The organism is Pseudomonas sp. MWU12-2345, assembly GCF_023242385.1.
In the GTDB taxonomy this organism is placed as follows: Bacteria; Pseudomonadota; Gammaproteobacteria; order Pseudomonadales; family Pseudomonadaceae; genus Aquipseudomonas; species Aquipseudomonas gingeri_D.
This window is the reverse complement of record NZ_JALLJA010000017.1, coordinates 1-102,325: the sequence shown is the minus strand read 5'-3', so window position 1 is coordinate 102,325 and position 102,325 is coordinate 1. Positions and strand designations below refer to the sequence as shown.

152 protein-coding genes, 4 tRNA genes and 1 pseudogene are annotated in these 102,325 nt (G+C 59.2%); 100 read left to right on the top strand and 57 right to left on the bottom strand.

The features are described from left to right. The first annotated feature begins 34 nt into the window (after positions 1-34). Positions 35-111 (top strand) — tRNA-Val (locus M5C71_RS26915). A gap of 107 nt (positions 112-218) precedes the next feature. Here the strand turns inward: M5C71_RS26915 and M5C71_RS26910 are convergent. The 8 genes from M5C71_RS26910 to M5C71_RS26875 form a co-directional block, all read right to left on the bottom strand. Beyond that, complete coding sequence (locus tag M5C71_RS26910) at positions 219-1,355, bottom strand: tyrosine-type recombinase/integrase (protein ID WP_248769174.1); 1,137 nt, start codon at positions 1,353-1,355, stop codon at positions 219-221. Further along, positions 1,352-1,588, bottom strand: a complete 237-nt coding sequence (locus tag M5C71_RS26905; protein ID WP_177138099.1) for a hypothetical protein — start codon at positions 1,586-1,588, stop codon at positions 1,352-1,354. The genes M5C71_RS26910 and M5C71_RS26905 overlap by 4 nt, the downstream gene beginning before the upstream one ends. An 85-nt stretch (positions 1,589-1,673) precedes the next feature. Beyond that, positions 1,674-1,856 carry a hypothetical protein gene (locus tag M5C71_RS26900; RefSeq protein WP_248769173.1) on the bottom strand — a complete coding sequence of 61 codons (183 nt, stop codon included), beginning with the start codon at positions 1,854-1,856 and terminating at the stop codon, positions 1,674-1,676. After that, positions 1,853-2,110 carry a hypothetical protein gene (locus M5C71_RS26895; protein ID WP_248769172.1) on the bottom strand — a complete coding sequence of 86 codons (258 nt, stop codon included), beginning with the start codon at positions 2,108-2,110 and terminating at the stop codon, positions 1,853-1,855. The genes M5C71_RS26900 and M5C71_RS26895 overlap by 4 nt, the downstream gene beginning before the upstream one ends. Then, on the bottom strand, positions 2,098-2,496 hold the full coding sequence (locus tag M5C71_RS26890; RefSeq protein ID WP_248769171.1) for a hypothetical protein: 399 nt from the start codon (positions 2,494-2,496) through the stop codon (positions 2,098-2,100). The genes M5C71_RS26895 and M5C71_RS26890 overlap by 13 nt, the downstream gene beginning before the upstream one ends. Then, positions 2,489-2,683, bottom strand: coding sequence for a carbon storage regulator CsrA (gene csrA / locus M5C71_RS26885; RefSeq protein WP_248769170.1), 195 nt, complete (start codon positions 2,681-2,683; stop codon positions 2,489-2,491). The genes M5C71_RS26890 and csrA overlap by 8 nt, the downstream gene beginning before the upstream one ends. A 120-nt stretch (positions 2,684-2,803) precedes the next feature. After that, complete coding sequence (locus M5C71_RS26880; RefSeq protein ID WP_248769169.1) at positions 2,804-3,112, bottom strand: LuxR C-terminal-related transcriptional regulator; 309 nt, start codon at positions 3,110-3,112, stop codon at positions 2,804-2,806. An 87-nt stretch (positions 3,113-3,199) separates the two neighbouring features. Next, positions 3,200-3,964, bottom strand: a complete 765-nt coding sequence (locus M5C71_RS26875; RefSeq protein WP_248769168.1) for a LexA family transcriptional regulator — start codon at positions 3,962-3,964, stop codon at positions 3,200-3,202. A 108-nt stretch (positions 3,965-4,072) separates the two neighbouring features. Here M5C71_RS26875 and M5C71_RS26870 point away from each other — a divergent pair, with 108 nt between their 5' ends. The 21 genes from M5C71_RS26870 to M5C71_RS26770 all read left to right on the top strand — a co-directional run bounded on the left by M5C71_RS26870 (position 4,073) and on the right by M5C71_RS26770 (position 15,595). Further along, positions 4,073-4,351 (top strand): Cro/CI family transcriptional regulator, encoded by a 279-nt coding sequence (locus M5C71_RS26870; RefSeq protein ID WP_248769167.1) that lies wholly within the window; start codon positions 4,073-4,075, stop codon positions 4,349-4,351. 10 nt (positions 4,352-4,361) lie between these two features. Next, positions 4,362-4,733, top strand: coding sequence for a hypothetical protein (locus M5C71_RS26865; protein WP_248769166.1), 372 nt, complete (start codon positions 4,362-4,364; stop codon positions 4,731-4,733). A gap of 165 nt (positions 4,734-4,898) precedes the next feature. Beyond that, a complete protein-coding gene (locus M5C71_RS26860; RefSeq protein ID WP_248769165.1) occupies positions 4,899-5,234 on the top strand; it encodes a hypothetical protein in 336 nt (111 codons plus the stop codon). After that, positions 5,231-5,569 carry a hypothetical protein gene (locus tag M5C71_RS26855; protein WP_248769164.1) on the top strand — a complete coding sequence of 113 codons (339 nt, stop codon included), beginning with the start codon at positions 5,231-5,233 and terminating at the stop codon, positions 5,567-5,569. Before M5C71_RS26860 ends, M5C71_RS26855 begins: the two co-directional genes overlap by 4 nt. Continuing rightward, the gene (locus tag M5C71_RS26850) at positions 5,566-5,808 is read left to right on the top strand and encodes a hypothetical protein (protein ID WP_248769163.1); all 243 of its coding nucleotides are present in this window, start codon (positions 5,566-5,568) and stop codon (positions 5,806-5,808) included. The genes M5C71_RS26855 and M5C71_RS26850 overlap by 4 nt, the downstream gene beginning before the upstream one ends. Positions 5,809-7,038: 1,230 nt before the next feature. Continuing rightward, positions 7,039-7,353 carry a hypothetical protein gene (locus M5C71_RS26845; RefSeq protein ID WP_248769162.1) on the top strand — a complete coding sequence of 105 codons (315 nt, stop codon included), beginning with the start codon at positions 7,039-7,041 and terminating at the stop codon, positions 7,351-7,353. Then, a complete protein-coding gene (locus M5C71_RS26840) occupies positions 7,350-8,168 on the top strand; it encodes an ORF6N domain-containing protein (RefSeq protein WP_248769161.1) in 819 nt (272 codons plus the stop codon). Before M5C71_RS26845 ends, M5C71_RS26840 begins: the two co-directional genes overlap by 4 nt. Beyond that, entirely contained in the window at positions 8,165-8,479 is a 315-nt protein-coding gene (locus M5C71_RS26835) for a hypothetical protein (protein ID WP_248769160.1), read from the top strand. The genes M5C71_RS26840 and M5C71_RS26835 overlap by 4 nt, the downstream gene beginning before the upstream one ends. Next, positions 8,476-9,078, top strand: coding sequence for a hypothetical protein (locus tag M5C71_RS26830; protein WP_248769159.1), 603 nt, complete (start codon positions 8,476-8,478; stop codon positions 9,076-9,078). The genes M5C71_RS26835 and M5C71_RS26830 overlap by 4 nt, the downstream gene beginning before the upstream one ends. Then, a complete protein-coding gene (locus M5C71_RS26825; protein ID WP_248769158.1) occupies positions 9,075-9,308 on the top strand; it encodes a hypothetical protein in 234 nt (77 codons plus the stop codon). The genes M5C71_RS26830 and M5C71_RS26825 overlap by 4 nt, the downstream gene beginning before the upstream one ends. After that, entirely contained in the window at positions 9,305-10,069 is a 765-nt protein-coding gene (locus M5C71_RS26820) for a helix-turn-helix domain-containing protein (RefSeq protein ID WP_248769157.1), read from the top strand. Before M5C71_RS26825 ends, M5C71_RS26820 begins: the two co-directional genes overlap by 4 nt. Continuing rightward, complete coding sequence (locus tag M5C71_RS26815; RefSeq protein ID WP_248769156.1) at positions 10,053-10,883, top strand: ATP-binding protein; 831 nt, start codon at positions 10,053-10,055, stop codon at positions 10,881-10,883. The genes M5C71_RS26820 and M5C71_RS26815 overlap by 17 nt, the downstream gene beginning before the upstream one ends. After that, positions 10,880-12,256 (top strand): replicative DNA helicase, encoded by a 1,377-nt coding sequence (locus M5C71_RS26810; protein ID WP_248769155.1) that lies wholly within the window; start codon positions 10,880-10,882, stop codon positions 12,254-12,256. Before M5C71_RS26815 ends, M5C71_RS26810 begins: the two co-directional genes overlap by 4 nt. Next, the gene (locus M5C71_RS26805) at positions 12,253-12,432 is read left to right on the top strand and encodes a hypothetical protein (RefSeq protein ID WP_248769154.1); all 180 of its coding nucleotides are present in this window, start codon (positions 12,253-12,255) and stop codon (positions 12,430-12,432) included. Before M5C71_RS26810 ends, M5C71_RS26805 begins: the two co-directional genes overlap by 4 nt. Further along, entirely contained in the window at positions 12,425-12,712 is a 288-nt protein-coding gene (locus M5C71_RS26800) for a hypothetical protein (RefSeq protein WP_248769153.1), read from the top strand. Before M5C71_RS26805 ends, M5C71_RS26800 begins: the two co-directional genes overlap by 8 nt. Continuing rightward, entirely contained in the window at positions 12,709-13,098 is a 390-nt protein-coding gene (locus M5C71_RS26795) for an antiterminator Q family protein (protein ID WP_177138130.1), read from the top strand. The genes M5C71_RS26800 and M5C71_RS26795 overlap by 4 nt, the downstream gene beginning before the upstream one ends. Before the next feature lie 240 nt (positions 13,099-13,338). Next, positions 13,339-13,605: a hypothetical protein gene (locus tag M5C71_RS26790; RefSeq protein WP_248769152.1), complete on the top strand. Its 267-nt coding sequence runs from the start codon at positions 13,339-13,341 to the stop codon at positions 13,603-13,605. An 88-nt stretch (positions 13,606-13,693) separates the two neighbouring features. After that, on the top strand, positions 13,694-14,017 hold the full coding sequence (locus M5C71_RS26785) for a peptidase M48, Ste24p (protein ID WP_248769151.1): 324 nt from the start codon (positions 13,694-13,696) through the stop codon (positions 14,015-14,017). A gap of 2 nt (positions 14,018-14,019) precedes the next feature. Beyond that, positions 14,020-14,322, top strand: a complete 303-nt coding sequence (locus M5C71_RS26780; protein ID WP_248769150.1) for a hypothetical protein — start codon at positions 14,020-14,022, stop codon at positions 14,320-14,322. Continuing rightward, positions 14,319-14,660, top strand: a complete 342-nt coding sequence (locus M5C71_RS26775; RefSeq protein WP_248769149.1) for a hypothetical protein — start codon at positions 14,319-14,321, stop codon at positions 14,658-14,660. The genes M5C71_RS26780 and M5C71_RS26775 overlap by 4 nt, the downstream gene beginning before the upstream one ends. Positions 14,661-14,965: 305 nt before the next feature. After that, positions 14,966-15,595, top strand: a complete 630-nt coding sequence (locus tag M5C71_RS26770) for a hypothetical protein (protein ID WP_248769148.1) — start codon at positions 14,966-14,968, stop codon at positions 15,593-15,595. A gap of 166 nt (positions 15,596-15,761) precedes the next feature. On the opposite strand, the gene M5C71_RS26765 is transcribed toward M5C71_RS26770, so the two are convergent. Beyond that, entirely contained in the window at positions 15,762-16,076 is a 315-nt protein-coding gene (locus tag M5C71_RS26765; RefSeq protein ID WP_248769147.1) for a hypothetical protein, read from the bottom strand. A gap of 115 nt (positions 16,077-16,191) precedes the next feature. Between M5C71_RS26765 and M5C71_RS26760 the strand changes: the two genes are divergently transcribed. From M5C71_RS26760 to M5C71_RS26685, 16 genes are all read left to right on the top strand, one after another. Continuing rightward, positions 16,192-16,797: a hypothetical protein gene (locus M5C71_RS26760; protein WP_248769146.1), complete on the top strand. Its 606-nt coding sequence runs from the start codon at positions 16,192-16,194 to the stop codon at positions 16,795-16,797. Next, entirely contained in the window at positions 16,730-18,871 is a 2,142-nt protein-coding gene (locus M5C71_RS26755; RefSeq protein ID WP_248769145.1) for a terminase gpA endonuclease subunit, read from the top strand. The genes M5C71_RS26760 and M5C71_RS26755 overlap by 68 nt, the downstream gene beginning before the upstream one ends. A 39-nt stretch (positions 18,872-18,910) precedes the next feature. Beyond that, a complete protein-coding gene (locus M5C71_RS26750; protein ID WP_248769144.1) occupies positions 18,911-19,180 on the top strand; it encodes a gpW family protein in 270 nt (89 codons plus the stop codon). Further along, positions 19,180-20,832 (top strand): phage portal protein, encoded by a 1,653-nt coding sequence (locus tag M5C71_RS26745; protein ID WP_248769143.1) that lies wholly within the window; start codon positions 19,180-19,182, stop codon positions 20,830-20,832. The genes M5C71_RS26750 and M5C71_RS26745 overlap by 1 nt, the downstream gene beginning before the upstream one ends. Next, positions 20,832-21,710, top strand: a complete 879-nt coding sequence (locus M5C71_RS26740; protein ID WP_248769142.1) for a S49 family peptidase — start codon at positions 20,832-20,834, stop codon at positions 21,708-21,710. The genes M5C71_RS26745 and M5C71_RS26740 overlap by 1 nt, the downstream gene beginning before the upstream one ends. Positions 21,711-21,734: 24 nt before the next feature. Next, complete coding sequence (locus tag M5C71_RS26735) at positions 21,735-22,388, top strand: hypothetical protein (RefSeq protein ID WP_248769141.1); 654 nt, start codon at positions 21,735-21,737, stop codon at positions 22,386-22,388. 27 nt (positions 22,389-22,415) lie between these two features. Beyond that, a complete protein-coding gene (locus tag M5C71_RS26730) occupies positions 22,416-23,111 on the top strand; it encodes a head decoration protein (RefSeq protein WP_248769140.1) in 696 nt (231 codons plus the stop codon). A gap of 86 nt (positions 23,112-23,197) precedes the next feature. Then, a complete protein-coding gene (locus tag M5C71_RS26725) occupies positions 23,198-24,277 on the top strand; it encodes a major capsid protein (protein ID WP_248769139.1) in 1,080 nt (359 codons plus the stop codon). Positions 24,278-24,512: 235 nt separating this feature from the next. Continuing rightward, positions 24,513-24,848 carry a hypothetical protein gene (locus M5C71_RS26720; RefSeq protein WP_248769138.1) on the top strand — a complete coding sequence of 112 codons (336 nt, stop codon included), beginning with the start codon at positions 24,513-24,515 and terminating at the stop codon, positions 24,846-24,848. Then, complete coding sequence (locus M5C71_RS26715; RefSeq protein WP_248769137.1) at positions 24,848-25,534, top strand: phage tail protein; 687 nt, start codon at positions 24,848-24,850, stop codon at positions 25,532-25,534. Before M5C71_RS26720 ends, M5C71_RS26715 begins: the two co-directional genes overlap by 1 nt. A gap of 2 nt (positions 25,535-25,536) precedes the next feature. Next, a complete protein-coding gene (locus M5C71_RS26710) occupies positions 25,537-25,782 on the top strand; it encodes a DUF2635 domain-containing protein (RefSeq protein WP_248769136.1) in 246 nt (81 codons plus the stop codon). Further along, the gene (locus M5C71_RS26705) at positions 25,779-27,257 is read left to right on the top strand and encodes a phage tail sheath subtilisin-like domain-containing protein (protein ID WP_248769135.1); all 1,479 of its coding nucleotides are present in this window, start codon (positions 25,779-25,781) and stop codon (positions 27,255-27,257) included. The genes M5C71_RS26710 and M5C71_RS26705 overlap by 4 nt, the downstream gene beginning before the upstream one ends. A 56-nt stretch (positions 27,258-27,313) precedes the next feature. After that, positions 27,314-27,682 carry a phage tail tube protein gene (locus M5C71_RS26700; protein WP_248769134.1) on the top strand — a complete coding sequence of 123 codons (369 nt, stop codon included), beginning with the start codon at positions 27,314-27,316 and terminating at the stop codon, positions 27,680-27,682. A 3-nt stretch (positions 27,683-27,685) separates the two neighbouring features. Next, positions 27,686-27,976: a phage tail assembly protein gene (locus M5C71_RS26695; RefSeq protein WP_248769133.1), complete on the top strand. Its 291-nt coding sequence runs from the start codon at positions 27,686-27,688 to the stop codon at positions 27,974-27,976. Positions 27,977-28,087: 111 nt separating this feature from the next. Further along, positions 28,088-30,100, top strand: coding sequence for a lytic transglycosylase domain-containing protein (locus M5C71_RS26690; RefSeq protein WP_248769132.1), 2,013 nt, complete (start codon positions 28,088-28,090; stop codon positions 30,098-30,100). Next, positions 30,097-31,527: a DNA circularization N-terminal domain-containing protein gene (locus tag M5C71_RS26685; RefSeq protein WP_248769131.1), complete on the top strand. Its 1,431-nt coding sequence runs from the start codon at positions 30,097-30,099 to the stop codon at positions 31,525-31,527. Before M5C71_RS26690 ends, M5C71_RS26685 begins: the two co-directional genes overlap by 4 nt. 17 nt (positions 31,528-31,544) lie before the next feature. Here the strand turns inward: M5C71_RS26685 and M5C71_RS26680 are convergent, their stop codons facing one another. Further along, positions 31,545-31,919 (bottom strand): hypothetical protein, encoded by a 375-nt coding sequence (locus tag M5C71_RS26680; protein ID WP_248769130.1) that lies wholly within the window; start codon positions 31,917-31,919, stop codon positions 31,545-31,547. Between the two features lie 22 nt (positions 31,920-31,941). Between M5C71_RS26680 and M5C71_RS26675 the strand changes: the two genes are divergently transcribed. The 9 genes from M5C71_RS26675 to M5C71_RS26635 are packed head-to-tail and all read left to right on the top strand — an operon-like array spanning position 31,942 to position 39,168. Continuing rightward, positions 31,942-33,048 carry a phage baseplate assembly protein gene (locus M5C71_RS26675; RefSeq protein ID WP_248769129.1) on the top strand — a complete coding sequence of 369 codons (1,107 nt, stop codon included), beginning with the start codon at positions 31,942-31,944 and terminating at the stop codon, positions 33,046-33,048. Next, the gene (locus M5C71_RS26670; RefSeq protein ID WP_283094070.1) at positions 33,038-33,622 is read left to right on the top strand and encodes a phage baseplate assembly protein V; all 585 of its coding nucleotides are present in this window, start codon (positions 33,038-33,040) and stop codon (positions 33,620-33,622) included. The genes M5C71_RS26675 and M5C71_RS26670 overlap by 11 nt, the downstream gene beginning before the upstream one ends. After that, a complete protein-coding gene (locus M5C71_RS26665; RefSeq protein WP_248769127.1) occupies positions 33,619-34,065 on the top strand; it encodes a phage GP46 family protein in 447 nt (148 codons plus the stop codon). Before M5C71_RS26670 ends, M5C71_RS26665 begins: the two co-directional genes overlap by 4 nt. 60 nt (positions 34,066-34,125) lie before the next feature. Further along, positions 34,126-35,253, top strand: coding sequence for a baseplate J/gp47 family protein (locus M5C71_RS26660; RefSeq protein ID WP_248769126.1), 1,128 nt, complete (start codon positions 34,126-34,128; stop codon positions 35,251-35,253). Positions 35,254-35,258: 5 nt separating this feature from the next. Next, a complete protein-coding gene (locus M5C71_RS26655) occupies positions 35,259-35,855 on the top strand; it encodes a putative phage tail protein (RefSeq protein WP_248769125.1) in 597 nt (198 codons plus the stop codon). A gap of 8 nt (positions 35,856-35,863) precedes the next feature. Continuing rightward, on the top strand, positions 35,864-37,570 hold the full coding sequence (locus tag M5C71_RS26650; protein ID WP_248769191.1) for a hypothetical protein: 1,707 nt from the start codon (positions 35,864-35,866) through the stop codon (positions 37,568-37,570). Positions 37,571-37,574: 4 nt separating this feature from the next. Then, entirely contained in the window at positions 37,575-37,985 is a 411-nt protein-coding gene (locus M5C71_RS26645) for a tail fiber assembly protein (protein ID WP_248769052.1), read from the top strand. Between the two features lie 53 nt (positions 37,986-38,038). After that, positions 38,039-38,650 (top strand): glycoside hydrolase family 19 protein, encoded by a 612-nt coding sequence (locus M5C71_RS26640; RefSeq protein ID WP_248769051.1) that lies wholly within the window; start codon positions 38,039-38,041, stop codon positions 38,648-38,650. Beyond that, positions 38,647-39,168 (top strand): DUF2514 family protein, encoded by a 522-nt coding sequence (locus tag M5C71_RS26635; RefSeq protein ID WP_248769050.1) that lies wholly within the window; start codon positions 38,647-38,649, stop codon positions 39,166-39,168. Before M5C71_RS26640 ends, M5C71_RS26635 begins: the two co-directional genes overlap by 4 nt. A 42-nt stretch (positions 39,169-39,210) precedes the next feature. On the opposite strand, the gene M5C71_RS26630 is transcribed toward M5C71_RS26635, so the two are convergent. The 33 genes from M5C71_RS26630 to M5C71_RS26470 all read right to left on the bottom strand — a co-directional run bounded on the left by M5C71_RS26630 (position 39,211) and on the right by M5C71_RS26470 (position 58,327). Further along, entirely contained in the window at positions 39,211-39,420 is a 210-nt protein-coding gene (locus M5C71_RS26630; protein WP_248769049.1) for an AlpA family transcriptional regulator, read from the bottom strand. 253 nt (positions 39,421-39,673) lie between these two features. Continuing rightward, positions 39,674-40,066: a hypothetical protein gene (locus M5C71_RS26625; protein ID WP_248769048.1), complete on the bottom strand. Its 393-nt coding sequence runs from the start codon at positions 40,064-40,066 to the stop codon at positions 39,674-39,676. A 397-nt stretch (positions 40,067-40,463) separates the two neighbouring features. Next, complete coding sequence (locus M5C71_RS26620) at positions 40,464-40,685, bottom strand: hypothetical protein (protein ID WP_248769047.1); 222 nt, start codon at positions 40,683-40,685, stop codon at positions 40,464-40,466. Between the two features lie 388 nt (positions 40,686-41,073). Next, on the bottom strand, positions 41,074-41,268 hold the full coding sequence (locus tag M5C71_RS26615) for a DUF4224 domain-containing protein (RefSeq protein WP_248769046.1): 195 nt from the start codon (positions 41,266-41,268) through the stop codon (positions 41,074-41,076). A 37-nt stretch (positions 41,269-41,305) separates the two neighbouring features. Beyond that, positions 41,306-41,779, bottom strand: coding sequence for a hypothetical protein (locus M5C71_RS26610; RefSeq protein WP_248769124.1), 474 nt, complete (start codon positions 41,777-41,779; stop codon positions 41,306-41,308). Positions 41,780-41,833: 54 nt separating this feature from the next. After that, on the bottom strand, positions 41,834-42,013 hold the full coding sequence (locus M5C71_RS26605) for a hypothetical protein (RefSeq protein ID WP_248769123.1): 180 nt from the start codon (positions 42,011-42,013) through the stop codon (positions 41,834-41,836). 46 nt (positions 42,014-42,059) lie between these two features. After that, positions 42,060-42,617 carry an HNH endonuclease gene (locus tag M5C71_RS26600; protein ID WP_248769122.1) on the bottom strand — a complete coding sequence of 186 codons (558 nt, stop codon included), beginning with the start codon at positions 42,615-42,617 and terminating at the stop codon, positions 42,060-42,062. Then, positions 42,614-43,378 (bottom strand): hypothetical protein, encoded by a 765-nt coding sequence (locus tag M5C71_RS26595; RefSeq protein ID WP_248769121.1) that lies wholly within the window; start codon positions 43,376-43,378, stop codon positions 42,614-42,616. Before M5C71_RS26595 ends, M5C71_RS26600 begins: the two co-directional genes overlap by 4 nt. A gap of 80 nt (positions 43,379-43,458) precedes the next feature. Then, the gene (locus M5C71_RS26590) at positions 43,459-44,079 is read right to left on the bottom strand and encodes a hypothetical protein (RefSeq protein WP_248769120.1); all 621 of its coding nucleotides are present in this window, start codon (positions 44,077-44,079) and stop codon (positions 43,459-43,461) included. 2 nt (positions 44,080-44,081) lie between these two features. Next, on the bottom strand, positions 44,082-44,378 hold the full coding sequence (locus M5C71_RS26585; protein ID WP_248769119.1) for a hypothetical protein: 297 nt from the start codon (positions 44,376-44,378) through the stop codon (positions 44,082-44,084). 2 nt (positions 44,379-44,380) lie between these two features. Further along, positions 44,381-44,803 carry a hypothetical protein gene (locus M5C71_RS26580; RefSeq protein WP_248769118.1) on the bottom strand — a complete coding sequence of 141 codons (423 nt, stop codon included), beginning with the start codon at positions 44,801-44,803 and terminating at the stop codon, positions 44,381-44,383. Further along, a complete protein-coding gene (locus M5C71_RS26575) occupies positions 44,800-45,111 on the bottom strand; it encodes a DUF4406 domain-containing protein (protein ID WP_248769117.1) in 312 nt (103 codons plus the stop codon). The genes M5C71_RS26580 and M5C71_RS26575 overlap by 4 nt, the downstream gene beginning before the upstream one ends. Positions 45,112-45,154: 43 nt before the next feature. After that, the gene (locus tag M5C71_RS26570; RefSeq protein ID WP_248769116.1) at positions 45,155-46,078 is read right to left on the bottom strand and encodes a DNA cytosine methyltransferase; all 924 of its coding nucleotides are present in this window, start codon (positions 46,076-46,078) and stop codon (positions 45,155-45,157) included. Positions 46,079-46,120: 42 nt separating this feature from the next. Then, positions 46,121-46,978, bottom strand: a complete 858-nt coding sequence (locus M5C71_RS26565) for a phosphoadenosine phosphosulfate reductase family protein (RefSeq protein ID WP_248769115.1) — start codon at positions 46,976-46,978, stop codon at positions 46,121-46,123. 40 nt (positions 46,979-47,018) lie between these two features. Beyond that, a complete protein-coding gene (locus M5C71_RS26560; protein ID WP_248769114.1) occupies positions 47,019-48,020 on the bottom strand; it encodes an RNA-directed DNA polymerase in 1,002 nt (333 codons plus the stop codon). Between the two features lie 361 nt (positions 48,021-48,381). Continuing rightward, a complete protein-coding gene (locus M5C71_RS26555; protein ID WP_248769113.1) occupies positions 48,382-48,738 on the bottom strand; it encodes a four helix bundle protein in 357 nt (118 codons plus the stop codon). A 52-nt stretch (positions 48,739-48,790) separates the two neighbouring features. Beyond that, entirely contained in the window at positions 48,791-49,411 is a 621-nt protein-coding gene (locus M5C71_RS26550; RefSeq protein WP_248769112.1) for a DUF1566 domain-containing protein, read from the bottom strand. Positions 49,412-49,489: 78 nt separating this feature from the next. Then, on the bottom strand, positions 49,490-50,095 hold the full coding sequence (locus M5C71_RS26545; protein ID WP_248769111.1) for a DUF1566 domain-containing protein: 606 nt from the start codon (positions 50,093-50,095) through the stop codon (positions 49,490-49,492). Between the two features lie 15 nt (positions 50,096-50,110). After that, positions 50,111-50,422 (bottom strand): hypothetical protein, encoded by a 312-nt coding sequence (locus M5C71_RS26540; protein WP_248769110.1) that lies wholly within the window; start codon positions 50,420-50,422, stop codon positions 50,111-50,113. Between the two features lie 69 nt (positions 50,423-50,491). Next, positions 50,492-50,962 (bottom strand): hypothetical protein, encoded by a 471-nt coding sequence (locus M5C71_RS26535; protein ID WP_248769109.1) that lies wholly within the window; start codon positions 50,960-50,962, stop codon positions 50,492-50,494. Further along, positions 50,959-51,201 (bottom strand): hypothetical protein, encoded by a 243-nt coding sequence (locus M5C71_RS26530; protein WP_248769108.1) that lies wholly within the window; start codon positions 51,199-51,201, stop codon positions 50,959-50,961. The genes M5C71_RS26535 and M5C71_RS26530 overlap by 4 nt, the downstream gene beginning before the upstream one ends. Next, positions 51,198-51,815, bottom strand: a complete 618-nt coding sequence (locus M5C71_RS26525) for a YqaJ viral recombinase family protein (protein WP_248769107.1) — start codon at positions 51,813-51,815, stop codon at positions 51,198-51,200. The genes M5C71_RS26530 and M5C71_RS26525 overlap by 4 nt, the downstream gene beginning before the upstream one ends. Before the next feature lie 6 nt (positions 51,816-51,821). Continuing rightward, positions 51,822-52,580 carry an ERF family protein gene (locus tag M5C71_RS26520; RefSeq protein ID WP_248769106.1) on the bottom strand — a complete coding sequence of 253 codons (759 nt, stop codon included), beginning with the start codon at positions 52,578-52,580 and terminating at the stop codon, positions 51,822-51,824. Between the two features lie 10 nt (positions 52,581-52,590). After that, positions 52,591-53,781 carry a hypothetical protein gene (locus tag M5C71_RS26515; RefSeq protein WP_248769105.1) on the bottom strand — a complete coding sequence of 397 codons (1,191 nt, stop codon included), beginning with the start codon at positions 53,779-53,781 and terminating at the stop codon, positions 52,591-52,593. A gap of 157 nt (positions 53,782-53,938) precedes the next feature. Continuing rightward, the gene (locus M5C71_RS26510) at positions 53,939-54,178 is read right to left on the bottom strand and encodes a hypothetical protein (protein WP_248769104.1); all 240 of its coding nucleotides are present in this window, start codon (positions 54,176-54,178) and stop codon (positions 53,939-53,941) included. A 291-nt stretch (positions 54,179-54,469) separates the two neighbouring features. Beyond that, positions 54,470-54,607 (bottom strand): hypothetical protein, encoded by a 138-nt coding sequence (locus M5C71_RS26505; protein WP_248769103.1) that lies wholly within the window; start codon positions 54,605-54,607, stop codon positions 54,470-54,472. After that, positions 54,604-54,837, bottom strand: a complete 234-nt coding sequence (locus M5C71_RS26500; protein ID WP_248769102.1) for a hypothetical protein — start codon at positions 54,835-54,837, stop codon at positions 54,604-54,606. The genes M5C71_RS26505 and M5C71_RS26500 overlap by 4 nt, the downstream gene beginning before the upstream one ends. Then, entirely contained in the window at positions 54,834-55,121 is a 288-nt protein-coding gene (locus tag M5C71_RS26495) for a hypothetical protein (RefSeq protein WP_248769101.1), read from the bottom strand. Before M5C71_RS26495 ends, M5C71_RS26500 begins: the two co-directional genes overlap by 4 nt. Before the next feature lie 203 nt (positions 55,122-55,324). Next, the gene (locus M5C71_RS26490) at positions 55,325-55,906 is read right to left on the bottom strand and encodes a DUF1566 domain-containing protein (RefSeq protein WP_248769100.1); all 582 of its coding nucleotides are present in this window, start codon (positions 55,904-55,906) and stop codon (positions 55,325-55,327) included. Between the two features lie 184 nt (positions 55,907-56,090). Next, positions 56,091-56,234, bottom strand: a complete 144-nt coding sequence (locus tag M5C71_RS26485) for a hypothetical protein (protein WP_248769099.1) — start codon at positions 56,232-56,234, stop codon at positions 56,091-56,093. A 378-nt stretch (positions 56,235-56,612) separates the two neighbouring features. Next, complete coding sequence (locus M5C71_RS26480) at positions 56,613-56,918, bottom strand: hypothetical protein (RefSeq protein ID WP_248769098.1); 306 nt, start codon at positions 56,916-56,918, stop codon at positions 56,613-56,615. 60 nt (positions 56,919-56,978) lie between these two features. Next, positions 56,979-57,164, bottom strand: a complete 186-nt coding sequence (locus M5C71_RS26475; protein WP_248769097.1) for a hypothetical protein — start codon at positions 57,162-57,164, stop codon at positions 56,979-56,981. Positions 57,165-57,610: 446 nt separating this feature from the next. Continuing rightward, complete coding sequence (locus M5C71_RS26470; protein ID WP_248769096.1) at positions 57,611-58,327, bottom strand: helix-turn-helix transcriptional regulator; 717 nt, start codon at positions 58,325-58,327, stop codon at positions 57,611-57,613. Between the two features lie 108 nt (positions 58,328-58,435). On the opposite strand from M5C71_RS26470, the gene M5C71_RS26465 reads away from it, so the two are divergent. The 37 genes from M5C71_RS26465 to M5C71_RS26285 all read left to right on the top strand — a co-directional run bounded on the left by M5C71_RS26465 (position 58,436) and on the right by M5C71_RS26285 (position 78,899). Next, entirely contained in the window at positions 58,436-58,639 is a 204-nt protein-coding gene (locus M5C71_RS26465; protein WP_248769095.1) for a YdaS family helix-turn-helix protein, read from the top strand. Positions 58,640-58,667: 28 nt separating this feature from the next. After that, entirely contained in the window at positions 58,668-58,859 is a 192-nt protein-coding gene (locus tag M5C71_RS26460) for a hypothetical protein (protein WP_248769094.1), read from the top strand. 18 nt (positions 58,860-58,877) lie between these two features. Beyond that, complete coding sequence (locus tag M5C71_RS26455) at positions 58,878-59,063, top strand: hypothetical protein (RefSeq protein WP_248769093.1); 186 nt, start codon at positions 58,878-58,880, stop codon at positions 59,061-59,063. A gap of 123 nt (positions 59,064-59,186) precedes the next feature. Then, a complete protein-coding gene (locus M5C71_RS26450) occupies positions 59,187-59,432 on the top strand; it encodes a hypothetical protein (protein ID WP_248769092.1) in 246 nt (81 codons plus the stop codon). Beyond that, positions 59,429-60,226, top strand: coding sequence for a replication protein (locus M5C71_RS26445; RefSeq protein ID WP_248769091.1), 798 nt, complete (start codon positions 59,429-59,431; stop codon positions 60,224-60,226). Before M5C71_RS26450 ends, M5C71_RS26445 begins: the two co-directional genes overlap by 4 nt. Continuing rightward, on the top strand, positions 60,219-61,598 hold the full coding sequence (dnaB, locus tag M5C71_RS26440) for a replicative DNA helicase (RefSeq protein ID WP_248769090.1): 1,380 nt from the start codon (positions 60,219-60,221) through the stop codon (positions 61,596-61,598). The genes M5C71_RS26445 and dnaB overlap by 8 nt, the downstream gene beginning before the upstream one ends. Continuing rightward, positions 61,598-62,047 carry a hypothetical protein gene (locus M5C71_RS26435; RefSeq protein ID WP_248769089.1) on the top strand — a complete coding sequence of 150 codons (450 nt, stop codon included), beginning with the start codon at positions 61,598-61,600 and terminating at the stop codon, positions 62,045-62,047. Before dnaB ends, M5C71_RS26435 begins: the two co-directional genes overlap by 1 nt. Then, entirely contained in the window at positions 62,040-62,510 is a 471-nt protein-coding gene (locus M5C71_RS26430; RefSeq protein WP_248769088.1) for a hypothetical protein, read from the top strand. The genes M5C71_RS26435 and M5C71_RS26430 overlap by 8 nt, the downstream gene beginning before the upstream one ends. Then, positions 62,507-62,779 carry a hypothetical protein gene (locus tag M5C71_RS26425; RefSeq protein WP_248769087.1) on the top strand — a complete coding sequence of 91 codons (273 nt, stop codon included), beginning with the start codon at positions 62,507-62,509 and terminating at the stop codon, positions 62,777-62,779. The genes M5C71_RS26430 and M5C71_RS26425 overlap by 4 nt, the downstream gene beginning before the upstream one ends. Next, on the top strand, positions 62,776-63,087 hold the full coding sequence (locus M5C71_RS26420) for a hypothetical protein (RefSeq protein WP_248769086.1): 312 nt from the start codon (positions 62,776-62,778) through the stop codon (positions 63,085-63,087). The genes M5C71_RS26425 and M5C71_RS26420 overlap by 4 nt, the downstream gene beginning before the upstream one ends. After that, positions 63,084-63,725: a recombination protein NinG gene (locus M5C71_RS26415; RefSeq protein ID WP_248769085.1), complete on the top strand. Its 642-nt coding sequence runs from the start codon at positions 63,084-63,086 to the stop codon at positions 63,723-63,725. The genes M5C71_RS26420 and M5C71_RS26415 overlap by 4 nt, the downstream gene beginning before the upstream one ends. Next, positions 63,722-64,387, top strand: a complete 666-nt coding sequence (locus M5C71_RS26410; protein WP_248769084.1) for a hypothetical protein — start codon at positions 63,722-63,724, stop codon at positions 64,385-64,387. The genes M5C71_RS26415 and M5C71_RS26410 overlap by 4 nt, the downstream gene beginning before the upstream one ends. Further along, complete coding sequence (locus M5C71_RS26405; RefSeq protein WP_248769083.1) at positions 64,384-64,746, top strand: hypothetical protein; 363 nt, start codon at positions 64,384-64,386, stop codon at positions 64,744-64,746. Before M5C71_RS26410 ends, M5C71_RS26405 begins: the two co-directional genes overlap by 4 nt. Before the next feature lie 8 nt (positions 64,747-64,754). Beyond that, on the top strand, positions 64,755-65,090 hold the full coding sequence (locus tag M5C71_RS26400) for a hypothetical protein (protein ID WP_248769082.1): 336 nt from the start codon (positions 64,755-64,757) through the stop codon (positions 65,088-65,090). Continuing rightward, complete coding sequence (locus M5C71_RS26395; protein ID WP_248769081.1) at positions 65,087-65,275, top strand: hypothetical protein; 189 nt, start codon at positions 65,087-65,089, stop codon at positions 65,273-65,275. The genes M5C71_RS26400 and M5C71_RS26395 overlap by 4 nt, the downstream gene beginning before the upstream one ends. Before the next feature lie 140 nt (positions 65,276-65,415). After that, positions 65,416-65,601, top strand: a complete 186-nt coding sequence (locus tag M5C71_RS26390; protein ID WP_248769080.1) for a hypothetical protein — start codon at positions 65,416-65,418, stop codon at positions 65,599-65,601. A gap of 106 nt (positions 65,602-65,707) precedes the next feature. Then, a tRNA-Thr gene (locus tag M5C71_RS26385) sits at positions 65,708-65,783 on the top strand. 3 nt (positions 65,784-65,786) lie between these two features. Continuing rightward, a tRNA-Asn gene (locus M5C71_RS26380) sits at positions 65,787-65,861 on the top strand. A gap of 127 nt (positions 65,862-65,988) precedes the next feature. After that, entirely contained in the window at positions 65,989-66,303 is a 315-nt protein-coding gene (locus M5C71_RS26375; protein WP_248769079.1) for a peptidase M48, Ste24p, read from the top strand. A gap of 1 nt (position 66,304) precedes the next feature. Next, entirely contained in the window at positions 66,305-66,577 is a 273-nt protein-coding gene (locus M5C71_RS26370) for a hypothetical protein (protein WP_248769078.1), read from the top strand. Further along, positions 66,574-66,942 carry a hypothetical protein gene (locus M5C71_RS26365; protein WP_248769077.1) on the top strand — a complete coding sequence of 123 codons (369 nt, stop codon included), beginning with the start codon at positions 66,574-66,576 and terminating at the stop codon, positions 66,940-66,942. The genes M5C71_RS26370 and M5C71_RS26365 overlap by 4 nt, the downstream gene beginning before the upstream one ends. 74 nt (positions 66,943-67,016) lie before the next feature. Beyond that, positions 67,017-67,364 carry a hypothetical protein gene (locus M5C71_RS26360; protein ID WP_248769076.1) on the top strand — a complete coding sequence of 116 codons (348 nt, stop codon included), beginning with the start codon at positions 67,017-67,019 and terminating at the stop codon, positions 67,362-67,364. A 9-nt stretch (positions 67,365-67,373) separates the two neighbouring features. Beyond that, positions 67,374-67,811 carry a proteasome subunit beta gene (locus tag M5C71_RS26355; protein ID WP_248769075.1) on the top strand — a complete coding sequence of 146 codons (438 nt, stop codon included), beginning with the start codon at positions 67,374-67,376 and terminating at the stop codon, positions 67,809-67,811. A gap of 44 nt (positions 67,812-67,855) precedes the next feature. Next, on the top strand, positions 67,856-68,626 hold the full coding sequence (locus M5C71_RS26350; protein WP_248769074.1) for a terminase small subunit: 771 nt from the start codon (positions 67,856-67,858) through the stop codon (positions 68,624-68,626). Beyond that, on the top strand, positions 68,589-69,884 hold the full coding sequence (locus M5C71_RS26345) for a terminase family protein (RefSeq protein ID WP_248769073.1): 1,296 nt from the start codon (positions 68,589-68,591) through the stop codon (positions 69,882-69,884). The genes M5C71_RS26350 and M5C71_RS26345 overlap by 38 nt, the downstream gene beginning before the upstream one ends. Before the next feature lie 12 nt (positions 69,885-69,896). Further along, positions 69,897-71,285: a DUF4055 domain-containing protein gene (locus tag M5C71_RS26340; protein WP_248769072.1), complete on the top strand. Its 1,389-nt coding sequence runs from the start codon at positions 69,897-69,899 to the stop codon at positions 71,283-71,285. Between the two features lie 112 nt (positions 71,286-71,397). Next, the gene (locus M5C71_RS26335) at positions 71,398-72,153 is read left to right on the top strand and encodes a DUF6651 domain-containing protein (protein WP_248769071.1); all 756 of its coding nucleotides are present in this window, start codon (positions 71,398-71,400) and stop codon (positions 72,151-72,153) included. A gap of 14 nt (positions 72,154-72,167) precedes the next feature. Then, positions 72,168-73,292: a P22 phage major capsid protein family protein gene (locus M5C71_RS26330; protein ID WP_248769070.1), complete on the top strand. Its 1,125-nt coding sequence runs from the start codon at positions 72,168-72,170 to the stop codon at positions 73,290-73,292. Between the two features lie 45 nt (positions 73,293-73,337). After that, positions 73,338-73,556, top strand: a complete 219-nt coding sequence (locus tag M5C71_RS26325) for a hypothetical protein (protein ID WP_248769069.1) — start codon at positions 73,338-73,340, stop codon at positions 73,554-73,556. Next, on the top strand, positions 73,557-73,949 hold the full coding sequence (locus M5C71_RS26320; protein WP_248769068.1) for a hypothetical protein: 393 nt from the start codon (positions 73,557-73,559) through the stop codon (positions 73,947-73,949). Between the two features lies 1 nt (position 73,950). After that, complete coding sequence (locus M5C71_RS26315) at positions 73,951-74,589, top strand: hypothetical protein (RefSeq protein ID WP_248769067.1); 639 nt, start codon at positions 73,951-73,953, stop codon at positions 74,587-74,589. 1 nt (position 74,590) lies between these two features. Next, positions 74,591-75,412, top strand: coding sequence for a hypothetical protein (locus tag M5C71_RS26310; RefSeq protein WP_248769066.1), 822 nt, complete (start codon positions 74,591-74,593; stop codon positions 75,410-75,412). Positions 75,413-75,420: 8 nt separating this feature from the next. Then, positions 75,421-75,621, top strand: coding sequence for a hypothetical protein (locus tag M5C71_RS26305; protein ID WP_248769065.1), 201 nt, complete (start codon positions 75,421-75,423; stop codon positions 75,619-75,621). Positions 75,622-75,812: 191 nt separating this feature from the next. Next, positions 75,813-77,240, top strand: coding sequence for a phage tail protein (locus M5C71_RS26300; RefSeq protein WP_248769064.1), 1,428 nt, complete (start codon positions 75,813-75,815; stop codon positions 77,238-77,240). A 58-nt stretch (positions 77,241-77,298) separates the two neighbouring features. Next, positions 77,299-77,727: a hypothetical protein gene (locus M5C71_RS26295; protein ID WP_248769063.1), complete on the top strand. Its 429-nt coding sequence runs from the start codon at positions 77,299-77,301 to the stop codon at positions 77,725-77,727. 92 nt (positions 77,728-77,819) lie between these two features. After that, positions 77,820-78,230: a hypothetical protein gene (locus M5C71_RS26290; protein ID WP_248769062.1), complete on the top strand. Its 411-nt coding sequence runs from the start codon at positions 77,820-77,822 to the stop codon at positions 78,228-78,230. Positions 78,231-78,410: 180 nt separating this feature from the next. Continuing rightward, the gene (locus tag M5C71_RS26285) at positions 78,411-78,899 is read left to right on the top strand and encodes a hypothetical protein (RefSeq protein ID WP_248769061.1); all 489 of its coding nucleotides are present in this window, start codon (positions 78,411-78,413) and stop codon (positions 78,897-78,899) included. Here the strand turns inward: M5C71_RS26285 and M5C71_RS26280 are convergent. Further along, positions 78,896-79,432, bottom strand: a complete 537-nt coding sequence (locus tag M5C71_RS26280) for a hypothetical protein (RefSeq protein WP_248769060.1) — start codon at positions 79,430-79,432, stop codon at positions 78,896-78,898. The two genes, M5C71_RS26285 and M5C71_RS26280, sit on opposite strands and share 4 nt — an antisense overlap. Positions 79,433-79,709: 277 nt before the next feature. On the opposite strand from M5C71_RS26280, the gene M5C71_RS26275 reads away from it, so the two are divergent. From M5C71_RS26275 to M5C71_RS26225, 11 genes are read left to right on the top strand one after another with little or no spacing between them, the layout of a single operon-like run. Then, positions 79,710-81,791 (top strand): hypothetical protein, encoded by a 2,082-nt coding sequence (locus M5C71_RS26275; protein WP_248769059.1) that lies wholly within the window; start codon positions 79,710-79,712, stop codon positions 81,789-81,791. 3 nt (positions 81,792-81,794) lie between these two features. Next, the gene (locus tag M5C71_RS26270; RefSeq protein WP_248769058.1) at positions 81,795-82,781 is read left to right on the top strand and encodes a hypothetical protein; all 987 of its coding nucleotides are present in this window, start codon (positions 81,795-81,797) and stop codon (positions 82,779-82,781) included. Continuing rightward, a complete protein-coding gene (locus M5C71_RS26265) occupies positions 82,782-83,891 on the top strand; it encodes a rhs element Vgr protein (protein WP_248769057.1) in 1,110 nt (369 codons plus the stop codon). Further along, positions 83,888-84,436, top strand: a complete 549-nt coding sequence (locus M5C71_RS26260) for a phage baseplate assembly protein V (protein WP_248769056.1) — start codon at positions 83,888-83,890, stop codon at positions 84,434-84,436. Before M5C71_RS26265 ends, M5C71_RS26260 begins: the two co-directional genes overlap by 4 nt. Beyond that, entirely contained in the window at positions 84,433-84,798 is a 366-nt protein-coding gene (locus M5C71_RS26255) for a phage tail protein (RefSeq protein WP_248769055.1), read from the top strand. The genes M5C71_RS26260 and M5C71_RS26255 overlap by 4 nt, the downstream gene beginning before the upstream one ends. Beyond that, positions 84,798-85,925: a baseplate J/gp47 family protein gene (locus M5C71_RS26250; protein WP_248769054.1), complete on the top strand. Its 1,128-nt coding sequence runs from the start codon at positions 84,798-84,800 to the stop codon at positions 85,923-85,925. The genes M5C71_RS26255 and M5C71_RS26250 overlap by 1 nt, the downstream gene beginning before the upstream one ends. Continuing rightward, entirely contained in the window at positions 85,926-86,582 is a 657-nt protein-coding gene (locus tag M5C71_RS26245) for a hypothetical protein (protein ID WP_248769053.1), read from the top strand. Between the two features lie 53 nt (positions 86,583-86,635). Continuing rightward, positions 86,636-88,636, top strand: a complete 2,001-nt coding sequence (locus tag M5C71_RS26240) for a hypothetical protein (RefSeq protein WP_248769190.1) — start codon at positions 86,636-86,638, stop codon at positions 88,634-88,636. Between the two features lie 4 nt (positions 88,637-88,640). Further along, entirely contained in the window at positions 88,641-89,051 is a 411-nt protein-coding gene (locus M5C71_RS26235; RefSeq protein WP_248769052.1) for a tail fiber assembly protein, read from the top strand. A 53-nt stretch (positions 89,052-89,104) separates the two neighbouring features. Beyond that, positions 89,105-89,716 carry a glycoside hydrolase family 19 protein gene (locus M5C71_RS26230; protein ID WP_248769051.1) on the top strand — a complete coding sequence of 204 codons (612 nt, stop codon included), beginning with the start codon at positions 89,105-89,107 and terminating at the stop codon, positions 89,714-89,716. After that, the gene (locus tag M5C71_RS26225; RefSeq protein ID WP_248769050.1) at positions 89,713-90,234 is read left to right on the top strand and encodes a DUF2514 family protein; all 522 of its coding nucleotides are present in this window, start codon (positions 89,713-89,715) and stop codon (positions 90,232-90,234) included. The genes M5C71_RS26230 and M5C71_RS26225 overlap by 4 nt, the downstream gene beginning before the upstream one ends. A 42-nt stretch (positions 90,235-90,276) precedes the next feature. On the opposite strand, the gene M5C71_RS26220 is transcribed toward M5C71_RS26225, so the two are convergent. The 11 genes from M5C71_RS26220 to M5C71_RS26170 form a co-directional block, all read right to left on the bottom strand. Then, a complete protein-coding gene (locus M5C71_RS26220; protein ID WP_248769049.1) occupies positions 90,277-90,486 on the bottom strand; it encodes an AlpA family transcriptional regulator in 210 nt (69 codons plus the stop codon). A 253-nt stretch (positions 90,487-90,739) separates the two neighbouring features. Beyond that, entirely contained in the window at positions 90,740-91,132 is a 393-nt protein-coding gene (locus tag M5C71_RS26215) for a hypothetical protein (protein WP_248769048.1), read from the bottom strand. Between the two features lie 397 nt (positions 91,133-91,529). Continuing rightward, positions 91,530-91,751 carry a hypothetical protein gene (locus tag M5C71_RS26210; protein WP_248769047.1) on the bottom strand — a complete coding sequence of 74 codons (222 nt, stop codon included), beginning with the start codon at positions 91,749-91,751 and terminating at the stop codon, positions 91,530-91,532. 388 nt (positions 91,752-92,139) lie between these two features. Further along, positions 92,140-92,334 (bottom strand): DUF4224 domain-containing protein, encoded by a 195-nt coding sequence (locus M5C71_RS26205; RefSeq protein WP_248769046.1) that lies wholly within the window; start codon positions 92,332-92,334, stop codon positions 92,140-92,142. Between the two features lie 547 nt (positions 92,335-92,881). Beyond that, the gene (locus tag M5C71_RS26200; protein WP_248769045.1) at positions 92,882-93,424 is read right to left on the bottom strand and encodes a hypothetical protein; all 543 of its coding nucleotides are present in this window, start codon (positions 93,422-93,424) and stop codon (positions 92,882-92,884) included. Next, entirely contained in the window at positions 93,424-93,783 is a 360-nt protein-coding gene (locus M5C71_RS26195) for a hypothetical protein (protein WP_248769044.1), read from the bottom strand. The genes M5C71_RS26200 and M5C71_RS26195 overlap by 1 nt, the downstream gene beginning before the upstream one ends. A gap of 334 nt (positions 93,784-94,117) precedes the next feature. Next, positions 94,118-94,351, bottom strand: a complete 234-nt coding sequence (locus tag M5C71_RS26190; protein ID WP_248769043.1) for a hypothetical protein — start codon at positions 94,349-94,351, stop codon at positions 94,118-94,120. Positions 94,352-94,451: 100 nt separating this feature from the next. Beyond that, entirely contained in the window at positions 94,452-94,661 is a 210-nt protein-coding gene (locus tag M5C71_RS26185; RefSeq protein WP_100942795.1) for a hypothetical protein, read from the bottom strand. A gap of 627 nt (positions 94,662-95,288) precedes the next feature. Continuing rightward, the gene (locus M5C71_RS26180; protein ID WP_248769042.1) at positions 95,289-95,504 is read right to left on the bottom strand and encodes a DUF4224 domain-containing protein; all 216 of its coding nucleotides are present in this window, start codon (positions 95,502-95,504) and stop codon (positions 95,289-95,291) included. Positions 95,505-95,622: 118 nt separating this feature from the next. Continuing rightward, complete coding sequence (locus M5C71_RS26175; RefSeq protein ID WP_248769041.1) at positions 95,623-95,883, bottom strand: AlpA family phage regulatory protein; 261 nt, start codon at positions 95,881-95,883, stop codon at positions 95,623-95,625. A 23-nt stretch (positions 95,884-95,906) separates the two neighbouring features. After that, positions 95,907-96,164, bottom strand: a complete 258-nt coding sequence (locus M5C71_RS26170) for a hypothetical protein (protein WP_248769040.1) — start codon at positions 96,162-96,164, stop codon at positions 95,907-95,909. Positions 96,165-96,621: 457 nt separating this feature from the next. Here M5C71_RS26170 and M5C71_RS26165 point away from each other — a divergent pair. Both M5C71_RS26165 and M5C71_RS26160 read left to right on the top strand, forming a co-directional pair. Continuing rightward, positions 96,622-96,698: transfer RNA gene (locus M5C71_RS26165), tRNA-Val, on the top strand. Between the two features lie 170 nt (positions 96,699-96,868). Beyond that, positions 96,869-97,420 carry an NAD(P)H-dependent oxidoreductase gene (locus M5C71_RS26160; RefSeq protein WP_248769039.1) on the top strand — a complete coding sequence of 184 codons (552 nt, stop codon included), beginning with the start codon at positions 96,869-96,871 and terminating at the stop codon, positions 97,418-97,420. 22 nt (positions 97,421-97,442) lie between these two features. Here M5C71_RS26160 and M5C71_RS26155 read toward each other — a convergent pair whose 3' ends face one another. Beyond that, a complete protein-coding gene (locus tag M5C71_RS26155) occupies positions 97,443-98,315 on the bottom strand; it encodes an SPFH domain-containing protein (protein ID WP_103498299.1) in 873 nt (290 codons plus the stop codon). 368 nt (positions 98,316-98,683) lie between these two features. Here M5C71_RS26155 and M5C71_RS26150 point away from each other — a divergent pair, with 368 nt between their 5' ends. Then, positions 98,684-99,136, top strand: coding sequence for an SRPBCC family protein (locus tag M5C71_RS26150; RefSeq protein ID WP_248747935.1), 453 nt, complete (start codon positions 98,684-98,686; stop codon positions 99,134-99,136). 110 nt (positions 99,137-99,246) lie between these two features. After that, positions 99,247-99,801, top strand: a complete 555-nt coding sequence (locus tag M5C71_RS26145; protein ID WP_248769038.1) for a hypothetical protein — start codon at positions 99,247-99,249, stop codon at positions 99,799-99,801. Positions 99,802-99,875: 74 nt separating this feature from the next. On the opposite strand, the gene M5C71_RS26140 is transcribed toward M5C71_RS26145, so the two are convergent. Continuing rightward, positions 99,876-101,822, bottom strand: coding sequence for a DNA topoisomerase III (locus M5C71_RS26140; protein ID WP_248769037.1), 1,947 nt, complete (start codon positions 101,820-101,822; stop codon positions 99,876-99,878). Between the two features lie 308 nt (positions 101,823-102,130). On the opposite strand from M5C71_RS26140, the pseudogene M5C71_RS26135 reads away from it, so the two are divergent. Beyond that, positions 102,131-102,325, top strand: a pseudogene (locus M5C71_RS26135) (isochorismatase family protein); the annotation flags it as partial.

The following is a 102,325-nucleotide window of genomic DNA, read 5'->3' as shown; positions in this document are numbered from 1 at the left end:
CTTTGAGAAAATCCGCAAAATGTCGCCCCACAGCAGGCACGTAGCTCAGTTGGTTAGAGCACCACCTTGACATGGTGGGGGTCGTTGGTTCGAGTCCAATCGCGCCTACCAAACAAAATCCGCTCTGCTGGGCGGTCTAGAGGGGTCAACCGAAAGGTTGGCCCCTTTTGCTTTCTGAGATTTGCAAAACTTTTGCAAAACTTTTGCAAAACCCCACCTCAAAACGCCAGTCCGGCGCCTACCTCGACGTACTCGATTCCCTTTTTTTCGTGACCTTCCTGGTAGTGCTTGGTCATCTCTTCGTCGGCGTGCCCCATGAGCGCCTGGACGTACTCGGTCGGGAACTTCTGCTGCTCATAAAGCCATGACCCAAGAGCGCGGATTTCATGGAACGTGGGGCGCTCGCTGATTGGCATGTGGTCATAAGCCTTGGCGGCGTCCCGGGCTTTCCTGAACTCCTTGGTCAGATAGTCCGGAGTGACGCTGGTCCAGTGGGCCTTGGCATCGACCTGCTCCTTCCGCCTGGCGCGCGGCCGATAGTGGATCAGGTAGGGCGAAAGGATCGGTGACTTCATGCACTCCACCACCACCTCGCGCAGCGATTTCCCCATGACGATCTTCAGGTGGATCGGCGTTTCGTAGCCCTCGGTTTTTCCGGGTGACACGCTGATTGTGTTCTTTTCCAGGTCTACCGATGCTTTTGTCCAAGTCACGATATCTTCGCGACGCTGCAGGCTGGCCAAGCCCAGCTTGATGGCCCGCTTGAGCCAAACTGGTGTGGTGTCTGCTTCAATGATTTTCGTCAGCCCTTCTAGGGTGTGGCGCTGCCGCTTCTTCTCTTCTTCCTTCTTCACAAGCGTCAGCTCGGCCACATTCCGCTCGGCCAGGCCCTTGGCCACGGCGAAGGCGAACACCTGCACCAACAGCCCGCGGTGCTTCGTATAGGCATTGTTGCTGAATTGGTCCAGGTACTCGGCCACAGCCAGAACATCGAGCTGGCCCACCAGCAGATCGCCTAACTCCTTGCGGTACCGCTCAAGCTTGTAGCCGATTTCATCGAGTGTGCTGGCCGCGTACTTCCGATCTGGCAGCCATTCCGCTTCAAACCGATCCAGCAGGGTGCGCATATTTGGCAGCTTCTCGCCGGTGATCATCGTCAGCATCTCGCCGTCACCGGCCATCAGTGGCGCCAGGCGTGCGTTCGCAGCCTTTGCCATCTTGATGGCTTCCTCCAGTGAGCGATTGATGCTGGTCATCTTGCCGGTGATAGGGTTCTTGTACCGCCAGTACTTACCGTTGGCGTAAAGGTTCGGTGGCAGCTTCTTGTTGATCGGCGAGCGGGGGCGGGGACTCATCTTTCAACATCCATCATTTGGGCAAGCAGCGGATCTTCAGATCCGATGATCGCGGCCTGCAGGTCAACGAAATACATTCCGCCTTTTACCTCGCCCACGATTTCGCCTTCCTCAATCCACTTCTTCAATTGCTGCAAACTTGGCTTCCCTCCAGCATAACGCAACTTCCTATACTCACCTGCCTCCATCAGGCGAGGCAGGCGAGCGGTTATTTGAGCGATGACCTTGGCCATATCTACCTGCCTTCATGTCGCGACACGTTTTCGAAATTCGCGAACAGTGTCGCGACACTTCCAGGGGTAACCGGCTTGCCCATGATCACGCCTCCAGCGTGCCGACCGATTGCGCTGGCCGGGCGAAGTGGTCGGCCAGCACCCGGCGGGCGTCAATCCCGCACGACGCCGACATTGCGTAGATCTGGCCGAATGTGGTTTCCCGACGCTGCAGGGCGTTGAACAGCTCGATCAGGCGCTGGCCCATGGGCCCGTTGCAGAGGGTCATAGCTGGAGCCTCTCTTTGTGACTGCGAGGGGCAGGTGTGTTCGTCGGGTTGGCCCGACCCTGGGGTTGTTCCGGTGCCGGAGTGGACTGGCGCTGGATCTGGCTATCGGGCAGGCAACTGATGCCGACATCGTTCAGCACCCAGCAGGTCACTCCGCGCTGGCTATCGTGCTGCACGCTGATAACTGGTTCGATCTGGCTGGCGCTGGCCTGGTCCACGATCAGTAGTAGGAAGATTGCGATCAGTCTGCGCATGGCTCGTCCTTCCGCTCGCCCGGGTACGCTTTCATCGCACGATCAATCTCTCCGTCGAGGTCTTGCTCTACCAGCATGTTGCCCAGGCGATCACGCGGCACCAGGTCCTGGCGTGGGGTATCGAAAGCAACATTGCGCAGCCACTCATAGCGCCGAGCATTTGCTCTCATTCGCACCTGGTCGTCGATGCAGAATTCAGTCTCTTCCATCGCTGGTGTTACCACATCCCGATCGCTGGCGCCGGCGATCACCGCCAGCCCGCGCCCGATCGATACGTGGGCGCCGAGCTGGACATGCTGCTGGATGACTTCCAGTGTCTGGCCCTCGGCGGGGCGCAGAACGATGCTGATTCGGTCGATGACCGGCAGCTTGATCAGCTCAGACATGGGCTTCCCCTTTTTCTTGGCGGGCGCCGGTCTGGATGCGCTGATAGATCTCCTCGCGGTGCACCTCCACGGACTCCGGCGCGGCGATGCCCAGGCGCACCTGCTGGCCGCTGACGCCGAGCACGGTGACGCTGATATCGTCATTGATGCGGATGGTTTCGTTTGTCTTTCTCGTAAGGATCAACATGGTCAAACTCCTTTTTCAGGCAAGCCGGATCCCGGCCGCGTTTTTTGGCTTTCGCAAAGTTTTGATAGGGGTCACGACGCTGGGTATCGACCGATACCCACCGCACTGACGCCCTGGGCGTCAGGCGATGAAGATGCCTTGGTTGGTTTCGTTTTCTTCGTGGGGTTCTGGTGTCGGGTGGGTGCCGGGGCAGAAGGTGATCAGGCCTAGTCGAATCGCTTCAGCCACCAGAGCCGAGCGTTTGAATACGCCAAGTTTGTACATGGCAGATTCGACTCGGCCTTTGATGGAGCGAGGTGATAAGCCATCCCGGCGTGCAATTTCCTTGTCGGTCTGGCCAGACGCCAGAGCCACAACGCAGTGAAGCTCGCGTTCAGCGAGGCCCTTACCAAGCAAGCCGCGCCAGGATCCGCAGATGACATATTCCATGATGTACAGCTCCAAAGGTCGATGACTATGGAGATATAGTGCTAGCGGGATTTTATTGTGTCAATCCTTGCGGGATTATTTTTTATTTTAGACGCCTGGCATTCGCGCATCTACGACTCGTCCCACCACCGACCAGTCCGGGTGCAACGGGATGATTGGGAAAGAGGGGTTCAGCGGGGCGAGGAAGTCAGAGCCCGCCTCCCGCACAAGCTGTCGTATCGCAAATTCACCATGAGCGGTGCACGCTAGGAAAAAGCCACCAGGCTCGAGTTCCCTATCCTCGGGGTTTACCAGCAGGAACGTTCCGGATGGAAAGCTAGGCGCAACGCTCTGGTTCATGGATGACCCCGGCATTTGTAGCCAGAAGCCATTAATACCGGCCTCCTCGGGGCTGGCAATCAGATCAAGCTCGCCCTCGTCTGAAAATCCATGTCCTGTCGGATTTTTAACCCGTTCTCCGCCCCATGGAACTACCGGATACGCAAAAGCAATGACATTGGCCTGGCCGCGCATATGATCTTGAAAATAGGGCCTTCCCTCACGATCGTGTCGGTATTCATCGTAGCTCTCCGGGGGGCGATAGCCTTGCTCTTCAAGAGCTTTGCCTAGCCTGGGGGCAAAATCTGAGACCGAGACATCCAGCAGCTTAGCCACGGCGAGTGCGAACTGAAGGTTGATCGAATTCCTGCCGTTCAAGTAGTGGCTGAATGACCCCTGGTTCATACCGAGATGCTGGGCTGCCTTCTCCTGTGTCAGGCCGAGCTCCGCCTTCTTCCGGTTGAAGACTTCCTTGAGCGCTGCGCAGTCAGCGAGCTGCTCGGGTGATAGCGGTTTTTTCTTCTGAATTTCCATAGAACAAACCTATTCTCGGCGGGATTAAAATACAAATCCCGCAGGCATTGACATTGAAAAATCCCGCAAGCACTATTTATACAGCCCAGAGTTACGGAGTAACGGATCGTGGAACGCACACCACTTGCGGTATACGCAGCCAAACGTCATGCGTGGACGGCTGATCAGCTTGGCATGAGCCAGGGCGCTCTCAGCAAAGCAATTCGTGAAGGAAGGATGATTTTTGTTGCTGTATCGGCTGATGGGTCGATCTCGGCAGTAGAAGAGAAACCCTTCCCGGGTCAGCGCCGTGACTCTAGTCGTAACGCTTGCAAACAGATTAGTTCCTCAGGTGTTACGAGGATAGCGCCAAATATACCTGTTCAACCATCCAGTGTTTCGTCTTAGGGTGGCCTGTATGGATTACCAGCCTATTTTTGGGACTTATGAAATAGCGGGAGCAAACGGATCATTGGCCCAGCCCGAAACGCACGCATTGCTGAACCCTGAAATGTTTTCGCATGCAGAAACATTTGGTTCGCAGCGCGGCGCTGATGATCTGACTTCCGCGCATTGCGCGGAATGGAAATTTGGTGCTCTGAAGGCAATTAAATCGGAAAAACTGAGAGGTTCGTCACAAAATCGTACGGGTTTTTCCGAAATTAAACTTTTAACCAGATGGTTAATCGTTAAAGGGCGCCGTGACTTCCCACTATTGAAGAGATACCACGATTTTCGGAGTCAGTGCATGAGCGTACCAGCATCTATCCCACAAGTCCGTCCAGGGTAGGCCCATCCCGACCCTGCTGAGGAGTTGCATTTTTTTGTGCCGTGGAATTATGGGATTGCCCTAAACGACAGGCACAAAAAAGCCCGCTGTAGGAGGCGGGCTTCTTAATCGACCTCTGCCAGGAGGTCTTCGTACCACATCACCTTTGAACTAGGAGGATGCGCTATGTCGCACCCGAAAAATAGCACCACCCCACCAGCAGCGCAAGAGTTGCTAACAACTGAGGTCGGTTTCCTCGACGCCCCCATCGATAACCGGGGAACCATGCTGTTCCGCGTAGCGGCTGGTTCCAATGTCGAGGATGCCCTTGAAACCGCCAAGGTTCTTTCTTCCGGGCTTGGACTGCTCTGCCATCACCTTTACGACAGCCTGAATGCTGGCGAGATGGCGTGCTGCGACGGCGTAGCGGCGCTGGGCTTCCTGGCTGAAACGGTCAGCGCGCTGGTTTGGTCGGTTCAGAAAGGCGTCGAAGCGTCCCCGGAAGCTGGAGGTGCCAAATGAGCGCCCCGCACTGGAATGCCATTCTGCACGACGTGGAAATGGCCCCGAAGTATGCCTGTGTTGGCGGTGCAAAGCTGACTACGGACCAGGTCCAGAAATTGGAATCGGTGGAACATGCCGCAACCGAATACGGCGACTCGATCCTCTACGGTCTATCGGCGGTTGGCGAGCTCCTTGTGCGCACCGCCGAAAGCGGCGAACTGACCAAGGATTTGGCGATGAGCACCGGCTGGCTGGTCGACAACTTGGCTCGCCTGGCTGGTGCGCTTTACCTGCAGGGCTCCGCCGCCAACTACAAGCTGAACAAACTCAAGCGCGAGGAGGCTCAGTCATGAAAACTCCGACAGAGCTGGGTGCCGCCCTTGAGTACAAACTGATCACAATCAGGGCGCTCGCTAAGGTGTTGATCAACAGCAACAGCTTCCGAGACGGCGCAGAGGGCGATGCTGAATCTCAGCTCGATGCTGCAGACGAGCAAGGCATTCAAAGCGCAATCGAGATCATTGCTGATCATGCGCACCTGGAGCTTGTCGGCTTGCTGAACTCGATGGCGGTTCCCGCACCATATTTTTAAGCGGTTCAAAGCGAGACGCGGAACCGCGCCGGAGCTGCCCAGATCGGAAAGCAGTCGGGAGCGCGGGACCAGGTTCATAAATAGACCATTAACCCTAGGTAGGGGGCGTGCCTCTGTAGTGAAAACTGTGCCTAACCGGGTATAACAGGGCGCAACTGGGGTTAGTTGCGGGATAAATTACAGCGTGCAATATCACTGTATGTGGATATTTACACCTTGAGTGTAAAGCGAAGCGGGAAATTACCTGTTTTTGCGCTCGAGAAAAACGTGTCGCGACACGTTTTAGTTATTCGTATTTTGTGTCGCGACACGATTTTGCTTAGCGAAATTGTGTTGAGAACTCTCAGCCAGGAAGATCGCAGGATTCGTGATAGGGTCTATTGAGGGCCTCTTCGGCCCCTGGTTAGTCCCACCTGCGGCCCCCATGATACGGGCCTTTTGGTCGATCCGACGAGCGGTAGGTAGGGGGTGGCTCGATGCGCTCACGGTGTCTCGCTTGGTCTCATTGGTGCTTATGAGACATTGTGGGGCACTAAGTTTCGACCAGAAAATGTACGGGGACAGAAGTTACGAAAAGAGTACACAAGGGATTCTAAAAAAACTGATTCTTTTTTTTGAAAAGCGCCGTTACCATACGAACACGCCTACAGCACTCTGTCGATGAATGAGACGCCCTGATAACTGATTGGCGGATGTTTTCTGACAGAATTGCTGGCAGTTGGAGTTGCAGACAAAGAAAAGCCCCCGGTAGTGGAATACCGAGGGCTAGATCGGGAAAGGACGGTGGAACGTCCTCTGCATACCGGCCAGGCCTGTACACAAACCCCGAGGGGAGAAGCATTTGAACGGGCTTCGCGGCGAACTGTAGTACCGGAAGGAATACGGCACAACCTGTTATTTGTACAGTGGTGCTTTATCCGACGGTCTACCACGGTGATCCTTTCGCGGGATCTGGTGGTTTGACAGTTCGACCTCCTCGGTTTTTCCAAATAAGTGGGGAAATCGATCATGGCAAAATCTGCCAACTGCAACACCTCTGAACTGAATCTCCCGAAGGTCGGTGCTCGTGCGACCGCTGCGCAACTCTGCGCCAAGTACCAGGTCAGTCGCGCCACTTGGTGGCGCTGGTCTAAGACTCCTGGCTTCCCTGAGCCAATTCGGTTCGGCCGATCCGTGCGCTGGGATCCTGAGCCTGTCGAAGCCTTCCTGATTAGTCAGGAGCGCTAACCCATGAGGAACAATCAATCCTGCATAAACGCAGGGGCGGGATCGGCTTGTCCAAAGAAACTCAACGATGCTGCTATTTCTGCGACTGCCCAAATCGCCGACGACGCTCTCGAACTGCTGCGTGCCACGCATGAGCGGCTGATGCACATGAGGACGCTGTTCTGCGCCATCAAGGCAGATCACCGCGACGGGCGACATCTTCATACTGCTGACCTTTCCGATCTGGGAGGTTTCCTTGGTGATGACTGGGGAAACTACATCGACGACCAGATCGGCCATATGCAGAAGGGATTGGATGCTGCGGAGGTCGCACAATGAATCCAATCACCATCCACAACACCCAGCTTCCCATCGTCGAGTATCGCGGCCAGCGGGTTGTCACCCTCGCCATGATCGACCAGGTGCATGAGCGGCCAGAAGGAACAGCCGGCCGTACATTCACCGCCCACAAGGAAAGGCTCATCGAGGGGGCAGATTATTTCTTCGCCGACACAAGCCAAAAAGACGTTTTGCGTTGTTTTGGCATTGAGGTACCCAACCGTGGGCTGATCCTGCTCGTCGAGCAAGGGTATCTGATGCTGGTGAAACCCTTCACCGACGATCTGTCTTGGGCGGTCCAGCGTCAGCTGGTCAGCAACTACTTCCGGCCACAGCCTTTCGTGGTACCTCAGACCCGCGCCGAGGCAATGCGCTTGGCAGCCGATCTGGAAGAGCAGAACGAGGTGCTGGCGCTGGAAAACCAGCTGCAGGCCAAGAAGATCGAGGCGTTGGAGAACCTGTTCATGCCTGGCGAGACGGTGCCGCAGTTCGCCAAGCGCCTGAACGGGGTCAACTCCCAGCAAATGCTGGCGTATCTCATCGAAATCAAGTGGGTCTACAACGCCGAGCACGATCCCGATAGCTCGCCGAAATACCGGGTTTACGCCGTCCCGCGCGACAAGCACTGGCTGACAGAGAAGCCGATCACGATCCGCGGCGAAGGAATTCTGCCGTTCATCAAGTACACACCAGTGATGCTGGAGGAGGGCGCCCGACGGCTGCACGACATGTACCTCGCCAAGAAGCTGCCCATGAAGCAGACCTGGGACGGCAAATTCACCGTTAGCAAATTCACTTCGGAGTCACCCCTATGAGCGCCAAGCCAACCTACGAACAACTCATGGGGCAGATTGCCGAGGCGGCCGTGAAATATCAGCAGGCTGAGACCCTGCGCAATAGCCTGCGCCGCGAACTGAACACCCTATACAAGACCTACTTCACTGCCTACGGGCATCCGTACCCCAACGATCCGCGCAAGCGTATCGACCCGGACGATGAAGCGTTCGGCGGGGTGTTGAACTTTACGGGCGCGGCTTTCCAGCGCTGGCTCGCCGCTCGCTGCCTGACCACCAGCACCAAACGAAAAATGCGGACGCTGATCCAGCGCCTGGAGCATGCGCTATGAGCAAAGTGATCAATGTCCCTAAGCCGGCCCAGGCTGAAACCATCGATCAGGCGTTCTTCGAGAGGTTCACCGACGCCGCGCTGCTTCTGAAGTGCTTCGAGTGTGTGAAGGATGCGACAGAGCTTGTCGAGGAGGGTGGCACAATCCAAGAGCGGGATGACGTTTATGTCGGCCTGATCGAGGCCTACTGGGCGCTCAAGGTCTTGTTTGAACGTAAGACCGGTGGCGATGCCAAGAAGGTTTCCGACGAGCACTGGGCGGTCGCAAGTCGGTGCATGCTGGCGGGTGAGGAGGTCCCGGACATGCATATTCCCATTGCGGGCCCTCTGACCTCGGCGATCCCTCCGGAGCATTTCAGCCAACATAGCGACTTAGCTCTGGCCTGCGAGGCATTCAACTCCAGCGATAAGGTTCGGCTTGGTACCAGCGCGACTCTTGCGGCGATCAATGCCCAAATCACTGCCACAGTCGCAGTGGAAGCGATCAATGCCACTACTGCGCTGGGACTTCTGGTTCGCCGCCTGTCTGGTGGGACCATCGAGGACATGGCGGCCATCGTGGCGAAGATCATTCGGCCGAACGGGGAGACGTTGCAATGACCATCGACCCTATTGCGACTGGCAACACCCCTCAGGCGCCCGCCAGCGCCTCCGTGATCGCCGGCCCCTGGCCCAACTATTCCGGTTGCCGCCATCTGCCAGAGCGCGAGCGCTGGGAGGTCTACAGCATGGCCAAGGCTTCCCGCGCCGCTCTGGAGGAGCGTGGCATCGCCATGACCGAGAGCTATGACGACTTCGTCAGCCGTGTGACGCGGGAGTTGAACGTATGACTGCCGACATTCCACGCAAATTCCAGGGCGTCTGGATTCCAGCAGAGCGCTGGCTTGATCGCTCCCTGTCGCCAAATGAGAAGGTCATGTTGGGCGAGATATCCAGCCTAGAGACGGGCTCGCGAGGCTGCTATGCAACCAATGCGCACTTCGCTGAGTTTTTCGATCTGTCGATTTCCAGGGTTTCGGAGATCATCAGCGGGTTGGTTGATAAGGGGCATCTCCGGGTCGAATTGATCCGCGAAGGCAAGCGAGTTGTGGAGCGTCGACTCCGCCTCGTTGACCCCTTCGGTTTTCCGAATACCCCTTCGGGAAATGCTGCGAACCCCTTCGGAAAAGACGGTGAACCCCCTTCGGAAAACACGCAGGGGAGCAATACACAAAGCAACAATACAAAGAGCATTAAAACCTCACCAGCACCCGGTGGTGAAAAAGGTGTTTCGGAAGAAGGCTTTGATCAGTTTTGGAAGTTGTACCCGAAGAAAAAAGGGCGGAAGGACGCAGCCAAGGCCTGGGCGAAGCTGAAACCGAACGAAGAGCTACGCCAGATCCTGATCACCGCCCTGGGGCAGCACAGCGTTTCCGAAGACTGGACCAAGGATGGCGGTCGCTACGCCCCCAATGCATCGACCTGGTTGAACGGTGAGCGGTGGACAGATGAGTTGTTGCCGGCCGCGGGCAGCAAGCCTTCGGCCTTCAACAACCTGCCCAACCATACCCCCGACATGTACCGAGGAGGCGGCAATGGCCCAGCGTTCTAATATTTTTCGCCGTCAGCCCGAGCACCGGGCGTTCACCGGCCATTGCCCGGTCCATGGTGAGGTTGATCGCTCCGAGGTTGAGCAGTTCGATGGCTCGATGCTGGTACGCCCATGCAAGCAGTGCCAGTACCACGGCCTGCGTGTGGCGCCTGCCGGTAGCTCCGAGCGATCGCAGGCCCTGGCTCACCTTCAAGCCGAAAAGCTCAACAGCGCGCTTGTGGGCTCTGGAATCAGCCCTCGGTTTGCTGAAAGCACGTTCGCCAGTTACAGCGCCGCCACCCCGGCCATGGTCCAGGCCTTGGAGCTGTGCCAGGAGTATGCCGACAACTTTGGCGAGCACTTCGCCGCCGGCCGCAATCTGCTGCTGACTGGCAACGTGGGGACCGGCAAGACGCACCTGGCGAGCGGTATTGTCCGGCGCGTCATCGATCTGGGGGCGGTGGCGGTCATCACCACCGCCGCGGAGGTTATCCGCACGTTCAAGCGCTCCATGGATCGCAACTCAGGGTTCAGCGAGGGTGACGTAATCGACGAGCTGGCGAGCTTCGACCTGCTGGTGCTCGATGAGGTCGGCGCCCAGGCGGGCACGCAGTACGAACTGGCGGTCCTGCATGAGGTGATTGATCGCCGGTATCAGGATGTGAAGCCCATGGTGCTCGTTTCCAACCTGCCCGCAACCTCGAAGCAGGATGCGGAAGGGCGGCACGCGCCAAGTCTTGAGCAGTACATCGGAGCTCGGGCGCTTGATCGCCTGCGCGAGAATGGCGCGAAGCTGGCCGGCTTTACCTGGGCTTCGGCACGGAGGCGCGCATGAACGACTTCCGCGAGCTTTACAGCGATGAGTCCGAGCACGCATTGCTCGGCGCCCTGCTGCTGGATGGCGAACTGTTCGACCCGATCACCTCCTGCGTGACCACGGCCGACTTTCACGACCCGGAAAACGCTGCGCTGTTCCAGGCGATGATCGATCTTCATTGCACGGGTGTGACCATCGATGCGGTGACGGTGGCCGATTTTAAGTCATGCCTGCCGAGTGGTCGCGCGACCCTGGGCTACGCCGTCGAGCTGGCCAGGAACACGCCAAGCACCGCGAACTGGAAGGCCTACGCCCGGACGGTGAGGGAGCGAGCCGTGTTGCGGCGTTTGGTGGATGCGGCCGACGCTGTTCGCGATTCCGCGAGCGAGAACCGGCCGGTGGCTGAGATCGTCGCCAGCGCCCAGCAGGCCATGGCCGATTTGCGCGACCTGGACACCGGGGAGCCGGACTACAAGCACATCAATGAGGTGATTGCCCGAAACGTCGACATCATCGATGCCAAGTTCAACGGGGTTGTGCAGTCCGGACTGTCCACCGGCCTGGTGGACCTGGACAAACTGATTCGCGGGCTCCGCAAAAAGACCGTGACCATCGTCGCCGGCCTGCCGGGTAGCGGCAAAACAACCCTGGGCTTGCAGATCGCCCAGCACATCGCCTGCTCCGGCGCTGGTGTCGGGATGGTGTTCTCGCTGGAGATGCCCGAGGAAGAGATCGGGAACCGCGCGCTGGCATCCATTGGCAGCATTGATCTTCGGGTGCTCGATAACGGGCAGTTGCAGGACGATGACTGGCCTCGCCTGACGTCGGCCGTCAACAAGATCATGGATGCCCCGCTGTACATCAGCGACAAGTCGGGTCTCACCGTCGCGCGGATCCGCAGCATCTGCCGCCAGGTCAAACGAAAGCACGGCCTGGATGTGGTGGTGATTGACTACATAGGCCTGATTGGCTCGGACGGTAAGGCGTTCAACCGCACCGCGGAGCTGGGCAAGATCTCGACCGACATCGTCAACATCGCCAAGGAACTGGAGGTGCCGGTAATCCTGCTGGCGCAGCTCAACCGCGACTCGACGAAGCGCCCGGGTAAAAAGCCGATCGCTTCAGATTTGCGTGAGTCCGGCCAGATCGAGGCCGACGCCCACTGCATCATCCTGGTTCACCGCGACATGGACAGCGAGGAGGGCCAGAACGGCATCACCGAGTTGATCATGCCCAAGTGCAGGCATGCGCCGGTTGGTTCGTGCCTGGTCCAGCAGCAAGGCCAGTTCGCTCGATTCGTCAATTTCGCCGGCAATCGTGAGCCGTCAAACGAAGAGGTCGAAATGAGTCGCCCCTTCGCCAGCCAGTACAAGGGGAGGAAGGGCAAATGATTTCCGCCAAAGCGTTAGACAGAAATCGGGTCTGCCTCATTGCCGAGCAGACAGGCGTTAGATTTAAAGATTCACATAATCGCCCACAGGCCACGCCACGCAAGGCCTGCACCGTGATTGCTAAATACATGAATGTGGAGGTTGGAAAAGCCTCTGGGAGTGCCGCAAATGAGTAACGTCACGGCGGCGTTGCCGCGCAAGAGCATGAGCGACCTTGAACGACGCTTCCTGAAAATCGCAGGTACCGAGTTGGCCGAGGTCAAGATCGGCGGTGCTACTGCGCTGGCCTACCTGTTGGACATGGTTGCGAGCTGGCACGGCAGTCGCGCTCAGATCGGTTTCCATGACTTCGGCCAGCGTTGGCTGATCGAGGGCAACGCCAAGAACAAACCCGCCGACCGGTTGCTCCGCGATCTGTTTGGCCTGAGTGATCCAGATCCGAGGAAAGCGGCATGAAGAAGCGTACATATCTGGGCAAGCCCCTTGGTGACACTGAATACCTGCTGGAGCAATGGGGCTGGTGGCGGATGGATGGGATGGGTGTTCCACGCTATGTCTCCCCGCTCCAAGCACTTATCCGAGAGAACACACCCTGTGAGGGGGGGAGCAGGGCTTACGTGATCACGGACGACCTGGCCCTGGTGGTCGACGGCGCCGTTGCTCGTCTTACGAAGCGCAATCAGCAGATGGGCGATTTCATCTGGCTGTACTTCGGAGCCAAGTGGCCAGCGTTGAGGGTTGGCCGGGAGTTCGGTCTGAGCGAAGCCAAGGCTCGCGAGCTGATCAGGACAGGGGTTGCCTGGATTGACTGTGCGCTCGAAGGAATTCGTGAGGCTGCGTAAAAAGTTCTTTCCACGCGGATAACGACCTGTTTTCATGGCACGGTGTTCAGCTGTTTCAGCGCGACACCACAGAGAAAGCCCGGCCTAATCGCTGGGCTTTTTATTGCTTGGCCAATATATATTTGGCATCATTTCGACTCCATTCCTCGTCCAGCTCTCCATCCCTCTCATTTGGGGGCTGGGCTGAGGAGTGGTCCAAGCCCAGCCATCGTGCTGGGCTTTTTGCTTTCTGGAGGATGCATGGGCAACTTCAGCGTTGAGGTGAGCGGCGAGATTGATGAGTCGTTGCACCCGCTGATCCAAGTCCTACGGTCACTTAAAGAGCTTCCCGAATTCCCGTTCGATGTCTTTTACAGCCTTGTCACCAACTGCCTTGATGATCTTTCCGTAAGTCTCGACGGCGCCGCACTTGCGACAGGTAACCTTCGAGCTGTCGTTCGGCCTGGCCGGAACCTCGAATTGGTCACCGCCGCACTTCTTGCACTTGAGCGTTACCTTCATTCTTGAGTCCTCATGTTTCGTTTGGTGTGGTGCCGAAACGATAGCACGAGCTATTTCCCGCCTCTTGGCGGGCTTTTTATTTCTGGAGTATCCAATGGCTGAGCCAACGACCACTGCTTTAGGCGTCCTGCTCGCCAAGTATGGCGTGGCCATTGCCGCCTTCATTGGCGCGATTGGTTCGCTCGGCTTCCTGAAGGATTTGACGAGAGGGCAGGCTGCTACTGCGGTGGTCGTTGGCTTCTTCTTCTCGATCTACCTGACTCAGCCGGTGACCGCATGGCTGGCCCCAAAGCTTGGGCTGATGCCGAATGACAATTTGCTGTGCGGTGTCTCATTCGTGCTGGGGCTCACGGCGATGAACGTTATCCCGGCAGTGAAGGCAGCCCTCGGGCAGTTCGTGGCCTCGCGAGGTGCTTGATCATGATGAGTTCAATTCTGACGGTCGTTGATGCACTGCTGTGCATATTGGCCATCGGCGCAGCACTTGAATACCTGCGCGCGGTGAGTCTTCTTGATCACCCCGTTCTGAGCTTGTCGTTCTATTTGGTGGCCATCGGCTCCTTCGGCATCTTGCTGGACCTTTCCCAGGGCGTCTTGGTGCCTGGCTGGTCGGTCTTGCTGCACCTGGGCATCGTCGCTTATGCCTGGGCCAGACGCCAATACCTATTCTCGAACGACGCCCCATGGCGGGGTGCCGAGAGGCGCAAGGCCGGACGACCATGAGCATCTTGAAAGCTATCCACTCTTGGCTCTCCGGCCGCGTGGCCACAACTCAAAATGAGGATTCAAAAATGCCCGATGACCTGATCCAGTCTGGCGTCCCAGCAGGCGCTCAGTCTTCCTTTCCGCCGCAGGAAGCTGGCTCTTCTCAGGTGTCTGTTGTTGACGCCGGAACCCTGGTTGCTGCCAAGCCAATCGTCGCGGCTGCTGCACTTGCAGATGATCTGGACGCGCCGGCGCCCGACGTCATCGAAAAGCTCGAAGGCATCCTCGAGGCTATCGGTCACAAACTGCCTGTGTACTGGCGTGAAGCTGTCGCCCTGGCCAAGAAAGCGGTGTGATCGTGCGCGCCACGATTTGGTGAAATTGAATTCGTGGCGCGAGAGGTGCTTATGAAGTTGGTTCTGAAACGTGCTGGAGCCGATCCCTGGTCGGTAATCCCTCTGAGTGATTTCGGTCGCCGTGTCGTTGACCACCGTCCATTCGCGCTACATGACGAGCAGGGCAGCATCTTGCCTTGCCAGGTCAGCACGAGTATCGGCAGCGATTCCGATGGTTCTCCGATCCTGACAGTCGTCTTCAGAATGGATGGCCAAGATTTGCTCATCCAAGGCGACTACCAGGCAAGTGGCGAGAGGAGTTAGGTGTGCCCGGACCGTTCGATATCTCAGTCCGCGGAAACGTCAAGGAGATATCCAAGGCGCTATCGGCCTTTGCCTACAAGCAAATGCCATTCGCCACGGCCCTGGCATTGACCGCGATTGCAAAGGAGGTGCAGGCCGATGAGATCCAGAACATCGCTTCCACTTTCAAGAAGCCCAAGCCATTCACTCAGAAGTCGGTGGGCATGCAAGGCGCTCGCAAGGACACGCTCACAGCAATCGTGTTCGTCAGGCCGATTGCTGCGAAGTACCTCGAACCCTACGAGGACGGCGGTAACCATGTTCTGGCTGGTCGCGCGCTCTTCAACCCGAAGAACATCAAGCTCGATCAATACGGCCAGTTGCCTCGCAAGGTGCTGGAACGGCTGAAGGCTCGAAAGGATATTTTCATTGGTCCGGTCAAGACGAAGTCCGGACCAGTCAATGGTGTCTGGCAGCGCATCCCAGCAAAGAAGAAACAGCCAGCTCACTTGAAACTGTTGATTCGTTTCGGTGACGCGGTTGCTGTGACGAAACGGTTGAACTATCGCAGTCGCGCGAAGGCGCTGATTGATCGGCGGTTCAATGCGGTGCTCGGCGCATCGATCGGCAGGGCGATCCTCTCGGCTAGGTAAAAATAAACTGAGGTTGTAGGTATGGATATCAGGGGCAAGCAGATCATCTCTTCTTGGGAGATGGTTGTGTATGACGACTGCGTGATCTTCAAACGAGTAGATAACGGACGGATGCAGGAGAGTTACCCGCCCGTACCTACAACGAAAGCGGCTATCTATGCCGCTGCTATTGTGAGTGGTCTTCAACCACCAAGAGACCTTCGCTTGTGCGATAAACCGATTGGTTGAACTCGACTTGCACAAGGGCAGGCCCGCGAGGTTTGATCCGGTAGAAGTCCAGTCCGCCAAACGATACCAGTGTGTCCTTGGGTAGGCCGAGGAGCTGATCCAGCAGGGTACTCAGCGGTATGGTGTGGCTTTCGATCCGTTCTGGTGATGGCATTGTCCGATCCTTTGGTTGGGGTTGGCGATCAAGGATAGCGAAACCCTCCGAGGTCTGGGGTGCCACTGAGAAATGCACCGCCATGGTGCGCAAGGGCATGCCCACCCCCCCTGGTCATGGGTCCCTCCTGAGCATTCCTGCACCGAGGGCATTGCGCGCCTCGCTGTAGCCCCAGCTATGAAGTCTCAAAGGTGTTCGCACCTGAGTTCGAGCCATGAAGCAAGGTGTCTCCATTCGCGAGTTTGCGCGACGCGAAGGCGTGTCTGACACGCTGGTCAGAAAAGCGCTGAAGCTCAACAGGCTTGCGGCTTTCGACGACGGCTCGATCAATCCAGATCTCGTTGGCAGTAGCTGGCGGGAAGGTAATGCCAAGGGTGCGAACCCGGCGCTCGAAAATGCGAACCCAGGGGTTCGCAGTTCGCACTCAATGGTTCGCAGTTCGCAGGTCGATGAGTCCGACGGTGAAACGCTGGAAGAGGAGGCCGCTCGACTGCTCGAAAGCGGCGGTGTGGCCTCCCATGACTACGCCGAAGCGTTGCGACGGAAAGAGAACTACCTGGCGCTGCTGCGCCAACTCGAGTACGAACAAAAGTCAGGTTCGCTGGTTGATCTGGAGGTCGCCGAGAAAATCCTATTTGAACAGGCCAGGGCATCGCGTGATGCCTGGCTCAATTGGCCTACCCGTGTGGGGCCGCTTCTCGCCGCCGATCTCGGCCTTGAGGCTGATCGTGTGGTTGGAGCATTGACGGAGTATGTCCACAAACACATCAGTCAACTCGGTACGCCGGAAAGTGAGGTCGAGTTCGTTAGCGAAAGCTGACCGCCTGCGCCTGGCCTACCGCCAGGGTTGGACGCCACCGCCGCGCATCACCGTGCCCGACTGGGCGGATCGCTATCGCCGCCTGGCAAAGGAGGCCGGTGCAATCTCCGGCAACTGGGAGACTTCGACGGTCGAGGTTGCCCGCGGCCCTATGCTGGCCGTGACCGAGGCCGGCGTGCATGTCATCACGGTAATGGTCAGCACCCAGTTGCTCAAGACGGCGTTGCTGGAAAACATCTTCGGCTACTTCGCTCACCTGGACCCATGCCCGATGCTGCTGTTGCAGCCTAAGGAGGCGGCCGCCGAACAGTTCTCGAAAGAGCGCATCAGCCCCTTGGTTCGGACGACTCCGGTCCTGCGCGAGATTGTCGGCACCGGCAAAACCCGGTCGTCAGATGAAACGCTGCTGTACAAGGCTTTCCCGGGCGGATTCTTGGCCCTGGCCGGCGCTGGCAGCCCGGACAACCTGGCGCGACGCCCGATTCGCATCCTGCTGAGCGACGAAGTCGATAAATACCCGATCACCCGCGAGGGCGATCCGATCATGCTGGCCGAGGAGCGTACCGCGAGTTTCGGCGCCAACTGGCTTTCAGTACGTGCTTGCTCGCCGACCGTCGAGGACGAGTCTCGAATCGAAAAAAGCTTTCTGGCTTCCGACCAGCGCCGCGCCTCCCTGGAGTGCCCTGGGTGTGGGCACCGGCAGTTTCCGGATTTTTTCAAGCACGTGCATTGGCAAAAGGACCCGGAAACCGGTGCCCATATGCCAAAGACGGCTCGCATGTATTGCGAGGGTTGCGGTGAAGAGTGGTCGGAAGGCCAGCGCCTCAAGGCACTGCGTAGTATCCGCTGGCATCAGACCAAGCCGTTCAGTTGCTGCGGTGATCGCCATCAACCGCTTGAGCAGTACGACGTAGCCTGGAACTTGGCGCGTGAAGGGGCGGTAGATCGGGTTTGGACCTTGTCTGAAAGCCCTCGGCATTCGGTATACCTGGCACGCTGTCCGACCTGCGGCATCCACCCTGTGGAAAACGAACACGCCGGGTTTACCGCCTCGAAGCTATATAGCCCCTGGTCAAAGGACAAGCCATCGGATATCGCTCGCAAATGGTTGGCCTGCGGCGACGATGAAGACATGAAGCTGGCGTTCTACAACACCCAGCTGGGCCTGCCCTATCGGAAGAACTCCGGGCGTGAGATCCAAATCGAGGCATTGGCTGCTCGCTGCGAGATTTGGGCCGCCGAGGTTCCCGATGGAGTTGCTCTGATTACCGTCGGTATCGACTGTCAGGACTACCGGCTTGAGATGGAAGTCATCGGCTGGGGTGTCAACGAGGAATCCTGGTCGATTGACTACCACGTCATTGATGGCGAATTTGATCAGCCCGACGTGCAGGCACTGCTCGATGCTTACCTCAAGCGAATCTGGTATCGCGCCGACGGCTACGCCTTCCCGGTGATGGCGGCCTGTTTCGACTCGGGTGGTCACCATACTCAGGCGGTATATGGTTTTTGCAAGGCTCGCATTGGACGACGTATTTGGGCAGTCAAGGGCGAGTCGGCCCGCAATGGCAAGCGCTCTCCTGTCTGGCCGACAAAGGTCCCGAGCCGGCGCAGCAAGGCGACTTACCGCCCGGTGATGCTGGGAGTGAACGCGGCCAAGGACACCATTACCACGCGCTTGATGAAGGACAAGCCAGGCCCCGGCTACATGCACTTTCCGGTCAGCCGTGACATCAACTACTTTGCCCAGCTCACCGCCGAGCGCTCCATCGTCAAGGTGACGGGGGGCGTGAAGTACCGGGTGTGGGAGCCTCGGCCCGGACGTGCCAACGAGGGATTGGACTGTCGCGTATATGGTTATGCCGCGCTTTGCGGGCTGCTACATATGGGCATCAAACTCAATAAGCGGGCCGAAGAGGTCAATGCCTCAATCGGCATTCCGGTAGCCAGACCAGAGGCGGAGCCGGAGGACGATATCTCTCCTGCGCCGAGTCAGTCGGTGGCTCCCGCTGGTCCCCGGGTCATCCAGGCCAAGCCCGACAAAAAGAAATCGCTAACCAGACGGTTGGCCTAGATCTCCCCGTTTCGGCGGGGATCACCCGGAGTTACCCCTATGAGCCGTTACGGACCAACCAGCAACCTGCTGGCGGGCATTCCGCGCGCGTCGTTGCAGACCTCTCTGGAAAACGCCCAGCAGGCCTACCTGCAGCTTTCCGCCGGCGGCAAGGTCGAAAGCGCGACGTACACCCAGGGCGATGGCTCGAAAAGCATCACCTACACCCGCGCAAATCTCGCTCAGCTCGCGAACGTCATCATGATGCTTCAGAAGCAACTCGGCATCGTTTGTCGCCCGCGTCAGCCCATCCGCATTGGATTTAAGTGATGAATAATCCCGTATCGATTGTGGGGCTCGACGGCAAGCCGATCCAGCCCATGCGGCCGAGCCGGGGCAAGATGCTGGCGCCAGGCGGCAACGTCCCCTATGACGCTGCTGACATCTACGGTGAGCACGTCTCGGGCTGGCGCCCTTACCTAGGATCGCCCGACGGCGACCTCAACATGTACCGCGACCGGATTGTCTCCCGTGTTCGCGACTTGGTGCGCAACGACGGCTGGGCCTCCGGCGCGGTAACCCGCATTCTGGACAACGCTATCGGCGGACACTTCCGGCCGCTGATCAAGCCGGACTGGCGCGCCCTGGCGGCTCATACCGGAAACAAGGCATTCGATGCCACCTGGGCCCACGAATTCGCCCAGGTGGCCACGGCCAACTACCGCACCTGGGCCTTTGATAGCGGTCGCTACTGCGATGCCCAGCGCTCACTGACCATCACCCAGATGATGCGCCTTGGCTTCAGACACAAGCTCGTCGAGGGTGATTCGCTGGTGCAGGCCTGCTGGATCCCCGAGCGCGTGGGTTATGGCAAGGCGCGCTACGCGACGGCCATGCAGCTAATCGACCCGGACCGCCTGAGCAATCCGCAACAGCGCTTTGACTCCGACGGCACTCGCGGCGGCGTCGTGCTCGACCAGTTCGGCGCGGCCAAGGCCTACTGGATTCGCAAAGCCCACCAGGGTGACTGGTGGGCCGCCGCCGACAGCGTGACCTGGGAAGAAATCCCCCGGGAAACCGATTGGGGGCGCCCGGTCATCATCCATGACTTCGACCATGATCGAGCCTCGCAGCACCGGGGCGGCTCCGGCATCTTCGCGCCGATCCTGCAACGCATGAAGATGCTGGCCAAATACGACGCCGTGGAGCTTGACGCGGCGGTGATCAACTCGATTTTTGGTGCCTACATCGAAAGTCCGTTCGATCACTCGCTGGTCAGCGAGGCTATTGGCGATGACACCGACCTCTCCCGGTACCAGGACCAGCGCGCCGACTACCACGAAGACCGCCGGACCATGCTCGGCGAGTCTCGGCTACCGATCCTGTTCCCGGGCGAGAAAATCAACGCCGTCACGGCCACGCGGCCCAATGCGAACTTCGCCGGTTTCGAGAAATCGTTCCTGCGCAACTTCGCTTCGGCCACCGGCCTGTCGGCGCAGCAGATGTCGCACGACTGGTCCGACACCAACTACAGCTCAGCACGTGGCGCGTTGCTGGAAGCCTTCAAGACCCTGACGCGCCGCCGCAACGACTTCGCCACCAACACGGCGCAGCCGGTGCTGGGATGCTTCATGGAGGAATCCATGGAGATTGATGACTACCCGCTGCCCCATGGCGCCCCGGCGTTCATGGAATGCCGCGGCATGTACTCCCGCGCCGAATGGATGGGCCCGGCCCGTGGCTGGATCGACCCGGTGGCCGAGAAGCAAGGTGCCGTCCTGGGCATGGACGCAGGCTTGTCAACCCTGCAACAGGAATGCATGGAGCAGGGGCTGGACTACGAGGAAGTGCTCGAGCAACGCAAACGCGAAATCGACAAGTTCAGGGAGCTCGGCATCCCGGCACCGACCTGGGCCGGCATGCAAATCCCCGGCGGTTACACCACGGCGGACGACGCCATACAGAAACCGAGGCCTACTTAATGCACTTTGGACACCTTGCGCAGCGGCTTTTCAATGTGCCGGTGGCGATCCGCCCAGAAAAGGCCGAAGTCATCATGGCGGCCCTGGCCGAGCGTCTCGGCATCGGTCGGATGATGCGGGTCAGCGGCGATGCCGTGGACCTGACGCCCGCGGCCCTGGAAGGCGACGGCTACAGCTACGCCGACCGGGAGGCGCGCGACAGCGGTTACGACCTGGTTGGTGACATCGCCATTATTCAGGTGCATGGCACCCTGGTGCAAAAAACCGGGACGCTCCGCCCCTGGAGCGGCATGACCGGCTACGACGGTTTGCGCCAGGCATTTCTCACAGCCCTGCTCGACCCGAAAGTCAGCGCCATCGTGCTGGATGTCGATTCCCCCGGCGGCGAGGTGGCCGGCTGTTTCGACTTGGTGGACACCATCTACAGCGCGCGGGGTGACAAACCGATCTGGTCGATCCTCAACGAGTCGGCCTACTCGGCGGCCTATGCGATTGCCAGCGCAGCGGACCGAATCTACGTGCCGCGCACGGGTGGCACCGGCTCCATCGGTGTGATCTGCATGCACGTCGACTTCTCCAAGGCCCTGACCTCGGCCGGTATTGAGGTCACCTTTATCACCTACGGCGACCGCAAGGCCGACGGGCACTCCGAGATCCCGCTGTCGGCGGATGCGCTGGCGCGATTTCAAGCGGATATCGACACCATGGGCGAACTGTTCGTCGACACGGTGGCCCGTAATCGAAACATCGCGGCCAGCAAGGTCCGCGCAACCCAGGCAGGAACCTTCCTCGGCTCCGCCGGGGTAGAGGCCGGCCTGGCTGACGCTGTTGCGGCGCCCGACGCCGCTTTCCGGGCGCTGCTCTCTCAGCTGGCCTAGCACAAACCTTCAGAGGATTCACCGATGACCATTCGCAAAAAACTGAGTGCGGCCATGCCGTTCGCCCAGTTGTTTGGTATTTCCCCGCGCGCCGAGGAAGAAGACGACGAAAAGGAGAAATCCAAGCGTGCCCGTCGCGCGGAAGAGGATGACAAGGAAAAGGACGACGAGGAAGACGACAAAAAAGGTCGTAAGGCCAAGCGCGCCGAAGACGATGACGACATGGAAGATGAGGAAGACGACAAGAAGTCGCGGCGCGCCAAGGGCGAAAACGAAGACGATGAGGACGACGACAAGAAGGGGCGCAAGGCAAAACGCGCCGAGGAAGACGACGACAAGGAAGATGACGAGGACGACGAGGACAAAAAAGACGCCAAGTCCAAAAAGGCCATCGTCGCCCAGGAGCGCGCCCGCTGCGCCCGGATCCTCGCTCACGGCCTGAAGACGAGCAATCCCGAGCAAGCCTGCGTCTTTGCCTTCGACACCAACATGTCGGCGGACGCCGCTATCAGCGCCCTGAGCGTGGCACGCAGCGTAGGTGCTCGTGGCAGCAGCCTCGGCGAACGCATGAAAGACGCCAACGTCACGCATGCCGGCGCAGGCGGGGGCGAAGAGTCGTCCGGGGTTTCCCCGATTGCCCAGAAGATCATTGCCGCCGCCGCCCGCGCGTCGCGCTAATCCCAACACTCCACGGAGATCGACAGCATGTCGTTGACCCCCAGCGTCATTCGTGACAACCCGCAACAGCCCGGTGTACAGGCTCAGGTCTATATCCCGGATCAACTGATCGCCGACGCCCGCAACCTGGTGACGCAACCGATCCTGATTGGCGCTGGCGCTCTCAAGCGCGGCACAGTGCTTGGCCAGCAGACTGTCAACCCGATCCAGGCTGCGGCGGCACAAGGCAATACCGGCAACGGCACCTTGAGCGGTATCAGTGTCGGAGCCGCGGTTGAGGTGGGCATCTACACCCTCACCGCAACCTCGGCGACCGTCTTCAGTGTCGTCGACCCGGAAGGCGTCGCGCTCGGTAATGCCACTGCTGGCACGCCATTCACCAGCACTGAAATCAACTTCACCCTGACTGCAGGCGCTACGGCGTTCGTAGTGGGTGACGCTTTCACCATCAGTGTGTTCGATGCCGTCGGCACTTACGTGCAGTGCGTGCGCACCGCATCCGATGGCAGCCAGAACCCTGTCGCCATTCTGGTCGACGATGCTGACGCCAGCCTGGGTCCGGTCACGGCTGGCGGGTATCTGGCGGGCGAGTTCAATGCCTCGAAACTGATTTTCGATACCTCCTGGTCGCTGCCGTCGCTGGTGTCGGCCATGCGCCCCTATGGGATGTTCGCCAAAAGCTCCATCTCGTCGGCTTCGCCTTCGAACAACTCGGCGCCGTAATTCGGCCCTTACCGTACTGCCCACAAGAACCCGCTTCGGCGGGTTTTTTGTGAGCTGGATTTCGCATCCCTTGCTTGGAGAGGCCCATGACCGCCGCCAGTTCGTTTCCATTCAGCACCACCGACCTGATCCAGGTCGTGCCGACGCTCAAGCGTTCGCAGAAATTCTTGCTCGACCGCTTCTTTCCGAACATCGTCAACTCGCAAACCGAATTCGTCGCGATCGACATCGATGTCGGCCTGCGCCGCATGTCGCCCTTCGTCAGCCCGCTGGTGCAGGGCAAGCTGGTCGAGCAGCGCAAGTACCAGACCAACACCTACAAGCCAGCCTACATCAAGGACAAGCGCGCGCCGGACCTGCGCAAGCCGGTTATGCGCCACATCGGTGAACGCATCGGCGGTGGTGAAATGACTGCCGGCGAACGTGAGATGGCCAACGTCGCGTTCGAGATGGCCGACCAGATCGACATGCTGGATCGGCGCCTGGAATGGATGGCCGCTTCGGCCATGCTGACTGGTCGCGTCACCGTCTCCGGTGAAGGCTTCGAAACCGAGGTGGTGGACTTCGGGCGCGATGGCCAGCTGTCGATTGCACTGACCGGCAATAGCCAGTGGGGCACCAAGGCCAACTTCAACGCCGCGGGCCGCGACACAGTGCCGGCCAACAACATCGAAGAATGGCAGACCCTGATGCTCCAGCTTTCCGGCGCTCAGGCCATGGACCTGGTATTCACCACCTCGGCCTGGCAGACCTTCTCCAATGACGAGAAAGTGTTCGGCGCCATCTTTTTCCCGAAACAAGGCGAGTCCGGCAACATCAATATCGGCCCGCAGATCGCGCCGGGTGCCGTGTACAAAGGCCGCTGGGGTCAGTACGACCTGTGGCTGTACAACGACTGGTATATCGACGAAAACGGCGTCGAGCAACCGATGCTGCCGGATGGCTACATGCTGATGTCCGGCGCTCAACTGATGGGCACCCGTGCCTTCGGCACCATCCTGGACCCGAATTTCAACTATCAGTCGCTGTCCTACGCGCCCAAGACCTGGGTCGAGAACGACCCAGCCCAGCGGATTTTGCTGATGCAGAGCTCGCCGCTGGTTATCCCGAGTCGTGTCAATGCCTGCCTGGCTGCCAAGGTCTGTACACCGGCGAGCGGTAGCTGATGGCTGGCCCGGGAGGGGCGGGGGCCTCTGTCGTAGAGGCTGTCGTGGCCAGAGGCCGAACCGTGGTTGGCGTCGACAAGAAATCGCGTCGGGCCGGCGAAACCGTCAAGGTCCCCTCTGCCGAAGCCGAGGCATTGACTCGCCTGGGCTTCCTGGTTGACGGGGATGTCGTGGAGAAACCGCAGGCTGGCCCGCACATCCGTGTGTCGGCAGGCCCTGGGGTGAGGATTGCCTGATGATCGACTGGGACAGCCTGGTACTGGCGCCGCTGGAAACCATCTTCGGAGAAGGTCAGCGCCCGGAAGGGCAGGTGATGTTCTATCCCGTGGGCCGAACGGCCTATCCCATCGATGGCGTGTTCGACTCGGCTTACCGTGAGGTTGAGCTGGTCGATCCGCTGGTAGGCGTCACCTCAACACAACCTGTTCTGGGCGTTCGGCTCTCGGCCTTTGTGGAGCCGCCCGCCCAGGACGATGAGGTTTACATCCCGAGCATCGCTCAGCGCTACCTGGTGATCGAGGTTCGTCCTGACAGCCATGGTTGGGCCAAGCTCATGTTGAGTGAAATGTGATGACGACTACCTCTGAACTACGGCAGATCACGGCCGAGGCGCTGAAGGTAGGGACGGCTGCCGGTAACAATGTTTTTGCGGCCAGGACCTGGCCGACCTGGAACGGCAGCTACCCCATTATCTGGCTACATGCGCCGGAGGAGGACAAGGATTCGCTGGGGCGTCAGGGCGGTCCGCAGTTCACTGTGACGGCCACGATTCGGATCAGCGCCAGGCTGCAGCTTAAGGCGCTCCCGAAGAACGCAGCCGCCGGCGCGATGATTCTGGCGCTGGAAACCATGCAGCGCCAGATTGAAAGGGCGCTGATCAACTTCCCGCCGCTCATGAGCAGGCTGCAGCAGTTTCCCTTCATTCGCTCCCACATGCGCGAGGACGGCGAGGGTGAGCAAAACATTGGCGAGTTGGTCATGGATGTCGGGATGGAGTTTTACCAGGGCCCCGAGGACTTCTATCCGCTGGAAGGCGCTTCAGATGATCCTGTGTTCGACCCGGTGGCTGCCGCTGTTGTTCAGCCCATCGTGCCGCTGACCGAGTTCAACGTCACTGCAGACCTGATCAACGTCGCCGACCCTACGGGCACTTACCCCGATCCGCCATTCCCAGGCGCTGTTACACCGGCTCCGCGCACTGTCGGCCCTGATGGCCGCGCAGAGGGCGGCCTCACGTTCGAATTTCCGCAGGAGTAACCATGCATATTTACGCCACACCCCCGCTGCTGGTGCGCGATCCGGTCAAGCGCGACTTTCTGCCGGAATCAGGCCGGGAGGTTCCGGATGACGACCTCTACTGGCTGCGCCGACTGAGCTGTGGCGATGCCACCCTGATTGCACCGGAACCTGTACCTGTCGAGGCGCAAGCCCCCATACAAAACACCCCGGTCCCGACCTCGGTCGAGCCGCCCGAAACCCACGATGAGGGGAGCGACAGTCAATGACCGTCCCGTTCAGCAACATCCCGGCGAACCTGCGGGTTCCACTGTTCTATGCCGAGGTCGACAACTCCCAGGCCAACAGCGGCGCGCAGACTCAGCGTACTCTGATCGTCGGCCAGATTACCGCCTCGGGCAATGGCGTACCCGGTGTTCCGGTGCTGGGCCAGGGCGTCAGCGATGCCAAGGCCAAAGGTGGCTTGGGCTCGATGCTGGCGCTGATGACCGCTGCCTATAAGAGATCTGACCCCTTTGGCGAGGTCTGGTTTCTGCCTCTGTCGGACGCTGCCGGTTCCGTGGCTGCCACAGGTACCGTCGCCATCGTTGGCAGCCCGACAGCTACTGGTGTGATCTCGCTCTATATCGCCGGGCAACTGATCAGTCTGACCGTTACCACAGGTGAGGCAGCGGCTGATATTGCCACCGCCCTGGCAGCGCTGGTTAACGGTACCGGCGACCTACCCGTGACGGCTACTGCTGCAACCGCAACGGTGACGCTCACAGCAAAGAACAAAGGCACCGGCGGCAACGAGATTGACCTGCGCTTGAACTACCTGGGCACCTCGGGTGGCGAGTCGGTCCCGGCCGGTCTGACGCTTACCCTTACCCTGATGTCCGCCGGTGCGACCAATCCGGTGCTGGATACGGCGCTGTCGAACCTGGGTGACGAGGCGTTCGACATCATTGTCAGCCCGTATACTGACACCGCATCGCTGAATTCGCTGAAGAACCTGCTCAACGACCAGACCGGCCGCTGGAGCTATGCCAGCCAGCTCTATGGTCATGTCTTTTCGGCGCAGCGCGGCACATTGTCGACGCTGGCCACTGCCGGTAATGCACGTAATAACCAGCACGAAAGCATCATGGGCTTCTACGACTCCCCATCGCCGGCCTGGATCTGGGCTGCAGACATGGCGGGGGCCGCCGCCGTGTCGCTTCGCGCAGATCCTGGGCGCCCCTTGCATACCCTGGCGCTGAGTACCGTGCTTGCACCACCGCCTGCATCCCGCTTCGACATGCCAGAACGCAACACATTGTTGTGGGACGGGATCTCTACTTTCACCGTTGCCAGTGATGGAACCGTAGCTATCGAAGGCCTGATCACCACTTACCAGGTGAATTCGTTTGGCGCTCCTGACGACAGCTATCTGAAGGTGGAAACCCTGTTTCTTCTGATGTATGTGCTGCGCGACCTGCAGTCGCTCGTCACGTCCAAATATGGTCGGGTCAAGCTAGCTGCGAATGGCACACGCTTTGCGCCCGGCTCAGCCATCGTTACACCCAACATCATTCGGGCCGATCTGATCGCCCGGTACGGCACGCTTGAATATAACGGGTTTGTGCAGGATTCAAAGGCTTTCGCCCAGGCCTTGATCGTCGAGAAAAATGCGACCAACCCAAATCGGCTTGATGTGCTCTGGCCGGGGACCCTGATCGATCAGTTGGATATCTTCGCGCTGCTCACTCAATTCCGTAAGTAACTCGGACCTTTCGTCAACGACCGCCTTGAGCGGTTTTTTTTCGCCTGGAGAAAAACATGGCAGACACCACCAATCGCCTTGCCGGGACCTGCTACCTAACTGTTGACGGGGTTGATTACCTGCTGGTTGGGGACTTTTCCTACAAGGTTTCTGGGGTTTCTCGGGAAACCTTGACCGGTCAGGACAGGATTCACGGCTATAGCGAGAAACCTGTGCAAGGCGCAATTACCGCCACCATCCGCGATTCCAACGGGCTCAGCGTGGCGGACATCAATGCAATGACCAACGTCACCGTGGTTGCAGAACTGGCCAATGGCAAAACGATCATCGGCGCCAACATGTGGACCACTGAACAACCCGAATCCAAGACCACTGATGCGACCATCGAAGTCAAGTGGGAAGGCCCTTCCGTAACGGAGAACTGATCCATGTTTGAAGAAGAAATCACCATCACCCTCGCCAAGCCTGTCGTGATTGGCAAGGGTGACAACGCCGTTACTTATGACGAAATCAAGCTGCGCGAACCTACTGCCGGCGAGATGGAAAAAGCATCGCGCGCCGACACCTCGGTCGGTGCGGCCATCACCCTGATCAGCCTGATTGCAGTTATCCCGCGTGGTGCGGTCGAGAAGTTCAGCAAGCGCGATCTGGTCGCTGCGAACAAGTACCTCGAGGGTTTTTCCGACGCTGGTCAGGCGGAGGAGGCTGGCCAGAGCTGATTGCCGAACTGACCAAGTATTACGGGTGGGGGCCGCGCGATGCGTGGTCGCTCACCATGGCTGAGCTGATCGAATGGAACAAGCAGGCCATTCGCATGACGAGTAACTCAAATGCCTGACTTCAAAATAGTCATCAGCGCCGTCGACAAGGCGACCGCTACATTTCGCAAGGTCAACGACGGCGTCAGTCGCCTGACTCGGCCTTTCGAAGAGGTAGGCAAGTCCTTCAAGAGTCTCGGTCGTGAGCTTGGGTTTGAACGAATCGGCAAAAACCTCACTACCATCGGCAGGGAGGCCGGTGGGGCTGCCCGCAGCGTCGGCATGATCGTCGCGCCCATGGCTGCGCTCACCGGGGTTGGATCTGTGGCTGGTATTGCCGCGCTGGCCAACAACTGGGCCAACCTCGGTCGCTCCATCGACAACAGCGCACGCGGCATCGGTGTTTCGGCTGGCCAACTCCAGAGCTTTCAGGGAGCTGCCAAGCTGGTTGGCATTGATGCTGGAACCACGACCGCCAGCCTGGATAGCCTGGCCACCACCATGCAGGACGCGCAATGGGGAAGAAACCAGGGCGCGCTGCTGATGCTGAACAAGCTCGGCATCGGCCTCAAGAAGACCAAAGACGGGGCCTGGGATGTGGTCGGCGAGTACAAAGCGATTGCCAACGCAGTGGCCAGCCAGAAGAGCCCCCAGGTCCAGGCTCTTATTGCCAACAACCTTGGGCTGGGCGGAATGCTGCCGTTCTTGCGCGAGGGCGCGGCTGGCATTGAGCAATACGAGGACACCGTTCGGCGTCTCGGTTACGTTATGAGCGACGGCGCGGTCAAGCAGGGTAAGGAGTTCTCCAAAAGTCTGGCCGGCCTAAATATCGCCGTCGACGGTACAAAAAACGCGATCGGTGACAAGCTGATTCCGGTCATGAAGCCATTGGTTGACCAGTTCACCAACTGGCTGGCCGTGAACCGTGACTTGATCGCCACCAATATCGCCGACTGGGCCAAAGGCTTTGCCACCTGGATCAACAAGGTCGACTGGAAGGCGGTCGGGGACGGCATCATCAACTTCGGCAAGGGTGTCGGTAAGGTCGTCGATTGGCTGGGCGGCTGGCAGAATGCTGCGCTGCTGGTGGTTGGCGTTATGAATGCCGGGCTGATTGCCGGTGTCCTGTCGCTCGGTATCACCCTGGTGCGCGCTGGCGCTGGCATCGTGGCCTTCACAGGGCTTCTCCTAGGCTGGAAAAGCGCCGCCACTGCCGCTGCTGCGGCAAATGATGTTGCTACTGCCTCGGCAGCGAGGTCTGCTGGTGCTGGCGCGATTCGCGGTGCAGGTCCTGGTTTGCTCGGAAAGCTCGGGTGGGTGGGTATGGCCGGCGCCGCTGGTTATGATGCTGGAACCCTGATCAACGATAACTTGATCCAGGGTACCGAGTTCCAGGGTTGGCTTGGCAAGCAAATCGCGCAGGTTATGGCTTTCGGGGGAAGTACTGAGGCAAAGAACGCCCTTTCAATAAATGAGGGCGCGAAGAGCGGGCAGCAGGCCGGCACCCAGGATCCTGTCGCTGCCCGCCAGTTGTTCCGCCAGCTTGAGCTGAAAAACAATCTGCCACCCAATCTTCTCGATAGTGTCTGGAACAAAGAGTCGGGCCGCGGCGCAAATATGCTGTCCGGGAAGGGTGCAAAAGGTCATTTTGGCTTCATGGACCCGACAGCGACCCAGTACGGTTTGAAGGATCCTTCGAATCTTTATCAGTCGGCTGACGCTTCAGCCCGGTATTTCCACGACTTACTCAAGGCCAACGGCGGCAATCTGGATCGAGCGCTCGCAGCTTACAACTGGGGGCAGGGCAATCTGGACAAAAAGGGCATGGGCGCTGCTCCGGCGGAAACCCGGGACTACATCAGCAAGATCAAGGCTCAGATGGCTGGAGCTCAGGCCACTGATGCTCAGGCGTCTGCCCCGCAAGGACCCTATACCCAGGGTGCACAACAGGCCTCCGGCGGTGTGGTCAAGGTTGAAATCGAACACAAGAACACCCCTGAGGGGACCAAAACCAAGGTCAAGTCTGTCGGTAACGTCCAGGCTTCGAGCCGCATCGCCTATTCCGGAGTTGGAGCAATAGCATGAGCCTGCTTTCCGACATCATTCAGATAGCCCAGGACTCCAACAGGACCTGGACTGAGATGCTCAATCAGGCGTCGTTCCGCGGTGTGCCGTTCGCCATCTATGGCGGCGATGCACGTTTCGGCCGGCGCCTGGCCATGCACGAGTACCCAGGCCGCGATAAGCCTTACATTGAGGACATGGGGCGTTCGACGCGCCGGATTCGCATGAGCGGCTTTCTGGTCAGCAACAGTCTGGTGTATGGCGGCGGCAGCGTCCTTGCACAGCGTGATGCCCTCGCCGCTGCTGCGGAGAAAAAAGGGTCTGGAATCCTAGTGCACCCAACCCTTGGCGCGCTGAAGGTCAGTGTTCCAGATGGGGGCTTGGGTGTTACCGAGCGCTGGGACATGGGCCGATACTTTGAGATCAGCTTCAGTTTCATCGAGTCTGGTGACCGTGTCTTTCCGACCATTACCTCGGACAGCGGATCGCTGCTGGACAAGCTGGCTGCAGCGCTCGGGCTGTCTTCTGCGCTGGACTTTGCTCGCAAGGTGATCGGCGGCGTCACCGCGGTGATCAATGCGGTTGAGGGCGTCATCAAGTTCGGAAAGGCAATTGTCGGAATGGTGGTCGGCGTTATCGCTGACTTCAAGGTCCTGGTCGGTCGTATCACCCACGACGTGCGCAGCATCACCAGTCTGGGTGCGCTGCTCACTGGCGACTTCGGGCGTTATGCCAACGGCAACGTCAGCAGCGCGCTGACCACCAGCAAGAACGCTCGGAACGCCAGCGCGACCATGGCCGACCTGATCACCCAGAACACCACCAATCGCGTGGCCGTCGACATGGCCATGGATACCCTGGTGGGCGCCGCAGCGAACCTGGATGCGTCGAGCGGGAACGCCTTCACGGATGCCGTGCAGGGCGTTATGGATGCGTTGGTGGCCGGCATCGCTGACCCAGGTGATGCCATCGCGCTGCTGGGGCCGCTGGCCAGCTACACACCGACGACATTCGGAGGGGCCGGTGCGATCGGCGTTGCCCGCGGGGTTGCGCAGGATGCAACCAGTGCACTGTTGCGCCGGGCGGCCCTGGCCTCTATCGGCCAGGTGGTGGCGACCTACGTGCCGACCTCCTACGACGAGGCCATCAGCACCATGGGGACGGTGACCGGATTCATCGATGCGGAGCTGCTGGTGGCGGGGGATGCGGGCGACGATGAGAGTTACAACGCGCTGGTCGCCCTGCGCCAGGCGGTGGTCACCGATCTGACCACCACCGGCGCCACGCTGCCGCGTCTTGAGACGTTTTCCTTCAAGGCGCCTATGAACGCCCTGACCATGGCCAATCGGCTCTACCGTGATTCGACCCGGGCCGATGAGTTGATCCAGCAGGCCAACCCGATTCATCCGGCGTTTATGCCAACAACGGTAGCTGCTCTGGCTCGATAGTGGCTGTCTGTTTTTTGTTACTGGACTATATCTGACTCCAGTATCCATTGTTTTGCTGGTTGCATATTTGGGTTTTGCGCGAATTGGATTTCTATCTGCGCAAGCCTTTGAGGTCCAGCTGGAATCTGCCATACATATTGTTTGGTTACCTTGAAGTTTACGGACGGATCAAGAGGTGAGCAGTTTCCTTGCTGCATTATTGTTAAAAGATTCGCGTTGTTTGGGTCGTGCTTTATGTAGTCCATAGCCTCTGGGACTGCGGTCATATCATCGCAAGTAAGAACTTCGGAATCTCTTGAGTGGAAGGTTTTTCCAATTAGATCGTCTGCTTGGGCCGTGTGTGCGGCCAACAGTGCAATGGCAATAGATGCAGAGATTAATATTTTTCGCATGATAGTCTCGCTGGAGAAGTTGATGTTGTCCGATGATCTAACCATAACCTCCGGTGGTTTGACCATCACCGGGTGGACCGATATTCGCGTTACGCGCGGCATCGAAAGGCTTCCCAGTGACTTCACCATTGGTATGACTGAGCTCTACGCCACGGAGTTCGACAAGCTGGTCATAGAGCCCGGGGCTGCGTGCCGGGTTACGCTCGGAGAAGATCCTGTGGTGACGGGGTACATCGATCACGTTGTGCCCTCCATTGGGCCTGCTGATCACTCCATCCAGGTCAATGGACGGTCGAAATGCTCAGATCTCGTTGACTGCGCAGCCGAATGGGCTGGCGGTCAAATCAGCAATGCGACTGTCCTGGAGGTTGCACAGAAGCTCGCTGCTGTGTACGGGCCAAGGCCTAGCGGGGTTCCGGAAGGGATCGCTGTAGCTACCAACGTTTCATCGTTTTTGCTGCCTATCATTCCGCAAACCAACATCATGCTTGGAGAAAGCCCATTCGATATCATCGAACGCATGGCCCGGTTCTCAGCTGTGTTGGCCTATGACTTGCCTGACGGGAGCTTGTTTTTATCTCGGGTCGGTACTCGCCAATTGGATAGCGGTGTTGCTGAGGGCGTGAATGTCCAGCGAGCTTATATTGATTACTCTGCTGATCTGAATTACTCGACTTATGATGTGTATTTGCAGTCGACTGATTTGTTTATGGATGCCGGAACCAGCGGGAATCTTAAATTCACCGCGTCGGACATAAATTGCAAACGCCATCGGAGAATGGTGATTATTGCCGAGAGCGGCAGCATGGGGCTCGACATTGCTGAAAAGCGTGCGATATGGGAGTCAGTTCGGAGATTCGGTAGGTCCAGAGTTGTTAAGGTTATCGTAGATAGTTGGCGAGACTTATCGGGCACACTGTGGGAACCGAATACATTGGTTCCGGTTTCGCTTCCGCGCCTAAAGCTTCCTTCTGCCTTACTTCTGATCAGCGAGGTCACCTTCCAGCGAAATGACTACTCGGGAACAACTGCCGAACTCACATTGATGGCTCCCGAAGCTTTCACGCCGCAGCCGATCAACCTGACCCCGCTTTGGGGCGACGTTCCATGGGGGAATTATGGGCAATAAAGTTGATGCGCCGAGCGTGATTCAGGGCCTCCAGCGCCGTATACAGCTTCTCGCCGGGTGGGCGAGGGTGTCCTTTGCCAATGACAGTAAGACGGCCCAACTGCTTCAAGTGACGCTCAACGACTCGGAAACCCGTGACGGCACGCCGCGCATCGCTGAGTTCGGCTTCACCTCTGTGCCGCCAGATGGTTCTGACGTGCTGGTGGTGTTCCTGGGTGGCGACCGATCCAAAGGGGTTGTCGTGGCCACCGGGCACCAGGGTAGCCGCCCGGTCAACTTGCTGGCGGGTGAGTCGATGCTCTATGACCTGGCGGGCAAGTCGGTCTACCTGACCCAGGCTGGCGGGATCGTCATCGAGGCCAAGGGCTCGCCGGTAACCGTAAACAACGCCACCACCGTCACGATCAACGCCGCGACAGCGGTGCAGATGAATACCCCCGTGTTGCGCGTCAGCGGAGACATCGAGGCCGGTGGCAACGTCAAGGATTCGGTACGGACCATGGCCGCAGACCGGGTGATCTTCAATGAGCACAACAACGGGAGCGGCACAACCACGCCGACACCTCAACAATGACCGATATCACCACCACCTGGATCGCGAGCACCGGCAACGGAGACTGGTCGATCAGTGGGGGCGCCCTGGCGAGCGGCAGCGACCTGGCCAGCGCCGTGCTGATCAGTTTGTTTACCGATCGCCTTGCCGATGACGATGACATCCCACCGGATGGCGGCAGTGATCGCCGGGGTTGGTGGGGGGATGCTGGCGAGGATGTACCGATCGGCTCCCGGCTGTGGTTGTTGGATCGGTCCAAACTTACCCCCGCCGTAGCCAACACCGCCAAAATTTATATCGAAGAGGCGCTGAAGTGGCTCGTTGATGACCAGGTTGCTCAGGGGGTGAGCGTGGCCACTGTCATTGCCGGACGCAGCCAACTCAACGCCATCATTACCATCACGCATCGCGACGGCTCTGTTGCACCCCCGCTCAATTACAACTGGGTCTGGGACCAGACCTGACCGAACGCTGATTATCGAGCCCGCCTTGAGCGGGTATTTTTTGCCTGGAGCAAGCCACTTATGCCATATCCGCGACCTACGCTCTCGGACCTGCGCGCTCGCGTGGCCTCGGACATCACCTCGGGCCTGCCGACGGCCGACGGTCTGCTGCGCTTCTCCAACCTGCAGATCACCGGCAAGGCTGTCGCCGGGTTGGCTCACCTCAACTACGGCTACCTCGACTGGATTGCCAGGCAGGGCGTCCCCTATACAGCCTCTGGCGAGTTCCTTTATGCCTGGGGGGCCATGAAGAATGTCTACCCGAAATCACCAACTGCTGCCTCTGGCGCCGTCACGTTCTCCGGTACGCCTGGGGTGATAGTTTCTGCGGGCACCCAGGTGGTGCGCAGCGATTCGGCGACATTCACGACGCAGGCGTCCGCTACTGTCGGCCCTGGGAACACCCTAGTGGTCCAGGTGACGGCGGATTTGGCTGGGGAGGCTGGGAATACCCCGGTCGGTGGACTGATGACGCTGGGCACCTCCATTGCCGGCGTCCAATCCACTGGTGCGGTTACCACCGTTATCACCGGCGGTGCCGATCAAGAACTTGACGAGGCGTTCTTCGGCCGCATGCTTGCGGCCTATCAGAGCACCCCCAATGGTGGATCTGACAACGATTATGTGACATGGGCGTTGGAGGTAGCTGGTGTCACCAGGGCATGGTGTATGCCCAACGGGTTTGGCACCGGCACCGTGGTTGTGTACTCGATGCTTGATGATGCCAACTCAGCCTATGGTGGTTTTCCGCAAGGCACGAACGGCATCTCATCGAGCGACAATCGTGCTATCCCCGCGAACGTCGCCGCCGGCGATCAGTTGACCATCGCGAACAGCATCTACATCGAGCAGCCGGTGACTGCGATGGTCTACTCCTGTGCTCCGATTGCTGCCCCGATCGCCTTTACTATCACCGGGCTCACTGGTGCATCAACAGCAACCCGGGCGGCAGTAGCCGCCGCAATCTCGGGAGTTCTGTTTGACCAGGGCGCCCCGCTGGCTGACGGCTCATCCGTCGATATCTCTGACGTGGGGGCGGCTATTTCCGCGATCGCGGGAACACAGGGGTTCGTGATCACGTCTCCCGCGGCAAACGTCCCCAACACCCTCGGCCATCTGCCCACGCTGGGCGTCATTACTTACGGCTGATCATCATGCCAAAACCGTCTTATACCGATGCCGACTTCACATCGGCGCTACTCGGGCTATTACCGCGCGGTAGGGTCTGGCCGAAGGATCTGACATCTGTTCACGCTCAGGCCATCTCCTGCTTCGCTCCGACCTTCACGCGGATCAGTGATTCCGCGCTCGGTCTGATCGACGACCTTTTTCCGGCGACAACCGTGAACTTCCTGAGCGAGTGGGAGGCGACCCTGGGGCTGCCTGACCCGTGCTCCGGAACGCAGCCGACGTTCCAGGGGCGGCGTAACCAGGTTGTTGCCAGGTTCAGCAATACCGGCGGCCAGTCCATCCAGTTCTTTACGGCGCACGCGGCCGGGCTTGGATATGCAATCACCGTCACTCAATACTCCCCGTTCCGCTGCGGACAAAGTACCTGCGGCCAGCAACTCGGCGGAGCCGACTGGTTCTTCACTTGGGCCGTCAACTGCCAACTGAACACCGTCAGCCACTTCCGCACCGGTCAGTCCACCACGGGCGATCCGCTGTCCTCCTGGGGCAATGCGGTGCTCGAGTGCGAGCTCACCGAAGCCAAGCCGTCACATACCCGTCTGCAATTTCACTATTCGTGAGGCCTTAGATGTATCAAATCGACAACTCAACGGCGGTCGCTGCAATTCCGGCGAGCACCGCCGCGGGCACGAACGGCTACTTCACCGACGGCAACCCAGCTACAGGTGTGCCAGCAACGATCATGCCCGCCGAATTCATGAACATGCTCATGATGGAGAACTTGAACGTCCTCACTGCTGCCGGGATCGCCCCTGTTAAAAATCAGTTCAACCAGCTCGCGCTGTCCATCGCAAAAATCGTGCAGAACGGAGCGGCGGGTGCAGCAAGTGAGACGTCAGCCGGTATCCTGAAACTGGCGACGAGCGCCCTGGCGGCTGCCGGCTCCGACAACACTACCGCGATTACCCCGCAAAAACTGGCGGCCCAGATCCAGGCCGGCGGATTGGCGTTCGCAACCGACACCGGCACGGTCAACACCTACGTCTGCACCTTTGTGCCAGCGCTTACAGCTCGCATCGAGGGGCAGGTCCTGCGCTTCAAGGTTAAGACCACCAGCACTGGCGCTTGCACTATCAACGATGGGCTTGGCGTCGTTCCGATGGTCGGGGGGGCGCATGCAGCCCTCCAGAACGGTGAACTGGTCGCCAACGGTGACGCCTGGATTCAGTGGAACACCTCTGTGGGTGGCGGCTCGTACATCCTGTTGTTCTGTACTGGGGCGGCTGAGCAGGTAGCCAGCGCGACTCAGAGCCAGCACGCCGTCAACGCCGGCCAACTCCAAACCGGCGCTCTTGCGTTCGCCACCGATACTGGCACTGCCAACACCTACGTCTGCGCCTTCTCGCCGACGATCACTGCGCGCGCCGAGGGCCAGGTACTGCGCTTCAAGGTCAAGACGACCAACACGGGGGCGAGCACGATCAACGACGGTGTTGGGGTTGTCGCGCTAGTCGGCGGCGCGCACGCGGCGCTACAAGGCGGCGAGTTGGTAGCCAATGGTGACGCGTGGGTGCAGTGGAACACGTCGGTAGGCGGTGGTTCGTACATCCTGCTGTTCTGCACGGGGGCGGCTGAGCAGGTAGCCAACGCGACTCAGAGCCAGCAAGCCGTTGCGATGGGGCAGTTGTTTGGCGGTTTGAAAGGCATATCTCGAATTTCCACCAGCGGAAGCTTTACCGTCCCAGCTGGAGTCACAACTATCTACGTTTCCGGTTGTGGAGGCGGTGGTGGTGGCGGTGGTGGTGGTGGCAGTAGTTCGGGTGCTCCCACTAGTGGCGCGGGCGGTGGCGGTGGCGGCGGTGGTCAACAAATTTTCCGCGTGCCATATACCGTTACTCCGGGTCAGGTCATTGCTATCACGACGGGTACAGCAGGCACAGCTGGCGCGGGCGGTTATGGGGCGGCTTCAGGTGGGGCCGGTGCAGCTGGGGGCGCAACAACAATAGGCAGCCTGGTTACGCTCAACGGTGGCTCAGCAGGGCTTGGGGGCGCCAGCGGTGGTGCCGGAGGTTCGGGTGGTGCCGGATACCCGGGCGGGAGTGATGGCGGCGACTGCACGAACAATCAATGCACCGGAATCGGAGGGATGGGTGGTTCAAGCTCATTCGGCGGTGGTGGTGGCGGTGGCCGAGCAGGTTCAGGCGGTGGCGCAGTTGCAAAAGCCGCGGCTGGTTATGGTGGAGGCGGTGGTGGAGGCGGTGGCTCATATGGGGCAACCGCTGCTGGCGGAAATGGCGCTGCCGGTACCGGCGGCCTTGTAATCATTGAGTGGTGAAAAAATGGGCGTTTACGCTGTTGTTGATGTGTCAACCAACGTTGTTGTGAACATGATCGTGTGGGATGGGCTCCCGGGGTGGGCTCCTGAAGATGGTCAAATTGCGGTGGAGGTAATCGATCCGGCGACGACGATGGGCTGGCTCTATGTGGATGGCCAGCTCGTAGCTCCACCGCCACCTCCTGTAGTTCCTCCGACGCAGGAAGAGATAACGTCGGCCAACACTCAGCGCCAAAATAACCTGCTGAACATGGCCTCACAGGCCATGGCTCCCGTTCTCGTATCTCTGCAGCTTGGTGATGCCACTGATGATGAAACCGTGCTCGCAAAGGCTTGGCAGAGTTATTACAGGGAAGTGAAAAGCATCGATGTGACCGCGGCAAACCCTGCTTGGCCTACACCTCCAGGCGCCTGATCTCATCCACCCGAGCCCGCGCATTGCGGGCTTTTTTTCGCCTGGAGAAACCCATGCCGATTACCCAGCAGCAGTTGCTGCAGATCCTTCCGAACGCCGGCGCCCAAGCCGGCGTTTTTGTTCCTGTGCTCAACACAGCCATGCAACGGTTTCAGATCGTTGGAACTCAGCGGGTTGCCGCGTTCATTGCCCAGGTCGGGCACGAATCCGGCCAGCTCCGGTCGGTGGTCGAGAACCTGAACTACGGTGCGCAGGCCCTGGTCGCCACCTGGCCCAGCCGTTTTACCCAGGCCCTAGCTGCACAGGTGGCTCGGCAGCCTGAGCAGATCGCGAACATTGCCTATGCCAGCCGGATGGGCAACGGCGATGCATCATCCGGCGACGGCTGGAACTACCGCGGTCGCGGGCTGATCCAGATCACCGGCCGCGACAACTACCAAGCGTGCGGCGATGCCCTGGGCGTGGACCTGATCGGCAACCCGGATCTGCTGGCCCAGCCTCAGTACGCGGCATTGTCTGCGGCTTGGTTCTGGTCGATCAACGGACTGAACAGCCTGGCGGATGCGGGCAACTTCACCGGAATCACGCAGCGCATTAACGGCGGCCAGAATGGTGCCGCTGATCGGCTTGCCCTCTACAACACCGCGCTGCAGGTGCTGGCATGACCTCAATCTACGCAAGGCTTGCCGGCTTCCTGTTGGCCGTCGCGCTGATCTTCGGCGCGTTGTTCGGCGCCTATCACCACGGCCAGACCCTGGCCAATGCCGAGTGGCAGACAAAATGGGATGCCCGCGATACCGCAGACAAGACCGCCGCCCTGGTCAATGAAAACGTCGAGCGCGCCAAAGAACAGGAACGTCAACTCTCAATCAACAAGGTGGTGCAAAGTGGTCAACAACTCCTCGATGCGGCGAACGCTGCTGTTGCTGCCTCTCATGCTTCTGATAACAGCCTGCGCGCAACAGCAGATGACCTTGCCGCTCGACTCGCAGCTAGTGAAGCCAGCGGCAATTCCTGCACTGCCGCCGCAGGCAAGGCAGCTGCCCACGCCGCCCGAGTGCTCGCCGACGTGCTCAAGCTCGCTGATGAAAGAGCGGGAATCCTGGCGGCAGATGCTGATCAGGCCCGCGCCCGGGGGCTGACTTGCGAGGCAGGTTATGACGCGGTGAAGAATTCGAAATAGGGAAGGGGGGTCGTTCGGCAGGACGCCGGAGGAGGCGGGGCGCTACGCCTCGTTTTGATCGTTGCTGGGGGCCAAAGCCAGCATCCATTGGGAGATGGCAGACTGACGCCAGGCGACAGAATTGGGGCCTATTCTAAATTGTTTTGGGAATGTTCCTTCTCTGATCCTGCGGTAAACCGTGTTCCGCCCAAGGCCGGTTATGTGGAGCACCTCGTTGAGGCGCAGGAAGCGGTCGATATTCTCTGCTGCCATTTGTATCTCCTCGCCGCGTGCGACTTGAGTGTCACCGGTGAGTGGTAGAGACGAAAAGCCCGGCACGGGGCCGGGCTATTTCCAGAGGGGGGCGCTGATCCGTCAGCTGGTTTGAGTGTAGGGCAGTCACTAGGCGGTCGGTAGCGAAAAATCAGAGCGTGTCGTAATCGAATGCTGCTTGCCTGCAGGCGACATCGAGACTGGAGCAGGAACTAAAAGCCGGCGCTGGCTTGGCTTTTCTATGGCGGATCAACTATCGCTGGCGGAAGAGGTAGTTCTTCTGAGGCAGCCCCATTGGATTGTGAGATCCATAATCTATAAGGGCGATGTGGTTTTCGTTGAATCTTTGGAAGTGCACGACGTAATTTGACGTTTGGTAGGCGCCTGCCGGATTTCTGGAGGCGTTCCACTTTGGGTAGCCGATGTGCACATGCCAAAGTTGATGCTTTTTCGCGTATGCAATTTTTACTGCGCGGCTAGGATCAGTGATGGGGACGTTATCAGAGGGGCCTTTTTTGCCGATAAACGTTTTGAGGCCCTGTGCTTCGAAATGAAAAACGAAGTCCTCAATTAGGGTCTTTTCCTCGTCAGACAAGGTTTCGAATAGCGTTGAGAAATGTGCTCCGACCTCTACCTGGTTTGGCATTTATTATTGTTCTCACGCATCCATTCACGAAATTTCTCGCGCGTCATCCCTTCAGGCATTACGAATCTCTGCCCTTCCTCTACCGCCTTCCTCATCCGTACGAGGTCGAAATTGACCTCCTCTTCGGAGGTGTCGGGTTTGTGGGGGTGGTACTCGCGCTTCATGGTCTTGCCCTCTAGGGCTTGCTCTGGTGTTAAATCGATCTCAAGCCGCAATTAATGGCATGGATTGAGAAATGTATAGCTTATGATCGCCCGCGCCACGATTTTGTTTACAGCATTTCGTGGCGCACACGGAAATCTAGACCAACGGTACCCCATCAAAAAACGGGCCAACAACGAGAATTTTTCCGATCAGGGCTATGCGTCCTGTACTAACAAATTTGCGTTCCACCAGATCACTCGGCCTTCGCCCAGGTGATGACACCAGCCTTCACCTTTTCCGCGTGCCCCATCTGGAAGCTGGCCGACACCTTGATCAGCTCCCACGCCTCAGACTTTAGACCCGTTTCAGACATCCGTGCGGTCATCTGCATCGGGTCGACGCCTGACCACTTGATCAGGGCCGCAACCTCTTTCAGGTCGCGTCGCAGTTTCTGATTCGGTTTCGTCAGAACCATGGGGCCTCCTACGCATCTCGCTGCATCAGATGGTGGCGCGGTGCTGGCCGAAGGCGTGCGCAGGGCGCTGGCGCGAGTCCTGTCGTATGGCGGGAGGCCGGCATCACCCTGGGGCTGGGGGCTGGGGGCTGGGTGCTGGCGCTACACGCCACCAGTTGTGCCCGCTGCAATCCCGGAGCTGCTGGAATCTGCACGCCAGGGGCAACCCCCGGCAATCTGCTCGTCGTCCTGCTCGACAAATCTGTCCAGCGAAATCGGGAGCTGGCAGCGGTCGCTGATATTGCCCGAGTGAGGGGGCTGGCCTGCGAGGCGTCTTATGACGCGCTACTGGCCAAACACTCCAGCGCAAACTGAACGCAATAAGTGGCCGGGCGCTCATTCTCAATCTTCATGCAAGCCGGAGTTCCGGTCCCTTCTTCAGTTGAACCCCGCTGAGGCGCTCGATTACAACCTGGCGCAGGACCTTGGGTTTGCCGTATCCATCAATCGCAAATCCGTATTTTTCCGCCTGCAGCCATTTGATTTGGGCGTAAGTCCTCACGTAGCCGGTTAGCTCGGCCACTTCTTCGGCTGTCAGAAACATAGTAGAGCTCCGTGCGCTCTATGGCGGCAGAAGGTGGTTAAGAGATGTGCTTAGCCAGGACCTCGTCGGCCTTGAGCATCGCGGCGTGGAATTCGTCGGCCGAGACATGGCGTCCGGTCAGCGGCCCAGTCAGGCATCGCGACACCAGGGCCAGCGCATGGGCAAGTTCTTCCTTCTGCGCCCCCTCGGACCGGCCGATATCCCAGAAATGCTGACCCCAGTGCCCGGGCGGTGGCGGGTTGACGTTCTGCTTGCCGAAGGCCAGGGAGCCGATGATCGAGTCGCACAGATCGCGCTTGTAGGCGTTGCCACCATCGATGCTCAGGCCACGACGGCGCAGGGTGCTGACGACCTCATTGAGATCAAGACCCTGATCCTTCAGCACGATGTCGAGCTCGGGGTTGTTGGGGGTGTAGATTGCCAGGCAGATTTTTGCGCCGGCCGGCAGGCTCTGGCTGATCGCCACCAGGGCGTCATTGGCAGTCTCGTGAAATCGGTTCAGTGCGGACACGTGAATTCCTCGCCCGCCAAGCCGGCGGGCTGTCATAGAGTTGAATGGGGCGGGTCAGGCTGGGACGCTGTCGAGCTGATAGCCAAGACCTACTCGCCGGGCTGCTTCTTCGGTTCTGAAACTCAGCGTGATGCGCATGACCGGGCAGGTTCCCTCGCCGACGATTACGTGCCACATGCCGAATTTCTTGTGCGCAGGCTTGATGATCTTGGTGACGACTCGATCATTGTTCATGGCTTCGGCCCCTTGTAGATGAGCCAGGCCATGTAGGCGAGGGCGATCATGGCGTCACCTGCTTGAACTCGACGCCGGGCGCCAAGTAGCTCCGGTTGTAAATAATGGATTCGATGGTAGGCACGCTTACGCCAAACTCGGCCGCAAGATCCTTCACGCGCGCACCTGCTCTTCGTCTTGTTCGAATCGCCACCGCTTGGCCGCCGGTCAATTTTGCGTTGTGGTGATTGCTTCCGCCGAGATAGGTGCCGTGTCGCTTCCGGTCATCGGCATTTTCAGCATCGGTGCCGTACTTCAGGTTTCCGGGTGCATTATCCGAAGTGACACCGTTCAGGTGGCGGACCACCAGGCCATCAGGACGCGGGCCGTGAAAAGCATCCGCTACCAACTGATGAACGCCGACAGGCCGCGACTTTCCACTCGGAAGCATGATCGACGCAGTCTGGTAGCCCTTGATGGTTGTTTGCTGCGAAAGCTCATACAGGAAGTCGGGATCAATCGTGGAAACAGATCCGCACTGGGCCCCTTTCCCGCGGCGTCGGTGAGAAAAAACTCGACCGTCATCCGTTGCTGAATATCCAGGGTATGAAGGGCATGGCTTCATTGTTCGACCCTCCGGAAGGTAATTGCCCAGACCCAGAGGTTGGCATCCCAGTCGCCGCCGGTGGCGTTCCACAAGTTGGCAAACGCAAAGCGCGGCGTGAGAAGGCATTGTTCGTGGCTGGTGGTCTTGTCCCAGGCCCAACCATTGCGCTGTTGGTGACCGGCCTGTGCCGGACAATCACCGACATCTTTCCAGCCTGTGCCACCGTGGAAGCACTGTTGTCCGTAGTCGGTGAAGAAGCAGCCCTCGGCCTCGGCCTGGTCATCAGTGATGTCCTGCAAGCGCTCGACGCGCACGTCTGTGATCTCAAGCAGGATGCGGCTTGCGGCCCTGGGCATGTGAATGCTGGGCCTGTGCTTCAGGCCAAAGTCCTTTCGCGCTTCATCGCTGTGCGACCCTGGGCGGTAGTCGGCAGCGTAGGCGTATCGCTGAAGCGGACCGTCCGGGTCTGGTCGGTGTTCGACGCCGGTGCCGAGAAGATCAATGAACGTCTCGCGCACCCACAGCCGGTCGCAGGGCTTTCCGTAGGGGCAGCACTGTGAAGCGGCCAAGGCATTTGCACACGACTGGGCGTCCGGGCCAGACACGCCGAACCCATAGCGCCGGTGACTTTGGGCGACGGCAAACCACGATCCATCATCCATAAGCTCCGGCTGCTGCAAAGGCTTTACCACTCGCCGCGTTACCGTCTTCCGGCCTTCAAGGATGACGCGCACCATCGGGCCGGAGAACAGAATGGGACGTTCCTTTATTTCAGGCATGACGATTCCTTGGCCGCTATAGCGGCTGACTTGAAGGGGGGAGGGGTTACAGGTTTTGCGGGAGGAGTACGGATGTACTCCTATCGGGATTCGGCGGCCGGATGAGTTGCGTTCCACTGCTCAAAGGCTTCCTGAGTGGTAGTGGCCGTGATCTTCTCGTCGCAGGTGTAGCAGTGCGCCACACCGCCGGCGGCGCCGACATCGCGGTGACCCAGCTTGCAGGGGTTCATACGCCAGTCGTCATCGATCACCACTGCCGGAGCGGGCTGCTCGGCGCGATCAAACATGGCCTTGTATTCGAAGCCTTGATCGTCCCACTCCTGCACAACGTCCCACTCCTGAGTAAAGGCGTTGATCGCATTGCCACGGGTCTGGACCCAGCCGTAAGGCTCGTGGTTTTCCTGAGCCCCACACTTCGTGCAGACCAACGTGAACTCACCGTCGTCTGTCCATTCATGCGCGCACGCCACCGGCTCGCCCTGGGGCTGGGCGGCTGCCGATCCAGACCCGCCGCAATACTTGCAGCTATCACCGGTATGGGTGGCGCACAAGGCTTGCTTGGCGAGAAGGGCGCGCAGCTCGGCTGCTGCTGACTTGTGGCGCGCAATAGCCGAGTCATTTGCCAGGGTTTCAAGATCATGCGTTATGGCCCGCAGGGCGGTCATGAGTGTTTCGCGGGTGATTATTTGGTTGTTACCCATGGTCAAACTCCCGGACGGCATTTGAAGGCGAGCCAAATGTAGTGGCGGCCCTTGGCTGTCATCTTGATTTTGCCTGTCTGCCGATTCCAGCTGATCAGGAGAAGCTCTTGCAGGATGGTTGTCAGCGTGTGGCCCTGGTGCCAGCCGGCCAGGGCCTTGATGCAGCCCTGGGCCAGCAGGCCTCGGTGGTCGTCGTGGCCGAAGTTGGTGCCCTGAAAAGCGCCCTGCATCTGCTCATCGGTCACAAGATCGGTGATGGCTTTCACATCCGGGTCAAGCCGGTAGCATTTATGCGTCATGGTCATTCGCCCTGGTTGGCCAGCATGTTCAGGCGCATGCCCGATGTGCCGGCGATTTCATGGTTTCGCTCAACCTCTGCTGGCTTTAGGAATGCGGCGACATCGCGATCCAGGTCCGCATAGCCAAGCCCTTCGATCACTGCTCGGGTGCGTAGAAGAATGTCTATTGCAGTGTCGTTGCGCTCATCCGCCGCGGTCAGGCGCTGCTGCAGAGCGTCACGCTCACGGATCGCCTGAGTGTGCTTGCCACGCCAGTGAAGCACGGCGTCCAGTTCTTCGGCGGCGCTCACCTTCAGCGCCGGCGTGGTGGCTGGAACTGGAGTCCGTGCCTTGCCAGCGCCGGATCGGCCAGGGCAATCAGGTGCGTGACGCTCAGGATCAGCGGAGAAGCCAGCAGGGCAGTTACAAAAACAGAATCGGCTCATACAGCCTCCCTCGTTACTAGATCATGGGCATTCACCACGGTCATGCCGAGCCGTTCGGCGATCAGCACTTCCAGCCTGGCGCCCTTGGAGTGCTCCCAGCCGGGCAGCGTGGCCACGGTGTCGCACTCCATCAAGGCGATGATGTCGCGGCGCATGCAGTCGTGCCAGGAACCGCCGTCCGGGTTGAGTTCAGCGGGATTCGTGACGGTGTGGCCGCCGGCGCGCAGGCTCGCGGTCATCGCTGCGAACGCAGGGAAGTTCAGGCCGGGCAGGCCGGTCATCGGCCCGCTGAGGTAAATCCGTTTCACGGGGAGTCCTTGCCGGGCCATGCCCGGGCGGTGGAGTGGTGGGTTATGCGGCTTTCTGTAGGGCTTCGATAACTCGCTGCCCAGCTAGCGGCGGCACCGCATTGCCAACCATGTGCATGGTCAGCCGGTGGTTGTCCGGGCGCAGGGTGTCCGCGGGAAATGTTTGTGCGGCCAGTGCTTCGTTGGCACTGAGCATCCGCATGCGGTCGCCGTCGACGAGCGCCCAGCGATCCAGGGTTGTGATGGTGCCGATCGGGCGATTGATGTCGCGGCCGGTGAGGCCAGAACCTTTTCCGTAATAGGGCATGATGAATCGATCACCGAAGCGCTGGCGGCCATTGCGCACCCGATCGAGGGTGGCCTGGGCCCGGCCGGGCTTCTCGATCGTGGACCAGCGCCCGGCGTCGAAATCGAGGAAGGTGGCGGCAGCTACGTGCTGTCGCTTATGCAGCTCGAGCATCAGCGGTGCCCGGCTGCGGGTGATCACCAGGAACAGACGAACCCGGTGCTGCGGTACGCCAAGGTCGGCGCAGTCAATGACGTGCGGAGCAATCTGATACCCAAGCGCCTGAATCGCAGCGACCCAGGCAGGGTAGAGCGCCCAGTCGGTGAACTCCGGCACGTTTTCTACCAGTGCGGCTTCCGGGCGGTGGAACTCCAGGGCCGATATAACAGCCCACGCGGTCGATCTGGATGCATCGTGCTGCGGGTTGCCTGATGACTTGCCGCGGGCCTTTGAATGCCCTTGGCAACACGGGGAGGCCAGCAGCAGGTCGTGAGCGGGAACCTGATCCCATCTGGCTTGGTGCAGGTCCTGACAGACGTGAATGGTTCCCGGATTGTTTGCAGCATGCCAGAAGACGGCATCCGGCCAGTGATTTGCGGCCCACAGGACATCAATTCCCGCCGATGTCGCGGCCCTGGTCCATCCTCCGAATCCGGAGAATATATCGGCTGCTCTTTTCATGAGTGATCCTCGCCGGATGGCGCAATAGATGAGGGTGGCGGCTCAGTCGCCGCAGAAGCAGCCGATAGCCTCGTCGTGGTCGGCGAACATATCGAATTGGGTGTCGGAGTAGTCGATCATTTGCTGATAGCTGGGGCGGTCGAAGCGGAAGCGGGCACCGTCACCGGCGAACGTACCTCCCGAAACCACTTCGCTTTCCATCCTGGCCCACCACAACGCTTTGGGGCGGTCGCTGGCGATGATCGAATAGACCTGCTTTGCGCCTTTGAGAAAGCACAGGTCACAGTTGCCCTCCAGCGTTCTGCCGTTGATCGTCGGTAGCATCAGGTCGAACGGTTGGGCGGCCCAGAACTCCGTCACGTCCTGCACGCCAACGCCGGCATCAGCCAAAGGCATGGCCATCGAGGCCCATTTGCTTTCGCTGGTGCTTTTCCTGTGCCTGATCTTTGCCACCCGACGCGGTTCGTCTGCACGAATGCCGGTCATCATGTCCACTGGCGCTTGCTCGCTCGAAAGGCCCAGGCTGCGGAGGTATTTGTGGATGATGCGGATCTTCAGGTCGATGGTGCAGAACCGGGTCACCGGGTTCGGCAAGTACTTCCGTTTGCGGATGAGCGCCTCGAACGGCTCGCCCTGGCGGCTGGCGCTAGCGTAATCCACCACAGCAAACCCAGCGTCATCGTCGCGAAACTCCAGCCAGACAATCGGTAAAGCCCATCGCTCGGCGCATTCCCGAACGAACTCCAGGGTGGCTGGGTGTTCCTTCCCGGTATTTGCGAAGGTAACGACCAGATCGCTCAGGTCTTCGTTGTTATCCAGCACCTGGCGCAGCATGTAGGCGCTGGTGCGGCCGCCGGAAAAGCTGACGACCGTCGTCCCGGACAGTTTGTAGGGAGACATAGAGGATCCTCGCCGGCTGGCGTGATTCGTTGAAGTGGGGTTATTTCTTGCGGTAGGTCTTGGTCAGCGCGGCATTTACGCTATTGCCGCGCTTGAGCACGACCCGGGACAGCTTCTCCCGGTCTTTGGCGCTGTGGCTGGCCTGCCCGAGTAGGCCGAAATAAGAGTTGGCCGTCTCACGCAGATCCTCGGCCGGCGCCGCGGCGGTCCGCTTCAGGGCCTGGGCCAAGGATCGTTTTCGCGTCGTGCGCCGCCAGGGCTTGATGACGTGCCCGACGAAGTCGACGCCTCGGTCAACGGGTTGCAGGATCGTTTTCGACGGGTTCAGCCTGGCGCCCAGGCCGGGCAGAAACGCTTCGACCTGGGCCAGCCATTGGTTAAGCTGTTGCGGCGACTCGTGCAGGAAAATGAAGTCGTCGACATACCTGATGTAGTGCCCGGCGCGCAGCGTGTGCTTGGCGAACTGGTCCAAGGCATCCAGGTAGATGTTCGCGAAGAACTGGCTACTCAGGTTACCGATGGGCAGCCCGAGGTGAGCCGGCTGCGCGGTCAGGCGCTTGTGCTGCGGCACCCGAGCGAACAGATGCGCCGGGCTCCGGGTTTCGTAGTCGGTGCGCGGGTCGTGCATCAGTACCTGCTGGGCCAGGGCCAACCACCAGGGTTCGCTGATCCGTGCGGCCAGCTGCCCGGCCAGAACGCGCTTGTCGATCGACACGAAGAAGTTCGCAAGGTCGAGCTTCAGGTAGAAGACCGGCTTCGACCAGTTCTGGCTGATGCTCCGGATCTTCGCCTCAAGCCTTGTCGCGGCGTATAGCGTGCCGCGCCCTGGGATACAAGCGCAGGTGTCCGCTATGAAGCTGCTTTCGATCCGTGCACCGATGTGGTTGTACAGCAGGTGGTGCACGATGCGGTCCCGGAAGTCGGCGGCCCACACCTCGCGGGCCTTTGGTCGGGTAACCACGAAACAGATGGATCGGCCTGGGCGGTAATGGCCGCTGACCAGGTCGTCGTGAAGCGACGTCAGATTCCGTTCCAGGTTCATTTCGAAAGCCAGCGCGCTGGCGCTGTTGCGCTTCGAGCGCCGGCAGTCGTAATAGGCCTGGACGAGGTCGCTGAACGGGTAGAGACCAACAGTCGAATCTGCGGACGGGGCGGACGCGGAGCTCGGTGATCTTGGCGTAGTTGGACTGATAGCCATCACCGAAGTTCATGTTGAATGCGTTGTTGGCAGAGCGCTGCGACCTATCGTGCTATCTACGTCACCGGGCCGATTGCTCAGCTCGGAAACTGCGCGGGACCTACGCGGATGCTTTAGACCGGCGGTATCCCTGATGCGCATGGCGGTGGCCCAGGGGCCAGCGGCACGACCAGATTCAATTCGCACAGACCTGAAGCCGTAACTCTCAGGTAGCGGGCGCGGTTGGGGTGGAGCGTTTCCAGGCGTTGGCCTGCTTGCCAATCGATGTCGTCACCTCGATCGCGTTGGCATGTTGCGGGACGCTGATGAAGCGGTTGTCCTTGAACAGCCGCATCATGAACTCGACCACCTGGACCTTCTCTACCAGCAACTCCAGGTGAGGCCTCTTGTCTCGCGACGAGTTGGCCCTGGCGATCAGCATCAGCACATCAATGCATTCATCAATGACCCGCTTGCCGAGCGACTGTTTCAGGTCCCGCGGGATATTGCGGGTCAAGTTCGTGGCCATGTGCAAAAGGCCCATCGCGGCGTTGTAGATCGAAAGCTCGGTATGCATTGCCATGGCATGCCCCTCCTTGGGCGGCCGGTCGCAAGCGACCGGTTAAATGAATGAATTACTGAATAAGCTCGCTGCGGACGGGGCGGACGCGGAGCTCGGTGATCTTGGCGTAGTCGGACTGATAGCCACCACCGAAGGTCATGTCGAATGCGTCGTTGGCAGAGCGCTGCGTTGACGACCAGTACGCCCGAGGCTTGAACGCTTCAGGCTCGCCAGCGCGAAAGCCTGGAACAGTGGTTTGCACCGGGAACTCCTCGGTGTACAGCTTGCCCACCGGGACACTGTTCGGGTTGTCGCCATCGCGGCCCCAGCAGTAATTGCTGTCTGTGGTTGGCTTGAAGTGCCGATACTGCAGCTCTTCAGCATCACGCGCTGGGATTGCCCAGTCGCTGTGCCCGTCGATATTCAGGGCCAGTACCTTCTGTGCCAGCTCGCTGCCGGACGCTGCCATGGCCTCCGTATTGGCCCGGCTGTTGGTGAAGCTATCGACGCCTTCAATCCTCACGCCGTACTCGCCCCACTCACCGACCAGTTCATGCTCGGCACCGGTGGTGATGATGCGGTATTCCAGGCCGGTATCCGGGTCGCGGACGATGCCGGTGAAGTAGCCGCCGCCGTAGGCCTGGCCGATCTGGAGAGTGGTTTCTGCGGGTGCTGCTTTAGCTGCTGCGGACATGGTCTTTCCTCTTTTTGTGGGCAACAAAAAAGGCGCTGATGCGCCCCGGTGCCGGATCAAAAACGAATGATTGAAGGATTAAATAAACAATCTGCGGACGGGGCGGACGCGGAGCCCGGTGAACTCGGCGTAGTCGGACTGACAGCCATCACCGAAGTCCAAGCTGAACGCGTAGTAGGCAGAGCGCTGCGAACTCGACCAGTAGTAGCAGTCCTGCGCGAACACCTCAGGGCAGTTCAGCCAGCCCTGGTACAGCTCGGCGGCGGCAGGCAGGTAGAAGTCATGATGGCCGTCCGCCTGGTATTCTGCGCAGGCGTTCGCCGCCGGGTGCGACTCTTCGTCATCGCACAGCAGACGGGTATTGAGCAGGCCATCCGTTTTGCTGGTGCCCTTCAGATCGGAGCGGTAGCCGCCCCAAGCGTGATCGCCGATGTCCTGGGTTGCTGCGATCAGGTAGTGCGCCGGGATATCGCCGCGGGCTGAAACGAAGCCCATGTTGATACCGCCCTCGGCAGGCCAGTATTGGCCGATGGCCGGGACGCCGACCGGCTCGACAGGCTGAACATTCGCCGCTGGCGGCAGGACCTGGGCGAACACGCTAGCCATGGCCAGTTTTGCCAGGGATGACGACGGCATTTTTATGGTCGCATCGCCGTGCTTCAGGGTGATCATTTCGGGTTTCATGGGTTGCCTCGCTGATTATTCGTCGTGACAGATTCGAAGGGCTTCGCGGCTGTAGGCGATTTCAAGTTTTCGCTCCACGTTTTCGCTGATGGTGATTTCGTGGCGCGGAGGGGAGAGGAATTGCGCTGAGCCAGCTGGCCCGAGCGCGTGCAGGTGGTGAATCATCAGGGTCATGGCCTCGCCCTGTTCCTCGATGCCGTTCCAGGCCATCAGTTCAGCCAGGGCCTGGCGGGTGCCGGCCATGGTGTAGAGCCGCAATTCCTCCTCGCCGCGATCCTTCCTCCTCGCCGCGGTCTTGGCCGACCGTTCTTTCTGTGTGGCAACCATGGCCTACCTCTTTGATTCCGCTGGCCGGCAATTCCAGCCAGGATTGACGTTTGCGTTGCTGGACGCGGGCTATGCGGCGCATGCAGCGACCTTTTCCTGACTCCAGGCTCCGACCGCTTCGAAGATCCGCGCGGCGTGCGCCTCGTCGAGCGATATCGCTTCCGGAATGGCAATCCAGCCGGAAGCCACCATCTGGCCCGGGTTGGCTGAGTCGCGAAGCTCCTTGTAGCAATGCTCGATCACGTCTTCCAGGTGATCGGAGAGGTAGTTGCCGTTCGGCGCAACCTCGACCGACTTGCTGTAGCGATCGCCCCTGGCATCGATGCAGAGCGCGCTGATGTAGATCGTCCAGCGGTGGGGAATGCCGCAGACGGCCTGACCAATCTTCCCTGGCGCAATGCTCTTCAGTGACTTGTAATTGATCATGCCCTGGCGGCCGCTGGGGTCGATGTTGACCACGGCAACGTGATTGGTAGCGAGCAGGGAGCGGCAGGAGCGGTCAATGCGTGCTTTGAGGTTGTGCGGCTTGCGCTTGCTCATAATGCGTCTGCCATTTTGCGCAGCGCAAGGCGCTCGGCCCGGGTCAGAACCCTGGGCTTTCGCTTGAGGACCGTGTCAGGGTCAATTTTCGTTGAGCGAACAGGTGGCAGCGGGTTGCGCGGTGGGCTCTTGAGTTCGGCGATCTGGCCGCCGGCCGCCAGGAACTGAGCGACCTGTGCGGATATCGCGTCCGCGCGCTGGCGCTGCTGCTCGACCATGCTGAGATGATTGCTGATCATGCTGCGATCCCCAGCACCTTGTTCATGCGCTCGTCGAGGATTTCGTAGAAGGCTTTCACCCTCTCGGCGATTTTCCGAATCATCACCTCATCCCGGTACATGCGCTTCACGAAAAGCGGCATGCCCGGCCAGTAGCTGATGAAGTCGATCCACTCGCGCTCCGAAACCCACAAACCGCCCTGGCACTGGGCGACATGCTCCCTCGGAACTTCGCCGGATAGGATTACATCGACCTGGAATTTTGGCAGTTTGGTTTTTATCTCGTTCAGTCCCTTGTCGCCAATCAGTGAGTCAGGTGAATAGCCGATTCCATGGTTCAGAATGATTGCCACCTGACGGGTTTCGACTTCTTCGAGCTTCTCGTAGAGCTTGCGCGGGATATCTTCCCATTCGTGGCCGCGTTCGGTGTGGCAATTGCCAGTGAATGGGTCGGCTGCTTCGCCGGTGATGCGCTCGCCGATCAGGGTGTTCATGTAGGTGAAGGCGCCAGCACCGAAGCCCGCTTCACCTTTGCCGTTGACCAGCAGACAGTCCAGCTCGGAGCAGGTGACGATGCCCAGGCGCAGGGTCAGCCACTCAGACGAACCCTGCTCAACCTCTGTGATTATTTGCATGGCTGTTTACCCCGCTTGCTGAGCCGCTTTTGCGGCTTTTGAGATTGAGTTGTTCAACCCAGCTACCACGCCGTCAAACGCGGACTTCGCGATCTGCCCAGGGTCGCCGTACATCTTTTCAAAGTTGGCGTGAACAGCCTCGCTGCACTTGTCGAGCAGGGATTGAACCTGTTTAGCCTGCGCTGGTGTGATCAGCTGTTCGCCCCGATCCTTGTAGCCGTCGTTGTCGTTGTCGTCGCCGCTGGTGATGTTTAGCAGGGCGCACATCACGTAACGCTTTCCGTAGGTAGTGGTCGATCCTACCTCCTGCACAGCACTACGCTGCGAGCCTTTATCCAGCGGCAAAAGCATGGTCGTTTCTTCTCGGTGTCCGCCCTTGTGCATAAGGATGCCGGTGATGCTGACGCCATGGGCCTGGTTGACGATCTTGAACGAGACGCCAAACCCGAACTTGGCCATTACCGGGCGCACCGCGTAGTTGATGTCGTCCAGGTCGGCATACATCTTTTTTGTGTGCGTGTTTTCGGTTCGTTTCTCAACAGAAGGCATTTCGCACTGCATTTCAGCGAATGAGGCGTTGAAGGCTTCCAGCGCGTTTTTGGCTTCCATGCGGTCTTGAAGCGCAATCAGACGCTCAAGCTTGTCCATGTCGCAACGCGGGTCGAGTGCCAGCCGGCTGATCGTCGACAGCATGCTGATTTCCTGTGCCGGCTGGGTTGCCACTTGGCGTTCGCGCTCCAGCGGCATAATGATTTCTTGTGGCATTCGGGAGGCCTCAGTAGGAAATGTAAATGGCTGGAATCTTGCGTTGAGCGATCAGGGTGACCGCTTGCTTGGCGCAGGCCTCTGGCATCCCGCCGGCAATGAAAGCTTCCAGGGCGGCACGGTTGATCTTGGCCTGGTGCGCCTTGTCGGCCTCGCGGGCAGCGGCCTGGCGAAGAATTTCGTCAGCGGCTTCCTTTTGGCGGCGCTGCTCGTCCATGCGTGCCTGCTCGGCTGCACGCTGGGCGCGGGCTTCGGAATCAATGCGCTCCTGTTCGGCGCGTTGCTCGGCAGCGAGTCGGTCGGCTTCAGCCTGCTCAACTGCTCGACAGTGACGCTCTTCATCGTCCAGCTTCTGCTGAGCGGCACGCTGTGCGGCTTCGAGCTGTTCGCGCTTGGCTTGTTCGGCACGTCGCTCTGACTCGGCTGCCTGGAGCTTGAGGTCATCCTCACGCTTCTGTGCTGCTGCCTGTTCGTCACGGACGCGCTGTGCTGCGGCATCGCGCTCATGCTGGGCTTTTTGTTCAGCCTCCTGCGTGGCGCGCTGGGCGGCTTCGCGGGCAATCTGATCTTCCCGGTCCTTCTTAGCCCGCTGCTCGGCCTCTTCGCGCAGCCGGACCAGCTCGGCCTGCTCGGCTTCGTAAACTTGGCGAGCCTTCAGGTGCCCGCGCAGAGCGGTAAGGCCCTGATCCTTGACCTGGGCAGCCTCGGGCAGAAACTCCTCCCATGCATCACCGATTACTTTCGCTTCGAGTTCATCGATAGCAGTCTGAATCCGCGCCGAATCCAGCGGCCCGGCGCTTTCGACTAGATCCTTCATGGCCTGGATTGCGTCGATATGACCGTCCTTGCGAGTCTGCTCTGCGGTCTCCCAGTCAGTCAGCGGCTGGCGCGTGGCGTCTCGCAGCGCATCCATATGGTCGACGAATTCGCGGAGCTCGGCCTCGACAACCTTGGGCATTTCCTTCAGGCGCTTCAGGTATTCGCGACCGGGTTTTTCGACTGCGGCCTTGGACTTGCTGACCTTGGCCGCCAGGGATGCGATACGCTCGCGGCCTTTGCGGCTAGCGAGATCTGGTACCTCAGCGGTGACTTCTGCCTTCACGGCATCCAGAAAGCGCCCCAGGCCACCGGCCACGTAGATGGCTGGCGCGTTCTCGGCGCTGATATCGTCGATGGTGATGATTTTCTGTTCTGCGGACATGACAATCCCTCGCCGCGCCCTGGCGCAGCCTTGAAAATTCTTGGTTATTGGGTGACGCGATCAGCCAGTGCGCTGAGCAGCATCAGGAAAGAGAGGATGGCGAGGGCCGGAAAAGACCCTCTCCAGATCAGGAGGCGCCGGGCGCGCTGATGGCGGGTCATGGCGAATCATCTTCAAGATAGAAGGTGTCGGGATCATGAGAGGTCAGGTCGCCGTCACGCATATATGACCAATCTGCGAAGTGGCAGGCCTGCAACTTTCCGCACACGTCGATTCGCATCAGACCAGTTTGGACGTCGATGTCGTTCACCGGCCACCACCAGTCCTTTCCGTTCTCGCTCACCCAAAATGGCTGTGGCAAAGAGTTGATCAACTCTATATTCAGGAGGTCGCTCATTTCACCACCGCCGAAGGGAAGTTGATCTGCCGCCGCTCACCGTTCTCGCGGAACAGCCCGTATTGGAACATCGCGACGACAAGGCCGCAGATGATCAGCCAGAGGATGATTTTCATGTCCTCATGACCCTCGAGATAATTTGTCTGACTACGGACATGGCGCTGATCTGGTCCTGGCAATGCCACGGCCTATCACATCCAGCCTTCAGTTCTTTCTCACTGAGCGCACAGCCGCTACCGGTGATCCAGTAGTTTGGGCGCCAGGGTGCATATTGGGTTTTCGGTGGCTTGATCACGGCATCACCTCGCAGCGCCACCGGCCATTCACTCGGCTCGGCTGGCGAATCCATTTCACGTCTACCAGAAACAAGAAGCCCTGCAGTTGCAGGGCCTGGACGATTTCTTCAAGCGATCCGGCGATGATGCTCATGGCGCAGCACTCCGGATGTCGGCCACGAATGCGGCGGCATGAGCCTCGTGGAAACGGTGAAAGCGAGCCTTGTAGTTGCCGAACTCGATGTCATCAATGACGCCAATGGCATAGGCCATTTCAAAGGCCATGCTCGTTTCGGCGAACAGCTGGGGAGAGGTATCGCCGTTGCGCAGGCAGTCGAACCGGGCATCGATTATGCCGACGGCAACGTTGTGGGCCCGGCTCATGCTGCCCACCGCTGCAGACGCGTTTTCGCGTCGATCTCGATCCAGAGTGACAGCTCGATCTGCGGGCCGTACTGTTTGGCCAGCAACGGCAGCAGGTGCCGCTCAACATCCATCCGGACGCCGTCTTCGTCGTAGCAGATGGCCGACACCACGGTGAACTCCAGCTCGCGGGTGCCCATGGCATCCCAGTCGCTGTTCCAGGTTCCAGGGCACGGCGGCACGTTCTCGCAATGGGTTACCTCGACATCGAGGACAAACCCTTCAACGACCACTTCATAAGTCATGATCAACTCCAGTGTGGCGAGTAAAAAACCGCATTGGTCAGGCGCCAGGCACGGGTGACCAAACCCACCGTGAAGGTGGCCTGGTACCTGCCGATGCGGTTTTGATTTGATGGGTGCAGGCGCCGAGCGCTACCTCGGGAGCTTCTGGCATGGCCGGAATTCCTTCGCGGCCCCGGGAATCGCCTGCAAAAGCAATAAATGAATTAGCGGATGAATCTGCGGACGGGGCGGACGCGGCGCTCGGTGAACTTGGCGCAGTAGGACTGAGAGCCATCACCGAAGAGCATGCTGAATGCGGTGCCGGCAGAGCGCTGCGAACTCGACCAGTAGTAGCAGTCCTTCGAGAAGTGCTCGGCGATGTTCTGCCAGGCGTGATTCAGCTCGCCGATGGCGGGCAGGTAGAAGTCGTGATGCCCGTCGGCTGTGTAGCCACTCGCAGCATCGGCGGCGGGGAAAGTTCCATCGGTAGAGTGGAGGGTATCGGTGTTCAGTCGGCCAGCCACCTTGCTCGTTGCGCCAACTGCTGTGCCGTATTCGCCGTAGGCGTGATCCCCGATGTCCTCGGTAGCGAAGATGACGTGATGCAAGCCATCAGGGTACTGGCGGATACCGGCGTAAATGCCGCCCTGGCCGGCCCAGTATTCGCCGATGGCCGGGATTGCAGATTGAGCCACGGCCGGCGCGGACAGCTCGGCACCGGTGATGCGGGCCAGGACTTCCAGCGCCAGGGCGGAATTGGGCGTGGAGAGCATTGTCTCGCCATGGGTCACAGTGATCAGTTGCATGGGTAGGTTCCTTGTCGGGATGGGTCAACAAAACTCGGCTGCGACCTCACACACGGCCAGCTGCCGGAGGGCGCCGTGGGAAGTCGCATGCGGGCTGTGTCGGATAAAGGAAAGCCCCGTTGGACGTTCGGGGCTTTCACCTATGCAGTTGTTTCTCTGAGTCGAGTATTTTGGGCGGGACTACTCAGCGCCAGAACGCCGATAGCCCCGGTCTAGAACGCCAGCGCTCACGATGAAAGCGCAATGGATCGGTTGGCAGGCCGTCATCAGGTGGCGGTTCTGGCCGCGCATGGCTGAGCGCTGCGCCGATCAGGAAGATCAGGAGCATATGATTCTCCAGTTTGGGTGAGTTGCCGGTTACGTCTCCGGCGCCGAGTTCCACGGCCGTGTTCAGTTCCCCCGGCCGCGAGCTCGCAACCCAGTGGGGATTTGATGCAGAAGCCCAGACGCCAAGCTCTGGATTTATCCCTTTCGGGTTTTCCCGCACACCTACGTCGCTTGTGGCATTCATCTGCATCGGGGTGTGATCTGCGCGGGTAGCGAACCCTGGCATTGCCTGCGCCGGTTCTGCCCGACGTGCTCAGTGGCTGGCCTGATTACGTGTCAGGTGCCTTGCGCTGCTGCAGATCACACTCCGATGCAGCCTGGTGCTGGGGAGTACCAGGTGATCGGGCAGTTAACGACAGGCTGTCGTGGAGCTGGCTGATCAGATAATTGCTGTCAGCGTTTTCGAGCCATCAGGATTGCTGGTGGTGATATGCATCGCCATCGAGCTACGGACAGGCTGTCGAATGGTTGCAGCGCACTTGCTGAAGCGCTCATCAAATACCTCATCGCCATCAGGCAGGTGCGATGTGCAGGTCAGGCCAGTGCAGTCTTCGCCGTTCGGCCCCTCGCCGTCATGGCCGATGCTGAAGCTTGCAATCATCGCAATGCCGTGCTCCCTGCTGATGGCGATGATCTGCTGCATGAGCGGGCTGATCTGGCTGTCGTAAATCTCTTCTTTGTTCATGGTCGCGCTCCGGTTGTTTTCCCGCTGCACCCGTCACCAGGTGCAGAAGGAAAAGGTCCGTCACACAGCAGCCTTGCAGTCGGCCGCCGTCATACGCTGCCCGTCCTCCAGCTCTACCACGCAGACTCCGTTGGTATAGCCGCGCTCCGCATTGAGCCGGTTGGCCTCTCGGATGCAGGTGTCCAAATCCTCATCGGCGAATAAATGCAGCTCGCCGCGAAGGGTGATACGAATGACCTTGTTCATGCTGTATTCCTCCATTTGATTTCCAATGCCGCCTCATCGAAGCGGCATCAGTAAATCTGTGGTCTTGCTTTCCAGTCAGGGCCCGCTGCTGGCGTCGACTCCCGACTATCTTCTGATTGTTTCTCCGACCGCGAACCCTGTCCGCCGGATAACTGTTTTCGGTGCTTTACGCTGCACACCCGGGTCAGTTGCCAACCCTCTGAACCGTTGAGGCCGGTTCATCGCTGCCTTTATTGCTGGGCCGGTGGTGATCCGGCAAGAGGTGAAACCAAAGAGCGGGGCCTTTTGAGGGCCTGGCGCCGTGTTGCGTTGGCGTTGAGGTAAATCTACAAGCAGAGATTGTAATGCGCAAGCGGAGATTGTAATTTTTTTCAAGAAAACCCCGTCGAGGTTACAAGCGGTCGTTAAAAAGCCCGCAATGGCGGGCTTGGATGGCTACGAGTGGATCACATAAAAATGGTGGAGGACTGAAAGACCCGGCCGAAAATCTTCACCGATACCGCATCAACGACTTCGTCCTCGTATTCGTCGCGGTTGAAGGAGCGGATCCGCAGCTTGCTGCCAGCGACCCGGTAAAGAATTTTTACCCTAAGCATGTCCTCGTAAAGGATGCCGTACATCTTGCCGTCGACAACGGCTGTGGCACCGGTATCAATGGCTACGGTTGATCCATCCGAGAGAAGCGGTTCCATGCTGTTGCCCTTGACCGGCATGCACACCACGTTGGACGGCTGGATGCCCAGACGCATAAACGTGTATTTGCCAAATCGAAGCTTCGCCCTGGAGCTGCTTTCTACAACAAATTTTCCCGACCCAGCTGACAACTCAACCTCCTTTAGGAACGGCACTTCGATTTCGTCGTCATCTAGCGGCGTCTGGTCATCCCAAACACTGATACTTTGCATGTCGGGATGAGAGATCGCTTCAGGGGAAGTGCTGTCGACCTCTGACCATCGCGCCGAAGGCCCTCCTGATAGCAGGTATTCAACTGTTACGCCAAGAATGGTGGCCAGGCCAGTTAGGCGGTCACCCTTTGGGTTTGCTTTTCCAGCCTCCCAATTTTGGACCGCCTGTGGCGATACGCCCAGGTCTCTGGCGAGCTGGGATTGATTGAGCCCCTTTGCTTCGCGGGCTCGAGCGATTCTGACAGAGATATTTTCCATACACCCATCTTACAAACGCATGTTGTAAGCAGCCATGCAATATCTACTTGTAGATTGCAAGCGCTCATTGTAATCTCTGCTTGTAATTAATCGGCAGAGGCCATCCCTATGAACGACAACGCAGCGATGCGTGCAGCAAAAGCCGCTGGCGGCCAATCGGCCCTTGCCAGAGCTATTGGCTGTACTCCGCAAGCCATCCAGCGGATGTGCGCGACCGGCCGTGTTCCTGCCGAGCGCGTGATCCCTATCGAGAAAGCTTCTGGCATCCCGCGTCACGAGCTTCGCCCAGACCTTTACCCGCTTGCCGCTTAACCAATTTCAACCACACAAGGAAGCCCAGATGTCGTACTTCGCCCCCGATCACCTGCACGACAAGCCGAAAAAGGTGCGCCTCGACGAGGCCGCCGATGACCTGCTGGCAGCGATGGCTCGCTTTCAGCGCACGCAAAAAGCCGTTTTGGCACGCGAGATCCTCGAGCGCGGGTTGAACCAGATGATGGAAGAGCTTAACGCGAAGATCGACGTGGCCTGAAGTGGCCGAGGAGGGCCTGTGCCCGAAACAAAAGAGCTGGAAGTCCAGCTTGACGGAAAGGGTGTAAGCGACCTGGAGCGGTTGGCCGGGATGCAAGGCATTCGACCCGAAGAGCTGGCGGCGCAAATCATCCACAAAGAGCTGGACCGGATGACGCGAACTGCCAAGTCACGAAGCAACGTTCGGCCGTTCCGCAAGGGCTGATAAGCCCCTGAGGGACTCATGAGGAACTGATCGAAATGAACAACCCAATCAGCAGGCGAAAAAAAACCACCTGGCCGGGTGGTTTCTCTACTGCATACAGCAAAAGCATCTGTGAGGCGAATTATGCACACATCAACTGACCCAAGCAATACCCCGAATGCTTCCGCGCCACGTTTTTCGATTGATGAAAACGTGGCGCACGTTTCGCACACCACCAGCTTTCACCAGTCGGCAGCCATGTACGCCGCCCAGATGGTCCGCTTCCAGTACACGAAGACGGCCAAGAATCAGTTCCGGCGTGAATGCCTGGACCACCTGAAAGCATCGCTCGCCCCTGGCGCCAGCAAGAACAAGGCGTCTCCAGCATGAGCAATGTCATTCAACTCACCTCCCGCAACCCCGGGGGATTTACCCGGATGGACAACGACCTATACGAGGCCCTGATCCGGGCCGACTTGTCTGGGCGTGAATTGCGTGTCGCCCTGGCCATTCACCGGCAGACCGCCGGGTACAACCTGGCCAGTGCACGCATTGCCGCCTCCTACATCGCCGAGATGGCCAACATTCACCGCGAGGACGTTTCCCGCATCATTGGCGAGCTTCTCCGCCAGCGCGTCATATACCGCGATGGAGGCAGCAAGGCGCCCATCGGTATTTCGCCCTCTGCTGAGTGGCGGATCGACTCCAAAAACAACCGGAAACCAGCCAAGAAAAAAGAGCCACAGTGTGGCGTTTCCACCACGTCCTTAGTGGCGTTTCCACCACACAATAAAGACATAAATACAAATACTACCTCTGACGAGGTAGTCGTCGACGCCGAGCGTCAACCGGAAGCAGCGGCGGAGAAAGTTTCCAGGGCGAAGCAGGACTCATGTCCACACCGGGCCATTGTCGACCTGTACCACGAAATCCTGAACGAGCTGCCCGCCGTAGCCCTGATTAACAAGACCCGCATCCAGCACCTGCAAAGCCGGTGGCGTGAACACGAAGCCCACCGCGACCTGGCGTTCTGGCGCGAGTACTTCGAATCGGTCCGGGCCTCGAACTTCCTGATGGGCCGGGTCGAGGGCCGTTTCGGAACCAAGCCGTTCCGCGCCTCATTCGACTGGCTGATCGCCCCCCGCAACTTCGTCAAGGTCGTGGAGGGCAATTACAATGCGTGATCCCTACAGCATCGAGGCCGAACACGGCCTGCTGGGCGCCATGATGCTGCGCCCGGAGTTGATCGACACCCTGAGCGATGATCTGTCGCCCGAGTCGTTCTACTTCCCTGAGAACGCCGAGGTGTACCGGGCAGTCATGGCCCTGCGCCGGGCTGGAAAGTCGGTTGACTGCCTGACCGTCGCGGATCAGGTCAACTGCCTACCGAACGGTGACAACGCCCTGGCCTACTGTGCCGAGATCGTGAAGAGCACCCCAAGCGTGGCCAGCGCCGGCACGTATGCCTCGATTGTCCGCGAGCGATCCATTGACCGGGCGCTCTATGACCTGGGCACCCAGGCCATGGACATTGCCCACGGCGATCAGGATACCCAGGGCAAGATCGCTGCTATCCAGGCTATGGCCATGGCCATCGACAGTGGTTCCGGGGCCGACGAAGTGGTCAAGGCGTCTGATGTCCTCATCGAGCAGGTCGAGGTATGGCAGGAGCGGCATGACCGCCACGAGCGGGGCGAAACCCTGATCGGCCTCTCTACCGGCCTGACCGACCTCGACGAGAAGCTGGGCGGCCTGCAGTCGGAGCAATTGATCATCGTCGCCGGGCGCCCGGCCATGGGCAAGACGACCCTGGCCATGGGCTTCGCTATCCACGCCGCCGTTCACCAGAACAAATCGGCCCTGGTGGTCAGCCTGGAGATGAGCAAGGGCCAGTTGCTAGACCGGGCCATCGCATCCGAGGGCAAGATCCCGCTTGGCCTGATGAAGCGGGGCACCGCCTGTGAGTCGCACGGCCCGGAGTTGACCGCGGCATCTCACCTGATCCGCAAGGCCAAGCTATTTTTCGCCGACCGCTCCGGCGCCACGGTTGGGCGTGTTCGCTCGCTGGCCCGGCGCCACAAGATGCGCTACGGCCTGGACCTGCTGGTCATCGACTATCTGCAGCTCATGGAAGGCGAGGGCGGCAACCGTACCGAAGAAGTCAGCGGGATGAGCCGTGGCTGCAAGTTGCTGGCCCGCGAACTGGGTATCCCTGTCGTGCTGCTGAGTCAGCTCTCCCGCAAGTGCGAAGAGAGGCCCAATAAGCGCCCGGTGCCATCCGATCTGCGCGAATCGGGCGCCATTGAGCAGGACGCTGACGTGATCCTGTTCGTGTATCGGGACGAGATCTACCACGAGAACAGCGAACAGAAGGGCATCGCCGAAATCATCGTGGGCAAAGGCCGCGACGTCGAGACGGGCACCGTCCGGGCCGCGTTCCTGGGTCAGTACAACCGCTTTGAGAACCTGGCCGCCGGGTGGAAACCTGAGCCCGTCGAGACCCCATCCAAGGTAACCCCTCTTTCCAGTCGCTACGGCAAAAAGGAGCGCTTCTGATGACCGACTACACCGAACTTAAACGGCTGGCCGAGGCCGCACCAGCCGGTCCATGGTATCAGCATGGCGGCATCAAACAGGTCGTCAATCATGACTGCGAGACAGTGTGCGAAACCTTCGAGGAAGATGGCGATTGCCCTGCTGCGAAATTCATTGCCGCTGCCAACCCTGCCGCAGTCCAGGCCCTGATCGCCGAGAACGAGCGTGTCAAAGCTCGACTATGCGTGTGCCGCGACTGCGCAGGTCAAGGCGAGATCTATTCTGGTCGCCATTCCCATCATGGCTACAACCAACCACCCGAGCCGGTCATGCACGTGTGCGGCACTTGTGACGGGGATGGTGTCCTCGGGCCTCTGGAGGACTTCGAGTCTCTGGCTGCCGAGCGCGACCAACTCAAGGCCGAGAACGCGGCCCAGCGCCTGGAGAAGATGGAGAAGGCCCATGGCTGACAAGATCAGCGTCAACTGCCAGGCCAAGCTCTCCGAGGCTATCACCTGCCTGACCACGATGTACCGGGAGAAGAAATTCGTCGTCGTCTCCCTGCGCCCCGGCAAGGATCGCACGCTGGACCAGAACCGGCTGTGGTTCGCGATGTACAAGCGGATCGCGGAAATGACCCAGATCGGCGACGCGGCCGATGCCCGGCAGTACTGCAAGTTGCACATCGGTGTGCAGATCCTGCTGAACGAGGACGCCGGGTTTCAGGCGGCCTGGTATCGGGTTATGCGTCATCTGCCCTACGAGGAAAAGCTGGCGATGATGGGCGAGCACAAGCTTTTCGGCCCGGACGGGTTCCCCGTGACCAGCTTGTTCAATCGCGCCCAGGGCATCGCCTACACCGACCGCATCGTCGCGCGTTTCTCCCCGCAGGGCGTGTACTTCTCTGACCTGCTAAGCCAGGAGGCAGCATGAGCCATCAATTCAAGCCAGGTGACCCGGCGCTGACACTTGTATCGAAATATGGGCTTCCCTCAATGTGTCAGGTCGAGTTGGTAATTTTCATGCGTGGTGGCTGGGAGGCTATGCAGCTAGATGGCGAAATCTGGACCGCGCCATATGACGGTTGGGTTGTCGGACGTGAAGACCTCAAGGGTTATGGGTTCTTCAAGCCGGAAGAATTAATGCCCCTCCGTGGTGACTTCGCCCCTGAGCAGCAAAAAGCCCGGGAGACGGCCCTATGATTACTTGGTTCGATGTGATCGTTTACGCATGCGGATGGGTCGTGCTGATCAGGCTGGCATGGGCCGTAGGAAAAGCAATACCTCGCACTGCTGTAGCTATCGCCAGAGCATGCAGTGTTTGCAAATGGACGAAAGCGATCATTCGCACTCATGGCCTTGATGGTCGTGCAGGTTTGTCATGGGGTCCATTATTTTTCTGGACATTCATCGGCGGTCTACGCGATTCGCCTGAAAAGTTGACGCATAAGCATGGCATTTGGTCGGACATTGGCAGTTGGACGGTATTCCCGCCGACGGAGGCCGTATGAGCCTCGCAGCCAAACAACCCAACCCCAAGACCTGCAAGAACCCGGCGTGCAGCTCCTCATTCATCCCTCAGCGCCTCGGGCAAAAGGTCTGCAGCCCAAAGTGCGGCCTGGCCACTGCTGACGTGAACAGGGAGAAGGCCCGAAAGTCGCTTGCCCAGGTCGATCGCGCCGAGATCAAGGTTCGCAAGGAGGCGCTGAAAAGCCGGGCTGAACACCTCAAGGACGCCGAGAAGGCCGTGCGCGACTACCGGCGCACCTACGAACTGAGCATCGGCAGCGGGTGCATCAGCTGCGGCGAATCGCAAGAATCCGTCCTGGCGGCACAAGCCTGGAAGGTTGGCGGCGCATTCGACGGAGGGCATTTCATGGGTAAGGGTGCCCGGCCGGAGTTGCGCCTGGAGCCTTCAAATATCTGGCTTCAGTGCAAAAGCTGCAACTCCGGCTCATATGCGCATGCTCGCAAGGGTTACACCGTTTCCCAGGGATTCCGGTCGGGTTTGATCAACCGGATCGGCCTGGAGGCCGTTGAGGCCCTTGAAGCCGACCACGAACCACGCAAGCACACCGTCGAAGAGCTGAAGGCGATCACCGCTGACTACCGGGCGAAGACCAGAGAACTGAAGAGGGCTGCAGCATGAACTATCACAACGTGGTATCAGCGGTTGTTCGTGCCCTGGCGGCCGAGACCATCAACTCGGCCGGCGGATGCAATGTCGAGCCACGCGTCCAGTCAGGAAAGATCAAGGGCGAGATTGTCGGCCGAGACGCCGCCCTGCTGGCCGACTGCATCGTGCATAGGCTTCTCCATGCCGAGCTCAGCCCGCGGCACTGGAACGCCCTGGTGGCGAAGTACAGCACCCACAAGGGGCGCAAGGCCGGATCTATCGGGAGCTTGGTTCCTGTGATAGCCACCCCCGCGCCATATCTTTTCACGCAGATGGCCGTCATGGTCTGGGCTATCCCCCAAGTACGCGGCATTCGCCGGGAGGCCGTGAAGCTCAAGGCCCCCAGGCATGGCGAAGATGTGAAGCCCTGGCGCGCCGAGGCCGAGAACGCCGCCATCGCCCGGGCAAACCTCAAGGAAGAGCAGAAGGCCGGCAGCCGCTCCAGCGACATGATCATCCTGGCCGACTCGAACTACGACATGACTACCTGGGACGCCCAGGGCCTGACCGAGCGCACGTATCAGCGTTGGAATAAGGCCATCCGTGGCGCGCTGGAAGGCTTGGTCAATGACGCTCTGGTCGAGGCCCAGCACCTGCTAGAATCGGTCGGTGTACTCGGGGAGGAGGCAGCATGAGAGCAGTTTTGTATACGCACGACATGGAGCCGATCACTGTTATCGAGCTTGAGCCATGGGCGTGGGAGTTTCTGCGCGAACAGGGACAGGTTCGTCTGGCTGTTTATCGTCCTGCTTGTGTCCGCCATGATCCAGATGAAACGCCGCAACCGTTTGACATGTCCCAATGGATAGTAAGGATTACCGCCGAGGTCCTTGTGCGCGGCCAACACAGCAGCCTAATGCTTTTTACCAATGACGAAGAGGCAGCGCTACTGCTGAAGTCCGTATTTCTGCCGGGGCAGCATAGGGAGGTGCAGGATCGAGAGAAATCGGCATTCGCCCAGGGATTTCTGCACGCCCTTAACAATCTTCGATAGGTGTGCGCATGACTGATCGCGAATTGCTGGAGTTGGCGGCAAAGTCTGTTGATATTGCCATCTTGTATTGGACGTTGCCCAATGGAACTTTCACTGATGAGGGGGCCTATTGGAATCCGTTGGCTGACGACGGCGATGCGCATAGGCTTGCCGTAAAGCTTGGGCTGTACATCTGCAATGAGCAGGAGCGCGCAGGCTGCGTCACCGTTTCTTGGGGATGCGATGCAGGCGGTAATCATCTTGGCTCTGTCGAAGAACTCGCGCCTGCTGGCGGGGATGACTATGCGGCTTCTCGCCGCGCCATCGTCCGCGCCGCTGCTGAGATCGGGAGAGCAATGCTATGACTATCGACCTGAATGATTACAGTCCAGAAGAAGCCGAACGTATTATCAGAGCTGATATTTGGTCGAGAGGGCTTGACCCCTCAACCATGCGGTTCAAGATCGATGACATCCAGCACGACGAACCCACTCGCAAAATGTCGTTCACGGTTTCTTTTGTGGCTCCGGCACAATATGAATTGAAATGAGGCCCTAAAAAGTCCTTGCAATCTCATGTCGCTATGTCGCATTATTCACCCATCCTGTCGTACTTGCGCATGTAGGTGATGTAGGATGAAAGCCCGGCCACTGAGTCGGGCTTTTTGTTATTCACCTAGAGGTGATGATAGTGGCCGAAAAGGTTTTATTGCCTCTCGATGATCAGTCTGATGATACGGTCATGCGCTTGTCGCGTGACGAGGCTCGTGCACTCTACGAGCTACTGTCCAGGCTCACACGTGAAGATATGGTGCAGGCTGGCCTGTCACCAGAGCAGGCCGGCATGATCGACCGAATCATCCACGTCACCTACTGACCCTCTTCAAATTCAAAGCCCAGCCATCGCGCTGGGCTTTTTCGTTTTCGGCCCCGCCACATCCATTGCTCCGAGCTGGGAGTGCTGTGAGGGCCGATTCACTTCTGCCGTTATAGCTCCAGCGGAAGAGCAGCCGCCTTGTAAGCGGACGGTCCAGGGTTCGAATCCTTGTGACGGCACCAGATTGGCGAGTAGCACAGCGGTAGTGCAATCGGCTGTTAACCGATCGGTCATTGGTTCGATCCCAATCTCGCCAGCCATACCCCTGCGTCAAATGCCCGCACACGCGGACCACCCGGGCCTTATGAGGCCCTCAGAATTCACGTGCTGCTCCTCGCTGCGCTCTTGGCCGCCTCCTGTCGGCCTTTTTTATTCCCGGAGAACCCCATGGCTGAACCAGCGAGCACAACCGCTGCCGGCTTGCTGCTGGCCAAGTATGGCGTGGCCACTGCCGGCTTTGCTGGTGCGGTGCTGTCGCTGACGTTTCTGCGCGGGCTGACTCGCGGCCAAGCTGCTTCGGCTGTTGGCACCGGTTTCGCCTCGGCGATCTTCACAACCCCCCTTGCCGTCCACTACTTCAACTTGCCCGTGGATGGCGACACTCAGAACGGCGTTGCCTTCCTGATCGGCCTGTTGGCCATGAACATCATTCCAGGCTTGAAAGCCCTGGCAGGAAAGTTCGGCGCTACAGGAGCGGGCTGACATGAACATCATCCTGAGTTCGTTCGACGCGCTGCTGTGCATCCTGGTGGTGGGCGCCGCGGCTGAATACCTGCGCAAGATCCACCCATTCGAACAGCCGGTGCTGGCTATCGCCTTCTACCTGGTCGCCATCGGCGCATTCGGCAGTTTGGCCAAGGCCCTACACGGGTATACCCCATCGCTCTATGTGGTGCTCATGCACGCCGGGGTTGTGCTGTACGCCTGGGCTCGCCGTGACCATGTGTTCGATCACGCAGGAGCGATAACGAAATGAAGCTGTTCAACTCAATCCGCGCCTGGCTTGCCGGGCAACTCGTAAAGGGTATTGTCATGACCGATGAAAACACCACCACCGACGCGGCCCCTGTGACCGCCAACGACCTGCAGGCCGCTCTGTTCACTCCGCCGGCCGCTCCTGTTGCCGACGTGCAACTGACCGCTCCAGTCGAGGCTGCCCCTGTAATCGAGGCTGCCGCGCCGGCTGTCGTTGAAGTCCCAGCGGTTGCCCAGGCTGCCGCCGCGCCGGCCGCTGTCAAACTGACCGAACTGGAAAAGCTCGAGGCTCTGATCGAGAAGCTGGAGCTGACCACCGTCAAAGAAGTGAAGGCGGCCATCAGTTTCATTCGCGCCCTGGTGTAAGCGTTTCGCGCCACAAAACGCGAACTGCGAAAACGTGGCGCGGAAAATCACAGGTGACTCCTGGGAGAATAGTTATGAGTCAAGAGTACATCGGCACCAAGCAGATCACCGCATGGCCTGAACTGAAAGAAGGTTTGCCTGGTTTCGCTGTGCAATACAGCGATGGATATACCAGCTGGAGCCCGAAAGACGTTTTCGAGAAGGCTTATATCGGCATCGGTCAGGTGAAAGAACTCCCTGCGCATGTCCAACGCATCATTGGCGAGAAGGCTCAGCTGGATGATCGCCTCACCAAGTTGAGCGCCTTCATCAAGACCCCCAGCTTCAAGGCCCTCAGTGCCAAGTCGCAAGAGTTGCTGACAGCGCAGGCTGGTGCCATGGGCGAGTATTCAGAGCTGCTGGGCGAGCGCCTGGCGCTGTAAGGTGCGCCCATGACTACGATCGCCTACAAAGACGGCGTGATCGCCTATGACTCCCGAGTAACTCGCGGCACCACCATCACGGACGATGACGCCGAGAAATGCCAGGAGCTCAAGGGCGTTCGTTTTATCTGCACTGGCGCCGCTTGTGACTTCCAGGCGCTGATGGGGGCCTATTTCGGCAGTCCCTCGCCAAGCAAGGTGGAAGCGTCGGGATTGGTTATTGACGGCGATGCTCTCTGGCTTATCGGCCACGACGACGACACCGGGCTCTGGAAGGACCGCCTCGAGCTCGACCGGCCCTATGCGATCGGCAGTGGCTCAAGTCATGCGTTCACCGCCATGGACATGGGCGCCAATGCATACAAGGCGGTCGAGATGGCCAAGAAGCGGGATAGCTGCACTGGTGGCTTGGTTCGCACCCTCACAATCAACGCTTCGCCCCTGTAGCCGGCCACTGAGCAAGCGAGGCACCAGAGTCTCAAGGAATTCCTATGGCGCTGACAGCAAAGCAGCAGCGCTTCGTCGATGAGTACCTGAAAGACCTGAATGCTACGCAAGCGGCGATACGCGCGGGCTACAGCAAAAGCACTGCACGGCAGATGGGTGCAGAGAACTTGTCAAAACCTGTCATTCGATCGGTTATCGAAAGGCGCATGGATGCCAGAGGGCAGAAGGCCGCGATCACTCAGGAAATGGTGCTTGAGCGCCTATGGATGATTGCCACTGCTGACCCGAACGAATTGATCCAACATCGCCGCATCTGCTGTCGTCATTGCTTCGGTGTGGGTCATGCGTACCAGTGGAAAACCGAGGAAGAGTTCGAGCGCGAAGCCGCCCTTGCTGCGTCCAAGGGAGCACCTGTGCCTGTGGATGTTGGCGGATTTGGCTATGACGCCACGATCCTGCCGCACCCGAAGTGCCCGAATTGCCACGGCGAGGGCCTGGGTCGAATCCATGCCAGTGATTCGCGGTCTGTAAGCCCGGCGGCTACGGCCCTCTATGCCGGCGTGAAGCAAACGAAGGATGGCGGGTTCGAGGTCAAGATGCATGACCAACTGGCAGCCCTGGACAAGGTAGCGCGACACCTAGGTATGTTCTCTGACAAGACCGTTTCACCTCTCGACGACGAGATGAAGCGGCTGAACATCGAGAAGCTTCGTCGTGAACTGGAAGACCCGAATAAGGGATTGCCTGAGCCGAAACAAGTGATCATCGGGGTTGAAGATGCAAGCGATCCTGATGCTGAACAAGCCTCAGTTTGAGTTCATCAAAAGCCACAAAAAGTTCATGGCGTTCGTTGGGGGATATCGGAGCGGGAAGACGTTTGTTGGCTGCGTTCGGATGTGCGTCAACGCGCTGGAGTTCCCTGGCATTCCCCAGGGTTACTTCGCTCCGACCTATCCGCAGATCGCCGATATCTTCTATGAGACGATGCCAGAGGTCGCGCAGGCGTTCGGGCTATTTGCCGACATAGTGCCAAGCAAGAAGCGCGTTTACCTGCGTGACAACCTTGGGCGGTGCCTGAGCACCATCGTGTGCAAGAGCATGGAGCACCCGCACCGTATCGTCGGCTTCAACATTGCGCACGCCTTGGTCGATGAGATCGACTGCATGCCGATCAAGAAGGCCGATAGCGCCTGGAAGAAGATCATTGCGCGGATGTCGACTGTATGGCCTGGTCGAGACCAGAACACGATTGACGTCACGACAACGCCCGAAGGCTTCAACTGGGTCTATCGAAAGTTCGTGCGTGAGTTGGCCACCAATCCGAGTCAGCGCCCCCTTTACGGCATCGTTCATGCCAGCACGCGCCAGAATGCGAAGAACTTGCCAAAGGACTACATCGGGTCGCTCAAGGAGTCCTACCCCGCGAACCTGGTTGACGCCTATATCGACGGAAAATTCGTCAACCTAGTTTCAGGTAGCGTGTATCCGAGCTTCGACAGGACGCTCAATCACACCAGCGAGACGATCAAGCCAGGTGAAGAACTGCATGTCGGCATGGACTTCAACATCAGCCGCATGGCAGCGATGGTTCACGTCATCCGTGACGGCCGCCCGATGCTATTGGGTGAGATCACCCATGTATTCGACACTCCGGCGATGATCGTGGCCCTGCAAGAGAGGTACGCCGGCCATCACATTTCGATCTACCCAGACGCCAGCGGCAAGAACCGCAAGAGCGTCAACGGTAGCGAAACGGACCACAGTCTGCTCCGGAATGCTGGTTTCACACTTGTCGTCAATCCGGCCAACCCAGCCGTGCGTGACCGAGTGCTGTCCGTCAACGCCATGTTCCTGAATGGGGATGGTGAGCGCCGCTACAAGGTAAACACCGAGCTCTGTCCAGTCACAACAGCCGTTCTTGAGCAGCAGACATATGCCGAAATCGGAAAGCCGAATGCAGGCGAGCCGAACAAAGACGGAACCGAGGACCCGAACGATGCCCTTGGCTATTTCATCGTCAAGCGCTTCCCGATCGTCAAGCGCACGGTAAGCATCCGCCCATTCTCCGCATAAATGGAACACGCCATGAGCAACAGCGTCCGCAAGCGCTCCGCCAAAATCGAAGCGATGGCGGAATGCTGGCCCATGATCAAGGCTTTGCTGGGTGGCACCGCAGCAATGCGCGCCGCCGGCAACGCCTACTTGCCGCAATGGCCGAATGAAGATTCCGCTTTCTACAACGCTCGACTGAACACTGCCACGCTGTTCCCTGCGTTCGCGCGGACGATTGACGTGCTGTGCGCAAAGCCATTCTCCAGGCCGATCATCTACGGCGAAGACACGCCAAAGACGATCCTTGAGTACTGCGAGGACATCGACCTGCAGGGCCGGAACATGCATTCGTTCGCCGCCAGCATCATGGAGGAGGCGATGGCATACGGAATCTGCGGCCTACTGGTCGACTACCCGCAGGTCACCGACGTGAAGACCCGGGCGGATGAGAAGCGCGCCGGGGTCAGGCCCTATTTCGTCCAGATCCCAGCCGAAAGCCTGCTTGACTACGACTCGAAGCGCATCAATGGCGTAGAGACGTTCACTCAGTTGCGGTTTCTTGAAAACATCACCGAGAAGAACCCGGCCGACAAGTTCGACGAGAAAACCGTCGAGCAGGTTCGCGTCCTCTACCCAGGCAAATGGGAAACCTATCGGGAGAAGCAGAACGCCGCCGGCGACCTGGAGTGGCTCTTGTTCGAGGAGGGTGTCACCACCCTGACGAAGATTCCATTTGTGCCGGTCTACGGCAAGCGGCTCGGTTTCATGGAGGCCATGGCGCCGCTGCGCGAACTGGCGTTCATGAACGTCGAACACTGGCAGTCAAAATCGGATCAGCAGACCATTCTGCATGTGGCGCGCGTGCCGATCCTCTTCGGCACCGGCTTTGAAGATGACGACCTGACAATTGGTGCCGCCTGCGCTGTAACGTCAGAAAGCCCGGATGCCACGCTTTCATATGTTGAGCACAGCGGCAAGGCCATCGAGTCTGGCCGCGTCTCAATCCTCGACATCGAGGATCGCATGCGCCAAGTAGGCGCTGAGCTGCTGGTGATCAAGCCAGGCAAGACCACCGTGGCTCAGACCCTGGCCGACAACGAGCCTGGCATGTGCGCCCTCCAGAGGGTCACGCAGGACGTCGAAGACTCGATGGACCAGGCCATGCAACTCATGGCTGAGTGGATTGGCGAGCCGGAAGGCGGGCACCTCACCATTTACAACGACTTCGGCGCTGCATCGCTGGCCGAAGCTTCGGCTGACCTGCTGCTCGAAATGAACGTAGCTGGCGTGCTCTCCAATGAAACCCTGTTCGGCGAGATTCAGCGCCGCGGCATGGTCAAGGACGGCATTGCCTGGGCAGAAGAGCAGAAGCGCATCGGCGAACAGCCGCAAAAACAAGGGGTGACGCTCCCGGGCGTTTAACCCAATCACCGAATACAGCCCTGGCAACCGCCGGGGCTTTTTTATGGGCGCGATTCCGGATGGATAGCGCTGCGCCAGGCCGGATGGCCTACCAAAGGGTTGGATGACCAGCATGAAACTCAAACTCGACGATGAAGGCCATGTAGTTGTTGTTGATGGCAAGCCTGTTTATGTGAACGACGACGGTAAAGAGATCGCATTCGATGCCCCTGGCACCGTTTCGACGATCAGCCGCCTGAACGCTGAAGCAAAGACCAACCGTGAGCGCGCCGAGGCTGCTGAAACAGGGCTGAAGGCCTTCGAGGGGATCACCGATCCAGCCGAAGCCAAGAAAGCGCTGGAAACGGTGAAGAACTTCGACGCCAAAAAGCTGGTGGATGCCGGCGAAGTCGAAAAGGTCCGCGCCGAAGCCATCAAGGCCGTTGAAGACAAGTACGCCCCGATCATTGCTGAGCGCGATTCGCTGAATGCCGCGCTGGTCACTGAAAAAGTCGGCGGCAGCTTCGACCGCTCCAAGTTCATCACCGACAAGCTGGCAATCCCCTCTGATCTGGTCCGCGCCCGCTTCGGCGAGCAGTTCAAGGTCGAGGACGGGAAGGTCGTTGCCTACGACAAGACCGGCAACAAGCTCTTCAGCCGCAGCAATCCAGGGGAAGTCGCCAATTTCGACGAAGCCCTGGAGCTCCTCGTCGACAGCTATCCCTACCGCGATCAAATCCTCAAAAGCTCGGGCGCCAGTGGCGGCGGGGCGACTGGCGGGAACGCGGCAGCGGGCGGCAAAAAATCAATCACCCGCGCCCAATTCGATGAACTCCCGCCTGCTAAGCAGATGGAGCATATGAAGTCGGGTGTCACGCTTACTGATTAAAGGAATCCATCCAAATGGCGAACACCCTCACCAGTCTGGCCCCCGACCTGTTCGAGTCGCTGGACATTGTTTCGCGCGAACTGGCCGGTTTCATCCCGTCCGTAACTCTCGATGCAACTGCCGAACGTGCCGCGCTCAACCAGGCGATCCGCATCCCGGTAACTCCTGCGCAGCCTGCTGAAAACGTCACCCCGGGCCAACTTCCTCCGGATGACGGCGACCAGGTCATCAGCAACCTGCCGTTCAGCATCACCAAGTCCCGCATGGTTCCATTCCGCTGGACTGGTGAAGAGCAGAAGGGCGTGAATACCGGCCCGGGTTACTCCAGCATCCGTCTGGATCAGGTTACCCAGGCCGTTCGCACCCTGGTCAACGAGATGGAAGTAGACCTCGGCAACCTGGCGTTCGCTGCGTCCCGCGCTTCCGGCACCCCAGGCACCACGCCATTTTCGACCAACCTCGGTGACACCGCCCAGGTTCGCAAGATCCTGGCGGACAACGGTGCGCCGATGAGCGACATGCAGTGCGTCATCGACACCACCTCCGGCGCATCGATGCGAACCCTGGCGCAACTGACCAAGGCAAACGAAGCTGGCACTGTCGCAGTGCGCGAGCAGGGCACCTTGATCGAGCTGCACGGCTTCAAGATCCGTGAGTCGGCCGGTGTTCAAACCCACACTCCTGGCACCGGTGCGAGCTACGTCACCAATGGTGCGTTGACTGTAGGCACCACCATCATCCCGGTGCAGACCGGTACCGGCACCGTTGTGGCGGGCGACGTGGTCACCATCGGCAACTTCAAGTACGTGGTCACCGCCGCACTCTCCGGTGGCAGCTTCACCATCGGTGCGCCCGGTCTGCGTGCAGCCGTCACCAGTGGCGCGACAGTCACCCTGGCGTCCGCGTTCACTGCCAACTTCGCGTTCTCTCGCTCCGCAATCGTGCTGGCTACCCGTGCGCCAGCATTGCCGGAAGAGGGCGATATGGCCGATGACCGTATGACCATCACCGATCCGCGCACTGGCATGACCTTCGAGTTTGCGATGTACAAGCAATACCGTCGTGTCCGCTACGAAGTGTCGGCGGCCTGGGGCTGCGCAAACATCAAGCCTGCCCACACCGCAATCATGCTGGGCTAATCGAGTCGGCCGCCGGGAGACTGGCGGCCAACCCTGGAGAAGAACATGGCGAAGAAACAAGACGGCACCGATGACGGTGCTGATACCACCATCGACACCGGCGCGGATAGCTCGGGTGAGTCGGTAAATGCTCCGGTTATCGCCTTCGTGAACATGCAGCGCGACCCGGACATCTATGACGCGCCGCACACCGCCCAGGTCCACCCGGACGAGGTGCAGAACTACTACCCCGGCGGCTGGGTTCCGGTGAAAGAGGCAGAGTAAATGCTAACCAATCAGCAATTGGCCGACGTCCGGCGCTTCATTGGCTACCCGATGCTCGGCGATGTCATTGCTGATGACACCCGAGACCTAGCATACGGCTGGGTTTCGCCGGGTGTTTGGCAGACCCTGTTTCACAGGCTGTCGACGCTTCGCCCTGAGGAAGAGGCGCAGGTTGTCACCTTCCTAGCCACGCTTTATGGGCTGGAGACTGCCGTCACTGGGTCGAGTGCAAACCTTGATACCGACCAGGCTGCAGTGTGGGTGCACAACAAGAACGAGGTTTCCGACCGCATGAGGCTTTACAAGCTCTGGCGCCGGGAACTGTGCTCATTCATCGGCATCGCGCCGGGCCCAAGCCTCGGCTCGGGTGGCAGTCGCATAGTCAGGGGCTGATATGGACGGCGCAACGCTCCAGGCCAAGATTTACAAAGGGTACGGGCAGGCAGCCCAGCGAATCGGTTTTCCTTACCAGCAATTCCGCGCTACCAGCGCCAATAACCCGCTGCTGACAACCGCTTTGCAGACGCTGCCTGCGTCGTTCACCACGAATTTCGCTTACAACGCACCGAACAAGTACGGGCAGGCTACCTGGCTTGGCCTGTTCGACGCGCGTACGACCGCTCCGGGCGACTATCTGGTCGGGCCCGGCGGGACGTTCTTCATCGCTGCAATGCAAGCCACTCTGCCGATTTACTGCGTGCAAGCCAACCGGGTTGTCTCGGTTCTGCGCGTCGGGATGGACAACGGCGTCGGCGCGGTCAGCTATGGCGGTGACACGCCGGGCACTGAAGTGCCGATCATGCAAGGCTGGCCAGCCAGCGTGCTCCAGGGCACGAAAGGTGAGGCCAACGAGGTCAAGCTCCCAGGTGATGTGCGAACGCCCTGGTGGGCGATCCTGATGCCAGCATGGCCTGGGGTGATCCTGCGCACCAGCGACATCATCCTCGACGAGCTGGGCCGTAAATACGTGGTCTCAAGCGCCGAACTTACCGATATGGGCTGGCGCATGACAGCCATGCAGACACAGGTGTGATATGGCCGGCCAATCAGACGTGATGAACAAGCTGGTCGGCATGATCGCCGCAGTGCTTTACCCGAACGGCACCGGTCAGCCGAGCATCGCCGGGCTTGGGATCAAGATTTACGAAGGCTGGCCCGTACCGAATGTGCTGGAGACCGATTTGAAGGCAGGGAAGGCGCATGTCAGCGTCTACCCGTCGGCTACCGAGCGGCAAACTACCCGGGAACTCGGCAGGGCCTGGGTACAGATCGTGCCGCCGGCGCACACCGTCGTCGCGACCGTTTCAGGCAACCAAATCACGCTGTCGGGCACCGTCAGCGCGCAAAACCTGCTCGCCAGCGTGAACGGCAGCAGCTACGTATACACGATGCAGGTCAGCGACACGCTCACGAGTGCCGCGACGGCGCTTTCTGCACTGATCCCTGGCGCTACCAGCTCCGGCCCGGTAATCACCATCAGCGGAGCGCACAGCGTGCTTGCCAGGGTTGGCGGTTTTGGCACCGCGATCAAGGAGACCAAGCGTCAGGAGAAGCAGTTCCAGATTTCCATCTGGGCACCGCGGCCCGATGCGCGCGATTCGGTCGTGAATGCCATCGACTCAGCCCTGTCCGACTCGACCAACCTGCCATTGCCCGATGGATCGAGCGGGATCATGCGCTACTCGCACTCGTTCCAGACCGACCAGTTGCAAAAGGCCGGCCTGTACCGGATCGACCTGTTCTACAAGATCGATTTCGCAACAACTCAGACAACGCAGGCCGCCGAAGTCATCGCGCCTGTGCTGAATATGACCAACGCCCAGACAGGGCAGCCAATCACAACCCTGAACCCCTGAGGCTCGTCATGTCCGATATCCCCGACACCGCACCAGCGGCGCCGGCGCCAACCCCTGTTGCCGCCGCCAGCCCCAAGTCGCCCTACACCCTCACCGTGAAGTTCGCCTTCGCTGACTACACCGTCGGCCAGTTGATCACTGATCCGGCCGAGGTAGCCGCCGTCCTGGCTGGCGAGAGCGCCGCGAACGTACTGAAACGAAGCGCCTAAAAGCCGCCAAACCACACACAAAGAAACCGCCCTAGAGGCGGTTTTTTCATTTGGAGGAAGCCATGCCCATCTATCCGGCAGGCAGCTTGAACACGGCGGCGCTTACGGCACCCGATCTCTACATTCAGATCGTTCCGCCAAAGACCCGCTACATCAACGGCGTACCGACTGACATCCTTGGCATTGTCGGCGTGGCGTCCTGGGGCGCGGTCAACAGCCCGATGCTGATCGGCGGCCCGGGCGACCTGGCGCAGAAGATCGGAGCGCAGCAGGTCCGCAAGTACGACCTGGCCACCGCCTGCGCCGTCTCGATCCAGATCGGGGCAAGCAACATCCGTGCTGTGCGGGTCACCGATGGCACTGACACCGCCGCCACCTCGACACTCAAGGACACTGCGGCCGCCACCGGCGCCACCCTGACCGCATATTACACAGGCACGCTGGGCAACTCGCTGACGGCGACACTCGGCACCGGCACGGCCAACTCTTCCTGGAAGCTGACAATCTCGCTCCCAGGCGTGTCGCCGGAGGTCTTCGACAACATCCCCGGCACCGGCCTGGCGCTCTGGCAGAACATCGTCGCCGCAGTGAACAACGGCCAGTCCGGTATTCGCGGTGCATCTCAGTTGGTGATCGCCACTGTCGGCGCTTCGTCGGTGGCTCCGGCGACCACGCAGACCATCACGTTCACCAGCGGCACCGACGGCGCCACGACCATTACCGACTCGGTTCTGGTCGGCGTTGACGGCATCACCGGTTCGACCCGCAAGGGCATGTATGCGCTGCGCGGCTCGAACGCCCAGGTCACGAACCTGATCGATGTGACCGACTCGACCCAATGGCCGACGATGCTGACCTACGGCCTGTCCGAAGGCTCGTATGTGGTCACCCAAGGTCCGGCCGGAGCGTCCTACGCCACCGTCTCGACCAGCCTGAACACCGCCGGCTGTGACAGCTACGCACTGAAGGTACTGGTTGGCGACTGGGGCTACTGGTTCGACCAGGTGAACAACCAGCAGCGCATGCTGGCCCCGGCCACGTTCTCGGCCGCGCGTATCGCCGCGCTGGCGCCGCACCAGTCCGCGCTGAACAAGCCCATCACCAACATGATCGGCACCCAGCGTACTGTCTCGCAGCAGCCGTACAGCGTCCCCGAGATTGGCGCCATCAACCAGGCGCGCCTGGACGTGATCACCAATCCTATCCCGGCTGGGAATGCCTTCGGTCATCGCTCCGGACTGAATACGTCCAGCAATCCGACTGTCAACGGCGACAACTACACCCGCATGACCAACTTCGTGTCGCTGACCCTGGCGGCATCGTTTGGCTATGTGGTCGGCAACCTGCAGGTCCCGGACCTGCGGCGTAGCACCAAGTCGACTATCGAGAGCTTCCTCGAGACGCTGCGCCTCCAAGGGATGATCGGCGACGTCAACGGCGGCCCGGCGTATTCGGTGCAGATCGATGCAACGAACAACCCTGACGCCCGCGTCTCGCTCGGCTACATGCAGGCCGACGTGCAGGTCAAATACCTCTCCGTCGTTCGCTACTTCCTGATCAATCTGGAAGCTGGCCAGTCCGTGACCATCACCGTATCCGCCACCCCTCGCGCCGCCTAAGCGCTGAACCCCATACCCAGCCCGGCCATGTGCCGGGTTTTTCATTTTGGAGAACGCCATGCAAGGTGGATACAACACAGGTAAGGACGTCGCCGTCGACATCAACGGCCCCAACGGCCCGATCCGCATCCCCAAGATCATGTCCTTCGACTGCAAGCCGAAGACCACCAGCCAGGAACTCACCCCGCTCAACGGCCAGACCGATGAGTTGCTGATCCCGAAAGGCTGGACCGGCACCATCGAGGCCGAGCGCGTCGATGGCACGCTGGATGACTGGTGGGCGCAGTTCGAAAGCGACTACTACAACGGCATCAACACCGCCGGCGGCACGATCACTGAAACGATCGGCAATCCCGATGGCAGCGTCAACGTCTATCGCCTGGCCAATGTAATCCTCAAGTTCGAGGACGCCGGCAAGAAGGAAGGCGACAAGACCATCAAGCAGTCGCTGTCGTTCACCGCGCGGCGACGCTACAAAGTTTCCTAATCCCGTTTTGCGCGGCAGCCCGGCAGGGCGCGGGACTCGTCACCCCGCATGCCGCGCACCTTTGACGACTCTTTGACCCGAGGATTCTCCCCATGGCAAAAGTTACTCTGACTAATTCTGCAGCTGATCCGGTGCATGTGGACCAGAAGCCGAAATTCACCTCGCTACAAGACGGGCTGGGTCGGACCATCCAGCTGCGCACCCTCGACCCGCTGCAAAAGTCGCGCGTCGTCATGGCGGTGGGCGCCGACAACGCCGCAAACAGCATCTACATGGGCGCCTTTGCCTTTCCGGCGGCATGCGTGGTCTACATCGATGACGTCGGCTTTGGCCTTCCGCAGAACCTCAAGCAGATTGACGCAGTGCTGGCCGAGCTCGGCGCCGAGGGCATGGATGCCATCGAGAAGCACATGCTCGCCGAATACGAAGTGACCAAGGCCAAGGCCGAGGCAGAAGAGGCTCAGAAGGTGCTCAGCGCCGAGCAGGCCGCCGCAAAAAACTAGCCACGGACCCCGACTTTCGCAGCCGCTGCTGGATTATGAAAGGCGGGGTTCCGTTCGCGCAGGTGTTCGAATTGCCCGGCCAATTGGCCGACTACGAGCGCATGGCCTTCTCGATTGTTCTGAGTGAATTCGAAGGCCATGAGTTCGACTGGTCCACCTGGCAGTTCAAGGAGAAGAAAAATGACTGAGTTTTCCAGTATGGGAGCTCTGGCGCTGCACCTGGCGGCAGCGGCCGCTACTGAAATCAAGTGCTTGGAGAAAGGCCTTGAGCAGTGCGGTAAGCATCTGGTCGAGACCATGCAGGGCGAGATTGGCCACTATCAGTCTGATATCGGCCAGTTCGCCGCCTGGGCGCCGCTGGCTGAGTCAACCGAAGCGGCCAAGGCAGCACATGGCTATCCAGCGGATTCGCCGCTGCTGGCCTCTGGCGAGATGCAGGGCAGCTTTTCGAGCGAGCGCCACGGACTTGAGGTGATCGCTGGCTCGAAAGACCCGAAAATGGTCTATCACGAGTTCGGCACCCTACACATGCCGCCGCGCGAAGTGGTTGGACCGGCGGTGCTGCGCAGTAAGGAGTACATACGTCGGCGGCTGGGGGCGGCAGCGGTCGAGGGTTTGATCGGCGGCGTGGCTATTCACCGCCTGCTCGGTTACGACAAGTTGCTTTAGCTTGGGAGGCGCCCAGGCCTAGCAGAAGCATCAAGAACGGTCTTTGTAGTGGTGTCGTATGTGCATTCATAAACGCTATCTTGGTAAGCGCCAAAACCATTTTGGTATTTGATTTTGTCACCTATGTAAATCACAACCCCTTTTTGCTCGTCTCCCCACCGCATATGGTCAAACTTCATATCAAGGGTCTTGTCTGTCCATTCTGAAGAGTATTTAGCCAGCCCTTCAACAGCCTTTTGGCATGGATAGCTGGCTTCCGCCAAATGCTTTTCAGCCCAGCAATTTAGATCCTTGCGGCAGGTGGCTTCAGCTGCTGCTTTTTGTTCGGCGATAACCTTCTTATCCTCATTGGTTGAAGGTTTTGAGTCGCTTGAGAAATAGCTGTAGACACCAAATGCTATAGCAGCAAACACTGATATGCCGATAAGAAATTCTTTCGGGCCCATAGCTGGGTTGCTAACTCCGCAGTGTGGACACGCCTTGGCATTGCTGGAAACATCCTTTTTACATTCCTTGCATTTTGTCATCGCCATGATTATTCATCCGAAAATTATTGAATAAGTGACAAGCAGAAATACGCACAGTGCGCCTCCGGCGAAGACCATGAGGACTGTGCTGCATGTAAAAACTAACAGGGCAGTTTGAATATCGATTCCAGGCTGTTTTTTCTTTTTAGGCAGCGGATTAGATCGCGCCTCTTTCGCGTCCATCCCATGAATTGAGCCGACGTCCTGGATTCGGCCATTTACCCACTGATACGTGCGCTGTTTGTGTGCCATGTGATCCAACACCACAAAAGGGAAGGCCATTATGGCATTCGAGGCGTATTCCGTCGCGGTCAAGCTGTCGCTGATAAACCACGTCAGTGCCGGACTGCTGATGATCTCCAAGGGGCTGCATAGCACCGGTCAGGATGCCGAGAAGCTGAACAAGCAGCTGGCTTCCATCGGCAAGCAGGCGGCGATTGGGGGCGCCATGTTCGGTGCCGGTCTGGCCATGGTCTCGCTTTTCAAAGCGCCCCTGGATGAAGCGAAGAAATTCCAGACCGAGATGGCCAAGTTCTCGCTGTATGGCATGTCGGACAAGGTCAATGCCGATGCCGAGAAGTTCGTCAAGAGCATGAACAGCATGGGCACCAGCATCACTGAGAACATGAAGCTATTTACCGAGGCGCAGGGCGTATTTCGGGAAAGCGGCATGGATGGCCTAGGCGCGCTCGAAGGCGCCAAGATAGCCGCCCCGGTGCTGTCGAAGATCGCCTATGCCACCTCCGGTCTCGACGGAGAGTCACAGGCGAAGATGAAAACCAGCGCCATGGCGATGATGCGCTATATCGAGGACTCCGGCGGCTTGAAGTCGGCGCAACGTTTCAACCAACTGGCCGATGCTGGCTGGAAAATGACGCAGACCTCAGGCGGTTCGGTGAACTGGGAGCAACTGCGTCAGTTCAAGGCGCGCGGTGGTATCGCGGCCATGAACATGAGCGATGACGCTGTGGCAATGCTGGAGCCGATCATCACCATGCTTAAGGGGCAGACTGCCGGTTTCTCGCTGCGAACCGCCTATAACCGCCTGAACGGGATTATCAAGATCCCCAACCAGGTAGCGCATGACTTGGTCAAAAATGGCATCTGGGACAATAAAAAGGTCATCTGGAACGACAACGGCGGGATCAAGGCGTTCAAGGGTAACCCGCTGAAAGATGCCGAGCTGTTCAGCCAGAACCCGACCGAGTTCTACGAAAAAATCATCATGCCGATGCACAAGCGTCAGGGCATCACCTCGGATTCGGCGATTGGTCAGGCCAACGCGATGATGTTCGGCTCGACCGGCGGCGCGATGTTCACCCTGATCGACAAGAACATCGAAAAGTTGCATCACTCGCTAGAAGCTCAGCATAAGGCGCTGGGAATTGATGCCTCGGTGGATAAGGTGTCAGGCACACTGGCCGGCAAACAGGTCGAGCTACATGCAAAATGGCGAGACCTGATGTTGACGCTGGGAAATATTGTGCTGCCACTGGCCATCAAGGCCATGGATAAGCTGATCCCGATGCTCAAGGACCTGAATGGCTGGATGGACAAAAACCAAGGCACGGTGAAAAAGCTTGCCTACGCCTTCCTCGGCCTTTCGGCCTTCTTGGTTGGCGGCGGACTAATCAACATGGTTATTGCCGCAGGGCGCGGTTTCTTCCTGCTCGGCAAGGTGCTGTGGTTCCTCAGTGGGCCGCTGATGACCAGGCTGTTGCCAATCATTGCGCGCTTCGGCACCTATCTGGTGATGTTTGTCATGGATGCGTTCGGCGCGGTCGGCATGTTCCTGCGCTCTGGCTTTCTGCGTGGGCTGATCATGGCGTTTCTTGCGCCGCTGCGCTTGCTTGGCAGTTTCTTTCTGCTGAACCCTATCGGCCTGGTCATCACCGCGATAATCGCGGTTGGCTGGCTGCTCTGGAACAACTGGGCGGAGATCAAGGTGGCGCTGTTCAAGTCCTGGGATGCGATTAAAGACGGGATTGTAAAGCTGTTCCATGGCGATATCGGCGGGGCGTTCAAGTCTTTCGCCTATGTGTTCCTGCTCGGCTGGCAGACCATCTTCAATACTCTGATTGCTGGGGCGAACAAGATCCTGCCGGCGAGCATGCAAATCTCCAAGACCAGCTTTGCCGATGACTACAAAAATCCTGGCGGTCTTGTTGCGCCGGTGCCGAAAAAGGATTTCAGCAAGGACCCGATAATTCTTCAGATGAACCTCGACAGCAAGAAAGTCGGGGAGATCCTGATCGATCGCATGGCCAAGGAGGCAGCCAAGCCGCAGACCGGAATCCAGGGCTTTGACCCTTCACGCAGCATGCTGATGCCGGGCACCCCGAGCGCGGCCTACCCAAGAGGTTGATCTATGAGCTTCACGAGCTTCCTGGACAACTTCGCGCCGGGCGGGGATCCCTTTGCCACTCGAATGATCCTGGGGGATTTCGAGTTCTCCGGGCTTGAGGTGCCAGAAGCGGCATCGCCCGGGGCCGGTAAGCAGCAGTTGGTCGTGCACAAGCTGGTCGGTGGGAAGCGGGTGATCGACGTCATGGGCGTTGATTACGACAATATCCGCTGGTCTGGCTGGATTCTCGGGGCCACGGCCGGCGAGCGGGTGGCTGATCTCGAGCGGATGCGCGACGAGGGCCAGATCCTCACGTTCAGCATGGATGCCTACTACTTCAGCGTGGTGATCCAGTCGTTCGAGGCCTCCTTTGAGCACCTTTACCGCCGAAAATACAGCATCGAGCTGGTGGTGAAGGAGCGCCTGGATGCGCCGGTGAAGCCGAATGCGCTCTCCGGCGCGCTGGATTCGCTGATCAACAGCGACCTGGGCAAGTCCCTGGGCCTGGCCAACACCATCAACAATCCGTCCATAACCAGTGCAATCGCCAACATACAGTCAGCGGTCGCCCAGGTGCAGGGCTTCGCCAACGCGACCGTCGACACCATTCAGTCGGTGATTCGCCCGATCGTGGCAGCGCAGCAACTGGCGCAGGCGGTGATCGCCCAAGTCGGGGCTTCGGTGAACGACATCACGACCCTGGGCGGGCTGGTGCCGGGTAATCCGGTGGCCAACGCCGCGCGCAACCTGACGCGGCAGGCGACGGCTATCACCCAGCTTGCGCCGCTGTACCAGATGCAGAGCGTGCTCGGGCGGCTCCAGAAGAACGTCCTGGCCGGTCCGCTGGCAAACGGCACCGCCAGCATCACCACGGGCAACACCAGCCTCCAGCGAGTCTCGGCGGACGCCTACGGCGATCAGTCGAGATGGACCGAGATCGCCGCGGCAAACAGCATCGTCGACCCTCAACTCAACAACATCCAGACCATCAAAATACCAGTAGGCCAATAAATGGATCTGAATACCGCCGAGATCGCTCAGGAGGTCCGGCAGGTAGTCGGCCGCCTGACCCTAAATGGCGTCGAGGTCCCATTTGTTTCCTGTGACATCGATTCGAACGCCTTCTATTCGGCTGACACCTTCTCGGTGGTGTTCGCCTTGGGCGTAATGCCGGTGGACACCGGTACGTTGGCCTGGTGGAGCTCGCAGACCTCAATCGAAGTGTCGATATCGGTCGGCCTGCTCGGGCAGGGAGTGGATGACTGGCGCACGCTGATTGTCGGCTTAGTTGACAAGTGGACCTTCCGGCCGGCGAAGTTCGAGGTGAGCGTCGAGGGCCGGGACTACACCAGTAAATTCATCGACGTGAAGACCAACGAGAAGTTCGCGAACATGACCACCTCCCAGGTGGCCATTCTCCTGGCGAATCGCCGCGGGCTGACGCCGGTTGTCACGCCCACCACGACCAGCGTGGGCTGGATCACGAAGTGGGACCACGTTCACGCGACGGATGAGCGCACCGAGTGGGATCTGCTGGCCTATTTCGCCGGCCTCGACGGCTTCCAGGTCTACGTGACCGGCACAGAGCTGCACTACGAGCCCGCGCTTGATCCTGCGACCACGGACCAATACCTGATTCGCTGGGTACCGAATGGCTTGCTCGCATACCCGCAGTGCAACACCTCTGAGGACATCACTTTCGAGCGCGACCTGACCCTGGCCAAGGGCGTGACCGTGCAGGTTTCGTCGTGGAAGGACAAAAAAATCTACGTCTCGTCCTACCCGAACAACACCGCTAAGGGCATATCGCCCGGGCAGTCGACGTCGAAGCGCCAGGTCTACGAGATCAAGCGCAACGGCCTGGACAAGCAGGGCACGCAGAAGCTGGCCGAGCAGATCCATAAGCAGATCACTTCCCACGAGATGCGTATGTCCTGCTCTTTGCCTGGCGACAACATCTTGCTGCCGAACGTCATCGTCCGGGTTGAGGGGACGAGCTCGGTCTTTGATCAGCTGTATTACGTCGACACCGTGCGGCGATCTCTCAGCTACGAATCGGGCTACACGATGAGCCTCACGGCAAAAAACCATAATCCGAACAGCCTGCAGGTGACGCCATGATCGGCACGCTGATGAATTCCATGCGCCAGCACGGCGGAACTGACAATACGGGGCCCAGGGTTGGCGTTATTTCTGGGTATGACCCCGCGAACGGCTGCGTCAAAGTCGATCTCCAGCCGGACGGCCGCGAGACAAACTGGATTCAGCTCGATAGCCCAGGCGTCGGCAATGGCTGGGGTGTCCAGATCGGGCCGCAGATCGGCGACGAGGTGACGGTCTCCTTCGAGTCGGGTGACCCGAACCTCGGCAAAGTCGTGGCCAGGCACACAAACATGCAGGACCGACCCTTGCCGGTGCCATCCGGCGAAATCTGGATGGTTCATCAATCTGGCTCGCTGCTCAAGTTCCACAATGACGGCACGGTGGAGATCAAGGCGGCTGGCGGCATGGCCTACACAGCAACCGTGCACCAGTTTCATGGCCCGATAACCACTGACAGCAACATTACGACTGCTGGCGACGTAGTGGCTGGTACGGTCAGCCTGGAAAGCCACCTCCATAACGGGGGCACCATCAGCGGCAAGACAACGGCGCCCATCCCATGAAAGATCTGAACCACTACGTCGGCGGCGATCTGTCGTCCTCTCCGACTGGCGATCTATCGACCGTAGAAGGGTTGGATCGCGGAAAACAGCGCGTGCTGCGCCGGCTGATTACCAATCCGGGCGATTACCTGTTCCACCCTGACTACGGTGCTGGCCTTGGCCGCTACGTCGGTGCGCTCATGAACGTCCCGGAAACAATCTCCCTCATCCGCAGCCAAATTCTTCTCGAGGACTGTGTTTCGAGAAGCCCGAAACCTGTGATTTCTGTCTTGCCGAGCAATGACACGCTCGCTGTCAACATCAGCTACACCGATTCTCCTACGGGCGAGCCGGTGACGCTCTCATTCGAGGTTTCTCGCTGATGGCATCGCTCAACATCAAAGATTTCACCACGCTGGTGCGCGACCAGGTGGTGGCAATCCAGGGCCGCGCAGCCGGGCTCGTGGACTTCACGATCGGCTCGCTGCTGCTCGCTATTGCCGAGAGCAATGCGAGTGTGCTCCAGTGGCTCCAGCAGCTGATTGTCACGCTACTGATCAACACCAGGGCCTCTACGTGCTCCGGGCCAGACCTCGACAGTTGGATGGCGGATTTTGGCTTCTACCGGCTTTCTGCAAGCTTCGCCGCCGGCAGTGTCACTTACTCGCGCTTCACGCCGACCAACTCAGCGCTGATTCCGATAGGCGCCCTGGTTGGCTCGACCGACGGTTCCCAGCAGTACGCTGTGACGATCGACACGACCAATGCGCTGTACAACGCAACGCTGGGCGGCTATCTGATCCCGGCCGGGACCGCATCGGCGACAGTTCCAGTGGTTGCCAGTACCGCCGGCTCCGCCGGAAATGCTCTGCCTGGAACAGTCACGGTGATCGTTGGCAGCATCAGCGGCATCGATACCGTGACCAACGCGCTGGTTTTTGCTGGCGGTGTTGATCAGGAGCTAGACCCCGCTTTCCGCGTGCGCTTTGTGCTCTGGGTGCAGTCGCTCTCGAAGGGCACCAAGGCCGCGATCGGGTACGCACTGGCCAGCATGCAGGCCGGGGTCGCATACACGCTGACAGAGAACCAGGACTACAGCGGCAATACGTCCTATGGCTACTTCTACGCAGTGGTTGACGACGGTACCGGGGCGCCATCCGGGACATTCCTGGCGAATGCCGCAGCAGCCATTGAGGCAACCAGGGGCTTTACCACGCGATACGGGGTGTTCGGTCCCTCATTGGTCACCGCCAACCCCGGAATGACCATCACGACCGACTCCACGGTGACGCATAGCGTTGTAGTGGCTCAGGTTGTGACCGCTATTCAGGCCTACATCTCTGCACTGAAGCTCGGCCAGATTCTCCCGTATACGCAACTCGCGACGATCGCTTACGCGGTCAGTCCCGCCATCACCAACGTATCGGCCGTGCTGCTCAATGGCGGTACGGCGGATCTGGCGGCAACCAATAAGCAGGTCATCCGACCCGGCACAATCACGGTGGCTTAAATGGCGACGGGCGACCAAAGCGACATGTTCGGGCGGCTCAAGAGCCTATTGCCGACCGGATGGTTCGGCGACAACAACCCGATTCGCGATGCGGCCCTTTGGGGCTGCGCCGAGGTGCTTTCCTGGGGCTACACCCTCTATCTCTATGCTGTGGCTCAGACGCGGATCAAAACCGCTTCCGACGGCTGGCTCGACATGATCGGTCTGGATTTCTTCGGCAACAACCTGATCCGTTACTCGGCTCAGCTCGACCCGAGTTATCGCAACCGCATTCTGATCAACATCTTCAGAGAGCGCACCACGCGCCACGGTATGGATCAGGTGCTGTTCGATCTAACCGGGCGCCACCCGCTGATTATCGAGCCAGCAAGGCCCGCTGACTGCGGATGCCTGGGGCTGACGCTGGGCCTTGGCGTTGCAGGCCCACTCGGCTCGACCAGCAGTCCCTACCAGGCTTTTGTCACTGCATATCGGCCGGCAGGCAATGGCGCGGCCAACTGGCCAGGCATTGCCACCAACTGGTTCGGGCTCGGCCAAACCAGCGGTCTTGTGCCGTCTACCCAGCTTTCTCCGCAGGTCTCGGACGCCGACATTGTCGCGGCTATCGAAGCCACGAAAATGTTCGGCTCCACGATCTGGTACCGAATTACCAACTGAACCACTCACATTTCATCAAAGCCCGCCAAGTGCGGGTTTTTATTGGGGAATCCATGGACAGACAAATCGTTTACCCGGGCCAAATCCTGCCGGAAACCAGCCTGCTCCAGATGGCCAAAGACGCGATGATTGGTTCTGCCAAGCTCGCTGCCGCAGTACTTGGCACCAGCACTATCGCCAACGGTTTCGCGGTCACGCCAACGGGGCCGGCCTCTTTGCAAGTGGTCTGCGCGCCCGGCGAGATTTATAGCCTGACGAATATTGATGCCCTGGCGTTCTCGACGCTCCTGGCCGACACCACGCACTCGATCATGAAGCAGGGCATCCTACTTGATGCGGTCACACTGACCTGTGCTGCGCCAACCACCACCGGCCAATCGATCAACTATCTGGTGCAGGCGACCTACCAGGATGTTGACTCAGCTCCTGTCCTGCTGCCGTATTACAACAGCGCAAACCCGAGCCTTCCGTTCAGTGGCATGGGTAACAACGGCCTGACCCAGAACACCTCTCGGAAGGGCGCCGCAGTCGTTGTAGTAAAAGCAGGCGTCTCGGCGGCCACGGGCAGCCAGACCACTCCGGCTCCCGATGCGGGCTATGTCGGCCTGTACGTGGTGACCGTTGCCTACGGCCAGACCACCATCACGTCTACCAGCATTGCGCAGTACGCCTCGGCACCGCTTATGCCATCTGGGGTTTTGCAGTCGATCCAAAGCGGGAACATGTCGTTTGCTATCGACACAGGGACCGCCGGCGCTTATGTCGGGGCTTTCTCTCCGGCGTTCACCGCGAGGACCGAAGGTCAGATCATTCGGCTCAAGGCGAAAACCGCAAACTCAGGTGCTTCGACCATCAATGATGGCGTCGGCACTGTGGCTCTGGTGGGTGGCGCGCATTCAGCCCTGCAGGGTGGCGAGATCATTGCCAATGGCGACATGTGGGCTCAATGGAATAGCTCGGTCGGTACTGGCTCGTACATCCTCCTGCTCTGCACTGGAGCGCCCGAACAGGTGGCCAACGCCACTCAAAGTCAGCACGCAGTCAACGCCGGCCAGCTCCAAACCGGCGCTCTGGCGTTCGCCACCGATACCGGCACTGCAAACACCTACGTCTGCGCCTTCTCGCCGACGATCACTGCGCGCGCCGAGGGCCAGGTACTGCGCTTCAAGGTCAAGACGACCAACACGGGGGCGAGCACGATCAACGACGGTGTTGGGGTTGTCGCGCTAGTCGGCGGCGCGCACGCGGCGCTACAAGGCGGCGAGTTGGTAGCCAATGGTGACGCGTGGGTGCAGTGGAACACGTCGGTAGGCGGTGGTTCGTACATCCTGCTGTTCTGCACGGGGGCGGCTGAGCAGGTAGCCAACGCGACTCAGAGCCAGCAAGCCGTTGCGATGGGGCAGTTGTTTGGCGGTTTGAAAGGCATATCTCGAATTTCCACCAGCGGAAGCTTTACCGTCCCAGCTGGAGTCACAACTATCTACGTTTCCGGTTGTGGAGGCGGTGGTGGTGGCGGTGGTGGTGGTGGCAGTAGTTCGGGTGCTCCCACTAGTGGCGCGGGCGGTGGCGGTGGCGGCGGTGGTCAACAAATTTTCCGCGTGCCATATACCGTTACTCCGGGTCAGGTCATTGCTATCACGACGGGTACAGCAGGCACAGCTGGCGCGGGCGGTTATGGGGCGGCTTCAGGTGGGGCCGGTGCAGCTGGGGGCGCAACAACAATAGGCAGCCTGGTTACGCTCAACGGTGGCTCAGCAGGGCTTGGGGGCGCCAGCGGTGGTGCCGGAGGTTCGGGTGGTGCCGGATACCCGGGCGGGAGTGATGGCGGCGACTGCACGAACAATCAATGCACCGGAATCGGAGGGATGGGTGGTTCAAGCTCATTCGGCGGTGGTGGTGGCGGTGGCCGAGCAGGTTCAGGCGGTGGCGCAGTTGCAAAAGCCGCGGCTGGTTATGGTGGAGGCGGTGGTGGAGGCGGTGGCTCATATGGGGCAACCGCTGCTGGCGGAAATGGCGCTGCCGGTACCGGCGGCCTTGTAATCATTGAGTGGTGAAAAAATGGGCGTTTACGCTGTTGTTGATGTGTCAACCAACGTTGTTGTGAACATGATCGTGTGGGATGGGCTCCCGGGGTGGGCTCCTGAAGATGGTCAAATTGCGGTGGAGGTAATCGATCCGGCGACGACGATGGGCTGGCTCTATGTGGATGGCCAGCTCGTAGCTCCACCGCCACCTCCTGTAGTTCCTCCGACGCAGGAAGAGATAACGTCGGCCAACACTCAGCGCCAAAATAACCTGCTGAACATGGCCTCACAGGCCATGGCTCCCGTTCTCGTATCTCTGCAGCTTGGTGATGCCACTGATGATGAAACCGTGCTCGCAAAGGCTTGGCAGAGTTATTACAGGGAAGTGAAAAGCATCGATGTGACCGCGGCAAACCCTGCTTGGCCTACACCTCCAGGCGCCTGATCTCATCCACCCGAGCCCGCGCATTGCGGGCTTTTTTTCGCCTGGAGAAACCCATGCCGATTACCCAGCAGCAGTTGCTGCAGATCCTTCCGAACGCCGGCGCCCAAGCCGGCGTTTTTGTTCCTGTGCTCAACACAGCCATGCAACGGTTTCAGATCGTTGGAACTCAGCGGGTTGCCGCGTTCATTGCCCAGGTCGGGCACGAATCCGGCCAGCTCCGGTCGGTGGTCGAGAACCTGAACTACGGTGCGCAGGCCCTGGTCGCCACCTGGCCCAGCCGTTTTACCCAGGCCCTAGCTGCACAGGTGGCTCGGCAGCCTGAGCAGATCGCGAACATTGCCTATGCCAGCCGGATGGGCAACGGCGATGCATCATCCGGCGACGGCTGGAACTACCGCGGTCGCGGGCTGATCCAGATCACCGGCCGCGACAACTACCAAGCGTGCGGCGATGCCCTGGGCGTGGACCTGATCGGCAACCCGGATCTGCTGGCCCAGCCTCAGTACGCGGCATTGTCTGCGGCTTGGTTCTGGTCGATCAACGGACTGAACAGCCTGGCGGATGCGGGCAACTTCACCGGAATCACGCAGCGCATTAACGGCGGCCAGAATGGTGCCGCTGATCGGCTTGCCCTCTACAACACCGCGCTGCAGGTGCTGGCATGACCTCAATCTACGCAAGGCTTGCCGGCTTCCTGTTGGCCGTCGCGCTGATCTTCGGCGCGTTGTTCGGCGCCTATCACCACGGCCAGACCCTGGCCAATGCCGAGTGGCAGACAAAATGGGATGCCCGCGATACCGCAGACAAGACCGCCGCCCTGGTCAATGAAAACGTCGAGCGCGCCAAAGAACAGGAACGTCAACTCTCAATCAACAAGGTGGTGCAAAGTGGTCAACAACTCCTCGATGCGGCGAACGCTGCTGTTGCTGCCTCTCATGCTTCTGATAACAGCCTGCGCGCAACAGCAGATGACCTTGCCGCTCGACTCGCAGCTAGTGAAGCCAGCGGCAATTCCTGCACTGCCGCCGCAGGCAAGGCAGCTGCCCACGCCGCCCGAGTGCTCGCCGACGTGCTCAAGCTCGCTGATGAAAGAGCGGGAATCCTGGCGGCAGATGCTGATCAGGCCCGCGCCCGGGGGCTGACTTGCGAGGCAGGTTATGACGCGGTGAAGAATTCGAAATAGGGAAGGGGGGTCGTTCGGCAGGACGCCGGAGGAGGCGGGGCGCTACGCCTCGTTTTGATCGTTGCTGGGGGCCAAAGCCAGCATCCATTGGGAGATGGCAGACTGACGCCAGGCGACAGAATTGGGGCCTATTCTAAATTGTTTTGGGAATGTTCCTTCTCTGATCCTGCGGTAAACCGTGTTCCGCCCAAGGCCGGTTATGTGGAGCACCTCGTTGAGGCGCAGGAAGCGGTCGATATTCTCTGCTGCCATTTGTATCTCCTCGCCGCGTGCGACTTGAGTGTCACCGGTGAGTGGTAGAGACGAAAAGCCCGGCACGGGGCCGGGCTATTTCCAGAGGGGGGCGCTGATCCGTCAGCTGGTTTGAGTGTAGGGCAGTCACTAGGCGGTCGGTAGCGAAAAATCAGAGCGTGTCGTAATCGAATGCTGCTTGCCTGCAGGCGACATCGAGACTGGAGCAGGAACTAAAAGCCGGCGCTGGCTTGGCTTTTCTATGGCGGATCAACTATCGCTGGCGGAAGAGGTAGTTCTTCTGAGGCAGCCCCATTGGATTGTGAGATCCATAATCTATAAGGGCGATGTGGTTTTCGTTGAATCTTTGGAAGTGCACGACGTAATTTGACGTTTGGTAGGCGCCTGCCGGATTTCTGGAGGCGTTCCACTTTGGGTAGCCGATGTGCACATGCCAAAGTTGATGCTTTTTCGCGTATGCAATTTTTACTGCGCGGCTAGGATCAGTGATGGGGACGTTATCAGAGGGGCCTTTTTTGCCGATAAACGTTTTGAGGCCCTGTGCTTCGAAATGAAAAACGAAGTCCTCAATTAGGGTCTTTTCCTCGTCAGACAAGGTTTCGAATAGCGTTGAGAAATGTGCTCCGACCTCTACCTGGTTTGGCATTTATTATTGTTCTCACGCATCCATTCACGAAATTTCTCGCGCGTCATCCCTTCAGGCATTACGAATCTCTGCCCTTCCTCTACCGCCTTCCTCATCCGTACGAGGTCGAAATTGACCTCCTCTTCGGAGGTGTCGGGTTTGTGGGGGTGGTACTCGCGCTTCATGGTCTTGCCCTCTAGGGCTTGCTCTGGTGTTAAATCGATCTCAAGCCGCAATTAATGGCATGGATTGAGAAATGTATAGCTTATGATCGCCCGCGCCACGATTTTGTTTACAGCATTTCGTGGCGCACACGGAAATCTAGACCAACGGTACCCCATCAAAAAACGGGCCAACAACGAGAATTTTTCCGATCAGGGCTATGCGTCCTGTACTAACAAATTTGCGTTCCACCAGATCACTCGGCCTTCGCCCAGGTGATGACACCAGCCTTCACCTTTTCCGCGTGCCCCATCTGGAAGCTGGCCGACACCTTGATCAGCTCCCACGCCTCAGACTTTAGACCCGTTTCAGACATCCGTGCGGTCATCTGCATCGGGTCGACGCCTGACCACTTGATCAGGGCCGCAACCTCTTTCAGGTCGCGTCGCAGTTTCTGATTCGGTTTCGTCAGAACCATGGGGCCTCCTACGCATCTCGCTGCATCAGATGGTGGCGCGGTGCTGGCCGAAGGCGTGCGCAGGGCGCTGGCGCGAGTCCTGTCGTATGGCGGGAGGCCGGCATCACCCTGGGGCTGGGGGCTGGGGGCTGGGTGCTGGCGCTACACGCCACCAGTTGTGCCCGCTGCAATCCCGGAGCTGCTGGAATCTGCACGCCAGGGGCAACCCCCGGCAATCTGCTCGTCGTCCTGCTCGACAAATCTGTCCAGCGAAATCGGGAGCTGGCAGCGGTCGCTGATATTGCCCGAGTGAGGGGGCTGGCCTGCGAGGCGTCTTATGACGCGCTACTGGCCAAACACTCCAGCGCAAACTGAACGCAATAAGTGGCCGGGCGCTCATTCTCAATCTTCATGCAAGCCGGAGTTCCGGTCCCTTCTTCAGTTGAACCCCGCTGAGGCGCTCGATTACAACCTGGCGCAGGACCTTGGGTTTGCCGTATCCATCAATCGCAAATCCGTATTTTTCCGCCTGCAGCCATTTGATTTGGGCGTAAGTCCTCACGTAGCCGGTTAGCTCGGCCACTTCTTCGGCTGTCAGAAACATAGTAGAGCTCCGTGCGCTCTATGGCGGCAGAAGGTGTTTATTTGGTTTGTTAGGCCGTGGTGCTCGCCTAGCGATCGCTGATACTACCCGAGTGAAAGGTGTGGCATGCGAGGCTACCGATGAAGCGCTGACTCAGATCAAGTGAGTTGTGAGGCGTCCGAGCACGGCCTTTACCATTCGTGGCGTACAGCCACCTTTGGTCGCTTGGTTTTGCGTCGTACTGAACGCTCCAGTCGGCCTGACCTCTACCCCTATAGACGAATAGGGGTTCCAATGAGAGAAGAACAGCGAAGACTGGCCATGACAGCCTGGCGCAAGCTATTCGTTCTGGCCGTAAGCGAAACTCGCGTGGAGGACAAGTATTTCATCTTGTTGAAGAGGGCTGACGAAATGGAGCGCGATGACCTCATCACTAGCGAGGAATGGCGAAAGCTTGTCCAGCAGGCAGGGACGTCTCTTGCTGGCACTGCGGAGTGCATGGGCGGAGCAGGGTAGGGCAGAACGAAAAAGCCCGGCACGGGGCCGGGCTCGAACCCATTTGGCAGGGCTATCCAAGAAAATGCTTGGCAGCGGCGCCAAGGGCAGCAGATGCAAGCGCGCCAATTACAACAGCGGCCCCGAGATACTTGGCCATGGTCACCTTGATGCCATTGACATCATCGCCGACCTTTTTGGTGTCGGTCTTGATGCTGCTAACGTCTTTCTCGATCCGCTCAAAGCGGGACTCGGATATCTTTTCCCACGCTTTATCACGCTCAGCTTGGGCGCCGAGGAAGCCCGCAAACTTTTCGTTCAATGCCGCATCCCGGGCGGACTGCTCCGCGCGGAATGATGCCTGGCGCAAATCAAGCTCGCGTCGGAGTTGTTCATCACGGAGGGCCAGTTCAGCTTTATAATCAAGGGAGCGCTTTTCCGCATCACGCTCCATCCGATCGACGCGCCTATCCATCCGCTCCTCTATGGCAGATAGGGTTCTACTGAGCTCTTCGCGAGTGATTTCGGTCATGTGAGGAGTATTGTCCATTTCGGCGAGCGTGTCATCTTCCAGCCCAAGAGGGCGTGCCCAGTCTAAGCTTACGACATCACCCATTATTTGCCTCTTGATGCTTGGAATTCGCGAATTTTATAAGTGCTGATTTGAGCAAAATGACCGCATTTTGGGCATGTCATCCCAGCGGTGGTATGCCGCTGCCCGTCAATCATCACATGCACATATATTGAAAGCGGAAGATTTTTTGAACCCTCTCCCTCTCCTTCCCCCTCAACAGTCTGAAGGCTGAAATCCCACGCCCCCTCGTGTGGGCAGCATGGGCATTTAGGGCTCCTGTTCGTAGCCACGAAAAAGTCAATCAGATCCTGAGCGCGCAAAGGATCACCTGACCCATCCTCCGCGAGTTTGTAATGCAAAAGAACAATATCATCGCTTGAATGCATGGGGGGTTCGGTCACTTTATTCTCCATCCTTCATGTGTCTTGCCTGGTCAGCGCTATCGCTACTAATTCACGCTGCACCAACTACCCAGCCTTCCCTCGAACAATCCTTCCCGCCCTCACCTCATCCGCATTCGCTGCCGCCATCATCCATAGAAGTGCTTCAGCGCTATCAGCTCAAACACAGCCACGAAGACGCAAATCACAACGAAGCTGGGGCTGAAGAACCGCTTGCGGCCTGATGAACCTCCGCCCAGCCCGGCAGCGTCGGCATAGCCGGGGAGCAACATAAGGAAAGCCAGCCAAGCCCAGACGCCTACCTTGCTCCAGAAGCTCTGATCTCTTCATGCAGTCATCTTCGCAGTTCCGCAGTCCGGCTTATCTGCCCCGCCTTAACCTCATCCGCAAGCGTGGCCAGCCGATCAGCGTTCTCGTAGAGTTTCGTGATCAGCTTCAGCGCAGCTATTACTTCCTCGCCCTGGCAGCCCCTGGTGAGGTTGAGCACTTCGCTTGCGGCTTGCTCAAGGCCAAGCCCTAACGACTTGAGTTCGCGACGCAGTTCTTGGTTCGGTTTCGTCAGGCCCATGGAGACTCCTACGCACTCCGCTGCGCCAGGTGGTGGCGGGGTGATGGCTGAATATGAACAGGACTTTGAGTAGAACTCAAGGGTGCTGAGCTATGGCGTGTCACTCGGGTGAGTTGAGCACTGCCAGGCTCATGCTTATGAACTCGAGGTTGTTGTCCAGTGGCCAGAGTGCAGCGCGGATGTTGTCAGCAACCTCAACAGAGCCGCGCTGCTCGACCCAGTTGGACAATTCCTCAATCGCTGCCCCTAGGGCGAGTTGGTTCTCGTTGAGCTTGGTTAGCAGGGCTGGCAACAGGTCTGTGTTTGGCATGGTTGGGCCTCCGTAATGACCGGAGCATAGCAGTGGGGCTGTGGATTGTGTTCGTTCGGCAGGACGCCGGAGGAGGGGCATCCAAGGGCTGATATCTCCGCTATGCTCAGTCATGGTGGTGCGTCCTGTTTTACTAGATCTGTCACGGTGCTCGCTGCAGAGCTTGATCGGTAGGACGCGCCGCCGTCCTGAAACGCCTAGACTCAGCGGGATTTCGTCGGCGACTAGACAGTCGATTTCCGGTATTCAATGATGCGAAAAAATTCAGTCCAGCCGCGGATTCTCAGAGCCAATGAGGCTCCTTCGTATCTAGGTATGTGTAATGAGGAGTTCCGCAGAACGGTGAGACCCTTTGTGAGTGAGTTTCCGATCGGTGTCCAGGGGGTGGGCTTCGATAGACTGGAGCTTGATGCATGGGCTGACGAATACATCGCTCAGCATTCAGTCAAAAAGACGGCCCCCACCAACCGCAGTTTCTCTAGGCTAGATCGAACCATCGCCTCAACCTCTTGCTGCGACAAATCAAAAGAAAACTCTTCTAGCAACACATCCACCGAGAAAGAAGCTTTTCAAAAAGCGTTGGATTTCGTGAGGAGGAAGCGGTAGTGCGGTGGTCGTCGGGTACCTTTACCGAGCCTTGGACAAGTTAGGTATCCATTTTGGTTTTTTCTCTTCTGCTGGCATGCTCCCTTGACCAGTAACTGCGAAGGCAGTGACGCAAGGCCAGCCATTCACCTTGATCGTGTGTCTGACGCCGTTCTTCTTGAGATTGAGGATTTGGCCTGCCTTGGTACGTGCTCCTGTCAGCTCGCACACTTCTTCATGGGTGAGGAATTCGATCATACTTGGTGCTCTGATTTCGGAAGTGAAGTGGTGCGCTGATCGGCTTGATCAGGCCCGAGCCCAGGACGTGACGTGCGAGGTGGCCTACGGTGTGCCGGTTGTCGGGTGTTGCCCGGGCTCACTCACGGACTATTTTGCCAATCGCTTTGTCGGAATCCATTGGGGATTCTGAGGCTCGTGCCTCGTCTACCTTTTGTTGATTCCAGGTCAGTACCTCTGACTGGATCCACGCTACGGCTTGTATACCCAGCTTGATCTGTTTGGGAAAGCGGTCTGCGGCCACCATACGGTAGATTGTCGCGGTGCTCAGCCCAGTGAGCCTCTTCACTTCTGATAGGCGGATAAACTCGACTGGCGGCTTTTCTTGAGGATGTTCCATATGTTCTCCTCTAAACGGGGCATTTACTGCACCTGAGACTTAATCAGTGTCGGAGGCGCATGCCGCTTTCTGCCGATCTTCAGGGCTTTGTTTTCGCCATCGCGACAGCCGCGCAAAAAATCCCGCACGTCCTCCTTCAGCCAGCAATGTCTGACTCCCATCTTGAAGCCCTTGGGCAGCCAGTCCACGCCGCGGCGAATCCCCTCTCTGACCGAAGCCTCAGTTCGCCCGAGCATTTTGCCCAGGCCTGCTACATATACGACCTCGCATTCATCTTCCACAAATTCTCTCCGGAATCTACGAGGGTCGAGCCCCAAGACAGATGAGGGTAGTAGTCATTCATGGTTTTTACGATGTGGAGTTGTTCACCTAGAAGCCCTCGAGCGCGCGAGTCATTGTGCGTGGAAATTATTTGCAAAACCCACTGCTAAGTTATTGATTCATATAGGTAGTTTTGTCAGGTATTGCACTTAACTGCACGGGCGTATTTTCTCTTTAAAATCAATTGGTTGCCTATTGGCTAAGGGCCACCTTGACATGGTGGGGGTCGTTGGTTCGAGTCCAATCGCGCCTACCAAACAAAATCCGCTCTGCTGGGCGGTCAGAAAGGGTCAACCGAGAGGTTGGCCCTTTTTTCGTTTTCCGGGTGTTCACTAAAAAATACGCATATTCATAGGCTTAGCGGAAAGAAAAGGGGTTGACAGCCTTTCGGAAATCCGTAGAATGCCGCCTCACAGCAGGCACGTAGCTCAGTTGGTTAGAGCACCACCTTGACATGGTGGGGGTCGTTGGTTCGAGTCCAATCGCGCCTACCAAACAAAATCCGCTCTGCTGGGCGGTCTGAAAGGGTCAATCGAAAGGTTGGCCCTTTTTTGCGTCTTGCGTTTGGCAATGGTGCCCGACGTATCGAATCCGTTATTGGGTTGACCGTTTTCTGTCTTTCCCTAAACATTGGGCCTTAAACGCTGGTTTTTTGGGGGTGTAGGTGGAGGTATCAAGGGTTCGGCTACTGGCAGTCTCCGGGAGCCTTCGGGCGGCCTCTTCAAACTCCTCGTTACTTCGCGCCGCCGAGAGGCTCAGTCCGCAGGGGGTGTCGATCCAGCATTATCTGGAGGTGGGGCAGTTGCCGCATTTCGACCCGGACCTGGCCGACAATCCTCCGGCAATCGTTTTGGCGCTGCGGGAGCTGATCGGTCGGGCAGATGGCATTCTGATCTCTTGCCCCGAATATGCGCGTGGCATTCCAGGCTCGTTCAAGAACGCGCTGGATTGGCTCGTCGCCAGCCACGAATTTCCCGGCAAGCCGGTGGCGCTGTTCAATGCATCGCCGCGGGCGAGTCATGCCCAGGCGGCGCTCAGGCTGGTGCTGGAAACGATGTCAGCCCATATCGTCGAACCGGCATCGATCACTGTGAACCTGCTGGCCAAAGAAATGGATGAGGCGAGCATTGCGGCGGATCCGCTGATTGGCCAGCAAATCGTTTCAGCCCTCGATGCATTCAAGGGCTGGATCGATAAGGAAAACCCGATCTCGTAGCCGCCGCTCGACGGGCGCGCAATCAGTCGGATTTGCGCTCCTGCCGGACATCGATAAAGGGCAGGGAGCCGCTCGGCAATACCGTTGTCGGCAGTACACCATTCCAGCGCTCCGCCTTGGTCAACTCCACCAGGTTCTGGTTGCTCGCCAATGCCTGGGCGCGGGCCTTGATCGCTTCCGCCTCGGCTCGGCCGCGCAGTTCGGTGGCCTGGGCATCGGCCTTGGCCTGCGCCAGCTGTGCGTCGGCCTCGGCTTGTGCCTGGGTCACGCGGATCTGTGCCTGGACCTGTTCGGTGGCCAGTTGCTGTTCGCGGGTCTTGACCTGCACCTCGGCGGCCATGCGTGCCTCGATGGCTTTCTCATAGGCATCGCTGAAGTCGATGTTCTCGACCTGCACGCTGTCGATCATCACCGGCCCGGTGATCGCCGTCTTGATCGCGGCGGAAATATCATTGACCAGTTGGACACGGTTCTGCACGGCGGCCACGGCGTTGAACTGGCCGAAGACGTTCTCGACCTGGGTCGGTACCTGGCGGCTGATCAGTCGGTCGCGAATGCCCTCGATATCCTTGAACTGGGTGTACACCTTGGCGACATCGGAAGGGGCGACGTGCCACGACACCGAGACCTTGAGTTGCGCCGATTGCTGGTCCTTGCTGTAGGCCTGGAGATTTTCATAGGCCGAGACCTGGCTCTGGGTACTGATCAGCTTGACCGTTTCAATGAAGGGTGTCTTGAACGACAACCCGGGGTCCACCACACCGACGAGCGCGCCGTTTCTCAGAAGCACGCCGCGCTCGGTTTCATCCACGGTGTACCAGCTGCCGAAAAACACAATGAGCAGGATCAATGCAGCCGCACCGCCAACCGCGCTGCCGATCATATTACGGGTCATATTTCGTTCCTTTGATGTGCGGGAAAGCACTCCCTGGATACGCTGCCTGGGTGTTCAGGAAGCGCGCCCCGCCAACATGGTCAATAGTGTTTAGGTTGCCTTGTCGCCGCAATGGTTCCGGGCGCCTTTCGAGCCGCCGACATCGGCGACCCGATATGATAGCGACCTGGCCAGTTCCATTCTGAGAAGCGACTCTCAGGCCTGGGCGTCAGAGATCCCTGACGGTTCAGGTCTACTGAATATCGTGCCCTGTCGGTCGTTATCTTTTCAATGATGCTGGAAGGCCATATTGATCTAGTGTCGAATGATCAATCTGGCGTCGGCGTTTCCTGGCCGGTTGCCAAACCCATTTGAAGAGCGCACGCCATATGCCTGTATTGGAAAAGACCACGTTGATCAAAGGGCGCAGTTGCGCCGAAGTGTTCGACTTTTGCCTGGAGGGGGCCAACTTCCCGAAGATTTTTCCGGAGCGTGTCACGCCGCTGGGCAAGGTCGACATCGCCGACCTGCGGATCGAGCAGGGGCGCGAGTTCCGTTTCCGGCACTGGATGTTCGGTTTTATCCCGGCCAACTGGACCGTGCGTATTCGTGAGGTCAGAGACAATCAGCACTTTATCGATGAGATGGTCAGGGGGCCGCTCAGTGCGTTTCGCCATGAGCACCGGGTCGAGGCCGCCGAGGGCGGGACGCTCTATACCGACCGGGTTACCTATCGGGCTATCGGTGGTGCGGCGCTGGAGTGGCTGTTTGTCGATGCGTACATGAATCGCATCTTTGATGCACGCCATCGGAACATGCGGCAGTTGCTGGACATCCCATGATCGCCGTGGTTTTTCGGACAGCCTGAAGCCAGAACATCGGGGCGGAACCAGTTTTGGAAAAGTGAGTCATAGCCATGTGCCATCTCGGCACTTCACAAGGACACTCAGTGATGCTCGCTCGTTTCAAACCCTCGTTCACGATTCCCTCCGCTGGCTTGTTGGTACTGCTGCTGGGTGGCTTGGCGCTTCCGGTCCAGGCCGCGGTGGAGGTCGACAATCTCAGTGCCTCGGGTTTTGATCATCTCGCCGCGACCCATGGTAGTTCGGGTTCCGGGCACTCGCTGCGCAATACCGACTTCACGGTGGATGACTTGCAGAAGATGGAAAACCTGCAGAAGCGCAATGCCGATGAATTGGAGAACCTGAAGAAGATCATCAACGATCAGGCACGTGTCATTGAGGAACTCAAGCGCAACAGTGGTTCCGGCTCCAATTCTAGTTCGAACAGCAGCGATCTTTCCGGCCTCAAACGCAGTGTCATCGATCAGGATCGCGTTATTGAAAAGTTGACCAGCCAGGTGGACGATCTCAAGCGCAGTTCAGGCTCAAGCTCCAGTTCGAGTTCCAGTGAGTTGTCCGGCCTCAAGCGCGATGTCAGTGATCAGCAGCGTGATCTGGACAGTCTGAAACGCAACGTCGATGACCTGAGCAGAAAGGTGAAGTGACGACAGCAGCCATGGCGCTCGCATAAGCCCTGATGTGATCGTTCCCACGCTCCGGCGTGGGAACGTTCGATCAGTCAGGAGTTGGCCGCCGACTTCGGCGTACGCCGGGTCCTGCCTGTCTTGGCTCCCGCTGCCTTGCGCTTCTTCTTCCAGGGCGCCGCGCCTTGTCCCGCCATCCCGGCCGGCATGGTGATCTGCAGCTTCAACTCGACACAACGCCCTACCTGCTTGCTCATCCAGGCCGCCTGTTTGGCGACAAACTCTTCCAGGCTCATCTCGCCGCTTTGCACCATGTCCAATGCCTGTTCCCAGATCGCCGTGGTGCCCGGGTCGGCAATCGCCCGTGGTACCGCATCGATCAGGCTGAAGGCCGCCGGGGTGGCTGACAGGCTTTTGCCATGCTTGACCAGGTAGCTGCGATCGAGCAGGCCCTGGATGATGCCCGCTCGGGTGGCTTCGGTGCCGATGCCGGTGGTGTCCTTGAGCTTTTGCTTGAGGCGCGGGTCCTCCACATACTTGGCGACGTTTTTCATCGCCTTGATCAGGTCGCCTTCGGTGAAAGGTTTGGGGGGCTGGGTCCAGAGATCCTTGAGGTCGACCCGGCTCACCGTGCATTCGGTGCCTTCGCGCAACGCCGGCAAGGCCTGCGGCTCGGGGGCTTCGCGGCCCTTGGCCGGCGCCAGCGCTTCAGGCAGGGCACGTTTCCAGCCCGGCTCAACGATCTGTTTGCCTACGGCCCGCAATGCCTGCGCCGCACAATCGAAATCGGCCTGGGTCCGGTCGTATTCGTGATTGGGCAGGAATTGCGCCAGGTAACGGGCGCGAATCAGGCTGTAGACGGCGCGCGGCTTGCCCTGCAAACGTTCGAGGCTGGCGCCGGTGCCCGTCGGGATAATACCGTGGTGGGCGGTTACCTTGGCATCGTTCCAGGCTCGCGAACGGCGTGTCGGATCGAGATACGGCGCCAGTTTGTCCAGGCTTGGATCAGCCCGTTCCAGTGCCGCCAATACCCGACCGGCGTCGCCGTGCTGGCTCAGGGGCAGAAAGCCGCAATCACTGCGCGGGTAGGTGATGACCTTGTGGGTTTCGTACAGTGACTGGGCAATATCCAGTGTCTCCTGGGCGCCCAGCCCGAGCCTTTTCGAGCAGACTTCCTGCAAGGTGCCCAGATCAAAGGGCAGGGGGGCAGCCTCGCGAATCCGCTCGGTCTTGAGCTTCACCACCCGGGCGCTGGACGCCGCGCCCATGTCGCTCGCGGCCTGTTGGGCGAGGGCCTGGTTGAGGCAGCGGTCCTGATCGTCACAGGCATCCGACGGCGCGCGCCACTGGGCGATAAAGGGCTGGCCGTCGTGCAGCAGGTGCACGTCGATCGCCCAGTAAGCCACCGGCACGAAGTCGGCGATGCTACGGTCACGGTCCACCACCAGGCGCAGGGTCGGTGTCTGTACCCTTCCGACCGGCAACACGCCCTGATAACCGGACTGGCGGCCGAGCAGGGTGAACAGGCGGCTCATGTTCATGCCGATCAGCCAGTCGGCCCGCGAGCGTCCCAGGGCCGAGTGATAGAGCGAAAAGGTCTCGACGCCGGGCTTGAGCGCCGCCAGCGCCTTGCGGATCGAGGCATCGTCCAGTGCCGACAGCCAGAGCCGCTGGATCGGCCCGCGATAGCGACAATGTTCCACCAGTTCACGGGCGATCATTTCCCCTTCGCGGTCGGCGTCGGTGGCAATCACCAACTCCCCGGCCTCGCCCAGCAGGCGCTTGACCGCCTTGTACTGGCTGGCGGTCTTGGGCTTGACCTGCATCTTCCATTTTTCCGGAACGATCGGCAGGTCGGCCAGCACCCAGCGCTTGTAGCGGGCGTCGTAGGCATCCGGCGGGGCGGTTTCCAGCAGGTGGCCGATGCACCAGGTGACGGTGGCATTCGGCCCCACCCAGCAGCCGTCGCCACGCCGCGTGGCACCGAGCACCGCAGCAATGTCTTTGGCCTGGGAGGGCTTCTCACAGAGGAACAAGCGCATAACCACTCTCATTTCAGCGCGGGGTCTTGAAGTCGGACAGCATGCTCAGTGTCGGGCGATCAGGCAATCATTATCTGTATAAACATACAGCTTAATTTCATCAACTATAGTTCATGCGCGCAGATAGTAGGCAAGACTCAATTGTCCCTTTTATAGAATCAATGATTCCCGGTTTAGGGTAATTGTCTCGATTTGCTCAGGCGCCTAAAGTGACATCCAAGCCAGGCAGCACGGACCTCCCAGCGGAGGGCGCCAGGCCCGCCTGACAAACCGAACGCACCACTACTCGACATCAAAAGGAACGCGCCATGTCTATTCGTGAACTGCTGAACCCAACCAACTCCACCCTGATCCTGATCGACCACCAGCCGCAGATGTCCTTCGGCGTGCAATCGATCGATCGCCAGACCCTGAAGAACAACACCGTGGGCCTGGCCAAGGCGGCGAAGATCTTCAATGTGCCGACGATCTTCACCTCGGTGGAAACCAAGAGCTTCAGCGGC

What these genes read in the sequence shown, in the direction of transcription:
- M5C71_RS26765 (WP_248769147.1), bottom strand. Translation starts at nt 16,076, where the DNA reads ATGCCCTTGCGCACCATGGCGGTGCATTTCTCAGTGGCACCCCAGACC.
- M5C71_RS26495 (WP_248769101.1), bottom strand. Translation starts at nt 55,121, where the DNA reads ATGACTTATGAAGTGGTCGTTGAAGGGTTTGTCCTCGATGTCGAGGTA.
- M5C71_RS26760 (WP_248769146.1), top strand. Translation starts at nt 16,192, where the DNA reads ATGAAGCAAGGTGTCTCCATTCGCGAGTTTGCGCGACGCGAAGGCGTG.
- M5C71_RS26620 (WP_248769047.1), bottom strand. Translation starts at nt 40,685, where the DNA reads ATGGTTCTGACGAAACCGAATCAGAAACTGCGACGCGACCTGAAAGAG.
- dnaB (WP_248769090.1), top strand. Translation starts at nt 60,219, where the DNA reads ATGCGTGATCCCTACAGCATCGAGGCCGAACACGGCCTGCTGGGCGCC.
- M5C71_RS26180 (WP_248769042.1), bottom strand. Translation starts at nt 95,504, where the DNA reads ATGATCGAATTCCTCACCCATGAAGAAGTGTGCGAGCTGACAGGAGCA.
- M5C71_RS26715 (WP_248769137.1), top strand. Translation starts at nt 24,848, where the DNA reads ATGACGACTACCTCTGAACTACGGCAGATCACGGCCGAGGCGCTGAAG.
- M5C71_RS26450 (WP_248769092.1), top strand. Translation starts at nt 59,187, where the DNA reads ATGCACACATCAACTGACCCAAGCAATACCCCGAATGCTTCCGCGCCA.
- M5C71_RS26370 (WP_248769078.1), top strand. Translation starts at nt 66,305, where the DNA reads ATGAACATCATCCTGAGTTCGTTCGACGCGCTGCTGTGCATCCTGGTG.
- M5C71_RS26815 (WP_248769156.1), top strand. Translation starts at nt 10,053, where the DNA reads ATGGCCCAGCGTTCTAATATTTTTCGCCGTCAGCCCGAGCACCGGGCG.
- M5C71_RS26710 (WP_248769136.1), top strand. Translation starts at nt 25,537, where the DNA reads ATGCATATTTACGCCACACCCCCGCTGCTGGTGCGCGATCCGGTCAAG.
- M5C71_RS26345 (WP_248769073.1), top strand. Translation starts at nt 68,589, where the DNA reads ATGCAAGCGATCCTGATGCTGAACAAGCCTCAGTTTGAGTTCATCAAA.
- M5C71_RS26905 (WP_177138099.1), bottom strand. Translation starts at nt 1,588, where the DNA reads ATGGCCAAGGTCATCGCTCAAATAACCGCTCGCCTGCCTCGCCTGATG.
- M5C71_RS26730 (WP_248769140.1), top strand. Translation starts at nt 22,416, where the DNA reads ATGTCGTTGACCCCCAGCGTCATTCGTGACAACCCGCAACAGCCCGGT.
- M5C71_RS26270 (WP_248769058.1), top strand. Translation starts at nt 81,795, where the DNA reads ATGAGCTTCACGAGCTTCCTGGACAACTTCGCGCCGGGCGGGGATCCC.
- M5C71_RS26810 (WP_248769155.1), top strand. Translation starts at nt 10,880, where the DNA reads ATGAACGACTTCCGCGAGCTTTACAGCGATGAGTCCGAGCACGCATTG.
- M5C71_RS26350 (WP_248769074.1), top strand. Translation starts at nt 67,856, where the DNA reads ATGGCGCTGACAGCAAAGCAGCAGCGCTTCGTCGATGAGTACCTGAAA.
- M5C71_RS26615 (WP_248769046.1), bottom strand. Translation starts at nt 41,268, where the DNA reads ATGTTTCTGACAGCCGAAGAAGTGGCCGAGCTAACCGGCTACGTGAGG.
- M5C71_RS26685 (WP_248769131.1), top strand. Translation starts at nt 30,097, where the DNA reads ATGAGCCTGCTTTCCGACATCATTCAGATAGCCCAGGACTCCAACAGG.
- M5C71_RS26675 (WP_248769129.1), top strand. Translation starts at nt 31,942, where the DNA reads ATGTTGTCCGATGATCTAACCATAACCTCCGGTGGTTTGACCATCACC.
- M5C71_RS26830 (WP_248769159.1), top strand. Translation starts at nt 8,476, where the DNA reads ATGAGCAAAGTGATCAATGTCCCTAAGCCGGCCCAGGCTGAAACCATC.
- M5C71_RS26880 (WP_248769169.1), bottom strand. Translation starts at nt 3,112, where the DNA reads ATGGAATATGTCATCTGCGGATCCTGGCGCGGCTTGCTTGGTAAGGGC.
- M5C71_RS26510 (WP_248769104.1), bottom strand. Translation starts at nt 54,178, where the DNA reads ATGAGCGACCTCCTGAATATAGAGTTGATCAACTCTTTGCCACAGCCA.
- M5C71_RS26470 (WP_248769096.1), bottom strand. Translation starts at nt 58,327, where the DNA reads ATGGAAAATATCTCTGTCAGAATCGCTCGAGCCCGCGAAGCAAAGGGG.
- M5C71_RS26755 (WP_248769145.1), top strand. Translation starts at nt 16,730, where the DNA reads ATGTCCACAAACACATCAGTCAACTCGGTACGCCGGAAAGTGAGGTCG.
- M5C71_RS26515 (WP_248769105.1), bottom strand. Translation starts at nt 53,781, where the DNA reads ATGTCCGCAGAACAGAAAATCATCACCATCGACGATATCAGCGCCGAG.
- M5C71_RS26625 (WP_248769048.1), bottom strand. Translation starts at nt 40,066, where the DNA reads ATGCCAAACCAGGTAGAGGTCGGAGCACATTTCTCAACGCTATTCGAA.
- M5C71_RS26560 (WP_248769114.1), bottom strand. Translation starts at nt 48,020, where the DNA reads ATGAACCTGGAACGGAATCTGACGTCGCTTCACGACGACCTGGTCAGC.
- M5C71_RS26635 (WP_248769050.1), top strand. Translation starts at nt 38,647, where the DNA reads ATGACCTCAATCTACGCAAGGCTTGCCGGCTTCCTGTTGGCCGTCGCG.
- M5C71_RS26875 (WP_248769168.1), bottom strand. Translation starts at nt 3,964, where the DNA reads ATGGAAATTCAGAAGAAAAAACCGCTATCACCCGAGCAGCTCGCTGAC.
- M5C71_RS26335 (WP_248769071.1), top strand. Translation starts at nt 71,398, where the DNA reads ATGAAACTCAAACTCGACGATGAAGGCCATGTAGTTGTTGTTGATGGC.
- M5C71_RS26445 (WP_248769091.1), top strand. Translation starts at nt 59,429, where the DNA reads ATGAGCAATGTCATTCAACTCACCTCCCGCAACCCCGGGGGATTTACC.
- M5C71_RS26660 (WP_248769126.1), top strand. Translation starts at nt 34,126, where the DNA reads ATGCCATATCCGCGACCTACGCTCTCGGACCTGCGCGCTCGCGTGGCC.
- M5C71_RS26580 (WP_248769118.1), bottom strand. Translation starts at nt 44,803, where the DNA reads ATGAGCCGATTCTGTTTTTGTAACTGCCCTGCTGGCTTCTCCGCTGAT.
- M5C71_RS26910 (WP_248769174.1), bottom strand. Translation starts at nt 1,355, where the DNA reads ATGAGTCCCCGCCCCCGCTCGCCGATCAACAAGAAGCTGCCACCGAAC.
- M5C71_RS26780 (WP_248769150.1), top strand. Translation starts at nt 14,020, where the DNA reads ATGATGAGTTCAATTCTGACGGTCGTTGATGCACTGCTGTGCATATTG.
- M5C71_RS26290 (WP_248769062.1), top strand. Translation starts at nt 77,820, where the DNA reads ATGGCAAAAGTTACTCTGACTAATTCTGCAGCTGATCCGGTGCATGTG.
- M5C71_RS26695 (WP_248769133.1), top strand. Translation starts at nt 27,686, where the DNA reads ATGTTTGAAGAAGAAATCACCATCACCCTCGCCAAGCCTGTCGTGATT.
- M5C71_RS26855 (WP_248769164.1), top strand. Translation starts at nt 5,231, where the DNA reads ATGAGCGCCCCGCACTGGAATGCCATTCTGCACGACGTGGAAATGGCC.
- M5C71_RS26700 (WP_248769134.1), top strand. Translation starts at nt 27,314, where the DNA reads ATGGCAGACACCACCAATCGCCTTGCCGGGACCTGCTACCTAACTGTT.
- M5C71_RS26550 (WP_248769112.1), bottom strand. Translation starts at nt 49,411, where the DNA reads ATGTCCGCAGCAGCTAAAGCAGCACCCGCAGAAACCACTCTCCAGATC.
- M5C71_RS26600 (WP_248769122.1), bottom strand. Translation starts at nt 42,617, where the DNA reads ATGAAGCCATGCCCTTCATACCCTGGATATTCAGCAACGGATGACGGT.
- M5C71_RS26260 (WP_248769056.1), top strand. Translation starts at nt 83,888, where the DNA reads ATGATCGGCACGCTGATGAATTCCATGCGCCAGCACGGCGGAACTGAC.
- M5C71_RS26485 (WP_248769099.1), bottom strand. Translation starts at nt 56,234, where the DNA reads ATGCTCCTGATCTTCCTGATCGGCGCAGCGCTCAGCCATGCGCGGCCA.
- M5C71_RS26325 (WP_248769069.1), top strand. Translation starts at nt 73,338, where the DNA reads ATGGCGAAGAAACAAGACGGCACCGATGACGGTGCTGATACCACCATC.
- M5C71_RS26295 (WP_248769063.1), top strand. Translation starts at nt 77,299, where the DNA reads ATGCAAGGTGGATACAACACAGGTAAGGACGTCGCCGTCGACATCAAC.
- M5C71_RS26535 (WP_248769109.1), bottom strand. Translation starts at nt 50,962, where the DNA reads ATGAGCAAGCGCAAGCCGCACAACCTCAAAGCACGCATTGACCGCTCC.
- M5C71_RS26860 (WP_248769165.1), top strand. Translation starts at nt 4,899, where the DNA reads ATGTCGCACCCGAAAAATAGCACCACCCCACCAGCAGCGCAAGAGTTG.
- M5C71_RS26360 (WP_248769076.1), top strand. Translation starts at nt 67,017, where the DNA reads ATGAGTCAAGAGTACATCGGCACCAAGCAGATCACCGCATGGCCTGAA.
- M5C71_RS26795 (WP_177138130.1), top strand. Translation starts at nt 12,709, where the DNA reads ATGAAGAAGCGTACATATCTGGGCAAGCCCCTTGGTGACACTGAATAC.
- M5C71_RS26845 (WP_248769162.1), top strand. Translation starts at nt 7,039, where the DNA reads ATGAGGAACAATCAATCCTGCATAAACGCAGGGGCGGGATCGGCTTGT.
- M5C71_RS26520 (WP_248769106.1), bottom strand. Translation starts at nt 52,580, where the DNA reads ATGCCACAAGAAATCATTATGCCGCTGGAGCGCGAACGCCAAGTGGCA.
- M5C71_RS26705 (WP_248769135.1), top strand. Translation starts at nt 25,779, where the DNA reads ATGACCGTCCCGTTCAGCAACATCCCGGCGAACCTGCGGGTTCCACTG.
- M5C71_RS26285 (WP_248769061.1), top strand. Translation starts at nt 78,411, where the DNA reads ATGACTGAGTTTTCCAGTATGGGAGCTCTGGCGCTGCACCTGGCGGCA.
- M5C71_RS26275 (WP_248769059.1), top strand. Translation starts at nt 79,710, where the DNA reads ATGGCATTCGAGGCGTATTCCGTCGCGGTCAAGCTGTCGCTGATAAAC.
- M5C71_RS26640 (WP_248769051.1), top strand. Translation starts at nt 38,039, where the DNA reads ATGCCGATTACCCAGCAGCAGTTGCTGCAGATCCTTCCGAACGCCGGC.
- M5C71_RS26240 (WP_248769190.1), top strand. Translation starts at nt 86,636, where the DNA reads ATGGACAGACAAATCGTTTACCCGGGCCAAATCCTGCCGGAAACCAGC.
- M5C71_RS26720 (WP_248769138.1), top strand. Translation starts at nt 24,513, where the DNA reads ATGATCGACTGGGACAGCCTGGTACTGGCGCCGCTGGAAACCATCTTC.
- M5C71_RS26465 (WP_248769095.1), top strand. Translation starts at nt 58,436, where the DNA reads ATGAACGACAACGCAGCGATGCGTGCAGCAAAAGCCGCTGGCGGCCAA.
- M5C71_RS26570 (WP_248769116.1), bottom strand. Translation starts at nt 46,078, where the DNA reads ATGAAAAGAGCAGCCGATATATTCTCCGGATTCGGAGGATGGACCAGG.
- M5C71_RS26850 (WP_248769163.1), top strand. Translation starts at nt 5,566, where the DNA reads ATGAAAACTCCGACAGAGCTGGGTGCCGCCCTTGAGTACAAACTGATC.
- M5C71_RS26725 (WP_248769139.1), top strand. Translation starts at nt 23,198, where the DNA reads ATGACCGCCGCCAGTTCGTTTCCATTCAGCACCACCGACCTGATCCAG.
- M5C71_RS26460 (WP_248769094.1), top strand. Translation starts at nt 58,668, where the DNA reads ATGTCGTACTTCGCCCCCGATCACCTGCACGACAAGCCGAAAAAGGTG.
- M5C71_RS26340 (WP_248769072.1), top strand. Translation starts at nt 69,897, where the DNA reads ATGAGCAACAGCGTCCGCAAGCGCTCCGCCAAAATCGAAGCGATGGCG.
- M5C71_RS26545 (WP_248769111.1), bottom strand. Translation starts at nt 50,095, where the DNA reads ATGAAACCCGAAATGATCACCCTGAAGCACGGCGATGCGACCATAAAA.
- M5C71_RS26230 (WP_248769051.1), top strand. Translation starts at nt 89,105, where the DNA reads ATGCCGATTACCCAGCAGCAGTTGCTGCAGATCCTTCCGAACGCCGGC.
- M5C71_RS26840 (WP_248769161.1), top strand. Translation starts at nt 7,350, where the DNA reads ATGAATCCAATCACCATCCACAACACCCAGCTTCCCATCGTCGAGTAT.
- M5C71_RS26805 (WP_248769154.1), top strand. Translation starts at nt 12,253, where the DNA reads ATGATTTCCGCCAAAGCGTTAGACAGAAATCGGGTCTGCCTCATTGCC.
- csrA (WP_248769170.1), bottom strand. Translation starts at nt 2,683, where the DNA reads ATGTTGATCCTTACGAGAAAGACAAACGAAACCATCCGCATCAATGAC.
- M5C71_RS26365 (WP_248769077.1), top strand. Translation starts at nt 66,574, where the DNA reads ATGAAGCTGTTCAACTCAATCCGCGCCTGGCTTGCCGGGCAACTCGTA.
- M5C71_RS26265 (WP_248769057.1), top strand. Translation starts at nt 82,782, where the DNA reads ATGGATCTGAATACCGCCGAGATCGCTCAGGAGGTCCGGCAGGTAGTC.
- M5C71_RS26630 (WP_248769049.1), bottom strand. Translation starts at nt 39,420, where the DNA reads ATGGCAGCAGAGAATATCGACCGCTTCCTGCGCCTCAACGAGGTGCTC.
- M5C71_RS26820 (WP_248769157.1), top strand. Translation starts at nt 9,305, where the DNA reads ATGACTGCCGACATTCCACGCAAATTCCAGGGCGTCTGGATTCCAGCA.
- M5C71_RS26790 (WP_248769152.1), top strand. Translation starts at nt 13,339, where the DNA reads ATGGGCAACTTCAGCGTTGAGGTGAGCGGCGAGATTGATGAGTCGTTG.
- M5C71_RS26645 (WP_248769052.1), top strand. Translation starts at nt 37,575, where the DNA reads ATGGGCGTTTACGCTGTTGTTGATGTGTCAACCAACGTTGTTGTGAAC.
- M5C71_RS26735 (WP_248769141.1), top strand. Translation starts at nt 21,735, where the DNA reads ATGACCATTCGCAAAAAACTGAGTGCGGCCATGCCGTTCGCCCAGTTG.
- M5C71_RS26280 (WP_248769060.1), bottom strand. Translation starts at nt 79,432, where the DNA reads ATGGCGATGACAAAATGCAAGGAATGTAAAAAGGATGTTTCCAGCAAT.
- M5C71_RS26475 (WP_248769097.1), bottom strand. Translation starts at nt 57,164, where the DNA reads ATGAACAAGGTCATTCGTATCACCCTTCGCGGCGAGCTGCATTTATTC.
- M5C71_RS26415 (WP_248769085.1), top strand. Translation starts at nt 63,084, where the DNA reads ATGAGCCTCGCAGCCAAACAACCCAACCCCAAGACCTGCAAGAACCCG.
- M5C71_RS26210 (WP_248769047.1), bottom strand. Translation starts at nt 91,751, where the DNA reads ATGGTTCTGACGAAACCGAATCAGAAACTGCGACGCGACCTGAAAGAG.
- M5C71_RS26480 (WP_248769098.1), bottom strand. Translation starts at nt 56,918, where the DNA reads ATGAACAAAGAAGAGATTTACGACAGCCAGATCAGCCCGCTCATGCAG.
- M5C71_RS26785 (WP_248769151.1), top strand. Translation starts at nt 13,694, where the DNA reads ATGGCTGAGCCAACGACCACTGCTTTAGGCGTCCTGCTCGCCAAGTAT.
- M5C71_RS26835 (WP_248769160.1), top strand. Translation starts at nt 8,165, where the DNA reads ATGAGCGCCAAGCCAACCTACGAACAACTCATGGGGCAGATTGCCGAG.
- M5C71_RS26150 (WP_248747935.1), top strand. Translation starts at nt 98,684, where the DNA reads ATGCCTGTATTGGAAAAGACCACGTTGATCAAAGGGCGCAGTTGCGCC.
- M5C71_RS26205 (WP_248769046.1), bottom strand. Translation starts at nt 92,334, where the DNA reads ATGTTTCTGACAGCCGAAGAAGTGGCCGAGCTAACCGGCTACGTGAGG.
- M5C71_RS26225 (WP_248769050.1), top strand. Translation starts at nt 89,713, where the DNA reads ATGACCTCAATCTACGCAAGGCTTGCCGGCTTCCTGTTGGCCGTCGCG.
- M5C71_RS26395 (WP_248769081.1), top strand. Translation starts at nt 65,087, where the DNA reads ATGACTATCGACCTGAATGATTACAGTCCAGAAGAAGCCGAACGTATT.
- M5C71_RS26745 (WP_248769143.1), top strand. Translation starts at nt 19,180, where the DNA reads ATGAATAATCCCGTATCGATTGTGGGGCTCGACGGCAAGCCGATCCAG.
- M5C71_RS26405 (WP_248769083.1), top strand. Translation starts at nt 64,384, where the DNA reads ATGAGAGCAGTTTTGTATACGCACGACATGGAGCCGATCACTGTTATC.
- M5C71_RS26585 (WP_248769119.1), bottom strand. Translation starts at nt 44,378, where the DNA reads ATGACGCATAAATGCTACCGGCTTGACCCGGATGTGAAAGCCATCACC.
- M5C71_RS26525 (WP_248769107.1), bottom strand. Translation starts at nt 51,815, where the DNA reads ATGCAAATAATCACAGAGGTTGAGCAGGGTTCGTCTGAGTGGCTGACC.
- M5C71_RS26140 (WP_248769037.1), bottom strand. Translation starts at nt 101,822, where the DNA reads ATGCGCTTGTTCCTCTGTGAGAAGCCCTCCCAGGCCAAAGACATTGCT.
- M5C71_RS26750 (WP_248769144.1), top strand. Translation starts at nt 18,911, where the DNA reads ATGAGCCGTTACGGACCAACCAGCAACCTGCTGGCGGGCATTCCGCGC.
- M5C71_RS26530 (WP_248769108.1), bottom strand. Translation starts at nt 51,201, where the DNA reads ATGATCAGCAATCATCTCAGCATGGTCGAGCAGCAGCGCCAGCGCGCG.
- M5C71_RS26420 (WP_248769086.1), top strand. Translation starts at nt 62,776, where the DNA reads ATGATTACTTGGTTCGATGTGATCGTTTACGCATGCGGATGGGTCGTG.
- M5C71_RS26690 (WP_248769132.1), top strand. Translation starts at nt 28,088, where the DNA reads ATGCCTGACTTCAAAATAGTCATCAGCGCCGTCGACAAGGCGACCGCT.
- M5C71_RS26355 (WP_248769075.1), top strand. Translation starts at nt 67,374, where the DNA reads ATGACTACGATCGCCTACAAAGACGGCGTGATCGCCTATGACTCCCGA.
- M5C71_RS26500 (WP_248769102.1), bottom strand. Translation starts at nt 54,837, where the DNA reads ATGAGCCGGGCCCACAACGTTGCCGTCGGCATAATCGATGCCCGGTTC.
- M5C71_RS26400 (WP_248769082.1), top strand. Translation starts at nt 64,755, where the DNA reads ATGACTGATCGCGAATTGCTGGAGTTGGCGGCAAAGTCTGTTGATATT.
- M5C71_RS26540 (WP_248769110.1), bottom strand. Translation starts at nt 50,422, where the DNA reads ATGGTTGCCACACAGAAAGAACGGTCGGCCAAGACCGCGGCGAGGAGG.
- M5C71_RS26305 (WP_248769065.1), top strand. Translation starts at nt 75,421, where the DNA reads ATGTCCGATATCCCCGACACCGCACCAGCGGCGCCGGCGCCAACCCCT.
- M5C71_RS26775 (WP_248769149.1), top strand. Translation starts at nt 14,319, where the DNA reads ATGAGCATCTTGAAAGCTATCCACTCTTGGCTCTCCGGCCGCGTGGCC.
- M5C71_RS26655 (WP_248769125.1), top strand. Translation starts at nt 35,259, where the DNA reads ATGCCAAAACCGTCTTATACCGATGCCGACTTCACATCGGCGCTACTC.
- M5C71_RS26865 (WP_248769166.1), top strand. Translation starts at nt 4,362, where the DNA reads ATGGATTACCAGCCTATTTTTGGGACTTATGAAATAGCGGGAGCAAAC.
- M5C71_RS26250 (WP_248769054.1), top strand. Translation starts at nt 84,798, where the DNA reads ATGGCATCGCTCAACATCAAAGATTTCACCACGCTGGTGCGCGACCAG.
- M5C71_RS26330 (WP_248769070.1), top strand. Translation starts at nt 72,168, where the DNA reads ATGGCGAACACCCTCACCAGTCTGGCCCCCGACCTGTTCGAGTCGCTG.
- M5C71_RS26670 (WP_283094070.1), top strand. Translation starts at nt 33,038, where the DNA reads ATGGGCAATAAAGTTGATGCGCCGAGCGTGATTCAGGGCCTCCAGCGC.
- M5C71_RS26255 (WP_248769055.1), top strand. Translation starts at nt 84,433, where the DNA reads ATGAAAGATCTGAACCACTACGTCGGCGGCGATCTGTCGTCCTCTCCG.
- M5C71_RS26215 (WP_248769048.1), bottom strand. Translation starts at nt 91,132, where the DNA reads ATGCCAAACCAGGTAGAGGTCGGAGCACATTTCTCAACGCTATTCGAA.
- M5C71_RS26800 (WP_248769153.1), top strand. Translation starts at nt 12,425, where the DNA reads ATGAGTAACGTCACGGCGGCGTTGCCGCGCAAGAGCATGAGCGACCTT.
- M5C71_RS26175 (WP_248769041.1), bottom strand. Translation starts at nt 95,883, where the DNA reads ATGGAACATCCTCAAGAAAAGCCGCCAGTCGAGTTTATCCGCCTATCA.
- M5C71_RS26435 (WP_248769089.1), top strand. Translation starts at nt 61,598, where the DNA reads ATGACCGACTACACCGAACTTAAACGGCTGGCCGAGGCCGCACCAGCC.
- M5C71_RS26555 (WP_248769113.1), bottom strand. Translation starts at nt 48,738, where the DNA reads ATGGCAATGCATACCGAGCTTTCGATCTACAACGCCGCGATGGGCCTT.
- M5C71_RS26410 (WP_248769084.1), top strand. Translation starts at nt 63,722, where the DNA reads ATGAACTATCACAACGTGGTATCAGCGGTTGTTCGTGCCCTGGCGGCC.
- M5C71_RS26680 (WP_248769130.1), bottom strand. Translation starts at nt 31,919, where the DNA reads ATGCGAAAAATATTAATCTCTGCATCTATTGCCATTGCACTGTTGGCC.
- M5C71_RS26220 (WP_248769049.1), bottom strand. Translation starts at nt 90,486, where the DNA reads ATGGCAGCAGAGAATATCGACCGCTTCCTGCGCCTCAACGAGGTGCTC.
- M5C71_RS26245 (WP_248769053.1), top strand. Translation starts at nt 85,926, where the DNA reads ATGGCGACGGGCGACCAAAGCGACATGTTCGGGCGGCTCAAGAGCCTA.
- M5C71_RS26185 (WP_100942795.1), bottom strand. Translation starts at nt 94,661, where the DNA reads ATGCCAAACACAGACCTGTTGCCAGCCCTGCTAACCAAGCTCAACGAG.
- M5C71_RS26595 (WP_248769121.1), bottom strand. Translation starts at nt 43,378, where the DNA reads ATGCCTGAAATAAAGGAACGTCCCATTCTGTTCTCCGGCCCGATGGTG.
- M5C71_RS26825 (WP_248769158.1), top strand. Translation starts at nt 9,075, where the DNA reads ATGACCATCGACCCTATTGCGACTGGCAACACCCCTCAGGCGCCCGCC.
- M5C71_RS26565 (WP_248769115.1), bottom strand. Translation starts at nt 46,978, where the DNA reads ATGTCTCCCTACAAACTGTCCGGGACGACGGTCGTCAGCTTTTCCGGC.
- M5C71_RS26425 (WP_248769087.1), top strand. Translation starts at nt 62,507, where the DNA reads ATGAGCCATCAATTCAAGCCAGGTGACCCGGCGCTGACACTTGTATCG.
- M5C71_RS26490 (WP_248769100.1), bottom strand. Translation starts at nt 55,906, where the DNA reads ATGCAACTGATCACTGTGACCCATGGCGAGACAATGCTCTCCACGCCC.
- M5C71_RS26320 (WP_248769068.1), top strand. Translation starts at nt 73,557, where the DNA reads ATGCTAACCAATCAGCAATTGGCCGACGTCCGGCGCTTCATTGGCTAC.
- M5C71_RS26665 (WP_248769127.1), top strand. Translation starts at nt 33,619, where the DNA reads ATGACCGATATCACCACCACCTGGATCGCGAGCACCGGCAACGGAGAC.
- M5C71_RS26590 (WP_248769120.1), bottom strand. Translation starts at nt 44,079, where the DNA reads ATGGGTAACAACCAAATAATCACCCGCGAAACACTCATGACCGCCCTG.
- M5C71_RS26145 (WP_248769038.1), top strand. Translation starts at nt 99,247, where the DNA reads ATGCTCGCTCGTTTCAAACCCTCGTTCACGATTCCCTCCGCTGGCTTG.
- M5C71_RS26895 (WP_248769172.1), bottom strand. Translation starts at nt 2,110, where the DNA reads ATGCGCAGACTGATCGCAATCTTCCTACTACTGATCGTGGACCAGGCC.
- M5C71_RS26155 (WP_103498299.1), bottom strand. Translation starts at nt 98,315, where the DNA reads ATGACCCGTAATATGATCGGCAGCGCGGTTGGCGGTGCGGCTGCATTG.
- M5C71_RS26235 (WP_248769052.1), top strand. Translation starts at nt 88,641, where the DNA reads ATGGGCGTTTACGCTGTTGTTGATGTGTCAACCAACGTTGTTGTGAAC.
- M5C71_RS26890 (WP_248769171.1), bottom strand. Translation starts at nt 2,496, where the DNA reads ATGTCTGAGCTGATCAAGCTGCCGGTCATCGACCGAATCAGCATCGTT.
- M5C71_RS26505 (WP_248769103.1), bottom strand. Translation starts at nt 54,607, where the DNA reads ATGAGCATCATCGCCGGATCGCTTGAAGAAATCGTCCAGGCCCTGCAA.
- M5C71_RS26430 (WP_248769088.1), top strand. Translation starts at nt 62,040, where the DNA reads ATGGCTGACAAGATCAGCGTCAACTGCCAGGCCAAGCTCTCCGAGGCT.
- M5C71_RS26190 (WP_248769043.1), bottom strand. Translation starts at nt 94,351, where the DNA reads ATGGGCCTGACGAAACCGAACCAAGAACTGCGTCGCGAACTCAAGTCG.
- M5C71_RS26310 (WP_248769066.1), top strand. Translation starts at nt 74,591, where the DNA reads ATGGCCGGCCAATCAGACGTGATGAACAAGCTGGTCGGCATGATCGCC.
- M5C71_RS26200 (WP_248769045.1), bottom strand. Translation starts at nt 93,424, where the DNA reads ATGGGTGATGTCGTAAGCTTAGACTGGGCACGCCCTCTTGGGCTGGAA.
- M5C71_RS26375 (WP_248769079.1), top strand. Translation starts at nt 65,989, where the DNA reads ATGGCTGAACCAGCGAGCACAACCGCTGCCGGCTTGCTGCTGGCCAAG.
- M5C71_RS26900 (WP_248769173.1), bottom strand. Translation starts at nt 1,856, where the DNA reads ATGACCCTCTGCAACGGGCCCATGGGCCAGCGCCTGATCGAGCTGTTC.
- M5C71_RS26605 (WP_248769123.1), bottom strand. Translation starts at nt 42,013, where the DNA reads ATGAACAATGATCGAGTCGTCACCAAGATCATCAAGCCTGCGCACAAG.
- M5C71_RS26650 (WP_248769191.1), top strand. Translation starts at nt 35,864, where the DNA reads ATGTATCAAATCGACAACTCAACGGCGGTCGCTGCAATTCCGGCGAGC.
- M5C71_RS26315 (WP_248769067.1), top strand. Translation starts at nt 73,951, where the DNA reads ATGGACGGCGCAACGCTCCAGGCCAAGATTTACAAAGGGTACGGGCAG.
- M5C71_RS26740 (WP_248769142.1), top strand. Translation starts at nt 20,832, where the DNA reads ATGCACTTTGGACACCTTGCGCAGCGGCTTTTCAATGTGCCGGTGGCG.